Annotated in this window: 108 protein-coding genes, 1 other RNA gene and 5 riboswitches (1 of these 114 cut by a window edge); of the genes, 54 read left to right on the forward strand and 55 right to left on the reverse strand. The window is 61.4% G+C overall.

The window, feature by feature from the left end; all coding sequences use genetic code 11:
* The 9 genes from ACT3TP_RS08525 to ACT3TP_RS08565 form a co-directional block, all read left to right on the forward strand.
* On the forward strand, positions 1-900 hold a 900-nt coding region (locus tag ACT3TP_RS08525; protein WP_444620401.1), incomplete at its 5' end, for a DUF222 domain-containing protein.
* A gap of 88 nt (positions 901-988) precedes the next feature.
* An RNA gene (ffs, locus tag ACT3TP_RS08530) (signal recognition particle sRNA small type) lies at positions 989-1085 on the forward strand.
* 27 nt (positions 1086-1112) lie between these two features.
* Positions 1113-2033, forward strand: a complete 921-nt coding sequence (gluQRS, locus tag ACT3TP_RS08535; RefSeq protein WP_096285589.1) for a tRNA glutamyl-Q(34) synthetase GluQRS — start codon at positions 1113-1115, stop codon at positions 2031-2033.
* A 9-nt stretch (positions 2034-2042) separates the two neighbouring features.
* Positions 2043-5612 (forward strand): DNA polymerase III subunit gamma and tau, encoded by a 3570-nt coding sequence (locus tag ACT3TP_RS08540; protein WP_444620403.1) that lies wholly within the window; start codon positions 2043-2045, stop codon positions 5610-5612.
* Positions 5613-5727: 115 nt separating this feature from the next.
* Positions 5728-6345 (forward strand): recombination mediator RecR, encoded by a 618-nt coding sequence (gene recR, locus ACT3TP_RS08545; protein ID WP_096285593.1) that lies wholly within the window; start codon positions 5728-5730, stop codon positions 6343-6345.
* Positions 6346-6502: 157 nt separating this feature from the next.
* On the forward strand, positions 6503-8110 hold the full coding sequence (locus ACT3TP_RS08550) for a DHA2 family efflux MFS transporter permease subunit (RefSeq protein ID WP_255248410.1): 1608 nt from the start codon (positions 6503-6505) through the stop codon (positions 8108-8110).
* A gap of 5 nt (positions 8111-8115) precedes the next feature.
* Positions 8116-8586, forward strand: a complete 471-nt coding sequence (locus ACT3TP_RS08555) for a MarR family winged helix-turn-helix transcriptional regulator (RefSeq protein ID WP_096285595.1) — start codon at positions 8116-8118, stop codon at positions 8584-8586.
* A 149-nt stretch (positions 8587-8735) separates the two neighbouring features.
* On the forward strand, positions 8736-9287 hold the full coding sequence (locus ACT3TP_RS08560; protein ID WP_096285598.1) for a hypothetical protein: 552 nt from the start codon (positions 8736-8738) through the stop codon (positions 9285-9287).
* A 172-nt stretch (positions 9288-9459) separates the two neighbouring features.
* Positions 9460-10746: an aspartate kinase gene (locus ACT3TP_RS08565; RefSeq protein ID WP_096285600.1), complete on the forward strand. Its 1287-nt coding sequence runs from the start codon at positions 9460-9462 to the stop codon at positions 10744-10746.
* A 76-nt stretch (positions 10747-10822) separates the two neighbouring features.
* On the opposite strand, the gene ACT3TP_RS08570 is transcribed toward ACT3TP_RS08565, so the two are convergent.
* Complete coding sequence (locus ACT3TP_RS08570; RefSeq protein ID WP_096285602.1) at positions 10823-12430, reverse strand: alkaline phosphatase D family protein; 1608 nt, start codon at positions 12428-12430, stop codon at positions 10823-10825.
* Positions 12431-12475: 45 nt separating this feature from the next.
* Here ACT3TP_RS08570 and ACT3TP_RS08575 point away from each other — a divergent pair, with 45 nt between their 5' ends.
* The gene (locus ACT3TP_RS08575; RefSeq protein ID WP_141393517.1) at positions 12476-13315 is read left to right on the forward strand and encodes a ferritin-like domain-containing protein; all 840 of its coding nucleotides are present in this window, start codon (positions 12476-12478) and stop codon (positions 13313-13315) included.
* A 103-nt stretch (positions 13316-13418) separates the two neighbouring features.
* Here ACT3TP_RS08575 and ACT3TP_RS08580 read toward each other — a convergent pair whose 3' ends face one another.
* The gene (locus ACT3TP_RS08580) at positions 13419-13631 is read right to left on the reverse strand and encodes a hypothetical protein (protein ID WP_096285607.1); all 213 of its coding nucleotides are present in this window, start codon (positions 13629-13631) and stop codon (positions 13419-13421) included.
* A gap of 212 nt (positions 13632-13843) precedes the next feature.
* Between ACT3TP_RS08580 and ACT3TP_RS08585 the strand changes: the two genes are divergently transcribed.
* Complete coding sequence (locus tag ACT3TP_RS08585) at positions 13844-14089, forward strand: hypothetical protein (RefSeq protein ID WP_096285609.1); 246 nt, start codon at positions 13844-13846, stop codon at positions 14087-14089.
* Positions 14090-14104: 15 nt separating this feature from the next.
* Here the strand turns inward: ACT3TP_RS08585 and ACT3TP_RS08590 are convergent, their stop codons facing one another.
* Both ACT3TP_RS08590 and ACT3TP_RS08595 read right to left on the reverse strand, forming a co-directional pair.
* Complete coding sequence (locus ACT3TP_RS08590) at positions 14105-14776, reverse strand: response regulator (RefSeq protein ID WP_096286013.1); 672 nt, start codon at positions 14774-14776, stop codon at positions 14105-14107.
* A 14-nt stretch (positions 14777-14790) separates the two neighbouring features.
* Positions 14791-16455 carry a sensor histidine kinase gene (locus ACT3TP_RS08595; RefSeq protein ID WP_444617508.1) on the reverse strand — a complete coding sequence of 555 codons (1665 nt, stop codon included), beginning with the start codon at positions 16453-16455 and terminating at the stop codon, positions 14791-14793.
* 169 nt (positions 16456-16624) lie between these two features.
* Between ACT3TP_RS08595 and ACT3TP_RS08600 the strand changes: the two genes are divergently transcribed.
* The gene (locus tag ACT3TP_RS08600; protein WP_444620407.1) at positions 16625-18040 is read left to right on the forward strand and encodes a CitMHS family transporter; all 1416 of its coding nucleotides are present in this window, start codon (positions 16625-16627) and stop codon (positions 18038-18040) included.
* A 232-nt stretch (positions 18041-18272) separates the two neighbouring features.
* Here the strand turns inward: ACT3TP_RS08600 and ACT3TP_RS08605 are convergent, their stop codons facing one another.
* Positions 18273-18878 carry a TetR/AcrR family transcriptional regulator gene (locus ACT3TP_RS08605; RefSeq protein ID WP_444620409.1) on the reverse strand — a complete coding sequence of 202 codons (606 nt, stop codon included), beginning with the start codon at positions 18876-18878 and terminating at the stop codon, positions 18273-18275.
* Between the two features lie 148 nt (positions 18879-19026).
* On the opposite strand from ACT3TP_RS08605, the gene ACT3TP_RS08610 reads away from it, so the two are divergent.
* Positions 19027-20361, forward strand: coding sequence for an NtaA/DmoA family FMN-dependent monooxygenase (locus tag ACT3TP_RS08610; protein ID WP_444620411.1), 1335 nt, complete (start codon positions 19027-19029; stop codon positions 20359-20361).
* 48 nt (positions 20362-20409) lie between these two features.
* Positions 20410-21897: a DHA2 family efflux MFS transporter permease subunit gene (locus ACT3TP_RS08615; RefSeq protein ID WP_444620413.1), complete on the forward strand. Its 1488-nt coding sequence runs from the start codon at positions 20410-20412 to the stop codon at positions 21895-21897.
* Between the two features lie 185 nt (positions 21898-22082).
* Here the strand turns inward: ACT3TP_RS08615 and ACT3TP_RS08620 are convergent, their stop codons facing one another.
* The 3 genes from ACT3TP_RS08620 to ACT3TP_RS08630 form a co-directional block, all read right to left on the reverse strand.
* Complete coding sequence (locus ACT3TP_RS08620; protein ID WP_444617498.1) at positions 22083-22544, reverse strand: hypothetical protein; 462 nt, start codon at positions 22542-22544, stop codon at positions 22083-22085.
* A 59-nt stretch (positions 22545-22603) separates the two neighbouring features.
* A complete protein-coding gene (locus ACT3TP_RS08625) occupies positions 22604-22882 on the reverse strand; it encodes a hypothetical protein (RefSeq protein WP_444617496.1) in 279 nt (92 codons plus the stop codon).
* 117 nt (positions 22883-22999) lie between these two features.
* Positions 23000-23554, reverse strand: coding sequence for a mycothiol transferase (locus tag ACT3TP_RS08630; protein WP_444617494.1), 555 nt, complete (start codon positions 23552-23554; stop codon positions 23000-23002).
* Between the two features lie 77 nt (positions 23555-23631).
* Here ACT3TP_RS08630 and ACT3TP_RS08635 point away from each other — a divergent pair, with 77 nt between their 5' ends.
* The 3 genes from ACT3TP_RS08635 (at position 23632) to ACT3TP_RS08645 (ending at position 26665) form a co-directional block, all read left to right on the forward strand.
* The gene (locus ACT3TP_RS08635; protein WP_444617492.1) at positions 23632-24531 is read left to right on the forward strand and encodes a 3-methyladenine DNA glycosylase; all 900 of its coding nucleotides are present in this window, start codon (positions 23632-23634) and stop codon (positions 24529-24531) included.
* Positions 24532-24564: 33 nt separating this feature from the next.
* Complete coding sequence (locus tag ACT3TP_RS08640) at positions 24565-25020, forward strand: hypothetical protein (RefSeq protein WP_444620415.1); 456 nt, start codon at positions 24565-24567, stop codon at positions 25018-25020.
* 61 nt (positions 25021-25081) lie between these two features.
* Positions 25082-26665 (forward strand): cation:proton antiporter, encoded by a 1584-nt coding sequence (locus tag ACT3TP_RS08645; protein ID WP_096285632.1) that lies wholly within the window; start codon positions 25082-25084, stop codon positions 26663-26665.
* A gap of 64 nt (positions 26666-26729) precedes the next feature.
* Here the strand turns inward: ACT3TP_RS08645 and rlmC are convergent, their stop codons facing one another.
* On the reverse strand, positions 26730-27860 hold the full coding sequence (gene rlmC / locus ACT3TP_RS08650) for a 23S rRNA (uracil(747)-C(5))-methyltransferase RlmC (protein WP_096285634.1): 1131 nt from the start codon (positions 27858-27860) through the stop codon (positions 26730-26732).
* 200 nt (positions 27861-28060) lie between these two features.
* Positions 28061-28414: a hypothetical protein gene (locus tag ACT3TP_RS08655; protein ID WP_176484139.1), complete on the reverse strand. Its 354-nt coding sequence runs from the start codon at positions 28412-28414 to the stop codon at positions 28061-28063.
* On the opposite strand from ACT3TP_RS08655, the gene ACT3TP_RS08660 reads away from it, so the two are divergent.
* Positions 28377-28994 (forward strand): ankyrin repeat domain-containing protein, encoded by a 618-nt coding sequence (locus ACT3TP_RS08660; protein ID WP_176484150.1) that lies wholly within the window; start codon positions 28377-28379, stop codon positions 28992-28994. The two genes, ACT3TP_RS08655 and ACT3TP_RS08660, sit on opposite strands and share 38 nt — an antisense overlap.
* Positions 28995-29006: 12 nt before the next feature.
* On the opposite strand, the gene ACT3TP_RS08665 is transcribed toward ACT3TP_RS08660, so the two are convergent.
* Complete coding sequence (locus tag ACT3TP_RS08665) at positions 29007-29417, reverse strand: YchJ family protein (protein WP_096285638.1); 411 nt, start codon at positions 29415-29417, stop codon at positions 29007-29009.
* Positions 29418-29636: 219 nt separating this feature from the next.
* Between ACT3TP_RS08665 and purS the strand changes: the two genes are divergently transcribed.
* Genes purS through purL form a run of 3 tightly spaced genes read left to right on the forward strand, consistent with a single transcriptional unit; the run spans position 29637 to position 32952 of the window.
* Positions 29637-29888: a phosphoribosylformylglycinamidine synthase subunit PurS gene (purS, locus tag ACT3TP_RS08670; protein WP_096285640.1), complete on the forward strand. Its 252-nt coding sequence runs from the start codon at positions 29637-29639 to the stop codon at positions 29886-29888.
* On the forward strand, positions 29888-30640 hold the full coding sequence (gene purQ / locus ACT3TP_RS08675; RefSeq protein WP_096285643.1) for a phosphoribosylformylglycinamidine synthase subunit PurQ: 753 nt from the start codon (positions 29888-29890) through the stop codon (positions 30638-30640). The genes purS and purQ overlap by 1 nt, the downstream gene beginning before the upstream one ends.
* A complete protein-coding gene (purL, locus tag ACT3TP_RS08680) occupies positions 30637-32952 on the forward strand; it encodes a phosphoribosylformylglycinamidine synthase subunit PurL (protein WP_096285645.1) in 2316 nt (771 codons plus the stop codon). Before purQ ends, purL begins: the two co-directional genes overlap by 4 nt.
* Before the next feature lie 117 nt (positions 32953-33069).
* On the opposite strand, the gene ACT3TP_RS08685 is transcribed toward purL, so the two are convergent.
* On the reverse strand, positions 33070-33852 hold the full coding sequence (locus tag ACT3TP_RS08685) for a type 1 glutamine amidotransferase domain-containing protein (protein ID WP_096285647.1): 783 nt from the start codon (positions 33850-33852) through the stop codon (positions 33070-33072).
* A 292-nt stretch (positions 33853-34144) separates the two neighbouring features.
* Between ACT3TP_RS08685 and ACT3TP_RS08690 the strand changes: the two genes are divergently transcribed.
* The 4 genes from ACT3TP_RS08690 (at position 34145) to ACT3TP_RS08705 (ending at position 37725) form a co-directional block, all read left to right on the forward strand.
* Positions 34145-35245: a siderophore-interacting protein gene (locus ACT3TP_RS08690; protein ID WP_444617164.1), complete on the forward strand. Its 1101-nt coding sequence runs from the start codon at positions 34145-34147 to the stop codon at positions 35243-35245.
* A 72-nt stretch (positions 35246-35317) separates the two neighbouring features.
* The gene (locus ACT3TP_RS08695; RefSeq protein WP_096285651.1) at positions 35318-35518 is read left to right on the forward strand and encodes a hypothetical protein; all 201 of its coding nucleotides are present in this window, start codon (positions 35318-35320) and stop codon (positions 35516-35518) included.
* A gap of 1123 nt (positions 35519-36641) precedes the next feature.
* Entirely contained in the window at positions 36642-37349 is a 708-nt protein-coding gene (locus ACT3TP_RS08700; protein WP_444620417.1) for an HNH endonuclease family protein, read from the forward strand.
* A gap of 169 nt (positions 37350-37518) precedes the next feature.
* Complete coding sequence (locus tag ACT3TP_RS08705) at positions 37519-37725, forward strand: hypothetical protein (protein WP_096285657.1); 207 nt, start codon at positions 37519-37521, stop codon at positions 37723-37725.
* A gap of 4 nt (positions 37726-37729) precedes the next feature.
* Here the strand turns inward: ACT3TP_RS08705 and ACT3TP_RS08710 are convergent, their stop codons facing one another.
* Complete coding sequence (locus ACT3TP_RS08710; RefSeq protein WP_096285659.1) at positions 37730-38086, reverse strand: zinc ribbon domain-containing protein YjdM; 357 nt, start codon at positions 38084-38086, stop codon at positions 37730-37732.
* 192 nt (positions 38087-38278) lie between these two features.
* On the opposite strand from ACT3TP_RS08710, the gene ACT3TP_RS08715 reads away from it, so the two are divergent.
* Complete coding sequence (locus ACT3TP_RS08715; RefSeq protein WP_444620418.1) at positions 38279-40531, forward strand: 5'-nucleotidase C-terminal domain-containing protein; 2253 nt, start codon at positions 38279-38281, stop codon at positions 40529-40531.
* 70 nt (positions 40532-40601) lie between these two features.
* Here ACT3TP_RS08715 and ACT3TP_RS08720 read toward each other — a convergent pair whose 3' ends face one another.
* The 14 genes from ACT3TP_RS08720 to ACT3TP_RS08785 form a co-directional block, all read right to left on the reverse strand.
* Positions 40602-41963 carry an FAD-dependent oxidoreductase gene (locus ACT3TP_RS08720; RefSeq protein ID WP_096285663.1) on the reverse strand — a complete coding sequence of 454 codons (1362 nt, stop codon included), beginning with the start codon at positions 41961-41963 and terminating at the stop codon, positions 40602-40604.
* Between the two features lie 159 nt (positions 41964-42122).
* Positions 42123-42446 carry a putative quinol monooxygenase gene (locus ACT3TP_RS08725; RefSeq protein ID WP_176484151.1) on the reverse strand — a complete coding sequence of 108 codons (324 nt, stop codon included), beginning with the start codon at positions 42444-42446 and terminating at the stop codon, positions 42123-42125.
* 5 nt (positions 42447-42451) lie between these two features.
* On the reverse strand, positions 42452-42868 hold the full coding sequence (locus ACT3TP_RS08730) for an MmcQ/YjbR family DNA-binding protein (protein ID WP_096285667.1): 417 nt from the start codon (positions 42866-42868) through the stop codon (positions 42452-42454).
* A gap of 86 nt (positions 42869-42954) precedes the next feature.
* A complete protein-coding gene (locus tag ACT3TP_RS08735) occupies positions 42955-43371 on the reverse strand; it encodes a CoA-binding protein (protein ID WP_444617155.1) in 417 nt (138 codons plus the stop codon).
* Positions 43372-43449: 78 nt separating this feature from the next.
* Positions 43450-44862 (reverse strand): NtaA/DmoA family FMN-dependent monooxygenase, encoded by a 1413-nt coding sequence (locus ACT3TP_RS08740; RefSeq protein WP_096285671.1) that lies wholly within the window; start codon positions 44860-44862, stop codon positions 43450-43452.
* A gap of 1 nt (position 44863) precedes the next feature.
* The gene (locus tag ACT3TP_RS08745) at positions 44864-46087 is read right to left on the reverse strand and encodes an acyl-CoA dehydrogenase family protein (RefSeq protein ID WP_096285673.1); all 1224 of its coding nucleotides are present in this window, start codon (positions 46085-46087) and stop codon (positions 44864-44866) included.
* Between the two features lie 50 nt (positions 46088-46137).
* Positions 46138-47760, reverse strand: coding sequence for an ABC transporter ATP-binding protein (locus tag ACT3TP_RS08750; RefSeq protein ID WP_096285675.1), 1623 nt, complete (start codon positions 47758-47760; stop codon positions 46138-46140).
* Between the two features lie 38 nt (positions 47761-47798).
* Positions 47799-48689 carry an ABC transporter permease gene (locus ACT3TP_RS08755; RefSeq protein WP_105553529.1) on the reverse strand — a complete coding sequence of 297 codons (891 nt, stop codon included), beginning with the start codon at positions 48687-48689 and terminating at the stop codon, positions 47799-47801.
* A 15-nt stretch (positions 48690-48704) separates the two neighbouring features.
* A complete protein-coding gene (locus ACT3TP_RS08760) occupies positions 48705-49661 on the reverse strand; it encodes an ABC transporter permease (RefSeq protein ID WP_096285679.1) in 957 nt (318 codons plus the stop codon).
* Positions 49662-49672: 11 nt separating this feature from the next.
* On the reverse strand, positions 49673-51313 hold the full coding sequence (locus tag ACT3TP_RS08765) for an ABC transporter substrate-binding protein (protein WP_444620419.1): 1641 nt from the start codon (positions 51311-51313) through the stop codon (positions 49673-49675).
* Positions 51314-51435: 122 nt separating this feature from the next.
* Positions 51436-51526, reverse strand: a riboswitch (SAM riboswitch).
* A 316-nt stretch (positions 51527-51842) separates the two neighbouring features.
* Positions 51843-52754: a MetQ/NlpA family ABC transporter substrate-binding protein gene (locus ACT3TP_RS08770; RefSeq protein ID WP_096285684.1), complete on the reverse strand. Its 912-nt coding sequence runs from the start codon at positions 52752-52754 to the stop codon at positions 51843-51845.
* 25 nt (positions 52755-52779) lie between these two features.
* Positions 52780-53475 (reverse strand): methionine ABC transporter permease, encoded by a 696-nt coding sequence (locus ACT3TP_RS08775; protein WP_096285686.1) that lies wholly within the window; start codon positions 53473-53475, stop codon positions 52780-52782.
* Complete coding sequence (locus tag ACT3TP_RS08780; protein ID WP_096285688.1) at positions 53472-54506, reverse strand: methionine ABC transporter ATP-binding protein; 1035 nt, start codon at positions 54504-54506, stop codon at positions 53472-53474. The genes ACT3TP_RS08775 and ACT3TP_RS08780 overlap by 4 nt, the downstream gene beginning before the upstream one ends.
* A gap of 146 nt (positions 54507-54652) precedes the next feature.
* Positions 54653-54742, reverse strand: a riboswitch (SAM riboswitch).
* A 276-nt stretch (positions 54743-55018) separates the two neighbouring features.
* Positions 55019-55534: an ASCH domain-containing protein gene (locus ACT3TP_RS08785; protein WP_444620420.1), complete on the reverse strand. Its 516-nt coding sequence runs from the start codon at positions 55532-55534 to the stop codon at positions 55019-55021.
* Between the two features lie 249 nt (positions 55535-55783).
* Between ACT3TP_RS08785 and ggt the strand changes: the two genes are divergently transcribed.
* On the forward strand, positions 55784-57607 hold the full coding sequence (ggt, locus tag ACT3TP_RS08790) for a gamma-glutamyltransferase (protein ID WP_444620421.1): 1824 nt from the start codon (positions 55784-55786) through the stop codon (positions 57605-57607).
* A gap of 81 nt (positions 57608-57688) precedes the next feature.
* Here ggt and ACT3TP_RS08795 read toward each other — a convergent pair whose 3' ends face one another.
* A complete protein-coding gene (locus tag ACT3TP_RS08795; RefSeq protein WP_444620422.1) occupies positions 57689-59092 on the reverse strand; it encodes an LLM class flavin-dependent oxidoreductase in 1404 nt (467 codons plus the stop codon).
* Positions 59093-59158: 66 nt separating this feature from the next.
* Entirely contained in the window at positions 59159-60493 is a 1335-nt protein-coding gene (locus tag ACT3TP_RS08800) for an acyl-CoA dehydrogenase (protein ID WP_105553534.1), read from the reverse strand.
* A 16-nt stretch (positions 60494-60509) separates the two neighbouring features.
* Positions 60510-60610, reverse strand: a riboswitch (SAM riboswitch).
* Between the two features lie 265 nt (positions 60611-60875).
* Positions 60876-60983, forward strand: a riboswitch (SAM riboswitch).
* Positions 60984-61133: 150 nt separating this feature from the next.
* On the opposite strand from ACT3TP_RS08800, the gene acs reads away from it, so the two are divergent.
* The 3 genes from acs to katG all read left to right on the forward strand — a co-directional run bounded on the left by acs (position 61134) and on the right by katG (position 65974).
* A complete protein-coding gene (gene acs, locus ACT3TP_RS08805) occupies positions 61134-63098 on the forward strand; it encodes an acetate--CoA ligase (protein ID WP_105649857.1) in 1965 nt (654 codons plus the stop codon).
* Positions 63099-63245: 147 nt separating this feature from the next.
* Positions 63246-63698 (forward strand): Fur family transcriptional regulator, encoded by a 453-nt coding sequence (locus ACT3TP_RS08810; protein ID WP_105569773.1) that lies wholly within the window; start codon positions 63246-63248, stop codon positions 63696-63698.
* 95 nt (positions 63699-63793) lie between these two features.
* On the forward strand, positions 63794-65974 hold the full coding sequence (gene katG, locus ACT3TP_RS08815; protein ID WP_096285707.1) for a catalase/peroxidase HPI: 2181 nt from the start codon (positions 63794-63796) through the stop codon (positions 65972-65974).
* A 166-nt stretch (positions 65975-66140) separates the two neighbouring features.
* On the opposite strand, the gene glpX is transcribed toward katG, so the two are convergent.
* The 5 genes from glpX to ACT3TP_RS08840 all read right to left on the reverse strand — a co-directional run bounded on the left by glpX (position 66141) and on the right by ACT3TP_RS08840 (position 70863).
* On the reverse strand, positions 66141-67115 hold the full coding sequence (gene glpX / locus ACT3TP_RS08820) for a class II fructose-bisphosphatase (RefSeq protein ID WP_096285709.1): 975 nt from the start codon (positions 67113-67115) through the stop codon (positions 66141-66143).
* An 85-nt stretch (positions 67116-67200) separates the two neighbouring features.
* Positions 67201-68478, reverse strand: coding sequence for a Na+/H+ antiporter NhaA (nhaA, locus tag ACT3TP_RS08825; protein ID WP_181150528.1), 1278 nt, complete (start codon positions 68476-68478; stop codon positions 67201-67203).
* Positions 68479-68938: 460 nt separating this feature from the next.
* The gene (locus ACT3TP_RS08830) at positions 68939-69568 is read right to left on the reverse strand and encodes a methylated-DNA--[protein]-cysteine S-methyltransferase (RefSeq protein WP_096285711.1); all 630 of its coding nucleotides are present in this window, start codon (positions 69566-69568) and stop codon (positions 68939-68941) included.
* Positions 69565-70065, reverse strand: coding sequence for an RNA polymerase sigma factor (locus tag ACT3TP_RS08835; protein ID WP_096285713.1), 501 nt, complete (start codon positions 70063-70065; stop codon positions 69565-69567). Before ACT3TP_RS08835 ends, ACT3TP_RS08830 begins: the two co-directional genes overlap by 4 nt.
* A gap of 159 nt (positions 70066-70224) precedes the next feature.
* Complete coding sequence (locus ACT3TP_RS08840; RefSeq protein ID WP_181150529.1) at positions 70225-70863, reverse strand: histidine phosphatase family protein; 639 nt, start codon at positions 70861-70863, stop codon at positions 70225-70227.
* 38 nt (positions 70864-70901) lie between these two features.
* Positions 70902-70996: riboswitch (SAM riboswitch) on the forward strand.
* Between the two features lie 85 nt (positions 70997-71081).
* On the opposite strand from ACT3TP_RS08840, the gene ACT3TP_RS08845 reads away from it, so the two are divergent.
* From ACT3TP_RS08845 to ACT3TP_RS08880, 8 genes are all read left to right on the forward strand, one after another.
* Positions 71082-72449 carry an O-acetylhomoserine aminocarboxypropyltransferase/cysteine synthase family protein gene (locus ACT3TP_RS08845; protein WP_096285717.1) on the forward strand — a complete coding sequence of 456 codons (1368 nt, stop codon included), beginning with the start codon at positions 71082-71084 and terminating at the stop codon, positions 72447-72449.
* Positions 72449-72943: a CoA-binding protein gene (locus ACT3TP_RS08850; RefSeq protein WP_096285719.1), complete on the forward strand. Its 495-nt coding sequence runs from the start codon at positions 72449-72451 to the stop codon at positions 72941-72943. The genes ACT3TP_RS08845 and ACT3TP_RS08850 overlap by 1 nt, the downstream gene beginning before the upstream one ends.
* Before the next feature lie 202 nt (positions 72944-73145).
* On the forward strand, positions 73146-73922 hold the full coding sequence (locus tag ACT3TP_RS08855; protein ID WP_096286019.1) for a DeoR/GlpR family DNA-binding transcription regulator: 777 nt from the start codon (positions 73146-73148) through the stop codon (positions 73920-73922).
* Positions 73919-74896 carry a 1-phosphofructokinase family hexose kinase gene (locus ACT3TP_RS08860; RefSeq protein ID WP_105553537.1) on the forward strand — a complete coding sequence of 326 codons (978 nt, stop codon included), beginning with the start codon at positions 73919-73921 and terminating at the stop codon, positions 74894-74896. The genes ACT3TP_RS08855 and ACT3TP_RS08860 overlap by 4 nt, the downstream gene beginning before the upstream one ends.
* 2 nt (positions 74897-74898) lie before the next feature.
* Positions 74899-76914 carry a PTS fructose transporter subunit IIABC gene (locus tag ACT3TP_RS08865; protein ID WP_444620423.1) on the forward strand — a complete coding sequence of 672 codons (2016 nt, stop codon included), beginning with the start codon at positions 74899-74901 and terminating at the stop codon, positions 76912-76914.
* The gene (gene ptsP / locus ACT3TP_RS08870; protein ID WP_444620424.1) at positions 76911-78635 is read left to right on the forward strand and encodes a phosphoenolpyruvate--protein phosphotransferase; all 1725 of its coding nucleotides are present in this window, start codon (positions 76911-76913) and stop codon (positions 78633-78635) included. Before ACT3TP_RS08865 ends, ptsP begins: the two co-directional genes overlap by 4 nt.
* Positions 78636-78689: 54 nt before the next feature.
* Entirely contained in the window at positions 78690-78968 is a 279-nt protein-coding gene (locus tag ACT3TP_RS08875; RefSeq protein WP_444617131.1) for an HPr family phosphocarrier protein, read from the forward strand.
* 316 nt (positions 78969-79284) lie between these two features.
* On the forward strand, positions 79285-80025 hold the full coding sequence (locus ACT3TP_RS08880) for a polysaccharide deacetylase family protein (RefSeq protein WP_444620425.1): 741 nt from the start codon (positions 79285-79287) through the stop codon (positions 80023-80025).
* A gap of 9 nt (positions 80026-80034) precedes the next feature.
* Here the strand turns inward: ACT3TP_RS08880 and ACT3TP_RS08885 are convergent, their stop codons facing one another.
* The 3 genes from ACT3TP_RS08885 to ACT3TP_RS08895 all read right to left on the reverse strand — a co-directional run bounded on the left by ACT3TP_RS08885 (position 80035) and on the right by ACT3TP_RS08895 (position 82899).
* Positions 80035-80466 carry an SRPBCC family protein gene (locus ACT3TP_RS08885; protein WP_444620426.1) on the reverse strand — a complete coding sequence of 144 codons (432 nt, stop codon included), beginning with the start codon at positions 80464-80466 and terminating at the stop codon, positions 80035-80037.
* A gap of 142 nt (positions 80467-80608) precedes the next feature.
* On the reverse strand, positions 80609-80977 hold the full coding sequence (locus ACT3TP_RS08890) for a hypothetical protein (protein ID WP_444617127.1): 369 nt from the start codon (positions 80975-80977) through the stop codon (positions 80609-80611).
* A 266-nt stretch (positions 80978-81243) separates the two neighbouring features.
* Positions 81244-82899, reverse strand: coding sequence for a thiamine pyrophosphate-dependent enzyme (locus ACT3TP_RS08895; protein ID WP_444620427.1), 1656 nt, complete (start codon positions 82897-82899; stop codon positions 81244-81246).
* 438 nt (positions 82900-83337) lie between these two features.
* Between ACT3TP_RS08895 and ACT3TP_RS08900 the strand changes: the two genes are divergently transcribed.
* From ACT3TP_RS08900 to ACT3TP_RS08910, 3 genes are all read left to right on the forward strand, one after another.
* A complete protein-coding gene (locus ACT3TP_RS08900; protein ID WP_096285738.1) occupies positions 83338-84867 on the forward strand; it encodes a sodium:solute symporter in 1530 nt (509 codons plus the stop codon).
* A gap of 594 nt (positions 84868-85461) precedes the next feature.
* Positions 85462-85743: a helix-turn-helix domain-containing protein gene (locus ACT3TP_RS08905; protein ID WP_096285740.1), complete on the forward strand. Its 282-nt coding sequence runs from the start codon at positions 85462-85464 to the stop codon at positions 85741-85743.
* 1 nt (position 85744) lies between these two features.
* Positions 85745-87031, forward strand: a complete 1287-nt coding sequence (locus ACT3TP_RS08910) for a HipA domain-containing protein (protein ID WP_444617122.1) — start codon at positions 85745-85747, stop codon at positions 87029-87031.
* Here ACT3TP_RS08910 and ACT3TP_RS08915 read toward each other — a convergent pair.
* The 3 genes from ACT3TP_RS08915 to ACT3TP_RS08925 form a co-directional block, all read right to left on the reverse strand.
* A complete protein-coding gene (locus ACT3TP_RS08915; protein ID WP_444620428.1) occupies positions 87012-87371 on the reverse strand; it encodes an NUDIX domain-containing protein in 360 nt (119 codons plus the stop codon). The two genes, ACT3TP_RS08910 and ACT3TP_RS08915, sit on opposite strands and share 20 nt — an antisense overlap.
* A gap of 38 nt (positions 87372-87409) precedes the next feature.
* Entirely contained in the window at positions 87410-88699 is a 1290-nt protein-coding gene (locus ACT3TP_RS08920) for an adenylosuccinate synthase (RefSeq protein WP_096285746.1), read from the reverse strand.
* A gap of 155 nt (positions 88700-88854) precedes the next feature.
* Positions 88855-89508 (reverse strand): Pr6Pr family membrane protein, encoded by a 654-nt coding sequence (locus ACT3TP_RS08925; RefSeq protein ID WP_146113366.1) that lies wholly within the window; start codon positions 89506-89508, stop codon positions 88855-88857.
* 177 nt (positions 89509-89685) lie between these two features.
* Between ACT3TP_RS08925 and ACT3TP_RS08930 the strand changes: the two genes are divergently transcribed.
* Positions 89686-90489, forward strand: a complete 804-nt coding sequence (locus ACT3TP_RS08930; protein ID WP_444620429.1) for a MerR family transcriptional regulator — start codon at positions 89686-89688, stop codon at positions 90487-90489.
* A 41-nt stretch (positions 90490-90530) separates the two neighbouring features.
* On the opposite strand, the gene ACT3TP_RS08935 is transcribed toward ACT3TP_RS08930, so the two are convergent.
* The 3 genes from ACT3TP_RS08935 to ACT3TP_RS08945 are packed head-to-tail and all read right to left on the reverse strand — an operon-like array spanning position 90531 to position 92703.
* Positions 90531-90866 (reverse strand): hypothetical protein, encoded by a 336-nt coding sequence (locus ACT3TP_RS08935; RefSeq protein WP_096285753.1) that lies wholly within the window; start codon positions 90864-90866, stop codon positions 90531-90533.
* Positions 90867-90880: 14 nt separating this feature from the next.
* On the reverse strand, positions 90881-91486 hold the full coding sequence (locus ACT3TP_RS08940) for a response regulator (protein ID WP_444620449.1): 606 nt from the start codon (positions 91484-91486) through the stop codon (positions 90881-90883).
* Complete coding sequence (locus tag ACT3TP_RS08945) at positions 91486-92703, reverse strand: sensor histidine kinase (RefSeq protein ID WP_444620430.1); 1218 nt, start codon at positions 92701-92703, stop codon at positions 91486-91488. Before ACT3TP_RS08945 ends, ACT3TP_RS08940 begins: the two co-directional genes overlap by 1 nt.
* 146 nt (positions 92704-92849) lie before the next feature.
* Here ACT3TP_RS08945 and ACT3TP_RS08950 point away from each other — a divergent pair, with 146 nt between their 5' ends.
* Together ACT3TP_RS08950 and ACT3TP_RS08955 are read left to right on the forward strand one after the other, a co-directional pair.
* Positions 92850-93413 (forward strand): small multidrug efflux protein, encoded by a 564-nt coding sequence (locus tag ACT3TP_RS08950; RefSeq protein WP_444620431.1) that lies wholly within the window; start codon positions 92850-92852, stop codon positions 93411-93413.
* Between the two features lie 61 nt (positions 93414-93474).
* The gene (locus ACT3TP_RS08955) at positions 93475-94014 is read left to right on the forward strand and encodes a TetR family transcriptional regulator (RefSeq protein ID WP_096285759.1); all 540 of its coding nucleotides are present in this window, start codon (positions 93475-93477) and stop codon (positions 94012-94014) included.
* 15 nt (positions 94015-94029) lie between these two features.
* Here the strand turns inward: ACT3TP_RS08955 and ACT3TP_RS08960 are convergent, their stop codons facing one another.
* The 3 genes from ACT3TP_RS08960 to kynU form a co-directional block, all read right to left on the reverse strand.
* Complete coding sequence (locus tag ACT3TP_RS08960) at positions 94030-94653, reverse strand: thymidine kinase (RefSeq protein WP_096285761.1); 624 nt, start codon at positions 94651-94653, stop codon at positions 94030-94032.
* 65 nt (positions 94654-94718) lie between these two features.
* A complete protein-coding gene (locus ACT3TP_RS08965) occupies positions 94719-96098 on the reverse strand; it encodes an amino acid permease (protein WP_444620432.1) in 1380 nt (459 codons plus the stop codon).
* Positions 96099-96220: 122 nt separating this feature from the next.
* Complete coding sequence (kynU, locus tag ACT3TP_RS08970; RefSeq protein ID WP_444620433.1) at positions 96221-97501, reverse strand: kynureninase; 1281 nt, start codon at positions 97499-97501, stop codon at positions 96221-96223.
* 106 nt (positions 97502-97607) lie between these two features.
* Between kynU and ACT3TP_RS08975 the strand changes: the two genes are divergently transcribed.
* From ACT3TP_RS08975 to ACT3TP_RS08995, 5 genes are all read left to right on the forward strand, one after another.
* The gene (locus ACT3TP_RS08975) at positions 97608-98093 is read left to right on the forward strand and encodes an Lrp/AsnC family transcriptional regulator (protein ID WP_444617745.1); all 486 of its coding nucleotides are present in this window, start codon (positions 97608-97610) and stop codon (positions 98091-98093) included.
* Between the two features lie 295 nt (positions 98094-98388).
* Positions 98389-98835, forward strand: coding sequence for a hypothetical protein (locus ACT3TP_RS08980; RefSeq protein WP_444617743.1), 447 nt, complete (start codon positions 98389-98391; stop codon positions 98833-98835).
* The gene (locus ACT3TP_RS08985) at positions 98825-100267 is read left to right on the forward strand and encodes a sensor histidine kinase (RefSeq protein ID WP_444620434.1); all 1443 of its coding nucleotides are present in this window, start codon (positions 98825-98827) and stop codon (positions 100265-100267) included. Before ACT3TP_RS08980 ends, ACT3TP_RS08985 begins: the two co-directional genes overlap by 11 nt.
* Complete coding sequence (locus tag ACT3TP_RS08990; RefSeq protein ID WP_096285769.1) at positions 100264-100932, forward strand: response regulator transcription factor; 669 nt, start codon at positions 100264-100266, stop codon at positions 100930-100932. Before ACT3TP_RS08985 ends, ACT3TP_RS08990 begins: the two co-directional genes overlap by 4 nt.
* Positions 100933-101235: 303 nt before the next feature.
* Positions 101236-101745, forward strand: coding sequence for a hypothetical protein (locus tag ACT3TP_RS08995; protein ID WP_444617739.1), 510 nt, complete (start codon positions 101236-101238; stop codon positions 101743-101745).
* A 457-nt stretch (positions 101746-102202) separates the two neighbouring features.
* On the opposite strand, the gene ACT3TP_RS09000 is transcribed toward ACT3TP_RS08995, so the two are convergent.
* The 6 genes from ACT3TP_RS09000 to ACT3TP_RS09025 all read right to left on the reverse strand — a co-directional run bounded on the left by ACT3TP_RS09000 (position 102203) and on the right by ACT3TP_RS09025 (position 107853).
* Positions 102203-103042, reverse strand: a complete 840-nt coding sequence (locus ACT3TP_RS09000; protein WP_444620450.1) for a polyphosphate polymerase domain-containing protein — start codon at positions 103040-103042, stop codon at positions 102203-102205.
* Complete coding sequence (locus tag ACT3TP_RS09005; protein WP_096285773.1) at positions 103039-103692, reverse strand: DUF4956 domain-containing protein; 654 nt, start codon at positions 103690-103692, stop codon at positions 103039-103041. Before ACT3TP_RS09005 ends, ACT3TP_RS09000 begins: the two co-directional genes overlap by 4 nt.
* Before the next feature lie 364 nt (positions 103693-104056).
* The gene (locus ACT3TP_RS09010; RefSeq protein WP_444620435.1) at positions 104057-104470 is read right to left on the reverse strand and encodes a DUF3151 domain-containing protein; all 414 of its coding nucleotides are present in this window, start codon (positions 104468-104470) and stop codon (positions 104057-104059) included.
* 2 nt (positions 104471-104472) lie between these two features.
* On the reverse strand, positions 104473-105495 hold the full coding sequence (gene fbaA / locus ACT3TP_RS09015; RefSeq protein WP_096285777.1) for a class II fructose-bisphosphate aldolase: 1023 nt from the start codon (positions 105493-105495) through the stop codon (positions 104473-104475).
* Positions 105496-105686: 191 nt separating this feature from the next.
* Complete coding sequence (locus tag ACT3TP_RS09020) at positions 105687-107036, reverse strand: peptidoglycan DD-metalloendopeptidase family protein (protein WP_444620436.1); 1350 nt, start codon at positions 107034-107036, stop codon at positions 105687-105689.
* Positions 107037-107196: 160 nt separating this feature from the next.
* A complete protein-coding gene (locus ACT3TP_RS09025) occupies positions 107197-107853 on the reverse strand; it encodes a TrmH family RNA methyltransferase (protein WP_096285781.1) in 657 nt (218 codons plus the stop codon).
* A 136-nt stretch (positions 107854-107989) separates the two neighbouring features.
* Here ACT3TP_RS09025 and ACT3TP_RS09030 point away from each other — a divergent pair, with 136 nt between their 5' ends.
* Genes ACT3TP_RS09030 through ACT3TP_RS09050 form a run of 5 tightly spaced genes read left to right on the forward strand, consistent with a single transcriptional unit; the run spans position 107990 to position 111339 of the window.
* A complete protein-coding gene (locus tag ACT3TP_RS09030; RefSeq protein ID WP_255248413.1) occupies positions 107990-108838 on the forward strand; it encodes an HAD-IIA family hydrolase in 849 nt (282 codons plus the stop codon).
* A 57-nt stretch (positions 108839-108895) separates the two neighbouring features.
* On the forward strand, positions 108896-109135 hold the full coding sequence (locus ACT3TP_RS09035) for a hypothetical protein (RefSeq protein ID WP_096285783.1): 240 nt from the start codon (positions 108896-108898) through the stop codon (positions 109133-109135).
* A 25-nt stretch (positions 109136-109160) separates the two neighbouring features.
* Positions 109161-109790: a TetR/AcrR family transcriptional regulator gene (locus tag ACT3TP_RS09040; RefSeq protein WP_096285785.1), complete on the forward strand. Its 630-nt coding sequence runs from the start codon at positions 109161-109163 to the stop codon at positions 109788-109790.
* A 41-nt stretch (positions 109791-109831) separates the two neighbouring features.
* Positions 109832-110617, forward strand: coding sequence for an ABC transporter ATP-binding protein (locus ACT3TP_RS09045; protein WP_176484157.1), 786 nt, complete (start codon positions 109832-109834; stop codon positions 110615-110617).
* Positions 110614-111339: an ABC transporter permease gene (locus tag ACT3TP_RS09050; protein WP_444617667.1), complete on the forward strand. Its 726-nt coding sequence runs from the start codon at positions 110614-110616 to the stop codon at positions 111337-111339. The genes ACT3TP_RS09045 and ACT3TP_RS09050 overlap by 4 nt, the downstream gene beginning before the upstream one ends.
* 158 nt (positions 111340-111497) lie before the next feature.
* Here the strand turns inward: ACT3TP_RS09050 and ACT3TP_RS09055 are convergent, their stop codons facing one another.
* The 3 genes in view from ACT3TP_RS09055 to ACT3TP_RS09065 are tightly spaced (at most 54 nt apart) and all read right to left on the reverse strand, a layout consistent with a single transcriptional unit that may run on beyond the window.
* Complete coding sequence (locus ACT3TP_RS09055; protein WP_444620437.1) at positions 111498-112055, reverse strand: gluconokinase; 558 nt, start codon at positions 112053-112055, stop codon at positions 111498-111500.
* Positions 112052-113281, reverse strand: a complete 1230-nt coding sequence (gene manD / locus ACT3TP_RS09060) for a D-mannonate dehydratase ManD (RefSeq protein WP_444617671.1) — start codon at positions 113279-113281, stop codon at positions 112052-112054. Before manD ends, ACT3TP_RS09055 begins: the two co-directional genes overlap by 4 nt.
* 54 nt (positions 113282-113335) lie before the next feature.
* A protein-coding gene (locus ACT3TP_RS09065) for a mannitol dehydrogenase family protein (protein WP_444620438.1) crosses the window boundary here: on the reverse strand, positions 113336-114247 show its 3' portion. It continues 483 nt past the right edge of the window; 912 of the gene's 1395 nt are visible here — the last part of the coding sequence; its start codon lies beyond the right edge, outside the window — the gene reads right to left on this strand; the stop codon is at positions 113336-113338.

Below are 114247 nucleotides of genomic sequence, written 5' to 3' on the forward strand. Positions count from 1 at the left end.
GGTTCGGATCGCACGGTGAAGGATCGAGCTCGCAAAATGCGTGAACGTTTCTTGCCAGAACCAGCGGAAACGAGGCATGAAAAAGGGCGTGAATCGCGTTCGGTGATCTGGTGGCCGGAGGCTGACGGCATGGCCGTGCTTCAGATACGGCTTCCAGCCGAGGATGCCCTGGCAATCATCAACACCATCAACTGGCACGCCACGAAACATGATGACCCTGAGGATCTGCGCAACGAGCAACAACGTCGCGCCGATATTTTCCGGGACGCTTTGCTTGATGGCTGGCCGGCCGGGAACGGCACTCCGCTCAAAGCGCGGGTGGCCTTGACCATCCCCGCCTTGCAAATGCTTGCAGATCCTACTCGAACGCTGGCCGATCTGGAAGGCTACGGGCCAATCGCCCTCGGTGCAGCCTTGCGGCTAGCAAAGGATGCTCCTTCGCTGATGACGGTGCTCACCGACCCTTGGTCCGGTGCCGTCATCGACGTAGGACGAAAGAAGTACCGCCCAACGAAAGCGCTCAAGGACCTACTGAGATTACGGGATAACCACTGCAGGTTCCCTGGTTGCAACAGGCTTCCGGATTCCAGTGAAATCGACCATGTCGACGACTGGGCCAAGGGCGGACATACGAACCGAGACAACTCGCAGCTGTTGTGCAAGCGGCACCAAATGTATAAGCACGCCTTAGGTTGGCAGGCCACATACATGGCCGACGGTTCGGTCAATTGGCGTTCGCCGAACGGAATCTTGCAGGTTGAGCTACCGGGCAGCGTCACCAGCGTGCAGAACTTCGACTTTGAACGGAATCAAACCCCGATGCTCCCCGCCTCGGAATTGCCCGCCCGAGTTCGCCGGATCCTAGGTTGGTTTGACCCGCCGGATTCGAAAGCCGGGTGACATAGCCTCCTTCCTTGCATGGGTTGGATTGAGAGCAAGGGCACGGCTACCGATTTTCATCCACCCCCAACTCTCGGGTAGTATCTTCTGTGACCCCTCGTGTGGTGTCATCCTGTTGAACTCCCCCAGGACCGGAAGGTAGCAAGGGTAGATGGGCTCTGGCAGGTGCATGAGGGGTCTTTGATTTTTCTAGCAAGCCGAATGGAGTTCGCGTGGGCGTTGGTCGTTTCGCCCCAAGCCCGACCGGGCAACTCCACCTGGGCAACCTGCGCACCGCAATTCTTGCTTGGCTTTTTGCCCGGTCCACCGATCGGCAATGCCTTCTGCGCATCGAAGACCTTGACCGCGTGCGCTCCGGCGCCGAGGAGCAGCAGCTTTCGGAGTTGGCTTCCATCGGCCTGGTATTCGATGCTCCCGTGGTCCGTCAAAGCGATCGCCTCCCCATTTATCTCGAAGCAATCCAAGCTCTTCGCGAAAACGACCTGGTCTTCGAGTGTTTTTGCACGCGCAAAGATATTTCTGAGGCTGCCAGCGCGCCGCACGCGGCACCCGGTGCTTACCCCGGCACCTGCCGAAATCTCACCGCCGAAGAACGTGCCGAAAGGGCCCGAGAACGGCCGGCTGCTTTGCGCCTTCGTTCCACGGTTGACCAGTTCACCATTCACGATGAGCTTTTCGGGCAGTACACCGGCGTGGTAGATGATTTTGTGTTGCTGCGCAATGACGGCTCCCCCGCTTACAACCTTGCGGTGGTCGTTGATGACGGCGCCTACGGCATTGACCAGGTTGTTCGCGGTGACGATTTGCTGTCCTCCGCCCCGCGCCAGGCATACCTGGCGCAGTTGCTCGGATTGCCTATTCCTACGTACGCCCACGTTCCGTTGGCATTGAACGTTCAAGGCCAACGTCTTGCTAAACGCGATGGTGCGGTTACGCTCGAAGACCTTTCCGAAAAAGGACTAAATGGCACACAGCTCCGCGCCTACTTGTTAGAGTCATTAGGCTTGCCCGGCACGTCTTTGCAGGCCGCTTTGGACTCCTTCAACCCTTCAGCTTTGCCCCGCGAGCCTTGGGTTGTAGAACCAGAATTTATTGTTGACCAGTTGATGCCTCCGGCATCGCACAACCGATAGGGTACCGGTGTGAGTACAGCGCTTTATCGCAGATACCGTCCAGACACTTTCGCCGAGGTCATCGGGCAGGAACATGTCACCACCCCGTTGATGACTGCGTTGGAAAAGAACCGGGTCAACCACGCGTACCTGTTCTCCGGTCCGCGCGGTTGCGGCAAAACGACCAGCGCACGCATTCTGGCGCGTTGCCTGAACTGCGCGCAGGGTCCGACTCCTACCCCGTGCGGAACCTGCCCCAGTTGTGTCGAGCTGGCCAACGGCGGCCCCGGTTCCTTGGATGTCATCGAGATCGACGCCGCCAGCCACGGTGGTGTCGAAGACGCCCGTGATCTGCGTGAACGTGCGACCTTCGCACCTACCCGCGACCGCTACAAGATTTTCATCATCGACGAGGCCCACATGGTCACCTCGGCAGGCTTCAACGCCCTGCTGAAGATCGTCGAAGAGCCACCACCCCATATCAAATTCATTTTTGCGACGACCGAGCCGGACAAGGTCATCGGCACCATCCGTTCGCGCACCCACCACTATCCGTTCCGCCTGGTGCCGCCCGAGGCACTGCTGGCATACCTCAAGACGCTCTGCGAACGCGAAAACGTAGTGGTCGCCGACAGCGTGCTTCCGCTGGTGATTCGCGCCGGCGGCGGTTCGGTGCGCGACACCCTCTCGGTGCTAGACCAGCTGATGGCTGGCGCCCGTGAAGGCGGGGTGGACTATGAGACCGCGATTGCCTTGCTCGGCTATACCCATTCCACGCTGCTCGATGAAGTCATCCTCTCCCTGCACGAGGCCAACGGCGCTTCCCTCTTTGGCGCCATCGACCGCATCATTCAGACCGGCTTGGATCCGCGACGTTTTGTTGAAGATCTGTTGGAACGCATGCGCGACCTGATCATCGCCAAGGCGATGCCCGAAGGCCTGGAGAAAATTCTGCGTGGCACCCCAGCGGACCAGTTGGAGTCGCTGCATATGCAGGCCTCGCTGGTCGGCGCCGGTGAGCTGAGCCGTTGGGCCGACGTGACCAACCAAGCGCTGACCGAGATGACCGGCGCGACCTCTCCGCGTTTGCACTTGGAACTGTTGGCAGCGCGTTTGATGCTGCCTGGCGCCGAAAACTCGGCGAGCTCTTTCGCCGCACGCCTCGATCGCCTGGAACGTCATGCGATGACCGGCAGCGAGCTTCCAGAGCTCCCGGAGGGGGAAATGCCAACGCAGTCCTCGGGCGCTGCCCCTTCCCCCGCGGCGGCACGCCAAGGCGCGGCCGCGGTACGCGAGGCCCTTGCCGCCGCGAAGTTGCGCAATGGCGGCGTCGAGCCGGCAGCCCAAGAGCAGCCCAGCGCACCTCAGCAGGAGACGCAGCCGGCCCAGCCAGGTCAGTCGCAACAGGAACAGAACCTCCAGCCACGGGAGCAGGAACCCGTGCCACGCGAACAGCAGCACCCGGAAGCGCGAGCTCAACAGCCTGCGCAGGGACAGCAACAGCAACAGCAACAGCAACAGCCAAGTCAGCCTCGCGAGCAGCAGCCTCCGGTGGCGCAAGAAGATACAGATATTAACGCTCCGCTTGATCCGGACGCCGCCCGTTCACTCAACACCGGCGAAGCGGCCGATTGGGGAGCCACGTGGGGCCCTAAGGAAGACTTGAATCCGGTCACCACCCCGGTCCAACCAGGTCCGAGTGTTCCCGAAGCACGTCCGGAAGGTGTCGCGCCGTTCAGCCTGGTTCCAGATCCGGCCGCGGGGGAAGACCTGTCCTTCGGTACTGGTGTTTCCATCGATGACGTGAAGCAAAATGCCGCGATGGCCGAGTTCACTCGTCGTACGGCAGAAAATCGTCCTCCGCAAGCCCCGCCACAGGGTGCCCCTCGTCAGGCGCAGCAGCCGCAGAAAGATCAACAAGCTCAAGGTCAAACGCAGTCTCAGCAGCAGGCGCAGAACCAGGAGCAGGCAGCACAAGAAGCACGCCGTCGCGCCGAGGAACAGACAGCTCGAGAGCAGGCCGAACAACGTGCCTCTGCGGAACTGGCCGAGCAAGAAAAGCTCGCTCGAGAGCAGGCCGAACAACGAGCCGCTGCAGAACGGGAAGCCGCAGAACAGCGTGCTGCCCAGGAGAAGGCGGCACGCGAGCAAGCCGAAGCGCAGCAACGCGCACAAGCAGCTCAACCTGCCCAGCAGCAAGCGCCACGGCAACCGGTTCAGCAATCCACGCCGCCGATACAGCAGTCGAACACTGCCGGGGCACCGGTTCAGCAGTCGAACACTGCCGGGGCACCGGTTCAGCAGTTCCAGCAGGCCTGGCCGGCGGTCTTGGAGCAGCTGCAGTCAAGTTCCCGAGTGCTCCATTCCATGGTCGCCAACTATGGTTCGGTCGCCGGTTTCGATGGCCGCACGCTGACGATCGCGTTCAGCAATACCGGACCGATTGTGAATCTGCGCAATCGTCCGGACATGATGCAGATATTAGTAGGCATCCTCTGCCAGGTGGCAGGCCAACAGATCGAAGTCGTACTTGCCGAGGGCGGATCGGCACCCGCCGGTGGTGGTTCCCCAAAAGGTGAACGCCGGCCAACACCGGCGTCCTCCCCAGCAGCAGCCACCAACGCACAGGCTCCGAACGCTGGGGTAGCGCCCAACGCTCCGTCGCGCCCGCAACCAGCCAGCGCTCCGGCTCCGGCTCCGGCTCCGGCTCCGGCTCCGGCCAGCAAACCATCAGCATCGGGTGATTCGGGATATGTCAGCAGTTATGACGATGTTCCGCCTCCGCTGGACGAGCCATATATGGACGAGCCTCCGTACCCGGATGACGGATACGGCACGCCTAGCAGCCCAGCGCCGCAGGCTCCCGCAGTCCAGGCACCAGAGCCAGCGGCAAGTCCCCGACCAGCAAAGCCGCAGGAAGCTAGCGCATCACCGGAACTCGCTGCGGCCGTGGTGGAACCCGTGGCCCCGTCGCCGCGGAGCGCTGCTCCGCGCTCCTTTGACGGCCCCCCGGTGGCCCCGCGTCCCCGGTTGACCGCCGGGCTCAGCGCACGCCAGGCAGAGGTGGGAGCTCCGGTAATCTCGCGTCCGGTTTCTTCCACCCCGTTGCATCCGGGCAGCACCACCGACACCTTCGAGTCCAAGGCAGTCCGCGAGCCGGAGCCGGAGGCACCAACGCCGGCGCCGCTTGCCCCTGAGCCGGTTCGGGTGGCACCGCCGAAGCCTTCCGTGCAGCCGGCCACCGAGTCAGCTCCCGCGTGGGGCGCACCGGGCGAAGGGTCCGAGCAGCCAATTGCCGAGTCTCCGATGCCGACCGCCGGACAGCGGCTCAGCCGCTACCAGCAGCTGATGAGCCAGGCCAAGGACAGCGCTCCGGCAGTGCCGGTGGAAAGTTCCGCCAGCAACTGGGGCACGCCGGATCGCGCCCAACCCCGGCCCCCAGCACCGGAGCCGGAGGATTTCACGCCCAGCGAAGACGACATCGAGGTCGAGGATTCGGCACTCATCGGCGTCCCCGCGGTGGAGCGGCTGCTCGGCGGCATGGTCATCGAGCAGCGTGACGTCAACGGAAGTATCGTAGAAATTAAGCGCGGGCTCTAACCGCCAAACCGTCTAGGTGAGACACTAGGGTGTAGGACGGTGGCATACCACCGCAGGCCAGTTATGGCACCGCAAGATCAATGGACGTTTGAGTTATCAGGAAAGTGGGCATTAGGTGTACGAAGGTGCTGTTCAGGAACTGATCGACGAACTCGGTCGGCTACCTGGCATCGGTCCTAAATCGGCGCAGCGCATCGCTTTTCACATTCTCGATGCCGACGCCGAGGATATGACGCGCCTTGCCGCGTCCATCCAGCAGGCCAAGGAGAAGGTCCGCTTCTGTGAGATCTGCTTCAACATTTCCGAGCAGGACACCTGCGGGATCTGCCGCGACGAGCGCCGCGACACCAGCCAGATCTGCATCGTCGAGGAGTCCAAGGACGTGCTCGCCATCGAGCGCACCCGCGCCTTCAACGGCAAATACCACGTGCTGGGTGGCTCTATTAATCCGATCGCCGGGATCGGCCCGGAACAGCTGCACATTCGCGAGCTGGTCACCCGCCTGGGCGACAGCTCGATCACCGAGCTGATCCTCGCCACCGACCCGAACCTGGAGGGCGAGGCCACCGCAATCTATCTGGTGCGTCAGCTCAGCCCGCTGGGCATCAAGATCACCCGTCTGGCTTCTGGCCTGCCGGTAGGCGGCGACCTGGAATACGCCGACGAGGTCACCTTGGCCCGCGCCTTCGAAGGCCGGCGCAACACCATCGCACCGAGCACTTCACGAGCCTAGGCACCCTGCCACACGAGCATATTTCATGCTGCCCGGTCCATCGCCAGATGGCCCGGGCTTTCTTGTCTGTGGACTCAACCACATTGGTTGATAATGGTCAACTATCGGCATATAGTTGATATCAGTCAACTTTATCTTTGAGTCTTTTGGAGTCCGCATGACCGCAGTAGCACCGGTCGAAAAACCCAAGATGAGCCACCGGCAGATCATCCAATCGCTGACCGGTCTGCTTATGGGCATGTTCGTTTCAATCCTTGCAGGCACTGTGGTGTCCAGCTCCCTCCCGGTAATCGTCTCTGACCTGAACGGCAGCCAGACGGCATTCACCTGGGTGGTCACCGCTACCCTGCTTGCCACCACAATCTCGACCCCGATCTGGGGAAAGCTCGCCGACCTGGGCAACCGCAAACTGCTCTTGCAGATTGCTCTGGCCATGTTCGTGCTTGCCTCCGCGGCCGCCGGATTCGCGCAGAACACCGAATTCTTGATCGCCATGCGTGTGGTCCAGGGTCTGGCAGGCGGCGGCATGGGCGCGCTGAGCCAGATCGTGATGGCAGACATCCTCTCGCCGCGGGAGCGCGGCAAATACATGGGCCTGTTCGGAGCCGTTATGGCGCTGGGCACCGTCGGCGGACCGCTGATCGGCGGCTTCGTCACCGACACCATCAACTGGCGCTGGAACTTCTTCGTCGCGCTGCCTTTCGCCGTCGTGGCAATCATCTTGATCCAGCGCACGCTGAACCTTCCGGCCATCGCCAAGCGCAAGGTCCAGATCGACTACCTAGGCATCATGCTGCTCGCCTCGGGCGTGGCAATGCTGCTGATCTGGCTTTCCATGGGCGGCAGCCAGTTCGAATGGAACTCGGCCACCAGTTACCTCATGGTGATCGGCTCGGTCATCCTGCTGGCGGTCTTCGTGCTCGTCGAGTTCAAGGTTGCAGACCCGCTGATTTCCCTGCAGCTATTCAAGAACCGCACCTTCACCTTCGCGGTGATCGCCTCGCTCGCTGTGGGCATCTCGATGTTCGGCACCTCGGTGTTCCTCAGCCAGTACATGATCATGGCCCGTGGCGCCACCGCCACCCAGGCCGGTCTGATGACCTTCCCGATGATGGCCGGCCTCTTGGTCGTCTCCACCATCGCCGGCGCACTGATCTCGCGTTACGGCAAATGGAAGGCCTTCGTGGTCACCGGTGCCGTGCTGCAGGTTGTCGGCCTGTATCTGCTGGGAACCATCCACTATGACACCGCCTTCTGGCTGGTGGGACTGTACATGTTCATCCTCGGCGCGGGCGTCGGCCTGGTCATGCAGAATATGGTGCTGGTGGTGCAGAACTCGGTGGATCCGAAGATCCTCGGCGTCGCTTCCTCAGCGGTGACCTTCTTCCGCACCTTGGGCGGTACCGCAGGCACCGCCGGACTCGGCGCAATGCTCGCGGTCACCATTCCGAATATGATCGCCGACCGCCAGGGCGAACTGACCCGCGCCATCGCCTCGCTGGGCGATAAGGCCGCCGAGGTCGGCGCGGCACTGAGCTCCGGTTCCCTGCCGACGATCTCCACGCTGCCCGAACCGGTGCGGGTAATTCTCGAATCGGTCTACGGCGATGGGGTGGCAGGCTTGTTCGCCTTGGCCGCGCCGCTCGCACTGATCACCGTCGTCGCAGTGATCCTGCTGCCCAACCAGCACCTGAACACCAAGACCAATACCGAGCGGCTGGCCGAGGAATCCGATGCCCCTTCCACCGCGGAAACCGTCGCCTAGCCACCGTGGATACCTTGGATGAAGCGCAGCCGGAGACCCGGCGCGGGGTGCTATTCGACGCCGCCGAGCAAGAACTGTTCACCTTGATCTCGGTGACCGCCAAGTCGCGACGCACCCTTGCCGCCCGGCTCGATGAAAGGCTGCCGCCCGCGGCGGTGCCGGTGCTGGCAATGATCCTCAAATGCCAGAGCATCACGCAGTCCGAAATTTGCGAACACCTCATGACGGACAAGGCCACCCTTTCCCGCCTGGTCACCCGGCTCGAAGAGCTCGGCCTGGTCAGCAGGCAGGTCGATGAAGCCGACCGCCGCGTCTCCAACCTGCTGCCCACCGAACTGGCCAAGGAACGCTGGCACGGATGGCTGGAATCCTGGCGCGACAGCTTGCGCGAACGCATTACACTGTGGTCCGACGACGACTTGGACCATTTGGTTGGCTTGCTCGGCAGGCTCAACACGGATCTGCGCGAACTGTGAACCATTGGCGTGGAGCCGCGGCCTTCGGTGAAGGCCGCGGCTCCACGCCATTTGCGCGCCCGGATCGGCTGATGACCCGGTAGCGCCTTCGACCGCCAGGCTGCATGCGGGGCTGGTTAGTCCTTGGCTGCAGTGGCTACACTCGATTCATGGCAATCAAGGGCAGCAATATCGAGGCAATCGCCAAGGCCACCGGCACTGGGTGGGACCAATGGGTCAGCCGGCTCGAAGCGGACGGAGCCAGCGAGCTGGCACATAAACCGCTCGCCTCGCTGGCCTACGAGATGATGCCCGCCGAACTATCCAATCCCGGCTGGTGGGCGCAGTCGGTGGCCATCGCCTACGAGCAGCACATCGGCCGCCGGGTCCCGGGCCAGTCCAGCGACGGCACCTTCAAGGGCTCAGTCTCGGCCACCATGGCCGCCGATCTGGACGGCGCCCTGGCCCGCTGGGTGGAGGCCGTCGGCGCGCGAACCGACTTCAACGGCGCGCAGCTGGTGGGGGAAGCCTCCGTCAGCGGTTCGGATCGGTGGCGGTATTGGAAGGCCGAATTCAGCGACGGAAGCCGGGTGAGCGTGAACATCTCGCTCAAGGGCGGCAAGGCAAGCGTAAGCGCTGAGCATTCACGGCTCTCCAACCCTCAGGTATTGGATGGCTGGAAGTCATTTTGGCGACAAATCTTAGCCACAGCGCGTACATGACCTGCATTTCCAGGCATCGAAACAACAAATGCTAGGCAATATGACCAATGGTTACCTTCACAACTAGGTGATGCACCTGCGGTACTGACACAATTATCTACGGTAGATATGTCGCATCTGTGCTGGCAGCACGATGCGCATCAACAACTTTCATCAGTTGGAGTGTGCGCCCATGGGCCTGATAGTTCAAAAATTTGGCGGTTCGTCCGTATCCGATGCCGAAGGCATCAAACGCGTCGCGCGCCGAATTATTGATACCAAGGCGCAGGGCCATGAAGTCGTTGTGGTCGTTTCCGCAATGGGCGACTCCACCGACGAACTGCTCGACCTCGCGGCCCAGCTCACCGAGGACGCCCCCGCTCGCGAAATGGACATGCTCCTTTCGGCCGGCGAACGCATCTCCATGTCGCTGCTGGCCATGGCCATCGACCAGTTCGGCGAGAGCGCGGTATCTTTCACCGGATCGCAGGCAGGGCTGATCACCGACTCAACCCACGGCATGGCACGCATTATGGAGGTTTCTCCGCAGCGTATCCGCCGCGCCATCGACCGCGGCTTCATCGCGATCGTCGCCGGCTTCCAGGGCATGAGCAAGGAATCGAAGAACATCACGACCATGGGCCGCGGCGGCTCGGACACCACCGCGGTGGCCCTTGCGGCAGCCCTCGGCGCCGATGTCTGCGAGATCTACACCGACGTTGACGGCATCTACACCGCCGATCCTCGCGTGGTCGGTGCCGCGAAGAAGATCGACGAGATTTCCAGCGAGGAAATGCTGGAGATGGCGGCCAGCGGCTCCAAAATCCTGCACCTGCGCTGCGTGGAGTACGCCCGCCGTTTCGGCGTGCCGCTGCACGTGCGCTCCTCATTCAGCACCAACGAGGGCACCTGGGTGCTCCCGGACCCCAACGACAAGATCAAGATTCAAGAGGGAGAACCCTTGGAACAGCCAATCATCTCCGGTGTTGCCCACGACCACTCGGAAGCCAAGGTCACCATCATTGGCGTGCCTGACATCCCGGGCAAGGCAGCACAGATTTTCGGGGTTATCGCGGCCGCGCAGGCCAATATCGACATGATCGTGCAGAACATCTCGACTCGCGGTACCGGCTCCACCGATATCTCATTCACCCTGCCGATGACCGAGACCAAACGAGTTCTCGCAGCGCTGGAAACCTCCCGCGGCGAAATCGGCTTCGAGGATATCGAGCACAACGACGAGGTCGGCAAGCTCTCGCTCATCGGTGCAGGCATGCGCTCGAACCCAGGAGTTTCCTTCACCTTCTTCGAGGCGCTGCACCAGGCCGGGGTCAACGTGGACATGATCTCCACCTCGGAGATCCGCATCTCGGTGGTAACCGACGCGGACAAGCTCAATGACGCGGTCCGCGCCATCCACACGGCTTTCGATCTGGACACCGACGTGGAAGCCACCGTGTACGGCGGCACCGGACGCTAAATACCAGCCAAAGCGGCGGCGCAGATCTTGAAGATCTGCGCCGCCCCTTTTTTAATGCAGCAGTTACGGTGGCGGATTAGCGCGCCGGTTCCAAGGTCTTGGCGTAGACGGTCTCGCCGAGGCCATTGCGCAGCGACACGGTGAATCGCTGGGACTCATCGAGGTCGACATGGCCGAAGAACTGGCCCTTGCCATCGCGCGGCGACTGGTTGGTGGTTCCGGCGAGCGCGAATTCCACCTTGGGGCCGAAGGTCCCGTCCATCTTGTTCGGACCGAAGGATCCTGCATTGACCGGACCGGCCACAAATTCCCAGAACTCGTTGAAGTCGCCGAAGGCGGCGCGCTCCGGGGAATAGTGGTGGGCCGCGCAGTAGTGCACGTCCGCGGTCAAGAAGACCACGTTTTTCACGCCGCGGTCCTTGATCGATTTGAGCAGCCTGGCCAGCTCCAGCTCGCGGCCCAGCGGTGCGCCGTGCTCTGCGTTGGCGATCGATTCCTGGGCCTTGCCGTCCGGAACGATGACGCCCAGCGGCAGGTCGTTGAGGATCACCTTCCAGGTGGCCTTCGACTTCTGCAGGCCCTCAACGAGCCAGTTCAGCTGTTCCTCGCCGAGGGTCGTGGTCTCTTCGGCTTCCAGTCCGGCGGTATTCTCCGACTTGTGGCTGCGCATGTCCAAGGCGAAGAGGTCAAGGGCCGGTCCGCGGGAGATCTTGCGGTAGATCCGGGCGGGCTCGAACCCGGTGCCGCCGCGCATGGCACGCGGATCGGCGATGGGCTGGTATTCCTGCCAGGCACGGCGACCGCGGGCGGCGAGGGTGTTGACATCCCGCACGGTGTATCGCTCGTCCTCGATTGTCTCCCCGGCCCACCAGTTGTTGTGGGTCTCATGGTCATCCCACTGGGCGATAACCGGAACCTCGGAGTACATGGCGCGAACATTTGCATCCATGTGGTTATAGCGGTGCCGGCCACGGAATTCCGCCAGGGTTTCGGCGACCTTCGAGACCTCCTCGGTAACCAGGTTGCGCCAGATCTGGCCGTCTGGCTCCACAACTTCGGCCGCGATCGGGCCGTCGGCGTAGATGGTGTCGCCGCTGTGCACGAAAAAGTCAGGCTTGGTCGCGTGCATGGCCGCGTAGGCCCGCATGCCGCCGATTTCCTCGTTGATGCCCCAGCCTTGGCCTGCCGTATCGCCAGACCAGACGAAGCTTTGCGCCATCGATGCGCTGTGGTTCCGGCGGCCGGTGAGCGAAGGCGCGGTGAGGAAGGAACCGGTGTTGGTTTCTCCCAGGGTCCCGTTTTCGTCCTCGAAACCGATGGTCACCGCGAAGCGGGTGCCCGCCGGCAGGTTGGATGCGGAAATCTTGGCGGTGAAGTCGGTATCGGAGTTCGCCTGCGCACCGCGCAGGGTTCGTTCGAATGATCCGCGGCCGCGAATAATCTCTCCGGCCTCGTCGATGGCACGCAGTTGCGCCCGCAGCCGGCCTTCACCGGTGGCGCGAGCCCAAAGCACCGCGTTGTTGGTGGAGACATCTCCCATCGAGAAGCCATTGGTGAGGCCGAGCCGCGAACGGACCAGGCGCGGACTATTTGCGGCCAGCGCCGAGCCGGCCGGGGAAATGAGCGTCAGAGCACCGGCGCCCAAGGCGCCAGTGAGCAGATTGCGCCGTGAAATTTGTGTCATGATCACCAGTATTTCGCGGCGAGTTAGCCGCATGGTGTCAGCTGCGTGAACAGCTCACGAAACACGGTACTGGTGTCTAATGTTTCAACGGCTCGTGCTGACCCATCCCACGGCTACCGTGGAGCTATGCAATTCACATCATGGTTGGCATATTTTGAAGCAAACTCGAGACTGCATGACACGATGAACGCGCAATTGAACTGGAGCGGTGTTCCGGCGCTAACGGAAAATGCACGACGCGGATTCATCCGCTCTTTCCAGCGTCTTGAGCTTGGCGAAAGCGGCGAAGGCAGGCACTTGCTAGGTTTGGCGGAGCGGGCCGGCGACTCGACCTACGTACGAGCACTTGAGCTCCTGGTGCGCGAAGAACAGCAGCATTCTCGGTTGTTCGGACAAGCGCTGGATTACCTGGATGCCCCACGCTTGGAATCGCACTGGTCGGATAAGGCCTTCACCCTGCTGCGGCGAATGTTGGGGTTGCGTACCGAGCTCGGGCTGTTCCTCATTGCTGAAAGCGTCGCCATGGGATATTTCGAGGCCCTAGCAAGCCACGCACCGGATGCGACACTGCGCGGGCTGGGAAGAAGAATCGCCTCAGACGAACGAAACCACCTTCGTTTCCAGATCGACCGTCTGCGTCAAGGGTTTGAGTTTACGCCCAGGCCGCTGAAACATGTCGTACGTGGAATCTGGTCGGTGGTGGCGGCAGGCGCGGCAATTGTTGTTTGCTTCGACCACGCTCAGGCCTTACAGGCATGCAGCCTGAATCCCGTGCATTATTGGTTCCGAGCCATGAGCAGATTCGATGAGGTTGCTCGGCAGGTATTTTCCGGAACAGCTCCCACCGCCCGGGGTCCCCTGCCGGCGCAATCGAACATTGCATGACTTTTGCTGCATATCTCGTCCAGGCGGACGTATCACAAAGGCAAAGGTTACTAGCCCCGCTCCACTAGATTCGCCTCACCCCTGCCAGCAGCTTGCGCGCAGTTCAGTTCTCTCGTGATTCCACGCGAGATTTCTTGACCGCCAGGCATACGAGGGTGACGGTGAAGCCTCCTACGGAGAGGAGAATCAGGTACAAGCCCCACGGGTCAGGAATTCGCTGATTCCAAGCGAGGTACAACGATACGAATATGGCCATGAAGAATCCGGTCGAATATTTGCTCAGTAGCGTGTTCCCGCGCTTGTCTGGATGTTCCATAGAAATAGACGCTACCCCAACGTGACCGCTTGCAACAAGAAACTTGAGCCAGGTACGAGTCCAACGCTGGACTGTCCTACTCGAAGTTGAGGATTGAACTCGATAATCCATCCGATATGCTCTGTCTTGACCTAACAGAAATAGATATGCTGAGATTTGAACGCGCAGTTCTCTAAAGATTGCTGAACGAAACCTGGCTGGAGGTAGCTACGATGCATTCAAACGAACCGTTGGGGATGCCAATGGGTCTCAAGGTCTTCGTGGCAGCGTGCTTTAGCGTGGGATCTATATTCACCGGCGCTCACGGACTGCTCATGGTTTCTTTGCTCGCAACGGCCTTCGCATTGACGGCGCCGATCACAATTCCGTTTGGAATCGTGGCGCTCTTAGCCGCTATCCCGGCTGTCATCTGGTTTGCTTTTTGGGTGGGGAACCGAGAATTCATCCAGCGCTCGTAATAGTTTCGTCCGCGATTACCTCGCCAGGTAGCGGTGCTCGGGGCGCCCCCTGGTCCCATAGCCCAGCTGCAGGTCGAGCATCTCGCTGGCGACCAACGACGCGAGGTAGCGTTGGGCAGTCGCCCGTGCGACGCCCACGGCTTCGGCGACCTCGGCCACGCTCAGCGGTTCGCTGGAAGCTTTGACGCAGGCCATGACCGCCTGCTCGGTGGGCGCCGCATTAGCGGCAGCTGGCGCATCATCGATCCCCTGCAAGGTCCGGTACAGCCGATCCACGCTTTGCTGGTCGAGGTCGGTTGCCGCCGCCAACTGCCGGCGGTACCGAGCCCACCCCTTGAGCTTTGCCGCGAGCGTCTTGGCTCCGAAGGGCTTGATAATGAAAGCCAGGGCGCCAGCTTGAAGAGCCGCGGCAACATTGGCCGGTTCGGTGGCGGCAGAAATCATGATCGAGTCGACTTCTATTTCACGCAGCAATTCGATGCCGCTGACATGCGGCAGATAGAGGTCCAACAGCACCAGATCCGGTTGCAGTGACGCGACAAGTTTGGGTACGGTGCGTGGGTCTTGCACCGGTTCCAGGGCTTGGAATCCGGGGATCTCATTGACCATGTCCGCGTGCAATTGCCCGACGCGAAAGTCATCGTCAACGATCAATACCCGGTAGTCCCCCACGGCATTCTGTGTCATTTTCGCTCCCTTGTTCATGAGAAGTTCCTCGGTTCACTCAGTACCGCTGGCAGCCGGGCGGCGATCACGGCCCCGCCTTGCTCCCCGCCGGCGTCGGCAATCCACACGTCACCGCTGCGCGAACGGGCCAACCGGCGAATCAGCGGCAGCCCCACACCGGAGCCGTGCCCCTCCCCGAGCGAGGACCCGGTGCTCACTCCCGGGGCGAAGATATCTTCCTCGGTGCTGATCCCCGGCCCCGAATCGGCGACCGCAAGATGCAAGGTGCTCCCCTCGGAGAGCAGATCCACCTCAACCCACGGATCCTTGCTTCCGCACAGGCTCGCGGTGAAGGCGTTGTCCAACAGGTTGCCCAGCACCGCGGTGACGTCCTGGGCGTCGCTGGCCGAGGCGATCTGTTCGAAGAGCATGGATTGCGCAGAGACCCGCAGCTCGATGCCCAGCTCGTGGGCGCGCACCCCCTTGGCCGAAAGGAATGCGGAAAGGTAAGCGTCTTTGACCAATTCCAGGCCACCGACCGGTGCAATGACCGGGCCGGCATCCATCACTTCACGCAGATACTCCTCGGCCTGATCGGTTTTGCCCAAGGTAATCAGTCCGAGGACCGCGTGCATCCGGTTGGCGAACTCGTGGCGCTGGGCGCGCAGCGCGTCGGCCATATCCTGCACGGCATCCAGTTTGGTGCCGAGCGCTTCGACGGTGCTGACGTCGTGGAGCAAGACAACCTGGCCAAGATCCACCCCGTCGCGCACCACATCCGAGACGCGGGCAACGATCGCATTCGAGTTGGCTTCCAGCCTGATAGGAGCCGGTTCATGGTCTTTAATTGCCTTCACCAAACGCGGGTCGAGATCTGCCGACTCGTAGTGCCGGCCGATGATGTCCGCCAGCTCGGTGCGGTGCGGCAGTCCAAGCAATTGGCGTGCGGCCTTATTGCGCACGGTCACCGTGCCGTCCGTCCCCAGTCCGATCACGCCCTCGCTCACCCCGTACAGCACCGCTTGCTGATCACGCACTAGTTGAGCGATTTCCGCGGGCTCCAACCCCAGGGTCTGGCGCTTGAGGGTGCGCACGGTGAAGCGTCCGGCCAGGGTTGCCAGCAGCGCGGCAAGCACCGCGAACAGCACGATCCAGCCGAAGGAGGCAACCAGTGCACCGGTCAGCGACTCGGTGGCCACGCCCACCGACACCTCGCCGATAACCCGTCCGTCGACGGACCGGATGGGCACCTTGGCGCGCACCGATTCCCCGAGAGTGCCATGCTCGCGGGCAATGTCTTCCACGCCGCTTAACGCCACCGGATCGGTGGAGACCAGCTTTCCCAGCTCGTCCGGGTTCGGGTGGCTCAGTCGCAGGCCGCGGTCCTCGGTGATCACCACAAAGGTCGCCTGGCTTCCTTCACGCACGGCCTCAGCCAGTTCTTGCAGCCTTCCGTTGCGCAGCTCTTCGAGATCCAGCTCATCTTGCTGCGCATAGTCCGTCACCTCGCGCACCACCTCCGGCAAGGCGGCGACCGAACGCGCAATCCCCAGGGAGGTGTCTTCGCCCTGGTCGAAGACCCTGTTGTAGCTCACCAGCAGGGTCGCGGTTGTCACCAGCGCGAAAAGCACGCCGAGCACCACGAACTGCGGACGCATGATCCGCGAGGCAAAGTGCAAGGTGGCTGTGGAATGCGGCATCTGTCCAGCATAAACCGTCCGTGATTTTAATGAGCAAAAAGATTGCAAAAACCTAAAGGGATCAGAAAACGAACAACCCCGGATACGTGAGCGCCGCCACGTAACTTGGATAAGTGCCCGCACACCTGCTGGCATCATCACTTGCCACACACTTCAGGAGGTCGGCGCAATGCTAGTTGCTCTCGGATTCCTCATGATCATCACCTTCATGGCGCTGATTATGACCAAAAAAATGACGCCGCTCTTGGCGCTCATCCTCGTTCCCACCATCTTCGGCCTGTTCACCGGCGCCGGCTTTGGCCTCGGCGAGATGATCATGGACGCGATCAAGTCAATGTCGGGCACCGCCGCCCTGCTCATGTTCGCCATCATGTACTTCGGCATCATGATCGACGTGGGCCTGTTCGACCGGCTGGTTTCGGGAATCCAGAAGCTCGTGGGCAACGACCCGGCGAAGGTCGTCATCGGCACCGCGCTGCTGACCGCCATCATCTCGCTGGATGGCGACGGCTCCACCACCTTCATCGTGGTCACCGCCGCCCTGCTGCCCATCTACCAGCGCCTGGGCATGAGCCCGGTCGTGTTGACCTGTGTGGCCGGGCTGACCAACGGCACGCTGAACATCGTGCCGTGGGGCGGTCCAACCGCTCGCGCCGCGGCCGCCTTGGGCGTGGACGCGGCAGACATCTTCGTGCCGATGCTCCCATCGCTGGGCGTCGCGCTGATCGTGATTGCCATCTTCGCCTGGCAGCTGGGGCTCTCCGAGCGCCGCCGGCTGCAGAAGGATCGTCCCGAACTGTGGGGCACCGGCTTCGGAGGCGGAAACCTGGGCGGCGGCAAGCCCCAGGACGGCACCTCGCCTTCGGGCTCCTCGGTGGCAGTCCTTGAATCCGTGGCCCGCAAGGGGGACGGTTCGGAAGCCGCGACCATGGACGGCACCGTGCTCGATCCGCACCGCGAGACCCTGCGCCCGAAGATGTTCTACTTCAACCTGGCGCTCACCGTGGCCATCATGGTGCTGCTCATCGTCGACGTGCTGCCGCTGGCCTACCTGTTCATGGTCGGCACCGCCATCGCGCTGGTAGCCAACTTCCCGAAGGTCAACGACCAGGTGAAGATGATCGCCGCGCACTCCAGTGAAATCATCGCGGTGGTCTCCATGGTGCTCGGCGCGGCGGTACTCACCGGCGTGCTCTCCGGAACCGGCATGGTCGATGCGATGAGCCTCTGGCTGGTCAACATCATCCCGGATTCCCTGGGCCAGTACATGGCGGTCATCACCGGCTTGATTTCGATTCCGGCCACCTTCCTGATGAGCAACGACGCCTTCTACTTCGGCATTCTTCCGGTCCTCACCGAGGCCGGCGCGCACTTCGGCGTTCCTGCGGTGGATATGGCTCGCGCCTCCATCACCGGACAGCCGGTGCACATGCAATCTCCGCTCGTCCCGGCAATCCTCTTGCTGGTCTCGCTCTCTCGTGTGGATCTGGGCGATCACCACAAGAAGGTGCTGTGGCGTGCGGCCGTGGTCAGCCTGGTCATGCTCGCTTCGGGCGTGCTCTTCGGCGCAATCCACATGGGTTAAACCCCAAGGGCCTATTGGTCCGTCGTCAGCTAAGCTCCGCGGTACTCGGTATTTTTACCGAGTACCGCGGAGCTTGGTGTTTAAGCAGTCGAATTGATCCCGAGCTATGCGCTGACAGCCCTCACGGCAGGTTGCATGAAGCCAAACACCACGATATGCCGCCGTGCTCAGAAAGACATCGATACCGTCGCGCGCTGCTCATGCACTTCGTCAGCTCTTGCCGTTCCACGACTCAATGTCCGGAATCGGCGCCGCTGGAGGTAGCCCATCCCGCCTTAGTGAGGGTAGCCAGGGTTTGGGCTGAACTCTCGTCCGCCATGGCGGCGTCACGCACCCAGCTGATTGCCAACGCGGCGAGGAAGAGATCCCGTCCGCGCACTTCAGAACGCGCAGCTCCGTCTTTTTGGGCCGCAATCAGGAACTCGTCCGTCGTGGTGATGTACCCCTGGCAGGTGATTCCCAACGGGGAAGACTCTGTGCGGCTCGCAGCGCGGAGCGGTTCAGGCAAACCGTCGAAGGCGCCCGCCCAGTCGATCAAGGCGATAAGCCATTGCTCAAGACGATCGCCAGCGTCTCTAGTTTCCGACCGGATGGCATCGCGCCGCACCTCTAGCTCTTCGTCGCGCGCGGTGAGCAGGGCTGCGAGCAACGTCTCCCGATTGGGGAAGTGGCGGTACAAGGTACCCGCGCCCACTCCAGCCTTTTTGGCAATCGCATCGAGTGACCCTGAAACCCCATGCTCGGAAAAAAAGTGCGCCGCGGTATCGAGGATGTGGTCCCTGTTTCGCTGGGCGTCAGCCCGCGGGCTCCGACCTTTCCCTGCAGCAGATGTGGACATGAATTCACCCTTACCTTGACAAAGCGGAGACTGTCTCCATATAGTTATTTTCTAAGAGGAGACTATCTCCTTTTGCCTCGCTTGTCATCTGCGCGGTGCTCTCATTCGGCAACCCAACCACCATCAAATGCTGCTAAAGGATCCTTTCATGCCCGCTTCTTCCACTCATCAAATGCTCCTGGCACTGCAGGTAGCCAATGGTTATGGGGCGCAACCCGGCGCCTGGCGCCAGCCCGGCACCGAGCCCTCGGCATACACCGACATGGACGTCTTCGACCGTTATGCTCAGGCGGCCGAACGCGGAAAGATCCAGTTGATCTTCCTAGCCGATACACCCGCTCTCGATGTGGACCTCGAGCGAGAGGCTCCGCACCACGCCATCGATCCGCTCGTGGTTCTGAGCTCAATGGCGCGGGCGACCAAACGCATCGGACTCGTCGCGACGAGTTCAACCACACTCAACGAACCGTTTACCATCGCCCGGCAGTTCAAAGCCCTCGATGTTGCCAGCCACGGCCGGGCCGGCTGGAACGCTGTGCCTACCTCGCACCCGGCCGCCGCCGCCAACTACGGCATCACCTTGCCCTCACGCGAGCAGAAATATGAGCGCGCCCACGAGGTCATCCAGATCGTCCAGGCGCTCTGGGGAAGCTGGGGGATCGACGCATGGCTACGCGATGTTGAGCACAAGAGGTTCGCCGACATGTCCCAGATCCAGCCAGTGAACCTGCAAGGCCGCTACGTCGCCTCCGCCGGCCCCCTGGCGATTCCACCCTCCGAACAGGGACAGCCGGTAGTCTTTCAAGCCGGTGGTGGCGGAAATGGCCTCGAGATCGCCGGCCGCTACGCGAGTGGCGTATACGCGAATCCGTTCACCATCGAAGAAGGCCGCGCACACCGCAACGCCCTGCGTTCGGCAGCCGAACGGGCAGGCAGGAACCCGGACGAAGTGAAACTTTTCGCCGGATTCATGCCCAGCGTCGCCGCATCCCGACGGGCAGCCCTTGACCGCCGGCAAAGCCTGGACGAATCGGTTGACCTCAATCAACGAGTCCGGTATCTGGGCTCCATGCTCGGTCTGGCGCTTACCCCCGCTCAGCTCGATGAGCCCCTGACCGCACAACAAAAATCTTCGGCGCGCGCCAATCCGGGCGACCCGCGGGCACCGCATGCGCTCGAGCTGGCCCGGGAAGGGTGGACCCTGCGTGACGTGCTGGCGCACGGCGTCATCGACTACCACCCCGTCGTGCCCGGCACGGCCGCCGAGGTTGCCGACCATATGCAGCAATGGTTCGAAGCCGGCGCGTGCGACGGGTTCTCTCTGGCCATTGACGTATACGCGGACGGGATCGATGCGTTCGTCGACGAAGTCATCCCACTGCTGCAAGAACGGGGCCTGTTCCACAACGACTACGAAGGCACCACCCTGCGCGACCACCTCGGCGCCCCGGAACAGTACGGCCAGGATCCGCGCCTTTCCTGATTCCCGCTCCAGCACCTTCACGCACTCACCATTTAAGAAAGCACAAACATGCCCACTTTGAACTCTTCCACGACAGCCCATCCGCCCAATGACCACCAAGGAGATCGGCTCGCACCGGGAAGCGCCCTGGTGATCGGCCTGCTGATGGGGTCCACCTTCCTCGTGCTCCTGAACGAAATGCTGCTGGGAGTCGCGCTGCCCACCCTGATCGCCGACCTGGAAATCACCCCCTCGACAGGGCAGTGGCTGACGACGGGCTATCTGCTGACGCTGGCAGTGCTGATCCCCGCGACCGGGTTCGTCATGCGCCGCTTCCACATGCGCACGATCTTCCTCACCGCTATGGCACTGTTCATCATCGGAACCGCCGTCGCGGCCGCTGCACCGGGATTCGGCGTCCTGTTCACCGGTCGCATCATCCAAGCGGTGGGAACCGCCGTCTTCGTACCGCTGCTTATGACCACCGCCATGCGGCTGGTTCCTGAAGCACGCCGTGGCAGCGTCATGGCACTGGTCACCGCGGTGCCCGCGATTGCGCCTGCCCTCGGCCCAGGAATCTCCGGACTCGTACTTTCGGTCCTGCCGTGGCGGTGGCTGTTCATCCTCGTCTTGCCCATCGCCGTGATCGCGCTCATCCTGGGAGCGATCAAGCTCAAGAACATCACAACACCGGAACACGCGACTCTTGACGTGCTCTCCCTCGCCCTATCCGCTCTCGGCTTCGGCGCCTTGATCTTCGGCCTTTCCTCAATCGGAGAGTCCGCTTCCGGCCACGCGCCCATCTCGCCCGCCATCCCCATCACGGTCGGCGTCCTGGGCGTCGCCGCATTCGCCTTCCGCCAGGCAGCCCTCCGCCGGCGAAACCGCGACCCGTTCCTGGACATGCGCGTTTTCCAGTCGAAGTCGTTCGTCGTGCCGCTGCTGGTCATGGTGTTCATCGCGCTGAACGCCTTCGGCATTGGCCTGGTCCTCCCCCTCGTCCTCACCGGGGCGTTGGGATTGGGCACATTGGCCATCGGGCTCTTCCTCGTCCCGGGCGGCGCCGTGATCGCGCTCGTTTCCGCAGCGGGCGGGCGGATCTACGATCGTTTCGGACCACGGCCACTGGTCATCCCCGGCGGAGTTATCTGGGCAGCGAGCATCTGGTTCCTCAGCACACTCAATGAGCGCAACAGCGTCTGGTTGTACCTCGCCGCCTACCTTGTCCTCTCTGCATCCCAGGCGATGATGTGGGCTCCGATAACCACCTTGGCCCTATCGTCTTTGCGCCCCGAGCTCTACCCGTACGGGAGCGCAGCGTTCACCACCGCGCAGCAACTTGCCGGTGCCGCTGGTGGCGCGGTTCTCGTGGCCATGTACACGATCGGTGCAAACGCGGCACAGGCCGGAGCCTTGACCGTTTCGCAAACCGTCGCCGCAGGACAAACGGCGTTCACCACGGCCGGTGTCATTGCGATCTTGGCCGTCATCGGCACCTTGCTTCTCGGAAAGCGCCGCCACCCCGCCCCACTGACCGGCTCCACAACCGATAAATAACCGTAGCGTCAACTATCGCCGAGATCATCGGATCAATCCCTCGACCAAGCAGTAGCATCAGCTGGCCGCGCCGCGCACAACGGCAAAGCCAGCTGTTGTCGCACGCCAATTGCGCAACGAAATCCTACTGGTAAACCGCTGTCGGCTGAACGAGGAAAATGACAAAATTCTCTGTTTAAGGATGTTTATTCCAAAAGCTCTCCGACGCCGCGAAGGTTTACTTCACCGAGTCTGACTATGTGCAGGTATTGATCCGGTGCTTCTTGTTCAGCGGTATCCCGACTGCAATATAGGGCCGTGGGCTGTGGAGACTCCATGATCCCGAAGACTGGATTTCCATCGGCATCCTCATCGTACGGTAACAAAGTGGTATGCATGAGATACAGAACTCTGACTCCTGCCAGGTCACTGCTCTCAGCATCCTGCACCTTTCGTGCTTCCCAGCTGACTTCAGTGACTTGGTAATTTTCTTGAATCGCAAAGCATTCACGCTCACTGGCCACGACCGCGATTATTGGCTCTATGTATTCTAGATCCGCAAACGGGCTGGGTTGATTACCGTAGACAACGTAGACCATCGGTTTCTCTGAAGATTTGGATTCAAGTAGAATCTTGATTTTTGTCAGCATGTTGCTTACGGACGGCATGAAGCCCCCCTTCTGTACGGGAGCATAGGCACCAGCATAGTAAGTCTTGCCGTTGCAGACTATAGTCCAGAGAGTGCGGCCTGACCAGGCGGTTTTTTCACAGATTTACATGACAGTGCGTGATTTGTCTGTTCGAAGACGGCAGGGCAATAGGTGCCGTTATGGCTACCGGCTTTTATCTTTTTGGCTGGCTGGCTAATTTCAGGGCCACCCTTGTCCCACCAGGCCAACCGCTTAAATCGTGCCTGCGAAGAATGTTTGATCGCAGTGACTTTCTTGGTGCAATAGGTAGTGGATTTGAAGCCACCCGTCCCGTAATTCGGCTGTTGCTTAACCACTTGCTAGATGCGTCTTGGTAGCAATTCGAGGACGCAAATAAGCCTTCACGATTCGGCACTGCCCACTCTTCATTCAAGCTACCTCGCCATTCAAGCTTGCTTAGCCGAAACCTTAAATCACGCGTACCAAGGTGGACGGTAATCAAAAGGAGGGTCCTCGCCCACTCGGCCGTCGATCGCTTCTCGCAGCAAGTCCGCGTGCCCGGTATGCCGGCCGTATTCTTCGATCACATCGCAGATTATTCGTCGTACGCTTGCGTGTTTCCCCTCGTATTCCAAGGCAGAGGGCGCATCGAGTTCACCCGCGGCAACTACCTGAGCCTGAACCTCCCTGCTCTTTAGCACTGCCTTGTCATAGCGCGTATAAAGTGCTTCCGGATTCTCTTCGGCGTTCACCGCGAAATGGTCGCGCCCCTCGGCAGAGAATTCAAGCACGATCTCCGGGCGTCCGCGGCCGATCAAGTAGGCAAAATTTTCGTCTTCGACCACCGCCAGATGCTGCAGCAGTCCACCGAGGCTCAGCTCGCTGCTCGGCAGCCTCGCCGCCAACTGCCCGATGTCCAGGCCGTCGGCCTTATACCTGAAGGTGGTGCGCAACCGGTCGAGCATGCTGAGCAGGTGCGCTTCCTCGGTGCCGTCCATTGGCGGCTCCCAGGGAGGGAAGTTTTCCATGGTGTACTCCTGTGCAGGATATGTGAGTTGGCGTACCAAACTGGTTTCGCCGGCCCATGAATTGAATAATTAGAAGTATGCCCCTAACCGCCACAGCTTTGGAAGCCCCGCACTGGATGCAACGTGCCGCCGCGCATGAGGTCCGCGCGAGAGCTTTTGGCGAACCATTTGTCCAGCGCAGGATGACCGGGGCCAAACATCCCATCGAGGATTTCCTTTTCACCTACTACACGCAGAAACCCGGCCAGCTCTATCGTTGGCACCCGGGCGTCGGCGTGGTGCTGCTTGGCGAGCAGGCCCGAGAACGTGAAGATTGGAAGTTCTACCGCAGCACGGAAACCCCGGCAGGACCGGGGGTAGAACTCGATATTGAGAAATTCTCCGAGTCACGGGCCAGGGTGATCGAATTCGCCCGCATCCTGCTGCGCAATACGGCACAGAAGCCGGCCAATTTCTCCTGCTTCGGATTGCATGAATGGGCGATGGCCTACAAATCCGAGGTCAACGGGATACGCCACGAATACCTGCCGCTTCGCCTCGGCGCGACGGGCACGGACGAGGTCGTAGAAAACCACAAGATCCGTTGCACGCACTTTGATGCCTTCCGCTTCTACACTCCGGAGGCGGTGCCGCTCAACGAGTTGCAGCCAACCCGTGAGACGCAACGCGACCTGGAACAGCCCGGCTGCCTGCATGGAAATATGGACCTGTATAAATGGGCCTATAAGTTGAGCCCTGCGGTTCCCAGCGCTCTGGTCATGGACTGCTTCGAACTGGCCTGGGATATCCGCACCATGGACATGCAGGCTTCCCCCTACGACCTTGGGGATTGGGGCCAAGAGCCGATCCAAATCGAGACTCCCGAGGGCAAAGCGCAATATGTTCGGCTGCAAAAGGAGTTCGCCCTGCGGGCGGAGAAGCTGCGGATGGAACTATTGCAGGTGGTGCTCAGCCTGCCAATTGCCTCGGAACGCTAGCGTGTTGGGCTAAAAGGGAAGCACAATTGGTTCATGGGACGACTGAAGAATCGGAAGGCGCACACGGGTCTGGTTTTCGTAGCTCCGCTACTGGCCGGGCTGCTGCTCGCTGGTTGCGCCAGTTCGGCTCCCACCGCGGGCACCTCACCCGTTGGCGCTGACGCAGAGCTCAAGATCAGCATCAGCTTCGAGGGGAAGTCCGTCGACAGCGAATACCATCTATCCTGCCGCGGCGCCCAGGCCGCTGATTCTAGTACGCTGCCCGAGTCGAATGCCGCCTGTGCCTTATTGGCCAAGAATCCCGAAGTGCTCACCCCGCAACGCTCGCCGCAGCAAAGCTGCACCGAGATCTATGGCGGGCCCGCGACGGCAAGGATCAGCGGAATATTAGGTGGGAAGCAAGTCGATACGAGCTTCGACCGCCACAATGGCTGCGCGATTAGCGAATGGGATGCATTGGCCCCGCTGCTGGGCGAGGGCATGAAATAACCCGCTATATCCTCCTCTAGATGCCACCACGGATAGCTCCAGCGACTAGAATAGGAAGACTATGGAGTTCTTCCTGCTGATCATCGCGCTGCTGTTCGCCACTATTTTGATTGTCGGGCTGGGTGAGCGCATCAAGCTCCCCTATCCAATCCTGATGCTCATCCTTGCCACCTTGGCCGGTTTCCTCCCGTTCATGCCTGAACTGCATATCGATCCAGCGTTGATCCTGCCCATCTTCCTGCCGCCGCTGCTCTTTGCCACCGCGCAGCGCAGCTCCTGGTCGGTGTTCCGGCTGCGCTGGAAAGCGCTGATCCGCCTCGCGGTGGTGCTGATCGTGGTAACCGCCGGCGCGGTGGCGGCAACCTCGCTGGCTTTCGCCCCCTTCTTGTCGGTTCCCTTGGCGATCGCCCTCGGCGCCATCGTCGCCCCGCCGGACCCGGTAGCGGTGGATGCGATTGCGACGAAGGTGAAAATGCCGCGGCGGCTCACCTCCCTGCTGGAGACCGAGGGGCTGTTCAATGACGCGATGGCCATCGTGCTCTTCCAGCTTGCGGTCACCGCCACGCTTAACGGCACCGAGGTCGGCTTGGACCTCATTCCGAAATTCTTGATCGGCGCGGCGGTGGCCATCATCGTGGGCATCGCCATGGCCTGGGTTGTCGGTTGGCTGAACCGCTTCGTGCCTAATCTGGCGGCGCGCTGCGCGGCAACCTTGGTGGCACCCTACGCCGTCTACATGCTGGCCGAGGAAGTCCATGCCTCCGGAGTGGTCGCGGTCGTGGTGCTGGCCCTGGAGCTGGGACGCCGCGACCGTCCGCAGGACTCGCAAGAACGGTTGACCCGGCACGCCTTCTGGGAAGTGCTCGAAATGCTGGCCACCGGTCTGGCCTTTGGCCTCATGGGCCTGGAGATGAACTCGGTCATCCAGGAAGAGGGCAGCAACCTGCTCGGGTTCATTCCCGGCATCCTTGCCATCTGTGTCGTAGTGATCCTGGTTCGGACGCTCTGGATGTTCGGCACCTACTATCTGCCAAATGCCCGGCGCGGGATGGAGAAGGTCTCCGCGGCCAAGGATTCGCTGGTGCTCACCTGGTGCGGCATGCGCGGACTGGCCACCCTTGCTCTCGCCTTGGCCCTGCCGAAGTTCACCGCGGAAGGCACCCCCATCGAGGGAAGGAACTTCGTGGTGGTCGCCGCCTGCTCCGTACTGCTCGCCACCCTCGTAGTCCCGGGGCTGACGCTGCCGATGCTGATGCGGGCGCTCAAGCTGCGCGGCAATGACCAGGCCACCAAAAAGGCCCGCCGCGCGCTCGCTCGCCGGGCCGAAGAAGTTGCGGTGCAGACCCTGAAGAAGAATCTTGAGCTGCAGCAGCTGCCGGAGAACTACCGCCATGTGGTCACCCGACGCATGCACGACCTGCACAACATCTTGCTGACCGATCCGGATACGCATGACGCGATCACCGATGAAAAATACACCCAGCTGCGCGCGGTGATCACCAAGGCCGACGCGATTCAGTCCACGGCGCTGGCGGCGGCCCGCGACGAGTTGCTCCGCGCCCGGCGCGAACCCGGGGTTGATCCGCATATGGTTGACCAGATCATGCAGCGCCTTGATATGCGCACGGCCACCTTGGACCGCTAGCACGCAAAAGGGTGGCCGTAACCTGTTAATGGTTCCGGCCACCCTAGTGCGTCTCTATACGCGTTTAGACTGCGGCGCGTTCGAGACGAACAATCACCTCGTAGTGATTGGTCTGCGGGAACATGTCCATCACCCGGGCCTGCTTAGCGGTGAACTTGTCTAGCCGTGCAAGATCCCGGGCCAGCGAAACCGAATTGCAGCTGGAGTACACCACATGCTGCACGGTCGAATCGTTGAGCCACTGTGCCAGCTCGGCCGAGATGCCCCGACGCGGCGGATTGACGATGACCGCTTCCGGCGCCTGCCCGGCGGATAGCGCGAAGTCGGTGGCGTCCATTGCGGTGAACGTCGTGTTCTCCAAGCCCATCTCCTCCACCGCGACCTGCGCCGCAGCCACCGCCTCGGTGCTGGTTTCGATTCCCTGCACCCGACGCCCGCCTTCGGCGCAGTGCAGCGCGAAGCCGCCTACCCCGCTGTACAGGTCCCAGAGGCTGGCAGGATTTGCATCGGTGATCCACTGGCGAGCCTGGCGGTACAGCGCGGCGGCAATCTCGGTGTTCGTCTGGAAGAACCCCTGCGGACGCAGGTGCATCGGCACGCCGTTCAGTCCGAATTCCAAGGTGGTGCGGCGGGTGAGGATGATTTCTTCTTCACCCTCCAAGACGGCCTTGTGCTCGGGCAGGAAGTTCACCGAAACCACGCTGTGGCGCGGGAGCAGCTCGAGGAATTGAGGCAGTGAATCGCGAAGAGCCACGAAGTGCTTCTTAGTGCGCAGCACCCAGCGCACCATGACCGCTCCGGTGTCCGAAAGAGTGAGGATGACGTGCTTGAGCTGCCCCTTGCCCTTGGGCACGTCATAGGGGATGAGCTTCAGTTCCTTGATGAAGCGCTCGATCACCGGGAACAGCGCGCGCAGTTCGGGAGCGCAAACCCCACAGTTGCGCAGGTCTACGCCGTGGCCGTCGGCGTCGAGAATTCCGATGGTCGGATTCTCGGTGGTTCCGGAGATCACCATTTTCGCCTTATTGCGGAAGCCCGATTCTGAGCTGGCTTGCGGCGGCAAGAATTGCAGGTCTGGGAACTGCGCGAGCGCGGTGGCGCAGTGGTCGGCTTTGGCCTGGAGCTGGTCAACGTACGGCACCGTCATTTGGGTGCATGAACGGCAACGTCCGGCGGAGAAGTAAAGGCATTCCATGGTGTCTCCAATTTTAGCGAAGAAGCCTGCGCCTGGGGCGCAAAGAGATTTCGGCGGTTATTGACCGCAAATTTTCAGCTTTCCCCGATATGCTCACTAGCAGATCGACATTCGGCAGGAACTTCACCGCTACCGGAAAACCGCGGATCATTGAAAGGAAAGATGGCACTTCGACACGGGCATTCCACGCAACGACGTGGCTACGCATTGCTAGCGCTCCCCTTGGCCGCCGTACTTGGAGCTTGCAGCAGTTGCGCTTCTTCAGTCCCCCAAGCAGACCCCGTGCCCTCGGCCGCCTCTTCCACTAGCCCGCCAAATTTGCCGGTGCAAAGTCCGGCTGCTGCCCCCTCCAGCACGCAGAGCAAGCCATCTGCCGCCACCAGTTCCAGCACGAGCTTGGCAACCAAGCCCGCCACAAGCGCGAGCGCCAGGTCGACGTCGAATCCGGCAGCTTCCCAAGGAAGCCTTGCCCCATTGTCGAGTGCGGCCACCTCTGGATCTGCCAGCATCAAGCCGTTGACCCAAAGCGGACCGATCCATTCGACCTCAACCACCGCTCTTTTTGCGGCGGTTGCCGAAGGCGAAGTCGGCTCGGTGCGCAAAGCTTTGAAGGACGGCGCCGAGCTGGATGCCAAAGACGGACGGGGAAATACTCCGCTGATGCGCGCGGTGCTCAACCGCGATGACCAGATCGCCAAGCTGCTGCTTGCCGATGGGGCGAATCCGAACTCAAAGAACAAGTCCCAGGAATCACCGTTCCTGCGAGCCAGCGCCTTTGGCCTCGAAGACGTGCTGCGTTCGGCACTGGCCCACGGCGCCGATGTAAACAGCGTCGACCGGCTGGGCAGCACCGCCTTGTTCGTGGCTAGCGAAGCCGGACAGGTGGAATCGGTTCGTGTCCTGCTGCAGCACGATATCCCCCTGGACAAGGTCAATGATCTTGGTTGGAGCGCACTGCATGTGACCATCTCCCTGGGCCAGGGCTCGAATAATTCGCTGTCCATAGCCCGCCTGCTCTTGGCAGCCGGAGCTAATCCGCACCTGACCGATCCTTCCGGATCCGACGCCTTCGAACTTGCCGAGAAGCGCAATCAGCCGCAGATGCTCTCCGCCCTGCGCAACTCCAGCAAATAGCGGCGAGTTCTGCTACAGGGCGTCGACGTAGAACCAGGCTCCGTCTTCCCGCACGAACGAGCTGGCTTCTCGTTGGCTGTCCCGATCCTGCCCGAGGCTGTAGTGCGCCTCGAATTCCACGACTCCACGCGTCGCGGTGGCGCCGCCCGAGCGGGTTGCATGGATCTCCAGGCCCAGCCAGCGCATGTGGGCATCCAGCTCCAGTTCCTTGGGCCGGGTGGTCTCATGCCAGGTCTCAAGCAAATACCGGTGCAGCCCCAAGGCAAAGGCGCTATAGCGCGAGCGCATCAGCTCTTCTGCGGTGTCGGGCAGCGCTGACCGGTTGGTCCGTCCGTCATGAAAGGGCTGGCAGCATTGCGCGTAGCTGCGCTGCGCTGCGTCTAATTCACGGCAGGGACAGCGGGTTTCCTTGGAGTTTTGCACGTATCCAGCTTACTTGCCCGCTCCGGTGACCCAGCCCACGAGCCGAATATCACACGTCTTAATCGCCGCTAAAGCGGTAGTTGCACACACCCCTGCGTTTTGCGCGTCACATACCCGGTAGACTTGTAAAGCAAGCTCGCGGAGCGCCAAATCCCCCTGGTGTGAGACGGCAACTCCGTGTGGCATTTAACTTAACCTCGCCAACAGGAGATATGCCGGATGCCCCGCATCGTTGTAGATGTCATGCTCAAGCCAGAAATCCTTGACCCTCAGGGCAAGGCCATCGCGGGAGCACTTCCCCGCCTAGGCTTCACCTCCTTCGAAGCTGTCCGCCAGGGCAAGCGCTTTGAACTCACCGTCAACGGCGAGGTGACCGAAGAAATCCTCGCCCAGGCGCGCGAAGCGGCGGAGACCCTGCTGTCGAACCCGGTCATCGAGGACGTTGTCAACGTCGAGGTAGTCGAAGACTAATGAGCACAGATCTTCCCTTGATTGGCGACTACTCGACGCCAACTTCCGAACTTTCCGGAGCGCGCATCGGCGTGGTGACCTTCCCGGGCACCCTCGATGACCGCGACGCCGCTCGTGCGGTGCGCGCAGCCGGTGCCGAAGCGGTGTCCCTGTGGCACGCCGACACCGAGCTGCAGGACGTTGACGCCGTGGTGATTCCCGGTGGCTTCTCCTACGGCGACTACCTGCGCGCCGGCGCGATCTCCCGTTTCGCACCGATGATGTCCAAGATCGTCGATGCTGCGAACTCCGAAGCCAAGCTACCCGTGCTGGGCATTTGCAACGGTTTCCAGATCCTCACCGAGTCGCACCTGCTGCCCGGTTCGATGATCAAGAACGACCACCTGAAGTTCCTCTGCCGCGATCAGCTGCTGCGCGTGGAGAACAACCAGACCGCCTGGACCAACGGCTACGAGCCGGGCCAGGAAATCACCATCGTGCTGAAGAACCAGGACGGCCAGTACGTGGCCGACGAGAAGACCCTGGACATGCTCGAGGCCGAGAACCGCGTGGCGTTCAGCTACGTGGGCTGGAACCCGAACGGCTCGCGCCGTTCGATCGCCGGCATCTCCAATGCGGCGGGCAACGTGGTGGGCCTCATGCCTCACCCGGAGCACGCCATCGAGGCCGGTTTCGGTCCGGATCACCGCGGCACCGACGGTCTGACGTTCTTCACCAGTGTTTTGACCCACCTCGTTGGAGGCAAGAAGTGAGCCAGGAAGTGACCAAGGAATTCAATATCGACACCGTCGATAACGCGGCCGGTACCCCGAATGTGGAACTGCCGTGGGCCGAGCTGGGCCTGAAGGACAACGAGTTCGCGGAGATCGTCAAGATCCTGGGCCGCCGCCCGACCGCGGCCGAATTGGCCATGTACTCGGTGATGTGGTCCGAGCACTGCTCGTACAAGTCCACCAAGAACCACCTGCGCCAGTTCGGCGACAAGGTCACCGAAGAGATGAAGAAGGACCTGATGGTCGGCATCGGCGAAAACGCCGGCGTCACCGACCTGGGCGACGGCTGGGCCGTGACCTTCAAGATCGAATCGCACAACTCCCCCTCCTTCGTCGAACCGCACCAGGGTGCGGCCACCGGCATCGGCGGCATCGTGCGCGATATCATCTCCATGGGCGCCCGCCCGATCGCCGTGATGGACCCCTTGCGCTTCGGCGCGATCGACCACCCCGATAGCCAGCGCGTGGTGCACGGCGTGGTCTCCGGCATCGGCAGCTACGGCAACTCGCTGGGCCTGCCGAACATCGGCGGCGAAACCGTCTTCGACCCGATCTACCAGGGCAACCCGCTGGTCAACGCGCTGGCAGTCGGCGCATTGCGCCACGAAGACCTGCGCCTGGCCAACGCCTCGGGCGTGGGCAACAAGGTGGTGCTCTTCGGTGCGCGCACCGGCGGCGACGGCATCGGCGGCGCCTCGGTGCTGGCTTCCGAGTCCTTCGACGACACCAAGCCTTCCAAGCGCCCGGCCGTGCAGGTCGGTGACCCCTTCGCCGAGAAGGTGCTCATCGAATGCTGCCTGGACCTGTTCAAGGCCTCCCTGGTCGAGGGCATCCAGGACCTGGGTGCCGCCGGCATCTCCTGCGCCACTTCCGAACTCGCCTCCAACGGCGAGGGCGGCATGCGTGTCGAGCTGACCGATGTGCTGCTTCGCGACCCGACCCTGACCCCGGGCGAAATCCTGATGTCGGAGTCCCAGGAACGCATGATGGCCGTGGTCACCCCGGAGAACGTCGCGGCTTTCGAAGCCGTCATGGACAAGTACTCCGTGGAGTACTCCTGGCTCGGCGAGGTCACCGACACCAACCGCCTGATCATCACCTGGGATGGCGAAGTCATCGTGGACGTGGACCCGAAGACCGTCGCCCACGACGGCCCGGTGTACGACCGTCCGTATGCTCGCCCAAGCTGGCAGGACGCCCTGCAGGCAGATACCTTCAAGGCGTCGGAGGCCGGAGCGAACCTTCCGGCTACCGGTGACGAGCTGAAGGCTGCGCTGCTCGAGCTGATCGCCAGCCCGAATATGTGCGACAAGTCCTGGATCACCCGCCAGTACGACCGCTATGTCGGTGGCAACACCGCCCTGGCTTCCCCGGATGATGCAGGCGTGGTCCGCATCGATGAGGAAACCGGGCTTGGCGTAGCCATCGCTACCGATGCCAACGGCCGCTACACCTACCTGGACCCTTACCTGGGTGCCCAGCTGGCGCTGGCCGAGTCCTACCGCAACGTCGCCACCTCCGGCGCGATCCCTGCGGCGGTCTCGGACTGCCTGAACTACGGTTCCCCCGAGGATCCGGATGTCATGTGGCAGCTGGCCGAAGGCATCCGCGGCCTATCCGACGCCTGCAAGGTGCTCGGAGTACCGGTGACCGGCGGCAACGTCTCGCTGTACAACCAGACCGGCACCACCGCGATCCACCCAACCCCGGTCGTGGCAACCCTGGGCAAGCTGGACGACGTGGCACGCCGCACCCCATCGGGGTGGCGCGAAGAGGCAGACGGCCAGGCAATCTACCTGATCGGTGAGACCTTCGACGAGCTGGACGGCTCAGAGTTCGCCAACCTGCGCGGACACCTCGGCGGCTTGCCACCGAAGGTGGATCTGGAGGTTGAGAAGGAACTGGGCGCGATCCTGATCAACGCCAGCCGCGACGGCATGGTCGACGCGGCGCATGACCTCTCCGAGGGCGGCCTTGCGGCCGCGCTGTCGGAAATGGTCCTGCGCTACGGTGTCGGTGCCCGGGTGGCCCTGGACGACATCAAGAAGCGTGACGGTGTCGATTCATTCACCGCACTGTTCTCCGAATCGCAGTCTCGCGCACTGGTTGCGGTTCCGCGCAGCGAAGAGGTCCGCTTCAACGACATGACCGGCGCCCGCGGTGTAACCGTGGCTCGCCTGGGCATCGTCGATGCGGAATCGAATGCCCTGGAGGTGCAGGGTGAATTCACCGTGTCCGTCGAGGACCTGCGTGCCGCGCACGAAGGCACCATGGAGAAGTACTTCGGCTAAGCCTCCGCGCTAATAGCGCAATACGGCGAACAGCCCGTTTCCTCGGTGAGGAAACGGGCTGTTCGCCGTATTCATGCCGGTTCGAGGTGCTCCCCGCCAGCTCGGGACCTAGCTCTTCTAGTGATGCTTGTGCTCATCGTGCTCCTTGCGCGATGCCGACTTCTTGGCATCATGCTGGGCACGAAGGTCTTCGGCGTCATGCTGCTCGGCGGCTTTCTCCTGCTGAATCACTTGAGCGAAAAGCTTCTCCATCTCCTTGGCGACACCAGCTGCGGACGCCGGATTCTGGCCGGTGACCAGACGCTCGTCGACGACAACCTTTTCTTCGAAGTTTTCAGCCGCTTCGTGAATGGCACCTTGTTCAACCAGCCTGTCGACAAGGAGGAACGGGACGACCTTGTCCTTGCCGACTGCGACCTCTTCTTCGTTGGTGAATGCCGCGACGGTTCGCCCTTCGATGAGGCGCAATCCATTTTTCAATTCGACGTCGAGCAATCCAGCAGAACCGTGGCAAACCGCACCGACTAGTCCCCCTGCGTCGTAGACGCTGGCTACAAGTTTCTGCAGCCCTTCATGCTCAGGGAAGTCCCACATGGTCCCATGTCCACCGACCAGGTAAACGCCGTCATATTGTTCGGGGTCCACAACCTCGACTCGCGCGGTGTTGTAAAGGCCCGCCCGCGTAGCCTCATTCTGCGTGAATGCCACTTGGATCGGGTCGTCGGTATCTACCGTATCCTGCGGTGGTTGTCCGCCCTTGATCGAGGCAAAGTCTACGAAATGCCCGGAGTCCTTGAATACTTTCCATGGATGCGCGGCCTCGGCCACGTTGTATCCGGTTTTTTCTCCCGTGTCGCCGATCTCGGAAACACTGGTTAGTACCATGAGGATTTTCTTCATGACGTGCTCCTTTCACCCGATCCCCAGCCTAGGCAGGCGCTCTTCATCTGGCTACCTATTCCAGATAGCTTTCGGCTAAGTCTCAGGAAATGCCTTGAGCGGGGCTAAGAATTTTTGCCCCTTTGAAGTCCGTCATCCTTGAGCGAAATTGGCGCATTCGAAAGACAGGACCGCTGGGAGTCGTTGCGGAACCTTGCCTTGCCTTCCCTGTGGGGCTTGTTTGCTCCCTCCAGACAGCGCACACTCGGATCAAGAACATTTCCAGTGGACGCAAGAGTCGGGAGCACAGGTCGTGTCAAAGCATCACAGATACAGCAAGCACACTCCACAACTGGTCGTGTCCGCACCTGAGCATTTCATCCTGCAGGCGGTCAATCGTGCCGAAAGGGCAGGCGGCAAACTCGGCTACAAGATAGCCAAGAAGGAACTGAAGAACGCGCAGCATGAAGGGCTCGAGCTTTCCGAGCAACAGACCGACGAACTGCTCCAGGCCGCCGAACGCGCCGGAGCTGCGGCAGCATTGGCCGCGGCACGACGCGTGTTAGGCAAGAGCGTTCACGGGAGGCAGGACATATATCCCGGCGAGAACTCCGAGAATAAGACGCCCCGCCCCGAACTCACCGAGCCAACTCCTCTCAGCCACGGCATGGGCCAACACGTGTTGACGGTTAAACGCGTGAAGCATTTGAGTTCGGAAATGATCCGGGTGATCGCCGGAGCCGATCGACTTGCCGGATTCCGCCCGAACGGCAAGGCGGATCAGTACGTCAAGGTGTACTTTGCCGATCGCGAACTGGGGCTCACCGCCCCCTACGATTTGAAGGCATTGCGCCACCGGCTGCCCCGCGAGCAGGTTCCACGCTCACGTTCCTACACCATCCGCTGGGTCGACCGGTCGGCAGAAGAGCTGGCCATTGACTTCGTGGTGCATGGAGACCGTGGTTATGGCGGTTCGTGGGCCGCCAAGGTACTGCCGGGAGACCCACTGGTAATCTCGGACCCACGTGGCAAATTCACGCCGAGCTCGAAGGCCGGGAATTATCTGTTCGCAGCCGACGAGGCGGGAATTCCGGCCGTTTCCGTGGCTTTGAGTATGCTGCGTGCGGATGCGCAAGGAATTGCGCTGCTGGAAGTGGCCGGGGCCGCGAGCGAGTTTGAAATCGAGCATCCCGCCGGGATCGAACTGCGCTGGCTGCACCGAGACGGCCTACGCCCCGGAACCAGCGATCTGCTCCCTCCGGCGCTTCTTGCGCTGGGTCAACCCAACCCCGGGACAAGCGTGATGGCGCACGCCGAACGATCCACCGCGAAAGCCATCTCGAATATCACCGCCCAATGGGGCCTGAATAAGAAGTACGTCCACGTTTCTTCGTACTGGACGCTGCGGCGCTAGCGTTAGCGCCGCAGGTCACTGGACGTCACCGTAGGGAGCGGTATCTTTTCGAAGCGAAGCGAGGATCAATCGATGGCTCGGCTCCCCCGCGCCCGGCGACTGCTCAGCGCCATCGGCGGGTTGCTATTGGTCGTTATCGGGCTTGCGCTGATAACCGACTCGGCAACTTCCGTATCGCTCATCGTCCTCTTGCTGTGCTCGGGGTCGATTCTCACCGACCTAATGCGCCTACCGGCCGCGTGGCAGGTAAGCAGCCGGTGCGTGGCGCACTGACCGTGCTGGTTGGATTATTTGGTTCGGTTCTGGTCATCATCTGGCCCCGGCCATCGCTTTGGGTACTCGGCGCAGCTTTTGCGGGTGGCTAGTTCTCCTGGGACTGCACCGTCTTTGCGAAACTTTTGAACACCGGCTTCCCAAGACTCCACGGTGGCTTCCCTGCTGGGACAGACGGGGCTCACCTTTGCTCCCGCCGGCTGCCTCGTGCTTCTGCTTGCCACCGGCGCCGCCACCGCATGGCTCTATTCCAGCAATGCACAGGCGGTCATGCGGCCCTTTTCGGTGCGGCTCGTGCCGAGAGATATGCTCCTGAACTGGAGGTACTCGATACTGCCGGATGGCTCCGGCAACGGACCTGACTCGACTTGCGACAGGATACAAGGACGAGGCTTAGGGAAAGATCGTCACCAGCCATATTGCCTCCGCCTGGGAGAAGATCTACCCCGAGTTGGAGATCGCCGCGCAACAGAACTCATCGGCCCGCTCCGCTGTCGAGCACATCTCACAGTTGCGCTTCTTCGGCAAAGACGTACCCGCCGCGCTGTCCACCAGCTCTCGACTATTCGACGCGTGCGCAGCCGGAAGCGATCTGCTCTAACGCGAATATGACGGGCTGGATCATCTGGGGCTCGTCGGAGAAAATTCACCGTTGAACCATGATCTCGTGCAATGGACCAAGGAATTGCTGGCGGGGGAACAAGAACGTGGAAACTGCACCCGCCAACTAGCCATCGGGCGAAGTTCCGGACTGTGACCTGCAATTCGGGCCTCTCGCTGCGCTAATCAAGGGCGATCCGTTTCTCCAACTCGGAAGTCTGATGTGGAGCTCAACGGCAGAACCGAATTGCCGATCGAGGCAGAGACGTTTCGTTCGCCAACGCCCACCCGTCCAAATTCCAATGCCGTGAAGCATTCGAATGACCGTGGGTCTGAACGATTCAAGACAAGGTGTGTCAGATCAGGAGTTCTCTACTAATTACTCCCTCTGGATCGCGGCTCGAAACATCTCACAACTGAACACGCAGGTGAACCCCTCGACTTGTCGGTAGCAACGAATAGAGTTCTACCGGTGGAGGACAAATCCACCTAATCAATACCGAAGCAGGAGAACTCCCCGGGCATGCGCTTATCGCGACGAATTATATCCATCACGCTGGTAGCCGCCACCCTTGCCGTGGGTACTTGCGCGTCGCTGGGATCATTTGAGCTTTCAGACTTGGTCTCCGAGCCTGCTGCCCAGACGGCAACCACACTGGGCGACAAAGAAGAGTTCGCCAAATCCCTCACGCTGCTTGAACAGATCGATCGCAAGGGGCGAGCGCCGAAAACCGGATATGCACGGGAACTATTCGGCAAAGGCTGGAAGGACCCGGACCGCAACGGCTGCGATGCACGAAACGATATCTTGGCCCGCGATCTGGAAGATATTGCCTTCAAGCCGGCACGGGTCGATTGCGTGGTATTGAGCGGCACCTTCCATGATCCGTATACGGGAGAAACCATTGAGTTCCGGCGCGGGCAAGGAACCAGCTCCGAAGTCCAGATTGATCACGTAGTCGCGTTGTCTGATGCGTGGCAAAAGGGCGCACAGAAATGGGACGCACAGACTCGGCTCGAATTCGCCAATGACCCGTTGAACCTTCTTGCCTCGGATGGGTCGGCAAATGCCTCCAAAGGTGACAAGGATGCAGCTACCTGGCTTCCACCAAACAAGAGCTTCCGCTGTGCTTACGTTTCACGCCAAACTCAGGTGAAGGCAAAATATGGCGCGTGGATGACCCCGGCTGAGCACACTTCCATTGCCAAAATCCTCAGGTCATGCCTGTAAAACTCAGGCAATCGCCTCGCCATCATACAAAAGGATGAGGGCAATAGGCCGTAATTGCACCAAAAGTTTTATATTCAAATCGGTGAACCTGTGGCAGAATTGTATTAGTCCAGCGTTTTGGGAATAGCTCATGGCGCGACGAACACGAATCAACAGAAACTGGTGCACCATGAAGGCACGACTGCTCGGCTCGATACTTCTAGCCGCCAGCGTCTGCGTCTTCATGCTCGCCCTGGACGTCCAGCAACGCGAGATCGCGACCGCCTGCTGGGTGACCTCATCGCTGATGTTCATTGTCTCGGCAATGATTCTGGTGACCAGCACGCTGGATAGATCCGAAGTAACCGCCGGCGATCCGCGCCGCCGAAAGGTCTAGCGAACTAGGCTTTCTTTACGATGGAAGACTTCAGTTCCATGGGACCGAAGCCATCGACCTTGGCGAAGATATCATGGTCACCGCTGCCCGGAGTCAGCCTGATATTACGCACCTTGGTTCCAGACTTCAGCGCAGCCTGCGCTCCCTTAACTTTCATGGTCTTCACAATGGTCACCGAGTCGCCATCCTGCAAGACATTGCCCACGGCATCCTTTATTTCGGCGCCTGCGGCATTGTTGCCCCCCTCCCCAGCAATGTGCGCATTCCATTCGTGCGCGCATTCGGGGCAGACAAGTAGCGAGTCCATGGCATAGGTGTATTCGCTAGAGCATTCGGGGCACGGCGGCAAGGTTTCACTCATGAAAATAGCTTATCAATGCTGGTGATCGGCGCCCGCACCCTGGAGGGTCAAGCGGCGAACCGGCAGGCACCGCCCAAACCGGAAACGGCGTAATTTCCATATAGATGGACAAATTTCACGAGAAGTCATCGACAGGTTCACCTGCATGCGATAGACATGATGCATGTCACTCGCACACTACTAGGAGGATCTATGTCTGCATTCAAGCAGATAAGGAACACTGGACTAGCTTCGCTAGCCGCATTGTCCCTGCTCACCTCGGGCGCAATTGCCGCTCAGGCAACCGCGACGGAAGCACCCGCTGCTGGCGAAAATGTCAGTCTCGACCTTATCGGGATCAACGATTTCCATGGCCGTATCGCAGCCGACCGGGATTCGGCAGGCGCCGCGGTCTTGGCCGGCGCCGTCGATGCCCAACGCGCAGCGAACCCGAACACCTTGTTCGTCTCGGCCGGGGATAACATCGGAGCTTCAACCTTCGCCTCCGCTTCTCAAGAAGATGAACCGACCATCGATTCGCTTGTCGCCGGCGGGTTGGACGCCGCAGCGGTGGGCAATCATGAATTCGACGGCGGATACGAGGACCTCAGCGACCGCGTCATCGAACGCTACGGGCAGCAATCCGGTGCGGATGGCGCCGACTTCGCGCTTGGCGCCAACGTCTATGACAAGGGGACCAAGAATCCCGCCTTGCGTGAATACGCGATCCGCGAGGTGGACGGGCTGCGCGTTGGAATCATCGGCACCGTCACCGCCGATGTCCCTTCGCTGGTCAGCCCGAACGGTATCTCCTCCCTTGACTTCGGAAGTGAATTGGAAGCGGCCAATCGAGTCGCGGCCCAGCTTTCCGATGGCGACGAGGCCAACGGCGAAGCCGACACTCTGGTCCTACTGACTCACAACGGCTCGGAGAACGATACCTGCGAGGTTATCGCCGACGAGGACAGCGACTACGGCACGCTCATCCGCGATGCCAGCCCGGAGATCGATGCGATCTTCTCCGGCCACACGCATCAGGCCTATAACTGCGATATTGCGGGCCGATCGGTCATCCAGTCGCATCAGTACGGCACCACCTTGGGCAAGGTTTCCCTAGAGCTCGACGCCACCACCGGTGACGTCGTTGAGAGTGCAACCGAACTCGTCCCGCTGGCAACTGAAGACGCCAATGGCGATTGGTCGCCAAACTTCGAGGCAAATGCCGAGGTCCAGGCCATTGTCGATGAAGCAGTAGACAAGTCGGAAGAAGTCGGCAGCGTGAAGGTCGGCCAGATTTCCGAGGACATCCTGCGCGGCGGCGAAGAACCGGGATCCGACCGCGGTATCGAGTCGACACTGGGAAACACCGTGGCAGACATCCACCTGTGGGCCACCTCGAACGAGAACTTCGCCGGAGAGCCGGCGGAGATCGCCTTCATGAACCCAGGCGGCCTGCGCGCCGATCTGCTCTACGGCCAAGATGGCACGGTGACCTACAAGGCCGCCGCCGACGTCCAGCCCTTTGCCAATACGTTGATCACCTTCGAGATGACCGGAGAGCAGATCCGTGAGGCCTTGGAGCAGCAATGGCAGCCGGAAGGCTCGGAACGTACCAAACTGCATCTGGGCATCTCCGAGGGATTGGAATACACCTACGTTGAAGATGCAGCTGCAGCTGCCGCTGCCGGCGAGCATATCAAGGACATCACCTTCAACGGTGAGCCACTTGATGAGAGCGCATCCTTCACGGTCGCGGCCAACGCATTCCTCGCAACCGGTGGCGATAACTTCGCCGCCTTTGCCGAAGGCACCGGCCACACGGACAGCGGCCAAATTGATCTGGACGCAACCGTGAACTACTTCAAATCCCACGACGTAGTTTCCCCAGCACCACTGGGCCGCGCCACCTTGTCGGGTACCGACTGGGCCAGCGTGGAGATTTCGCCTTCCGAGATCGTTCCCGGTGAAGGCGCTCAGGTCTCCGTGATGGGCCTCGAAGAAGGGGGAGAAGTAACAGCCACCGCCTTCGACGGCGAATTGGTAGTAGATGATATCCCTGCCGCGGATGCGGAAGGCAAGACCTCCTTCGAGCTTGCCGTTCCAGCCGATGCCAAGCTAGGGGCAAACTCGCTGGTTCTCTCCCAGGTGCAGCGCGAGGACATCTCGGTGGACTTCACCGTAATCGAGTCGGCCGCGGAGCCGACTCCGAGCGCCGAACCGACCGAGGAACCTAGCCAGGAACCTTCGCAGAGCCCAAGCGAGGAGCCATCGCAAAGTCCGTCGCAGTCGCCAAGCGCAACGCCTTCCGAGGACACCAAGCAGTCGCCTAGCGAGCAGCCTCGCGACAAGGACTCTCTGGCGGACACCGGGTTCGCCACTAGCTGGATCGGCATCGCCGCAGGGGTGGTGCTGGTCGCCGGAATCATCTTGCTGGTGATTCGCAGCCGCAAGAAGAACACCCACTAAGCAGGAGCGCACAGGCCAACGGCACCCCGGAATCCATCCGGGGTGCCGTTGGCCTTTCAGGAACTACGCACTAGTCAAACTCTGCTAATACCTCGTTCAGGGCCTCGGTCGAAGACGGGTGGGTGAAAATCGAGTCCCGCAGCGTGCTGGCGGTGATCCCGGAGCGCATGGCTAGCGCCACCAGGTTGATGACTTCCTGTGCGTCTACGTGCATCAGCGCCGCACCAAGTATCTGGTCGCTGTTTCGATCCACCACAAATTTGATGATGCCTCGCGGATCCTGCACAATTTTCGGCCGTGGCATCGCCGCGATATCGGCAACTTTTTTCACTGCCACCTTAATGTCCAGTCCTTGGGCACGTCCCTGGTCTTCGCTGAGACCTACCCGGGCCAGGGGCGGGGTGCTGAACATGGTGGTTGGCACCGCCACCCGGTCTTCGAGGTTCCGTACACCCTCCCCCAAGAACTGGTCTTTGAGGATCCGCTGGTCATCTAAAGAGGTGTAGGTGAACTGCGGTCCTCCGATGACATCGCCCAATGCGTAGATCCCCTCCGAGCTGGTGGCCAAGTGCTTATCAACCATGATCTCGCCCCTTTCGCCCAGACGAACGTTGGTCGTTGCCAAGTTCAGCCCCTGGGTGGCGGGTGTTCGTCCAAGTGCCAGGAGCACCGCGTCGGCTTCGATGCTCCGCTGCCGTCCGTCACGTTGATAGGTCACCGTGACACTTGCGGCATCCTGACGCATCGAGGTGACACTGGCGGAATCGAGGATGTTCACTCCGGCATCAGATAGAGCCGAGGCTACCTCGGCGGCAACGTCTTCGTCTTCGCGCTTCAATGGCCGCGCTCCGCGATCCAGTACGGTCACCTCCACACCGAATTGCGCAAACATGGAAGCGAATTCCAGCCCCACGTAACCACCGCCCACCACAAGAAGCTTGGCCGGGAATTCCGCATGTTGCAGGGTCGTTGAATCGTGGATTCGCCCGCCAATTTCTGCGCCGCTGATAGGCGGAACGGAAGGAAGCGCCCCGGTGTTGATGACGATCCTCGGGGCGCTGAGCTCTAGTACCTCCTCGCCGCCTTCCACCTTGATGCTGTGCGGGCCGGTGAAACTGGCCCTGCCCGTGAGCACCAGAACGGAGTCCAGATCGTTCAGCATCGAGAAGTTCTTTTGGCGCATCTTCGCGGTGAGTTCGTCGCGGCGTTCGACCGACTTGTAGAAGTAGTGGGCATCTGCCCTATTGCCACGATGCTGTTCCGCGTCATGGATCAAGGTCTTCGTTGGGACGCATCCAATGTTGATGCAGGTGCCGCCATACATCGACGTCGACTGCTCAACGATAGCCACCCGTTGTCCTGCGCGGGCTAGCGTTCCGGCGAGAGTTTTGCCGCCCTTGCCCCAGCCAATGACAATGACATCAAGTTCCATAGCCACAACCACATCCTCACAATTGGTTTTCTGCTTCCACTCCGAGTCTTCTCCGTGCGTAGCTCCAAAGCAACCTATGGACTCGGGGAATAGGAAAGGCGCGGCCCGTAGTTGGATCTTCTTCCAACTACGCGCCGCGCCGCTTCGCTGCCTGCAAGGCTAGCCGATCTGGAGCTCGCCCATTTCGTCCCAGTCTTCGCCTTCGATCTTGCGCGAGATGATCTTTGGGGTCTCAACGAGCAATGGACGCATCGACTCAAGCCCGGCTGCGAAGTGCTCCGAGTTAACGTGAGCCGCTGCGGCTTCGTCATCGCGGAAGGCCTCGACGAGAACGTATTGGTTCGCGTCCTCGACACTTCGCGACCAGTCGAACCACATGTTGCCTTCCTCGGCACGGGTAGCCTGAGTGAACTGTGCAACGTGGGACATGAAGCTTTCGGAAAATTCCGGCTTTACCTGATATTTAACGACGATGAAGTACATGTAAGTCAGTCTAGCGATTCGTGCGCAATTTTTGTTTGCATGCGGATGAATTCTCGGTCACGCCTCGGCATGCCTTCGATCACCAGGTCGTAGGAGTCCTCAACAAGTTCCCGCAGGTGCTGCGGCTCCAACCCCGGACGCACCGAATTCCAGTGTTTTTTGCTCATGTGATATCCGGGAATGATCTCGTCATATTCGCTGCGCAGCTGGTCTGCGATCGCGGGTTCGCATTTGAGGTTCAGCAGCACCTCGCCTCGGTGCACCATGAGTAGCCCGAACATCTTGGCTTTTGCGCGGTCGCGGCCGGCAACCTTGAACACGGTGCTGTCTTCACCAAAAGGGTGGTCCTCAAATGCCCCGGGCAGCTCCAGGCAGAGGGCGCGCCACCGTTCGTGGATTTCTTCAATCGAAGCTTCGGCCATCGATCTGCCCCTTCATTTACGGCTCTGGGTTGCTGCCTGCCACGGTACCCAAGTTTTCCCGGCCGGACTTTGGCGAGGTCTACTTTTCAGAGCAGCGGATACTCAATTTTCGGGCAGGTATCCATGACAACTTCCAGGCCGGCATCCTTGGCCCGTTGAGCAGCCGCGTCGTCTCTGACGCCCAATTGCATCCAGATGGCTGACGCTCCAACGCTGATCGCCTGGTCGACAACGTCACCCACCTTATGCGAGTTCACAAAGCAGTTCACCACATCGATCTTTCCTGGGATATCGGCGAGCTTGGCATAGCCTTGTTCGCCGAGCGCATTCTCTGCGCGCAAGGACACCGGAACGATCTCCATGCCCAACTCGTCGCGCAGGTACCGGGCAATCGACGGCGCCACGCGATGCGGGTTGGCGCTCAAACCCACCACCGCCCAGCGTGCCGGAGTCGTCAATAACCGGCGGATGAGCTCGGGATCATTAACCTGGTTTTCGTCCATGCTCGTCACCCTACAGGGAATGGATACGTAAAGACCGCCGGTGCACAGCCTGCCCCGGCGGCCTAAACGGTTTGCGTTCTAATGCTGGAGCGCCGTTTCGGTGTTCGTCGCGGAGAACTCTCCGAAGGCGCCACGGTACTGCGCCGCGGGGTGGTTCTCCGGAAGCTTGTCTCCGCGTCCAAAAACCTTCGCACGCAGGCTGCCCGGAGCATATTCGGTCTGCGCTAATCCGCGACGCTGCAGCTCGGGAAGCAGCCCCTCGATGAAGTTGTCATAGGAGCCCGGCAAAATGTGGTTGATGACATTCAGCCCGTCGATCCCCGCATCCTGCCATTCGAGCAGCTTGTCGGTGATCTGTTCCGGGGTTCCCACAATCTGCTGGGCTTTGGCCCGGTAGTGCGCGAGGTCGCGCAGCGTCGGGTTGCGGCCCGGGGTGGAAGCCAGTGCGGCTTCCAGGACTCCTTGGGCGCCCTCGGTTTTCACCTCGCCAAGAGGGGTGTCCAAATCCAACCCGCCCAAATCCACGCCGATGCCGCCACCGATGTGAGCGATGATCGCATGCGGATCAAGGTACTGGTCGTATTCGGCTTCCAGCGCTTTGGCCTCCGCCTCGGTGGAACCGACCACGAAGGAAAGACCTGCAAAGACCTTGAGATCCTCGCGGCTTCGGCCCGCGGCGTTGAGGTTCTGCGTCAACGAGGCGACCTTTTTGGCCACATACGCCGGATGCGGGGCGAAGAGGAACGTCGCCTCCGCATGGGTGGCTGCGAACTGGCTTCCACGAGGCGAGGAACCCGCCTGGAAGAGGAATGGTGTGCGCTGGGCGCTGGGAATCGCCTGATGCGGGCCATCGATCGAATAGATCTCGCCGCGGTGATTGATCTTGTTAATGCGCGCCGGATCGGCGTAAATTCCGGATTCCTTGTCGGCCTTCAGCGCATCGTCTTCCCATGAGCCTTCCCAGAGCTTGTAGGCGGCATCGACGTATTCCTCGGCCCACCCATAACGGTCATCGTGGGCCATGAGGTTCTTCGCGCCGAAATTGCGGTGCGAGTTCTCCAGCACGCTGGTCACGATATTCCATGCCACGCGTCCTTGGGAGAGATGGTCCAGCGTGGAGATCTGGCGTGCGAATTGGAATGGGTGGGACTGGACGACCGAACTGGTCATCGCCAGCCCGATCTCCTTGGTGCTGGCGGCTAGCGCCGAAAGCAGCACCAGCGGGTCGTGGCTCGGGATTTGCATTCCCTTGCGTGCCAGGGAGGCCCAACCGCCCTCGTGATCTGCGTACAGTCCGGCCACGTCGGCGAAGAACAGGTTGTCGAATTTCGCATCTTCGAGCTTCTTGGCCAGATCCACCCAAAGCCCCAGCTCATGGAACCGGTCCTGCTGCGCTTCCGGATGACGCCACATTCCGCCGAGGATATGGCTAGAAGTATTCATCAGGAATGCCGAGAGGATGAAGCGTGGCCGTGTTTCGAAGGTACCCATTTTACTTTGCTCCCTTGGCTTCGCCGATTGAGTTCAGGCCGGTCGGAATCGTGCCATTGATGAAGTAGTCGCCTACCGAGCGGGCCTTGAATGCCACCGGATTGTGCGTGGCGACGGTGCGTGCGTTGCGCCAGTAGCGGTCCAGCGACTTGCTGGTGGACACCGCCGAGGCGCCGGTGACGTCGAACAGTTCGCTCGTCGCATCAAGCACCAGCTTGGGCGTGACGACGTGTGCCTGCTGCACCGCGATCTCCGCGCGCAGGAAGGCGGCTTCGTCATCCAGGTTCAGCGCCGGGTCGTGGGCGGCATCCAGTTCGCGGGCCGCGGTGACCACAATAGCTTCCGCGGCGTATACGTTCGCCGCAAGCCGGCCCACCAGTTCCTGAATCTGCGGATCGTTGCGGAACAATTCTCCGGAGCCGGTGTTGAAGGTCCGGGTGCGAGTTTCCACGATGCGGGCGGCCTCGTCGCGGGCTGCCTTGCCGATGCCGACGAGTACCGCGAGCAGGCAAAGCTGGAAGAACGCGGGCTCCAGCGTGGAGGCGACCTTGCGTTGCAGGATATTTGCCTCATCAACGGGAACATCGGTGAAAATGCCGGTTCCGGTACCGGTCAGCGGCTGGCCGAAGCCATCCCAATCGTCAAGGATCTCCACCCCTTCGCCGTGGCGGTCAACGATCGCGTACTGGCGCCCTTCGACTCCGTCGGTGGAGGCCATCACGACCACCCAATCGGCGAAGATCGAGCCGGTGGTGTAGTACTTTTCTCCGTTGAGCACCCAGCCTCCAGCTCTCTGGCTCAAACGGGTGTTGGTGGTTCCCAGCGCATTGCCGCCTCGTTCGGTGGCCGCATTGCCGAAGATCTGGCCGGCGAGCACGCGGGGGAACCAGCGGTCCTGGAATTCTTGGGGCTGCAGCGCGATGGTTTCGACAAAGGAAAAGTGGCTGCGCAGCAGGTGGGCGACGTTCGAATCCGCGGAGGCCAATTCGATCAGCAGCCGGAAAAGATGCTCGTGGCTGACCGGTTCCCCGCCGTGGCTGCGCGGCACACGCAACGTGGTGAAGCCGGCGTCCTTGAGCCACTGCACCTGCTCGAAGGGCAGGATCCGCTGCTGCTCGCGCTGCGTAGCGCCTTCGCCCACGCGGGCGAAGACCGGAGCGAAACGCTCAGCCAGGCGCTGGTAGGTGGCTTCGGGGCTCAGGGTTTGGCTGAGGTCAATGCTCATGTGCTTCTCATTCCTTTTCACTGGAAATCTGTCTGGGATGATTCTGCCGTTCAGGCGCTGCGCAGGTGCTCGAATTCGCGCAGCACCGCGCCGGGGTTCGCCGCGAGCAGGGTGCGCGTGTATTCATGGCGGGGGTTGGAGAACACCTGCTCGACGGTTCCGGTTTCCACCAGTTCGCCGCGGCGCATCACGCCCACCCGGTGGCTGATCCGTTCGACCACGTGCAGGTCATGGGAGATGAACAGGTAGGTCAATTGCTGTTCGGTCTGGAGCCGATCGAGCAAGTTGAGGATTTGTTCCTGGGTGAGCACATCGAGCGCGCTCAATGCTTCGTCGAGGACCAGGATCTTCGCGCCGCTGGCCAGGGCGCGGGCGATGGCCACGCGTTGGCGCTGGCCCCCGGAAAGTTCCGGCGAGCGCTTGCCGGCCAGTTCCGGGGCGAGATTCACCTGCGCCATCAGCTCGCTCGTGCGTGCTTCGCGCCAGGCGGCATCGCCAAGCTTGTAGTTGCGCATCGGCTCTTGGATGACCGAACGGACCGATTGGCGGGGGTCCAGAGCCGAGTCGGGGTTCTGGTAAACCAGTTGCGCCTCGCGCCACAACGCATAGCGCTGCTTGCCGCCGATTGAGCTGATGTCCTGGCCGTTCACCTCGACGCTGCCCTGGCTTGCGCCAAGCAGCCCCATGATGATTTTGGCAGTCGTCGACTTTCCTGATCCCGACTCTCCAACCAGCGAGAAGGTTGTGCCGCGAGCCACCTCGAAGCTGACCTGCTGGACCGCCTGATGTGCCTTGGAGCCCTGGCCGAACTCCTTGCCGAGGTCCGTCACGCGAATCGCCACGTCGCTGATTTCGGCCGTGTCTCGGCGCTGGTTGGTGGCGTACGCCTGATCGAGCAGGGCCTTGGTGTAGTCATTGGTGCTGCTGGCAATCAGCTCGCGGACCGAACGGTCTTCGAGCACCTCGCCACCGTTCATCACCAGCACCCGGTCGGCAATGTCGGTAGCTACGGCGAGGTCGTGGGTGACGAACAGGACGGTGGTCCCCTTCTGCCGGGCCAGGGACACGAAGACTTCAAGCACCGTGCGCTGCACGGTGACATCCAGTGCGCTGGTTGGCTCGTCGGCGATCAGCAGCTGCGGATTCAGCGCGAAGGCGATGGCGATCAGCACGCGTTGCTTCAGCCCGCCGGATAGCTCGTGCGGGTACTGGCTCAGGCGTTGCTCCGCCCGGTCGATCCCGACGCTGCCGAGCAGTTCGATGGCTTTTTCACGCCACCGGTTCTTGGGCACCGAACGGGTCGGGTGCAGGCGGAACACCTCGATGAGCTGCGAGCCGATGGTCTTCACCGGGTCAAGCGAGGCGCCCGGGTCCTGCGGGACCAGCCCGATACCGGCGCCCCGGATATCGCGCCATTGACGCAAGCTCAGCGCGGTGACTTCGGTGCCGCCAAAGCGGATGCTGCCGGTGGTGCTGGCGTCCTGGGGAAGCAGCCCGATCAGCGCCTTGGTCAGCGTCGATTTCCCCGAACCCGATTCGCCAACGATTGCCACGATCTGCCCGGCCGGGATTTCGAGGTTGATCCCCTGCGCGGCGAGGGTGCCTTGGGCGTACCGCACCGAAAGATCCTCGATGCGCACGACCGGGTTGGTGCCGGTGTTCTTGGTAGTCATAATCTGATCCCTTCACAAATTTGGGTACCCGGTGCCGGTTAGAAGCGGAATGCCTTGTTGATTGCGCGGCCGAGCACGGCGGTGAGCATCACTGCCGCGACGATCACCAGCCCCGGCAGGGTGGTCAGCCACCAGGCGACGGTGAGGTATTGGCGGCCTTCGGAGATCAGCAGCCCCCATTCGGGTGTTGGCGGCGGCGAGCCGAACCCCAGGAAACCAAGCCCGGAGATCGCCAGGATCGCCGCCCCCAGGTCGACCGCCAAGAGGGCGAGCACCGGGCCGATCACATGCGGGATGATATGGCGGCGCAGCACGGTGAGGTAGCCGCCACCGCTCATCAGCGCCGCCTGCACGAAGTCGCGCGAACGTACGCGCAGCACCTCGGTGCGGACAAGCCGTGCGAAGGCCGCGATCGAGGCGATGCCCACGCCGAGCCCCAGCGAGAATGGACCGGGTTCGGTCGCGGTGACCAGGATCAGCGCGATCAGGAAGGCCGGCACCGCCAGCACCACGTCGACGAACCGCATCGCGACCGAGTCGGCGAAACGGCCGGCGGTGGCGGCGAGCAGACCCAGCAGGCTGCCCACCACGCTGCCGATCAGGCAGGCCAGCCCGGCGGTCAGCAGCGTCTGGCTGGTGCCGTGGACCACCCGGGCATAGACGTCGCGCCCCAGGTGGTCGGTTCCGAAGGGATGAGCCAGCGACGGTTCCGCGAGCTTCTGCTGCGGCACCCCGGTGAGCGGGTCCTGTCCGGTGAACAGCCCCGGCAATACCGCCCAGGCGAGCAGGAGCGCCAGCGGGAGGAGCACCCACCAGTTCCGCAACCAGCCAAGCAGCGTGGTTCTGGGCGTGGCGCCATGCTCCGGTTGGAGCGCGCTGCCAGGGGCCAGCTCCACGGCCGGGTTGCCTCGTTCGGTCAAAAGACTCATGATCGGTTCCTTTCCCTAGGCCGCCAGCGCGCGAGGCGAACCGGCGTGGGAGGTGATGATGCGTGGATCAAGCTTCGGGTGGATCAGGTCGACGAGCAGATTTACCGCGGTGAAGGCGGCGGCGGTGAGCAGCACCAGTCCCTGCACCAGCGGGATGTCCTGTACCGTGACCGCCTGCAGCACCAGCTGGCCCAGGCCGGCGCGGGCAAAAACCGTCTCGGTGATGACGGAACCGGCGAGCAGCGTGCCGATGGTGATCCCGGCAATGGATAGCGCCGCCGGTGCGGCGTTTTTCAGCGTGTGCCGGTAGAAGATCCACGCCTCGCTGGCGCCCTTGGCCCGCAAGACGTCGACGAAGGGCTGAGTGTTGACCTCGTGCACGCTCTTGATCAGCACCTGGGCGATGGGTGCGCTGAGGTGGATGGCCAGAACGAGGATCGGCACCGCCAGCGAGAGGAACGAGCCGTCCGGGAACAGCGACATCACCCCGAGCTGCACCGCGAGCACCTGAAGCAGCACCAGTCCGAGCCAGAACACCGGGATGGAAATCATCAGCGGTGGCAGATTCAGCAGGGCGTTGCGGACCCGGGTGCGGCGCGACAGGCTGGCGGCGGCGGTCAGCGCGACCGCCAGCACCAGCGCCAGGGCGAAGGCGCTCCCGGCGAGCACCAGCGTGGAGCCGATGACCTCGCCGATACGGGTGGACACCGCCGAGCCGGAGGACAGGGAATAGCCCAGATCCCCGGTCAGCAGCGCACCGAGCTGGGTGAAGTACTGCACGATCAGCGGCTGGTCATAGCCGTAGTAGGCCTTCATCTGCGCGATCGTTGCCGGATCCGCGGACGAGTCGGCGGAGAGGAAGATCGTGACCGGGTCGTTCGGCAGGGCCTGCACCGCGAGGAAGACCGCGGTGTAGGCCAGCAGGATCACCAGCAGTGCCTGACCGATGCGTTGAGCGATGTATCCACCCATGATGAGTTCCTTTAGCCGTTGCTCTTCCAGGCGCCCTGGAAGATTGGTGCGGTGCCGGAGGTGAAGTCGATGTGCGCGTCCTTGTTGGCGCCGTACACCTGCACTTCGTCCCACAACACGAGGGTCAGTGCCTTGTCCAGTACCAGCGCGCGCTGCTCCTCGCCGACGAGCTTCAGATGCTCTTCTTCGGTGGTCGCCGCCTGCTCGCGGGTGAACAATTCGTTCAGTTCCTTGTCGGCGTTCAGCGTCTGGTTATTTGTCGCCGGCGCGTAGACCGGCCCCAGGCCGCCGTAGGCGAACTGGCGGGTTCCGAAGAATTCGATCTGGTCATCGACCATGGCGTTGGTCAAAAATGAATTGTCCGCAGCACGGTTGACCAGCTGCACTCCGATCTCCCGCCATTGCTGTTCGATCAGCTCGAAGGCTGGCTTGATGACCACGGAGTTATTCGAGCTGGCCACCGTGATTTCAAGCTTCTTGCCGTCCTTCTCACGGATCCCGTCCGCGCCAACGCTCCAGCCGGCTTCTTCAAGCAAGGCCTTGGACTTCTCCGGGTCATAGCCGAGCTCGGCAGACAGGTCCACGAAGCCCGGTGCCTGGTGGTTGAGGATCGAACCTGCGAGCACGTAGCTGTCCGAGAGGACCGTGTCCTTCAGCGCCTGGCGGTCGATTCCCGCCTGCAACGCCTGGCGCACCTTGGTCTCGGCCAGCTTGCCCGAACCGATTCGAATCGCGGCATGGTTGGTCGTCAGGTCCACGCCCTGGGCGGCGAAGATCTGCCCGCCTCCGGCGCTGAGCACCTCTTCGTCAACGGGCTGCAGTCCGCGGACCAAATCGACCTGGCCGGACTGCGCCGCGCCGGCCCGGTGGGCAACTTCTGGCAGGTACTTGACGACCAGCTTTTCAAGGTACGCGTCGCCCTGGTTTGCTGCGGTTTCCGGGGCCCAGGCGTAGTCATCGCGGCTGGTGAAGACGACCTCTTCATCTGGCTTTTCGGACTCGAAGACGAACGGTCCGGAACCGACGATCTGCGATATTGCGGTTTGCCCTGCATTGTCCAGTTCCAGGGTGCCCGGGGATACCAGCCCGGCGGTCACCGAGGAGGTGGAGCGCAGGAAATTCGCATCCGGGCGTTTCAAGGTCACCTTGACCTGGTCCTCGCCGACGACCGCGGAGCCCTTGTAGGCTGAAAAGTCGACGTTCGGTTGAATCTGCGCGGATTTCACGCCTAAGCCCAGCGCGTCCAGATTTTCCTTGACCGCTTCGGCATCCAGGGCCGTGCCGTCCGAGAAGGTGACGCCATCACGAATGGTGAAGGTGAATTCGGTCTGTGCCTCATTGGCGGTGAACTCGGAGGCGATCCAGCCTACGAGCTTGCCGGACTCGGTATCAAAATAGGTCAACCGGTCCAGCACCGAGTTCAGCACATTCGCCTTCTCGTAGAAGCGAGCGGCCTGGGTCTGCCAGTTGTTGATCGGGGTTACCTCGGCAAAGGTGAAGGTTCCGCCCGCTACCGGCGTGCCTGCTTCCGCGGAAGCTGCCGGCTCGGAGCTCCCCGCGGTGGATGCGCTGTTGCCGCCGCAGGCGGTCAGCGAAAGACCTAGAACTGCGAGTAGTGCCGCGGCCTTCAGGCTCAGTGGTGTGTTGCGCATTTTCTGGTGTTCCTCTCGGTAAGTTCCCGAGGATTACGCCGAAATCCCGATCCTGCCGCGGTATTGCGGGGCGGGAAGAAGGCAGACTTCTCCCCTGTGCGGACCGTTGCGAAATCTAGCAATCTCCATCGGTCCTGGCCTTAGCACCGCTCCCTGCCGGGATGGTTGCTGCAACGTCAACGAGCCAGGTCTCTCGGTCGCTCTGGATGGTTATCATTCGGTGTCTTTGCCGAACAATTTAAGTCTGCGCGCGCAGGTGCGGTGTGACCAACCATGACGTTATATGCGCGTCACGAAGTCATCCCAATACACACTTTGGGACTAATACAGGCCCTGAAGCCGGTCACTAATCGTCATAAGTCAGTTCGTGACGCTGCTGAAAAGATTTCCTTGACAGCAGTATCCCCGGCCCCGCGTGATCAAGGGTGGATTTGCTCGCTCGCCAACGAAACATTCGGGATAAAAGCGAACGGCCAGCCCGAACCTCTCTGGTTCAGGCTGGCCGTTCGCATAGTTCCAGTGAGCGGCCCTACTCGGCGGATACCGGAGTCAGCACTCCTTGGACCAACGGATCCTCGGTGTTCTTCAGGTATTCCTGCAGTCTTGGATCGGAGAACACCTCGATTAGCTTGGCTGCATCGGCAGTTTTGGAGAACTCGGTGCCGAAGATCAGCTTGGAGGCGAAGGTTCTAGGCGGTTCCGGGAACAGGATTCCCTTGTCGCGGCCGACCTTTCCGGCATCGAACTGCGACACGTATCCGATGGCTGCATCCACATCGTCTAGCATGCGCGGCATGGCGAGGAGGTCTGCTTCCTTCAGCTCGAAGCCGCGCGGGTTGTCAACCACGTCGGCCATCTTCGCGGTACGCGGTTCGATGTCGGGGTTCAGGCCGAGCAGTCCCTCGCGCTCCAGGAGCCAAAGCGCTTGCCCCTGGTTGGCGACGTCGTTAGGCAGGAGCAGCGTCGACCCCTCGGGGAGAACCTCGACCGATTCGTAGCGGGTGGAATACAGACCGAAGCCCCATTGGTACAGTTCAACGGTTGGCGTCAATTCCACGCCGGCGGCTTCTGCCGATTGCCGCATGTACCACTCATGTTCAAAGATGGTCGCGTCGAACTGCCCTTCGGCCACGGCGCGGTTCGCCTGGATTGGATCCTGAAGCCCAATGGGTTCTATCTCGATTCCATAATCCGGCGCGATGGTCTCGGCCACGAATTTCAGGATCTTCTCTTCCCCGGCCATTGCCGGTTCAAAATGGACCTTGAAATTCGTTTTGCCGGGCTCGGTGGACGCGAGCGCTGGAGCGGACTTTTGCTGAACCAGCAACGCGCCAAGGACGAGCGCCACAATGGTCGCGCATGCCGCGATGGTCCAAGGCAGTTTCGCGGTGTTTTTACGCAGAGTGAAGCCATGGTCATGGCCTTTGGGTGAAGTCGTCATGTTCTTCTCGTTTGTTCTAGGGCGCTTAGGGGCGGGCCAGCGCGCGGGCGATGCGATCGCCGAGGAATTGGACTGCTTGCACGGTCAGAATGAGCGCAAGGATCGTGGCAAGCATGACATTCATGTCGAACCGCTGATAGCCGTAGGTGACCGCCAGATAGCCGATGCCGCCGGCCCCGATGGTTCCCGCGATGGCCGAATACTCGACCATCGAGATGGTGTTCAGCGTGACGGCGGAGGCCAGGGCGGGCAGCGCCTCACGGATCTGGGTTGCCCCGATGATTTGCAGCGGCGATCCACCGGTCACCAGCCCGACGGCCAGGTTCTCCTTAGGCAGATCATTGAGCGCGTTCTGCACGAGCCGCGCGAAGAAGGGAATGCCCGCAATGGTCATCGGCACCACTGCTGCCCAAATGCCGATGGTGGTTCCGGTCACCCATTTGGTGAATGGAATAATCGCCGCCATCAAGACCAGGAACGGCAATGAGCGTCCCATGTTGACGAACCAGCTCAGTGCCGCATGGCTCTTGTCGTGCGGAAAGAGACCCTGCCGGTCGGTGTTGAACAGCGCCAAACCCATGATGCCGCCAAAAATGATCACCAAGACCATCACGATGCCGACCATTGCCCAGGTCTGTCCATAGGCAGGAAGCATCAGGGCGGGCAGTTCGTTCCATGGGGTGTCGGTACCGACCGCTGCGCTTTCGGTTGGGATTCTCATACCGCCACCTCGATGCGTTCCGCGCGGTCGGCCACACTCGCGAGGAGCTGCTGGGATCGTGGCGTGGCGCGCAATCCCCATCCAGCCAAGACGGCAATAGCTCGTTCTGCGGCAATGCCCGCGAGACCGATTTCAACGCGGCCCAGCGTTCCCTCGTGGTGTGCTTCCACGGAGCCACCGAGCAGCGCGACCCGCGCGCCATGTTCGGTTCCCAGCCGGGATATCCAGGCTGGGTCCACATTTGCCGCCTGGTAGGCCACGGTCAGCGTGAAGTCGTAGCCGGCGGGCACCAGATCGGGGCGCAATGGCAGAAGCTTTGAACCGGTCACCGATCCCGGATCCGCTACCAGGCCTCGAAGTTCGCCGTACTCGGCGATTCGACCGCCATCGAGTTGCGCGACGCGGTCGGCGATATGGCGCACCACATCCATCTCGTGGGTGATCAAGATAATCGCCAAGCCCAAGTCGGTGCGCAGGGAATCAAGCAGTTCCAGCACCTGCGTGGTGGATTCCGGGTCGAGCCCCGAGGTTGCTTCATCGGAGAGCAGCAGACGCGGACGCAGCGCCAGCGCTCGGGCAATGCCCACGCGTTGGCGTTGGCCACCGGAAAGTTCTCCGGGGTACGAATTTGCCCAATCCGCCAGACCTACGCGATTCAGGAGTTCAGCGACCCGGTTTTCCATCTCGTGGTGGACTACTCCCAGGTTTCGCAGCGGCAACGCAACGTTTTCGGCTACCGTCATGCGGCGCAAAAGGGCCGAGTTCTGGAAGATCGTGCCGATGGCACGACGTTCGGCGCATAGTTCTTTGCCAGAGAGCACCGACAAGTCCTTGCCTTCTACCAGGATCTGACCGCTGCTGGGCTTTTCCAACAGCGAGATGCAATGGGACAAGGTGGACTTCCCGGCGCCTGAGGGCCCAACCACCGCGGTGATTGTCCCCGATTGAACGTCCAGGTCGATCCCCTTGAGGACCTCCACACGGCCCTGGGCCGTTTCGTAGTGCTTATGCAGCTGGCGAATCTCAATCATGTGATCGTCCAGATAACGTCGTTTGCATTTGTTCTCCTTGGTGCTGGCACCGCGCAGAGTCTCAAACAGCGACGATCCACGGATTCAGGATGCCGCTGGCTTTCGCCAGGCTCTGAATCTCGGGAACAAAGCCGGTGTTTCAGACTGCTCCATCGGTCCTGGCTGTAGCACCGGCCCCGTGAGGGTGGTTGCTGCGACGTCGTTGAGCCAGGTCTCTCGGTCGCTCTGGATGGTTACCATTCGATAGGTGAATCGAACAGTTTCAGTCTGTGCCCGTGCCCGCTTCGTGAACAACCATGACGTTATATACGCGTCATGAAGTCGACCTCGGTGCGCAGATCGGCGGAAAACCGGCCATAAATGCGCGACTCACCCGTCATATGTCGCCACGTGACGACGCTGAATTCGCATCTTGACTCAGGAGAACTCGGCGGGTGCGAGGACGCCCCTGGGCCTGAACGCAAAGCAAGCTTCCAGAACCGAAAGGTGGAGATGAATTAGGTGCCTGGAAGCTAGCTGCGCGGCCAGACCACTTCGAAGCGTTCGCACACGATCCGCTCACCGGGCACGCCGGTCATTGCCGGTTCCCACTGCTTGGCGAAATCTGCCTGCTGCGTCCGTTTCCAGAACTTTTCGTGTTCCCGGCGCCAGCTGGCCAGACTACGGTCATCCTCGCCCTCGGCAAAGGCAAAATCTGCATCCACCTGGTCGAATGATTTCAGCGTCACCTCGCTGGTACGCAGGATAATTTTCGGTGTCCCGGAGCCGTCGCAGGCGATCCAGTGCGAACCGACCCGCGGAAGCGGTTCGTTCTCGGCAAGGTAATCGTTTTCAAGGCTTGAGGTGGCACGTTTCTGCCCGTGGGTTACCTGATGCAGCAGTGCCTCGGCGAGCTCAGCGCTGTCTCCGAAGTATTCCACCACGTAGTCGCCCGGATCGGTGGCACAGCTGTTTCGGTAGTCAGCCCACATTTGCGCGGCGGCGGCGAGATCTACCGGGGGCAGCTCGGAGGTAGGTTCATTGCTCATTCTCCTAGCCTAAACGCAGTCCGGCCACCGAAGCTGCTGTATTCGGTGGCCGGATCGCTGGCTGCCGCGGTGGCGGCATGCCCTCCGAAGCCCTTGAGGCGACGGCGGTGAATCCGACGCTAGTGAAGTCTTCACCTGAGCGTAATGAGCGACAAGCATGCGCGGTGACGCGTGTCACAGCCTAAGTCTCAGGTGCTTCTCCCGTAAATTGGCGCTTGCTTCATCCCCACCTTTTCAGGAGATCAAAGTATGTCACGAGCAAGTACGAGAGCTATCGCCAGCGCCGCGGCACTGGCGCTGGGACTGGGAACTTTCACCGCCCTTCCGGCCAGCGCCGATCCCAGGGCGACCGACAAAACGCCTACGGCCAAAGGCAGCGGCGGCGCAGTCTCCTCCGTAGACCCGGAAGCGACCGCCGCCGGAATCGAGATCCTGCGCAAAGGCGGCAACGCGGTTGATGCGGCGGTCGCAACGGCGGCCGCGCTAGGCGTGACCGAACCTTATAGTGCGGGCATCGGCGGCGGCGGCTACTTCATGTACTACGACGCGAAAACCGGAAAAATCAGCACCATCGACGGCCGGGAAACCGCACCGGCAGCAATGCCCCAAGATGCCTTCATCGATCCGGAAACCGGCGAGCCCTACAATTTCACTCCCGAACTGGTGACCAGCGGCGTGGCGGTCGGCGTACCCGGAACCCTGGCCACCTGGCAGCGCGCGCTGGACAATTGGGGTTCCCAAAGCCTGAAGAAAGTTCTGCACCCAGCGACCCAGGTAGCTTCACGCGGCTTCGTTGTCGATGAAACATTCCGCGAACAGACCCTGGATAACAAGGAGCGCTTCGCAGCCTTCGGCTCCACCAGCGAGCTATTCCTGCCTGATGGCGATGCGCCGCACGTTGGCAGCATCTTCAAGAACCCGGATCTTGCCCAGACCTACCGGTTGCTGGCGAAGCAGGGCCCCTCGGCGTTCTACCAGGGCGAAATGGCCGAAGAAATATCCCAGACGGTGCAGGCTCCGCCCACGTCCGCGGACACCGAACTCCCGGTTCCGGCTGGCTATGTGAGCACCGCCGATCTCGCGGACTACGAGGTCGTGGAGCAGCAGCCAACCCAGGTCAGCTACCGCGGCCTCGATGTTTACGGCATGGCTCCATCCTCCAGCGGAGGAACCACCATCGGTGAATCGCTGAATATTCTCGGCGAGTTCGACCTCGCCGGCATGGAGCGGCCCACCGCGCTTCACCACTACTTCGAGGCGACGGCCCTGGCCTACGCCGACCGTGGCAAATTTGTCGGCGACCCGGCCTTTGTGGATGTTCCCACCGATACGCTGACCGACAAGCTCTTCGGCGTCGACCGGGCGTGCGCGGTAAACCCCGAACAGGCCGCGGAGAAGCCGGTGGCGCCGGGCGACATCGAGGACTATGACGCAGTGTGCCCGGCGGCAACCAGCGAGCCGGTGGTTGAGCAGGATACCGAGAACATCTCCACCACCCACCTGTCGGTGGTGGACCGCTGGGGCAACGTCGTCTCCTACACCCTGACCATCGAGCAGACCGGCGGCTCGGGCATCGTGGTGCCCGAGCGCGGCTTCCTGCTGAACAACGAGCTGACCGATTTCTCCACGGTGTACGATCCCGCCGACCCGAACCGGATCGAGCCGGGCAAGCGTCCGCGCTCCTCGATGGCGCCCACGATCGTGCTGCGCGATGGCGAACCGATGCTCGCCATCGGCTCCCCCGGCGGCTCCACCATCATCACCACGGTGCTGCAGACCCTGGTGAACCGCATTGACCTGGGCATGGATCTGAGCGAAGCCATCGCGGCCCCGCGCGCCTCGCAGCGCAATACCGCGGCGGTGACGGCGGAGCCCGAATTCATCGAGGCCTATGGGCCGGCGCTTGAGGCTTTCGGGCACAAGCTCACCGCCGCCGGTGATTCCTTCACCCCGCAGGCTGAGATCGGTGCGGTTGAGGCGGTGGAAATCGCCGCAGACGGGACCTTGATCGCGGCGGCTGAACCAAACCGCCGCGGAGGCGGTTCGGCCATGGTGGTGAACCCGGCCAAATAGCCGTTAAAGCCAGCGAGTCCCCGCGGAATTCAACATTTCGCGGGGACTCGCTGGCTTTGCTAGCGCTTGATCTTCAAGGATTTAGGCCTTGGTGGCCAATCGGTTGGAGATCTTGTACTGGGCCGCGCGGTGGGTGTCCTTCACGCGGTCGCCGGCGCCGAACAACTTGTGGCGCAGCGAGCCCTCGGTGTATTCGGTCTTGTAGACCCCGCGTGCCTGAAGCTCGGGAACCACGTACTCGACGACGTCCTCGAAGGTACCTGGAGTGACAGCATAGGCGAGGTTGAAGCCATCCACGTCGGTGTAGTCCACCCAGTCGATGAGCTTCTCGGCGACCTCGGCACCCGAACCGACGGAGACCGGACCGAATCCGCCCACGCCGATCCATTCGGCCAGCTGCCGGATGGTCCATGGCTTTCCGGTATCACCGCTGGCCTTCTTGAAGGTTTCCACCGAGGACTGGATGGCGTTGGACTTCACGTCGTCGCCAATCACGTCATCTGGTCCGTAAGCGGACATGTCGATGCCGGTCCAACCCGAAAGCAATGCCAGCGCGCCGTCGATATCCACGTAGGAGCTGTAGTCCTCGAACTTTGCCTGGGCAAGTTCCGAAGTTTCGGCGGTGATGATGGTCTGCATGGCGAAGATCTTGATGTCGTGGCGGCCACGGCCTGCGGCCTCGGCAGCATCACGGATCTTGGCGACCGCTTCTTTGAGCAGGTCACGGGTAGGGCAATTCACGAAGATCGCTTCGGCGTTCGACGCGGCGAATTCGGTGCCGCGCTTGGACGCGCCGGCCTGGTAAATCACCGGGGTACGCTGGGTGGAAGGCTCGGTAATCGCGATGCCTGGAACCTTGAAGTACTTGCCCTCGTGATTGATCGGGTGCACTTTGGAATGGTCGGTGTAGACGCCGGATTCCTTGTTGTTCTGCACCGCGTCCTCTTCCCACGAACCTTCGAGCAGCTTGTAGACCACTTCGAGGTACTCATCGGCGTGGTTGTAGCGCTCGTCGTGCTCCATCTGGTCTTCCTGGCCCATATTTCGGGCCGCCGACGGCAGGTAGCCGGTGACCACATTCCAGCCGACACGGCCATTGGTCAGGTGGTCCAGGGTGGCCAGGCGGCGCGCGAAGGCATAAGGGTGCTCATAGGCGGTGCCGGCGGTGACGCCGAAGCCGAGGTTCTCGGTGACCGCGGCCATCGCGGAGACGAGCATCATCGGGTCATTAACCGGCGCCTGGGCTCCGCTGCGCAGCGGAGTCTCGTTGGCGCCCTTGTAGACGTCGTAGGTGCCCAGCACGTCGGCGAGGAACAGCCCGTCGAATTTGCCCTTTTCCAGCACCTTGGCCAGGTGGGTCCAGTAGCCCAGGGTGTTGTAGGTCGACGCCTTGTCATCCGGGTGGCGCCAGAGGCCCGGCGACTGGTGCACCACGCAGTTCATATCGAAGGCGTTAAAAAGGATTTCGCGCTTGTTCTCGCTCATTGGTGTGCCCCTATCCATAGAAGAAAAATCTTGTAAGTCTAAAAATCTGTGTTCGAGGAGTGTTGCCTAGCTGCCGGCGAACCGGTTTGCTCCGGTTACCGTGCCGGTGACGGACAGCCGTTGGGGCTGCACGCCGTTGATCTCGTAGTCCCCCACGATGCGCGCCTTGTAGATCGCCGGATTGTGCGTCGCGATGGTTCGGGCGTTGCGCCAGTGGCGGTCCATATTGCAGCTATTGCGAGTGGAAGATGCACCCAGCGCGTCGAAGAGCTTGCTGGTCGCTCCGATGACCAGCGGCTGCACGATCGTCTGAGCACGGTTTGCCGCCAGTTCGCACACGGCAAAGCGCTCCTCGGCGTTCAGGTTCGCGTCGGCCATGGCCGCTTCGACCTCCAGCACCGCGCCCATGACCACGGACTCCGCGGCGAAGATTTCGGCGGAAACCTCCCCGACGAGCTGCAAGACCTGCGGTTCGCGGTGCACCGGAACTCCGGTGCCGGTGCTGAAACTGCGGGTACGCGCCTGCACGGAGGAGCGCAGGTCGTTCAGTGCCGCCCGTCCGATTCCGGCCTGTACCGCCATGAGCACGAGTTGGAAGATCGCGGCTTCCGGATCCGTGGGATCCTCCGGCATGAAGGTGTCCACCGGAACTTCGTGGAATTCGGTGCTGCCGGTACCGGTGAGCTGTTGGCCGAAACCATCCCAGTCATCGAGGATTTTCACGCCGCTGTGCTGGGTGGAAACTACCGCGATCTGGCGCCCTGGGAGTTGCGGGTGCGCCACCGCTACGGTGGTCCAGTCGGCGAAGATGGTGCCGGTGCAATAGAACTTCCGCCCATTGACCAGCCAGCGCGACCCCTCCTCGGTGACCTTGGTGTTGAGCAACCCGAGGGCGTTGCCGCCTTCCTCGGTGTAGGCGTTGCCCACGATCTGCCCGGAGCTGATTCGGGCAACCCATTTGCTACGGAGCTGCGCATCTTCCAGCCGCACCGCATTTTCCACGAAGGCAATATGCGCGCGCCATAGCTGAGCCACATGCGAGTCGGCCTCGGCTAATTCGATGAGCAACCGGAAGACATCGCTCAAGCGCGCCCCATGGCCGCCGTCGGCAACCGGCAGGCGCAGCGCACCGAAGCGCTCACGGTTCAGCAAGCCAACCTGTTCGAAAGGCAGGATCCGCTGCCGGTCGCGTTCCCTTGCACCGGCGGCGATCTGTGCGAACACCGGACGGAAAATGCCGGCAAGCCGTTCATACTGCTCGTCAGCGCCGGGGCCCGGGGTGATTTTCAGCAGCTGCCGGGTAGGAAGTTCCTGTGGAAGGTCGTCAAGCTCCACCGCGCTACCCGCAATAGACGGGTCGCTGAGCGCATTAAAGTCGCCAGCGGGATCGCCAAATGACATCGAAAGTCCTCAATTCTTTCCATCGGTCCTGGCTGTAGCACCGTCCCGCGCCAATATTTAGGTGGGTGGTTGCTGCGACGTCGACGAGCCAGATCTCTCGGTCGCTCTGGATGGTTCGTAATCATTTGTAGCCTGAGGTCTACTTCGTCCTCAACCCGGTTAGTCACATTTCGTCGTGCACGGATGGAGATTGAAATGCATCAAGGACAGCACTTGCCTAACGCGGCCGAACACAATGCCTAGCGTTTAGCGATTTTTCGGCCAAATACGCGATTAGTGAAATAAAAATCGAAACATCACGATGATGTGACGCATCTATCGAATATTTATCATGTTACGAAAGATTTGCATTGAAATCGTTCGAAGGCCTGTAATAGTCGTGTAACCATCCCGAGCGGCTAAGAGATCTGGCTCTGTGACGCCGCAGCAACCACCACCCACGGTTAATAAACCAAACGGTGACCGGTGCTACCGCCAGGAACGATGGAGATGATCATGGCTTTCATTTCGCCTTGCCCGCAACGGCTCGCTATGCGACATTGCACTTTCTTGGCGTTCCCATAAAGTACCGCGCACCCACACGCTCAGTGCGCCTTCCGCTGACTCGAAATTAATCGCCCTAAACTTTTCAAGGACCGCAATGACCACCACCGAATTGGCCAGTACAAATCAGCCCTCCAGCGCCGAGGCACGCCAGGAGTTCTGGGACGAGGCGGCGAACCTGCTTGACTGGGACACCCCATGGCACACCACCAGCCAGATCATCCCGGCAGACGCACAAGCCAAGCGCGGCCCGCAGATCTCCTGGTACCTGGGGGGCAAGCTCAACGCCGCGGTGAATTGCGCCGACCGCCATGTGGCAGCCGGCAACGGTGAAAAGGTCGCCCTCTACTTCGAGGGCGAGCCAGGTGACCGCATCGCGGTGACCTATCGGAACCTCCAGGAGCGCGTCAGCCAGGCGGCGAACGCCCTGCAGGAGCTCGGCGTGGCCAAGGGCGACCGCGTGGTCATCTACCTGCCGGTGCTTATCGAAACCATCGTCATCACCCTGGCCTGTGCACGCATCGGGGCGATCCATTCGCTGGTCTTCGGCGGCTTCTCCGCGGAGGCGTTGAAGTTCCGGGTGGAAGACACCAAGGCCAAGCTGCTGGTCACCACCGACGGCCAGTTCCGCCGCGGCACCTCGGTTCCGGTCAAGGCCAACGCAGACCTTGCGGTATCCGGGGAAAACAGCATCGAAAAGGTTCTGGTAATCCGCCGGACCGGGGATGAGATCCCGTGGACCGCCGGACGCGACGTGTGGTGGCACGAGGCGGTGGAAACCCAGTCCACCGAGCACGCGGCGCAGGCTTTTGACGCCGAGACGCCGCTGTTCATCATGTACACCTCCGGAACCACCGGTCAGCCCAAGGGCCTGGTGCACACCACCGGCGGTTACCTGACCCAGGCCGCGTACAGCCACAATCTCCTGTTCGGCAACCCCGACGAATCCCAGCGCGCGGGCGACGTGCACTGGTGCACCGCAGATCTGGCTTGGGTCACCGCGCACACCTACGAGATCTACGGCCCGCTGGCCAACGGCGTCACCCAGGTGATCTACGAGGGCGTGCCCAACGCACCGCACCCGGGCCGCCACTTTGAGATCATCGAACGCTACAAGGTCACCAGCTACTACACCGCGCCGACCCTGGTCCGTTCGCTGATGGGCTGGTTCCCCGAAGGGGTTCCCGCCGACTATGACCTGTCCTCGGTTCGGGTGGGCGGCACCGTGGGCGAGGCGGTCAACCCCGAGGCGTGGCGCTGGCTGCGCGCTCAGCTGGGGCGCGGCACCCCCGGCGGCATCCCGATGGTCGATACCTGGTGGCAGTCCGAGTCCGGCGCGACAGTCCTCTCCCCGCTGCCTACCGACGAGCACTTCAAGCCCGGCTGCGCTTCGCGGGCGCTGCCCGGCGTTTCGGTGGACATCGTGGACGCCGCCGGCGGCCGCGTGGGGCCCAACGAGCAGGGAAATATCGTGATCACCCAGACCGGCCCGTCCATGGCCCGCACGGTCTGGGGAAACCCGGAACGCTACTACACCAGCTACTGGGAGCAGTACGCCGCGCAGGGCTGGTTCCTGGCCGGGGATGGCGCGCGTTTCGATGAGGATGGGGATATCTACATCCTGGGACGCACCGATGACGTGATCAATATTTCCGGGCACCGGCTGTCCACCATCGAGATCGAATCAGCACTGGTCACCCACCCAGGCGTGGTCGAGGCGGGAGTCTGCCCGACCCCGGATCAGCAGACCGGGCATGCGGCTACCGCGTTCGTGGTGCCGCTGGATGCCTCGCTGGTTGCGGCGCAACCCGATGCGCAGACGCTCGCCCGCCAGCAGCAGTTCATCGCCGAGCTGCGCGCAACCGTCACCACGCAGATCGGGCCGATCGCCAAACCACGCGATATCGTCCTGGTCCCCGATGTGCCCAAGACCCGCTCGGGCAAAATCATGCGCCGCCTGCTGACCCAGCTCTTTGAGGGCACCAAGCTCGGGGACACCACCAGCTTGCAAAATGAACCATGCATTGCCCGGCTCAACGAGATCTGCCGCGCTCGTCCCTAGCCGCCAATAAATCTGGCCGACCTTCATCCGCAATTGCGAAGGTCGGCCAGATTCGTTTAACCGCTTCTGACCACGAATTTTCAGCGGAGCGAAAAGACACGAGTAATTATCTTGACTCATTCAAAATAAATAGGGCAAGCTAGTACCATGACAACATCCGAGGGAATCGAGAAGGTGCTGCGCGAAGCATCGATGCGGGTCACCCGACCGCGCGTCGCGGTGCTCGCCGCGGTGACAGCTCATCCCCACGCGGATACCGAAACCATTATCGAGGCAGTGCGCCAAGAACACCCGCTGGTATCCCACCAGGCGGTCTACGATTCGCTGAAGCTTCTCACGAACCTTGGACTGCTCCGCCAAATTCAGCCCCACGGGCATATCGCCCGGTACGAAACCCGCGTAGGGGACAACCACCATCATGTGGTGTGCCGCAATTGCGGAACGCTGGCAGACGTGGACTGCGCCGTCGGAGCCGCACCTTGCTTGCATGCCTCGGATCACCACGGTTTCAGCATCGACGAGGCAGAGGTCATCTATTGGGGACTCTGCCCGGACTGCCAACAAGCCAAGACAGCGCAGCCGGCTACGGGAACTGTCTGAAAAGAAGTACCGCAAGGAACTAATTTTCGTCTCCGCGGGCCAACGGCGCACGGAGACGGAGTACCAAACCAATCCCTTATCGGAAGGAAGACTACATGTCAGAAACGACTGCAGGTCAGTGCCCAGTAGTAGGAGCCGGACGCGTTCACCCTACCCAGGGTCATGCGAATACCGAATGGTGGCCAAATAAGCTCAACCTGAAGATTCTTTCGAAGAACCAGGAAGCCACCAACCCGCTGGATCCCGACTTCGATTACATCGCTGCCTTCGAGGCGCTGGATCTTGCTGCCGTCAAGGCCGATATTGCCGAGCTGATGACCAAGTCCTACGACTGGTGGCCAGCTGACTTCGGTCACTACGGTCCGTTCTTCATCCGCATGGCGTGGCACGCGGCGGGCACCTACCGCTCGCATGACGGCCGCGGTGGCGCAGGCGCCGGCCAGCAGCGTTTCGCACCATTGAACTCCTGGCCGGATAACGTGAACCTGGACAAGGCACGTCGCCTGCTATGGCCGGTCAAGAAGAAGTATGGCCAGTCGCTGTCCTGGGCCGACCTGATCGTGCTGACCGGCAATGTGGCCCTTGAAGACATGGGCTTCGAAACCTTCGGTTTCGCCGGCGGCCGCAAGGACGTTTGGGAAGCCGACGACGACATTTACTGGGGTCCGGAGAAGGTCTGGCTGGAGAGCGAACGCTACACCGGCGCACGCAATCTGGAGGCGCCACTGGCAGCAGTCCAGATGGGCCTGATCTACGTGAACCCAGAGGGTCCGGATGGCGTGGCAGATCCATTGGCTTCGGCCATCGATATCCGCGAAACCTTCCGCCGCATGGGCATGGACGACGAGGAAACCGTCGCGTTGATCGCCGGCGGCCACACCTTCGGCAAGACCCACGGCGCCAGCGCCGAATCCCACAAGGGCGGCGATCCGGAATCGGCTCCGCTGGAAATGCAGGGACTGGGCTGGAAGTCGGACTTCGGCACCGGGCACGGCGATGACACCATCGGCTCGGGCTTGGAAGTCACTTGGACCTACCACCCAACCCGCTGGGACAACGAGTTCTTCCACATCCTCTTCGCCTACGAGTGGGAGCTGTTCTACTCCGAGGCCGGCGCGCAGCAGTGGCGCCCGAAGGACGGGGCAGGCGACGACATGGTGCCAATGGCCCACAACGCAGCCGCACGCCGCGAACCACGCATGCTGACCAGTGACCTGGCGCTGCGCTTCGACCCGATCTACGGTCCAATCTCGGAGGACTTCAAGAACAACCAGGAGAAGTTCGCCGATGCCTTCGGCCGTGCCTGGTTCAAGCTGACCCACCGCGACATGGGCCCGAAGTCCCGCTACTTCGGCCCAGAAGTTCCGGCTGAGGACCTCACCTGGCAGGATCCATTGCCGGCAGCTCCGGAGGTCACCCTGGGTGACACCGAGATCGCCGCATTGAAGTCCCTGATCGCCGAATCCGGGCTGTCGGTTCAGCAGCTGGTTTCCACCGCGTGGAAGGCCGCAGCAAGCTTCCGCTCCTCGGACAAGCGTGGCGGCGCCAACGGCGGCCGCATCCGCCTGGAACCACAGGTTTCCTGGACGGTGAACCAGCCTGAGCAGCTCAAGCCGGTCATCGCGGCGCTGGAAAGCATCGTTGCCGAATTCAACGCGACCTCGGCCGTGAAGGCTTCCTTCGCCGACGTTGTGGTTCTGGCCGGCAACGTGGGTGTCGAGCAGGCAGCGCTGGCCGCCGGCCAGCAGCTAAACGTTCCGTTCACTCCGGGGCGCGTTGACGCAACCCAGGAGCAGACCGACGTGGAGCAGTTCGCCTGGCTGGAGCCGGTAGCCGACGGCTTCCGCAACTACGATTCGGGCTTCCTGCAGCTGCCTTCTGAATACCTGCTGCTGGACCGCGCCAACCTGCTGGGCTTGACCGCCCCGGAGGCGACCGTGCTCCTCGGCGGCCTGCGCGTACTGGGCAACAACTGGGACGGCTCGAACACCGGCGTCTTCACCGAAACCCCGGGCGCGCTGACCAACGATTTCTTCGCGAACTTGTTGGAGCTGGGCCTCGAGTGGACCCCGGACGCCGAGGAGAAGACCTACTCGACCACCGACGGCCGCTGGGTTGGCAGCCGCGTTGATCTGGTCTTCGGTTCGAACTCCGAGCTGCGTGCACTGGCCGAGGTCTACGCCGCGGACGATGCCAAGGAGAAGTTCGCCAAGGACTTCGCCGCAGCATGGGCCAAGCTCATGGATGCCGACCGCTTCGAACTGCGCAATAAGTAGTTTCTAGCCTCATGACGATGGCCGCCACCCCTTGCGGGGTGGCGGCCATTGTTCTTAAATTGTTCTTAAATGAGCCACGAGGGTACGCATCCGATTCGTTGGTTTGCTGCGCCGCAGCCACGCCATTGCGCATGGCCGGGCCGCCCTCGCTATCGGGGTTTAGCCGCTACGCCCATTTGCTGGTTGAATGCTCCGCATCGATCACGCGGACCGTTCGGGATTTCGAGCGCATCACGATCGATTGCGTGCGGATGGTCCGCGGCCCGGTCCGCAGGCCCTGCAGCAAGTCACCGTCGGTGATGCCTGTGGCCGCGAAATAGCAGTTGTCGCTGCGGACCAAGTCACCGGTGGAATACACCTTGTCCATATCCAGGCCCGCAGCCAGACCGCGTTCGCGCTCTTCGCCGCTGGTTGGATGCATCCGCCCCTGGATCACTCCGCCGAGGGCCTTGACGGCGCACGCGGTGATCACGCCTTCCGGGGAGCCGCCAACGCCCATCAACGCGTCGATGCCGGTTCCTTCACGTACCGCCGCGATCGCCGCCGCCACATCACCGTCGACCAGTGCCTTGGTCCGAGCGCCGGCCGCGTGAATTTCCTGAACCAGATTCTGGTGCCGTTCACGATCGAGTACGCTCACCGTCAACTGGCGAATATCGACCGACTTTGCCTTCGCGATCAACCGCAGGTTTTCCTTCACCGGCAACCGCAAATCCACGTATTCCGCGGCTTCGGGGCCGGTCACTAATTTCTCCATATAGAACACCGAAGAGGCATCGAGCATTGACCCGGCCTCGGCGACGGCCAGCACGGACAGCGCATTTTCAAGGCCCATGGCGGTCAGCCGGGTGCCATCGATCGGGTCGACTGCCACATCGCATTTCGCCCCCTCGCCGGTGCCCACGCGTTCACCGTTGAACAGCATAGGTGCCTGATCTTTTTCACCCTCGCCGATCACCACGGTCCCGTCGAATCGCACCGAGGCAAGCAGCGAACGCATCGCGTCCACGGCCGCCCCATCTGCGCGCAGCTTATCCCCCGCACCCACCCACGGGCCAGAGGCGATAGCCGCCGCTTCGGTGGCCCGCACCAGCTCCAAGGCCAGGTTTCGGTCGGCATGCAGAGAAGAAATATCAGGCATCAGGTCAACTGCTTTCTACTACGCTGGCCCTTGCAGGACCTAATTTTTGAACCACAGGCAGGCTCCCGGGCAATAGCTTTCGAAGCTATGCCGAAGAAGATGAGTCTGCGCGGTACTTCCGGTTACGCACTGCGAGGATCAAGGCGCCGATCACGGCGGCAAGCAGCGAGCCGCACAGCACCCCGACCTTGACATACTGTGCCTCGGCACCATCTGCGCCAAAGGCGAGTTCACCAACCAGCAGCGAGACCGTGAAGCCGATTCCGGCGACGAAGGCCATCCCGAGTACATCCACCCACTTGATCGACCGGTCCAGCGTGATCCCCGGAATCCTCGTGACCAGGAAGGTGGAGGCGGTGATGCCAATGGATTTACCCAGCACCAGGCCGGCAATGATGCCTACGGCCACCGGGCTGAGCAGTGACTCGGCCAGCCCCGAAAGCCCGCCCACGGCCACGCCCGCGGCGAAGAAGGCGAACACGGGGATGGCGACTACCGATGAGGGCACGCTCCAGCGGTCCGCAAAATGCGCCGCTAGCCCGTCATATACCGGTTGGCCGTCATTGGTCGTGCCGATCTTCACCCGCGCCCGCGAGGTTGCGACCACCGGAACCATGAAACCTAGCAGCACCCCGGCCACGGTCGCGTGGATACCCGAGGCATGCACTAGCGCCCACACCGCAATGCCTAGTGGCATCAGGATCCACCACGCACGCACGCCGCGCTGCACGGCGAACGCAAACACCAACAGTGGAATCAGGGCCAGAGCCAGCGGCAGCCACGCTAGATCATCGGTGTAGAAGATCGCGATGATCGAAATCGCCAAGAGGTCGTCAACCACCGCAAGGGTCAGCAAGAACGTGCGCAGCGCCGGCGGGAGGAACTTTCCGACGACTGCGATGACCGCGATCGCGAAGGCGATATCGGTGGCAGCAGGAATCGCCCAGCCGTTGATCGCGTCGCTCCCGGCGCTGGTGATCACCCACGCGTAGAACAGCGCAGGCAGGGCTACGCCGCCGATTGCGGCAGCGATGGGGACCAACGCGGTGCGTGGGTTGCGAAGCTTGCCGACAACGAACTCTTCCTTCAATTCCAGGCCGACCACGAAGAAGAAGATTGCCAGCAGCCCGTCGGCTGCCCACGTGCCTACCGAAAGATTCAGGTGCAGCGCTTCGGGGCCGAAAGTGAAGTTCCGTAGATCCTCATACCAGGACGCGGCGGGGGAATTGGCGAGGATCAGCGCAGCGACCGTTGCGCACAGCAGCAACAAGCCGCCGACCGAGTCCTGCTTTAATGTCTGGTGGATTCCACGCCAGATGGAATGGGGTGCTTGACGAATTACGTCGGAAGAATGGTGCGACAAAGTAAGGTGTCTTTCTCAGAAGAGGTATGCGGGCGCGATGGCGCGCGGAATCCACCGATCAAGAAAGAGAGCAGAGAGCCGCGCAGATCAGGAGCGCGGTGGTGGACAGCCGGCGATCTCGCCATGGGCATTGGTTCCCCAGGAACTCATCCACCCGTTAGTGCCGCTAGCCCGTTTCGTCAGTAATTTTGAGTTCGGGAACACCGCAGCGATCAACCGCTGCACGTGGGACGAAACCAAAAAGGGCATGCTTCAACACTAACATGAACCGGGCAGGCAGCGATTGGAATACGCCACCAGTACGCGGGCAGAACGGCGGTAGAAAACATGTGGGGCGGGCCCCGAGGTGGAGGCACTTTGCCGCGGAGTTCGCGGATGAATAGTTCATTGCGTTACCGAGCTATCAAGCGCTCCCCGAGCACCATCCCCAGGTCTGTGCGGCTTAGCTCCGTGGCTCGGGCTAGAAAAGGACCGGGGCTTGTTCTGAACGATCCGGATTTTCCATCCGGAGCAGGTAGGTCTTGGTCTCCAGCCCACCCAGATAGCCGCCGAGCGAACCATCGGTGCGCAGGACCCGGTGGCAGGGCAGGACGATAGGCAGCGGATTGGTGGCGCAGGCCGATCCAACCGCGCGCACCGCCTTGGGCTTGCCGAGCCTTTCGGCCATCCGGGCATAGCTCCAGGTTTCGCCGTAGCCTATCTGGCTCAGTTCCAGCTGGACTTGCCTGCGGAATTCGGTCGAGAGGCGCAGGTCCAAGGGCACTTCGAATTCCTGCCGGTCCCCGGCAAAGTACTCTTCGAGCTGCCAGGCGACATTGTCCAGTTTTGCTGGCGCGCGCAAGATCCGCGCACCCACTTTGCCGGACAGGATATCGAGGATCGATTCATGCCCCTCGCTTTCGAAGGCGACCCGAACCAGCCCCACCTCCGTGCAGGCCATAAGCAGCCGCCCGATGGGCGAATCCACTACCCGATAGGCGATATCGATCAACTGCTGCTCCCCCGCGCTACGCTCCAGGCGCGTATGGAGCTCGCGCAGCAGCTGCGCCTCGGATGAGGTCGGGTTGGAGTCTGGAGTTTGCGTGTTCATCGGTCGCCTCCTGGTAGTTGATCCTGCGACAGGTGGGTTCGCAGGTTCTTGATTCCGTCGGCTGAAGCACGCCGGGCAGCATCCGCGCTGCCGGAGAGAATCTCGGCGATTTGGGCATAGCCGAGCCCACCCAGATAACGGTAGGCCACGACCAGCCGCTGCTTTTGTGGCAGCAGCTTCACTGCCTGCCACAGCTCCATGTTTGCCACGTGGTCCTCCGCGCTGGTCTCGGACGATGCCCGAGTGGCTGGCTGGACCTCTGCTTGGCTGAGTTCTGGTTTGTGCCGGCGGAGCTCATCGATGGCCTTGCGATGGGCGATGCGCACCAGCCACGCCTGGACATTCGCCTCCTCATCCAGCTCCGGGTACGCCTTCAGCGCGGAGAGAAACGTTTCGGACCAGGCATCCTGCGCGCGGTGCTCATCGAGCAGGGCGCGGCAAACCCGAAGGACGCTCAGCCCGTGGGCCTGGACGATGCGTTCGAATGGCTGTTTCATGCTGCTCCTGGTTCGGTGCTTTCACCATGTAAACGTACCGCCGCGATGTTTTGTGAGGTTTCGTGGGGATTTTTCTTCGAGAAAGATTCTCCGCGGCTGCCTAGCGGTGCTTAAGCAGTACCGGCCCGGTGCCGGATAATCACTGGGTGGGAAACGAGCCTAGCGGGCGTCCGCAAGATCGTGTTCCTGAACGAGTTCGGCGAGCCGGGCAAGGCTGACCGGAATGACTTCTCCATTTTCCACTCCCCGCTCGGCGCGGGTCCCGGCGAGCGCGTCGCGGGTGATGCGCATGGCGGCCCCATGGCTGACCACCAGCATGCGGCGGCCGGGGTTTGCCTGAATCAGTTCGGTCAAGGCGAGCAGCATCCGCTGCAGCACCAGTTCACGGCTCTCGGCTTGCCCCGCCAGCGCAGCCGCTTCCCGCTCGGTCACTTCGATCATGACCCGCCCTTCGAGCGGACCGAAGCCGCGTTCAACCGCGTGAGCAACCGGGGCACCGGTGTCGACGCCGAGTTCCGCGGCGATGAGCGCGGCGGTCTCCTGGGCGCGGGACAGCGGGGAGGCGAGCACCAGATCCCACCCCTCCCCCATGAGCGCTCGCCCGGCCGCGCGCGCCTGTTCGCGGCCGGTCTCGTTCAGCTCGATGTCCGTGCGGCCCTGGAGCCGACCCGCAAGATTCCAGTCGGTCTGCCCGTGTCGTACCAGTGCTAGCGCGGTGTCCATAATTCGAGCATAGGGTAACCGCGGCGCCGCACCCGAATCAGTCTGCGCTTCAACCTTCGCAACCTTAGGACTCATTGTTGGGTCATCCCAGGACATATTGACAGACTATTACTTAACCATCCCGAGCGGCCGAGAGATCTGGTTTGATGACGCCGCAGCAACCTGCCACAGCCGGTGGATCAGGTGCTACCGCCAGAACCGATGGAGCTGCTTTCCACTGGACTCCAGGGGTTATGCGACATTGACCCGGGATTCCTGCCGAAGACCCAGTCGACAAGGAGTCGTAAGCCACCATGGCCGACCACAAGTTTGGATTCCGCACCCGCGCGCTACACGCAGGCGGCACCCCCGATGCCGAGCATGGCGCACGCGCCGTGCCGATCTACCAGAGCACCTCATTCGTCTTCAAAGACACCGATGATGCGGCGAACCTGTTCGCCCTGCAGAAATACGGCAACATCTATTCGCGCATCGGCAATCCGACCGTGGCGGCTTTCGAGGAGCGCATGGCCTCCCTCGAAGGGGGCATCGGCGCGGTAGCCACCGGCTCCGGCATGGCAGCCGAGTTCGTCACCTTCGCGGCGCTGGCACAGGCCGGAGACCACATCGTGGCCTCTTCCAAGCTCTACGGCGGCACCATCACCCAGCTGGACGTCTCCCTGCGCCGCTTCGGCATCAACACCACCTTCGTCGATTCCAACGAGGCGGCCGACTTTGAGGCTGCCATCCAGGAAAACACCAAGGCCGTCTACACCGAGATCGTGGCGAACCCCTCCGGCGACATTGCAGACCTGAAGGGCCTGGCCGAGGTGGCGCACCGGCACAACCTGCCGCTGGTGGTCGACTCCACGCTGACCCCGCCGTACCTGCTGCGCCCTATCGAGCACGGTGCGGACATCGTGATCCACTCGGCGACCAAGTTCATCGGCGGCCACGGCACCACCTTGGGTGGTGTGGTCATCGAGGCCGGCACCTTCAACTGGGGCAACGGCAAGTTCCCCACTATGACCGAACCGGTGCCGAGCTACGGCAACGTGTCCTGGTGGGATAACTTCGGCGAGTACGGCTTCCTGACCAAGCTGCGCAGCGAGCAGCTGCGCGACTTCGGTCCCTCCCTGCCGGCCCAGTCGGCCTTCCAGCTGCTGCAGGGTTTGGAGACGCTGCCGCAGCGCATGGACAACCACTTGGCCAACGCGAAGCAGATCGCCGCGTGGCTCGAAGCCGATGACCGCGTCGGCTATGTGAACTACGCGGGCCTGGAATCCCACCCACAGCATGAGCGGGCCACCGAATTGCTTCCCCTGGGCGTCGGCTCGGTCTTCAGCTTCGGCGTGAAGGGTGGGCGTGCGGCCGGCACCAAGTTCATCGAGGCGTTGCAGCTGGCCAGCCACCTGGCGAATATCGGCGATGCGCGCACCTTGGTGCTGCACCCGGGCTCCACCACGCACCAGCAGCTGAGCGCCGCGCAGATGATTGCCGCCGGCGTTCCGGAGGACCTGATCCGCTTGTCGGTTGGCCTGGAGGACGTCGAAGACATCATCTGGGACCTTGATCAGGCGCTGAGCGCCTCGCAGGCAGCCACCGCGGACGAACAGCTCGACACTCCCACCTATGACGGCGCCGCCTGCGCCGTGCCAGCCGCTTCGAAGGGAGCGAACTAATGAGCATCGAAGAACGCACCTGGCAGGCGCCCGGCGCGGCCGAACGCCTGCAGATCCTGCGCGATACAAAGGTCATCGCCATTGTTGGCGCCTCGAATAAGCCCTCGCGTGCGAGCTATTTCGTCGCCACCTACCTGCTGTCCTCCTCGAAGTACAAGGTGTACTTCATCAACCCGGTGCTCGACGAGATTCTGGGCCAGCCGGTCTACAAGTCGCTGGCGGATCTGCCGGAGACCCCGGATCTGGTTGAGGTCTTCCGAAAGCACGATGACCTTCCCGGCGTACTGGATGAGGCCGTGGCGGTGGGCGCGAAAACGCTGTGGCTGCAGCTTGGATCCTGGCATGAGGAAGTCGCCGCACGCGGCGAGGCGGCGGGCCTGAACGTGGTCATGGATCGCTGCGTCAAGATTGAGCACGCACGCTTCCACGGCGGCTTGCGCCTGGCCGGCTTCAACACCGGAGTCATTTCTTCCAAACGCCAGATCCTGGCGTAGCGCTCGGCTCAATACCTCGATCGGTGGGTTCCCTCTGCGGAGAGGACCCACCGATTTTTGTCTTTTGAACGGATAACCCCACGCAAGCAAAGATTAATCCACAATATTTTTGGATTTCATCTTGACTACCCCACGCAAACGGGCATAAAGTCATGGAAACACAGATTCGTGTGTTGTAGATCATGACTTCATGGAGGCGCAGATGTTTGCCGAGGAAAGACACCGGCTAATCACTGATCAGTTGGCGAATGCCGGGAAAGTAACCGTCGCTCAGCTGGCCCAGCGCTTCGAGATCACCGCCGAAACGGTCCGCCGCGATCTGGCCCAGATGGAATCAGAGAACCTCTTGCGCCGGGTGCACGGCGGTGCGGTCGCGGCCAGCGAGGCGAGCACCCGCGAGGAAAGCTATGTAGCCCGCACTGCCATCCACGCCGAGGCCAAGGCCCGGATTGCCCAGCGCGCGCTGAGCCTGCTCCCGGTCTCCGATGCCTCGGTCATTCTCGATGCGGGAACCACCACCGAGATTCTCGCCGAACGCATGGTGAAAACCAATGCAGGGTCGGGGCTCGTGGTGATCACCCACGCGCTGCCGATCGCCACCGCGCTGATGCAAAGCCCGCAGATTGCCTTGGAAATGATTGGCGGACGAGTTCGCGGAATCACCGGCGCCAGCAGCGGGGCGCGCACCGCACAGGAATACGCGAACTACCGCGCAGACATTGCTTTTATCGGAACCAACGGCCTGCATGCCGGCTTCGGGCTGAGCACCCCGGACCCGTTGGAAGCCGCCGTCAAAACGGCGCTGGTCGCCAGCGCCCGCCGGGTGGTCCTCCTGGTGGATTCCTCGAAATTCGAGCAGGAAACCCTGGTCCGCTTCGCGCGGCTGGACCAGGTGGACACGATCGTCACCGATCACGCCCCGGAAGCCGAGCTGTCCCGCGCCCTGGAACTAGCCGAGGTAGAGGTAGTGGTCGCATGATTATCACCCTGACCTGCAACCCGGCCCTGGACAAGACCATCGAGCTGCTGGATCCGCTGGCCCACGGAGCGGTCCAGCGCGCGGCCAGAAGCCACACCCAAGCCGCCGGCAAGGGAGTCAATGTTTCCCGGGCGATCTCGATCGCCGGTGCCCAGAGCCTGGCATTGCTCCCCGGAGCGGCCAATGACCCCTTGATCGCGGCGCTGCGCGGCGACGGGCTTGAGTTCAAGGCGCTGCCCATCGATGGGCCCTTGCGCACCAACATCGCCATCACCGACCCGGACGGCACCACCACGAAGATCAACGAATCGGGTCCGGTGCTCACGGCCGAGGCGCTGAACGCACTGAGCGCGCTGGTGCTGGAATCCGCTGGCGCAGCCCAATGGGTGGTGATGGCCGGCTCGCTGCCACCGGGAGCACCCGCAGATTTCTACGCCCAGCTCACCGCGGCACTGCGCGATGCGCTCGGGGTGAATTGCCCGAACATCGCCGTGGACACCTCCGGTGAACCGCTGCGCCAGCTCTTTGCCCACGGCCCAAGCCACGTCCCGGATCTGATCAAGCCAAATGCCGAGGAACTGGCCGAACTGGTGGGCTCGCAGCTCACCGAGGAGCAGCTCGAGGCCGACGCCGAGCTGACCGCGAGCACCTGCCGCGACCTGCTCGAACGCGGGGCCGGCGCGGTGCTTGCCACCCTCGGAGCGCACGGCGCCGTGCTGGCAACGGGCCAGGGCGCCTGGCATGGCTGGCACCAGCCGATCACCGCCCGCAGCACCGTGGGCGCCGGAGACTCTTCGCTGGCAGGCTACCTGCTCGCGGCCATCTCCGGGGCAGCACCGGATCAGTGTCTTGGCTCCGCCATCGCCTACGGCGCGGCGGCGGCCTCACTTCCCGGCTCAACCATTCCCGCACCATCCGATCTCACCGTGGACGCCGTCACCGTTCTCGCACTAACCCCAAGGCAAGGATCATAGCTATGAGCGACCTGATCACCACCCAGCTCGTCACCCTCGACGCGCACTTGGGCACCTCGACCTCCGAGGTCATCAACCATCTGGCGCATTTGGTGGCCCAGGCCTCCCGCGCCACCGACGCCTCGGCTTTGGCCGAGCATGCGCTGGCCCGAGAAGACAAAACGGCAACCGGCGTCCCCGGGGGCATCGCGATCCCGCACTGCCGTTCGGCGGCCGTGACCATCCCGACCCTGGCCATGGCGCGCCTGGCCACCCCGGTGGACTTCGGAGCCAAGGACGGCCCGGCGGATCTGATCTTCTTCATCGCCGCCCCGGAAGGCGCCGACAAGGATCATTTGAAGCTGCTCTCCAAGCTGGCCCGCGCACTGGTCAAGAAGACCTTCACCGGCGCCCTGCGTGAAGCCAAGAGCGACGAGGAAATCGTCGCACTGGTCTCCGCGGTGATCTCCGATAGCCCCACGGCGCCTGCCGCGGCGGGCACCGCACCTGCCGCGCAGCCCGAAGCGCCGGCTGCTACCGCGAAGGTCTCCAGGATCGTTGCGGTCACCGCCTGCCCCACGGGCATCGCGCACACCTACATGGCGGCCGACTCGCTGGCGCAAAGCGCCGAGGAGCTCGGCATCGACTTCGCTGTGGAAACCCAGGGCTCCTCCGGCTCAACCGCCTTGGACCCGGCGGTAATCGAAGCCGCCGACGCGGTGATCTTCGCGGTAGACGTCGACGTGCGTGACCGCTCGCGTTTCGCCGGCAAACCGGTGATCCAGGTTCCCGTCAAACGCGGCATCGACGAGCCGGAAAAGCTCTTGCAGGATGCCATCGCCGCGGCCACCGATCCCAACGCGCGCAAGGTTCCCGCCGGCACGGCCGCCGCGGAATCCGAACAGGGCGGCGGCAAGCAAGGCTTCGGCGCCGACCTGAAGCGTGCACTGCTCACCGGCGTCTCCTACATGATCCCGTTTGTCGCCGGCGGCGGTTTGCTGATCGCCTTAGGCTTCCTGCTCGGCGGTTACGACATCACCGACGTGGCCGATCAGTACCTGGCGGAGACGACGCTGTTCAATCTGCCGGACGAGGGGCTCCTGGCCTTCCTCGGCGCGGTCGCCTTCAAGATCGGCGGGTTGTCCATGGGCTTCCTAGTGCCGGCGCTGGCCGGCTACATCGCCTACGCCTACGCCGACCGTCCGGGCATCGCCCCTGGCTTCACCGCCGGTGCGGTGGCCGGGTTCATGGGAGCCGGCTTCCTCGGCGGCATCGTCGGCGGCCTGATTGCCGGACTCGCGGCACGCTGGATCAGCTCATGGAACGTTCCGCGCTGGCTGCGCGGTCTGATGCCGGTGGTCATCGTGCCGCTGCTGGGCTCGATCATCGCCTCGGGGCTGATGATCCTCTTCCTCGGCGGCCCGATCGCAAAACTCACCGAAGCCTTGAACTCATGGCTATCGGGCATGTCGGGCACCGCCGCGGCAATTCTTGGACTGATTCTCGGCCTGATGATGGCGGTAGATCTGGGCGGACCGGTCAACAAGGTTGCTTACTCCTTCGCCGTGGCAGGACTGGGAGCCGGCTCGATTACCGATAACCCGGCACCGCTGATGATCATGGCGGCGGTTATGGCCGCGGGCATGGTTCCACCACTGGCCATGGCGCTGGCCACCGCGGTCTCCCCGAGGCTCTTCACCGGGGCCGAACGCGAGAACGGCAAGGCGGCCTGGCTGCTCGGTGCCGCGTTCATCTCCGAAGGGGCAATTCCCTTCGCCGCGGCGGATCCGCTGCGCGTCATCCCGGCCTCGATGGTCGGCGCCGGGGTCACCGGTTCGCTGATCATGACCTTTGATGTGGTCAGCCAGGCACCCCACGGCGGAGCCTTCGTCTTCTTCGCGATGAACAACACCTGGCCGATGTTCTTGCTGGCAACGCTCATCGGCACGCTGGTTTCCGCGGCGCTGGTGATTATCTTGAAGAAATTCGTCCGCAAGTCCGCGACGCCGGGCATAGAGAATGCGAAGGTCGGCGCATGAGCACCCCTAGCGTAGAAAAGTTCTCCGGCGTCGGGGTCAGCGCGGGCCGGGTCATCGGCACCGTGCGGCGCATGCCCGATCCGATCAGCGCTCCGGCCGACGGCGCCCCGTTCGCCCCGGGGGCCAGCGTGGAGAGCGAAACCGCCCGACTGGCCGAGGCCACCGCGACGGTCGCGGCACAGCTGAAGGAACGCGCGGCGCATGCCACCGGAGACGCTCAAGCGGTGCTCAAGGCCACCGCGCTGATGGCCAGCGACCGCAGCCTGCTGAAGTCCGCGACGAAGCTTGTCGCCTCGGGCACCTGCGCCGAGTCGGCGCTCTGGGAAGCCGCCGACGCGGTGGCCACCCAGCTTGCGGCGCTCGGCGGCTACATGGCCGAACGCGCCGGCGACGTGCTGGATGTGCGGGCGCGCATCGTGGCCCAGCTGCGCGGGGTCCCCGCCCCGGGAATCCCCGACTCGGACGAGCCCTTTGTGCTCGTTGCGGTGGACCTGGCGCCGGCGGATACCGCCACCCTGGATCCGGCCAAGGTCTTAGCCCTGGTCACCAGCGACGGCGGCCCGCAGTCCCACACCGCGATCATCGCCCGCTCCCTGGGCTTGCCTGCCATCGTCGCGGCGAGCGAGACCACCGCGCTGCGCGATGCGGACCGGGTGTACGTGGACGGCATCGACGGGCTGGTGGTGCGCAACCCCACCGAGGTCGAGGTCGCCATCGCGCGCACCTACGCCAACCGCGAGCAGCTGCCGGACTTCGACGGCAGCGGCGTGCTGGCCGACGGGCACCGCGTCCCGCTGCTGGCCAACGTCGGAAGCGGCGAGGACGCGCAGGCGGCCGCCGCGGCCGGAGCCGAAGGCGTGGGCCTGCTGCGTACCGAGTTCTGCTTCCTGGGACGCGAAAAGGAACCTTCCCACGAGGAGCAGGTCGCGGCCTACGGTGCGGTCTTCGCGGCGTTCGCGCAGCAGAAGGTCGTGGTGCGCACGCTGGATGCCGGCGCCGACAAGCCATTGCCATTCCTCACCGATACCAGCGAGCCGAACCCGGCCCTCGGGGTGCGCGGCTACCGCACCGATACCACCAGTCCCGGCGTGCTGGCCCGCCAGCTCACCGCGATCTCCGAGGCGGCCGCCGCCCACCAGGCCGAGGTCTGGACCATGGCCCCGATGATTTCCACGCCCGCCGAGGCACAGGATTTCGCGGCGCTGGTCGCCGAGGCGAAGCTGCCCACCGCCGGGGTGATGATCGAGGTGCCCTCGGCCGCGCTGCTGGCCGAGCGGATCCTGGAACGCTGCGATTTTGTCTCCATCGGAACCAACGACCTGACGCAGTACACCATGGCCGCCGACCGGCAGCTGGGTTCGCTGGCGGAACTCAACGACCCCTGGCAGCCTGCGGTGCTGCACATGGTCGCGGCCACCTGCGCCGGGGCGCAAGGCGCCGGGGCGCAAGGCGCCGGGGCGCAAGGCGCCGGGGCCAAACCGGTAGGCGTGTGCGGTGAAGCCGCGGCGGATCCCGCGCTCGCGGTGGTGCTCGTGGGTCTGGGAGTCAGCACGCTGTCGATGAATAAGCGTGCGCTCGCTCCGGTAGCGGCGGTGCTGCGCACCGTGGACCTGGCGGCCGCGCAGGATTTGGCACGCCTCGCCTTGCAGGCGGCCTCGGCGGATGAGGCTCGCGCTCTGGTGCGCGCGCAGCTGCCCGAACTGGACCGTTTCGGACTGTAACCGAAGACCTAAGTACTTTAAGCTTACGAATACCACCGATCAGAAGGAGCCATCATGGCAGAACGTACAGCAATCATTGGAAGCCGGGTTGGCCTGCATGCCCGTCCGGCTGCAATCTTCGCCGAAGCCGCCGGTGAGCTTCCGGTTGAGGTCACCATCGCGCTGGAAGGAGAACCTGCCGAGGACGCGCTGGATGCCTCGAGCATCCTCTCGCTGATGGGGCTGGGAGCCGAATACGGCACCAAGGTAGTGCTGCGCGCCGAAGGCGAAGGAGCCGAGGCCTCCCTGGATCAGCTGGTCACGCTCCTGGAAATTGACCACGACTCCGAGTAGCCAAGGCTTCTCTGCTTAGCCCCGTGCCGCACCCATCAAGGGTGCGGCACGGGGCTTTTGCGTGCACCGGAATTTACTGATTGATAAACTTCAAGCAGTGGCTGGATAATTGGATTTACACGCATCTATGCAGGAGCACCCGTGAGCCGCGTGCAAGACTCGGTGCGGCACCTAGTTAAACCATTCACCCACCGAGATTATGCGCTGCTCATCATGCGCGCTGCCGCGCAGCCGGCTGCGCAGAGTTAGCCGTGAAATTCGCGCCGTGGGGCGTGGCAACTTGGCGCCAGCGCCATGGGAGGTAGATGGTTGAAGGATGAGTTCGTTCTCCCGCCGCGGCTACCGCTTTTCCGTGCTGGCTATCGCCATCGCCTTGCTTGCCGGCTGCGCCGCGCAGCCTGCGGCGCAGCAGACACCTGCCGAGCCAAGCCCCGCAGCCGTGGACTGCGCGGCCACCAAGTGCGCCGCGCTGACCTTTGACGATGGGCCCGGGGAGTTCACCGACAGGCTTTTGGACGAATTGGGCGCGCAGCACACCCCGGCCACCTTCTTCGTGCTGGGCAAAAACGTCAAGAAGTACCCGAAAACCCTGGAGCGCATGGTCCAAGAGGGACACCAGATCGGCAGCCACACCTTTGACCACAAGGATCTGACCACGTTGACCGCCGAAGGCATCGAGCAGGAGGTGCAATGGACCGAGGTAGCGATCGAAGAGGCCGCCGGGGTGCGCCCCGCCATCCTCCGCCCGCCCTACGGTTCCCACGGCGCGGTTTATGACCGGCTGGTGCCCTACCCGCTGGTGCTATGGGATGTGGACACCCTGGACTGGCAGCATCACGACCCGAAGAAGACCGTGGAAATAGCCATGGAGGAAGTCGACCCCGGCTCCATCATCTTGATGCACGACATCCATGAAAGTTCGGTCCAGGCCGTGCCGCAGCTGGTGGAAGAACTTCGGCAGGCGGGCTACACCCTGGTGACCATCGAGCAGCTTTTCTCCGGAACCGAGTTCAAGGATTCCAAGGCCTATGACAAGCGCAGCATGCCGCACAGCTGATAGGTTCCGCTATGGAGCCTGCTCGGCGTAGAGCCTGAGCTGATCGAGCATATCTCCCTCGGCCTCGCGCACCGAGGCGGCAAGCTCTTCGCATTGCTCAACGGTGGGGTCCGGATTGATCACCGCCACCTGGAGCACCACTTCGGTGTATCCGGCATCGTCTTTCAGGTCAAAACGGTAGGAGAGGCCATCTGGATTTTCGGAAGTGTGCGCCACCAGCAGTCGGTTCTCGATCAGGTCGTGGATCCGGTAGTGGCGTTCGTGCTTGCCTACCCGATAGATCAACTGCGTGCCTACGCGTAGCTGCACGTCATCAGAGTGCATGGTGGCAATGCCCGGCATCCATAACGGGGTGGCTGCCCAGTCGGTCAGCAGTTCCCAGACGCGGTGCACCGGCAGGTGAATCACCACGGTGCTTTCAAAGACGCTGAACTGGCTCATAGCGGCATCGTCCCACCAATCATGCGATATGGAAATAGCAGGATCCATTTTTCCGCTCCGGCCTGCCGGTTTCGGCGAGCAAAAAACCGACCCGTCCACGGCGCACCATGGGCGGATCGGCTTCGTGCTGGGGGATCTGGGTTTACCAGTCGTCCTCGTCATCGGCTTCGGAGGTTCCCAATTCGGGTTCCTGCTCTTGGTCGAAGTTGTACCAGGCTTCGGTGAAGCCCACCATCTCGTCCAAGGCTTCCTGCTGATCCTCGTCCAGCGCCTCAAGCGCTTCGTCGTTGTTCAGGATCGCTGTCACCGCAAGGAACGGGTGGCGCTCAAAGTAATCCAGTGGAGTGGCTCCCCGATTGAAGGTCAGGTCTTCGCTCTGCGCAAACAGCTCAATGTATTGCCCCACGGCGCCCGGCAATCGGGTCAGCGAGATGCCGGATAGGGATTCGTTGTAGATTTCGGCAGTGGCATCGGCCCACTGCTCAATGAGCTCTTCGCTCATTTGTGCCATCTGATTCTCCGCCTTGGTGGGTTGGGATTGGATTGCTCTCGTATTCCGTAGGAATTCAGCTTAAACCGTCCCACGGGGCATGCCAAGGCGATAGGAGTGGGATTTATCATTGCCCGCGTGCGCACGCCACGCCATCGGCAGGAGGCCCGGTCCTCCGCGGCAGCTTTCGCATCGCTCGGGAGGCCGATTTCCGGGTGCCTGGCAGAGGTTAAAGCGCCCAGCGAGCGCCGTCGGGGCACTCGCTGGGCGCTGCGTCTTGGAGCCGCCTAGTAGGCCTTGACGCCCTGTTCCACGATCAAATGGATCAACGCAAAGGTTTTCTCTCCGTCGATTGCGGCGAGCGCCGCTTCGACTGCCGCGGGAACGTCCGCGTCCTTTTCGACGCGCACCCCGTACCCGCCGAAGGCCTGGGCCATCAGCGCGAAGTCCGGATTCTGCAGCTGCGTGCCGGAGACACGGCCCGGGTACTGGCGTTCCTGGTGGGTTCGGATGGTGCCGTACTGCTGGTTGTCCATGACGATAACCAGCGGGGTGGCGCCATACTGGGTGGCGGTGGCCAGTTCCTGGCCGTTCATCATGAATTCTCCGTCCCCGGCGATGCTGACCACTTGGCGTCCCGGGTAGGACAGCGAAGCGGCCACCGCCGAAGGGATGGAATAACCCATCGAACCGTTACGCGCCGAGAGCATCGAGGCGTAGCCGTTGGTGGGGAAGTAGCGATGCGCCCAGTTGGTGTGCTCGCCGGCCCCGAAGGTCACCATGGCATCTTCCGGGAGGGAATCGACCAGGTTGGCCATGAGAGTTGCCATCCGGGCTTGGCCTTCCGCCGGAACCGCCGAAGGCAGCTGGGCGAACTTCTCCTGCTCGCCGCGCATGCGGCCAGTCCATGCGCGCCAGGAATCCTTGACCTTCAGATCCATGAGCATCAGGTCGCGGACGAAAACGTCGGGCTTGGCCACGATCTGGTGCGAGACGGGCCCCGAACGGCCACGCAGCGAGGGGTCGATAGTGACCAGGAAATTCTTCTTATCCCAGTTTTGGCGGATGTTGAAGCCATCGGTAATCACGTCTCCGGGCACGGTGCCTACGAAGATGAGCAGGTCCGTTTCTTCAAGCAGGTCATAGGTGGGCTTGGGACGGCCGTACCCGATGGGCCCCACATATGACGGGGAGTTGAACGGCACGGTTCCTTCGCAACGCCATTCGGCGGCGGCCGGCAGGTCGTGCTCTTCGAGCCAGCTGGTGAAGTTTGCCGCCCCCTCATGGGACCAGTCGTTGCCGCCGAAAATGAACAGCGGCTTATCGGCTTCCTGCAGCGCCTCGTTCAACGCTTTCCAGTCGGTGACCGTCATGCCGCCGGTAGCGACAGGGATCGCAGGGTGCACCTCCGCAGGCACCTGCCGGGTGATGATATCTTCGGGCAGTCCGACCACCACCGGGCCAGGGCGTCCGGACATGGCGGCGAACATGGCTTCGGCGACGATTTCCGAGGCGCGATCGGGGTGGTCCAAGATCATCACGCGCTTGGCGCCGGTACCGAACCAGGCCTTTGGATCGAATTCTTGGAAGGCCTCCTTGCCCCGGTGCTCGAAGGGAATCAGCCCCACGAAGAGCACCAGCGGAGTGGAGTCCTGCCACGCGGTGTGCAAACCGACGTGGGCGTTCGCGGCACCCGGGCCACGGGTGACCATCGCGATTCCCGGGCGCTGGTGCATTTTGCCATCGGCTTCGGCCATATAAGTGGCTCCGCCTTCATGGCGGCAGACGATGGTGTCGATGGCCGAGTGGTGCAGGCCGTCAAGGACGTCGAGGTAGCTTTCGCCCGGTACGACGTAGGCGCGCTCCACGCCATGGGCTGCAAGGGTGTCGACAATGACGTGTCCGGCCGACTTCATTGTCGACGGCTGACCATTTTCACTCATCTTTTAGGCGTCTTTCTATCGAAAACTTGGGGGACGCGCATACGAAAAAAGGTGCCACAGAGGCACCGGATGCAACGTTGCGTCGTCCTGAAACAGTACTCGAGTCCACGCAGCATCGCACAAGATCCATGGATTGCTACGCAAATATGACAGACTGCCCAGCGATCATTCATATCGCTCGTCAAATTGTCCATAAAATTACGGCGGGTAGGTCAGTGTGTTCCATCACAGCAACCAAGGGTAAATCGGGCAGGTCGCACCGCACTTCACCCGCAGCCTGCCGGGCCGCGCCTCGGATGCCCCGCAACCGTCGAGGCAATCACCGGGCAAGCTTCATGTGTTTGACGACACACCGCTATCACCAATAGCCTGTAGAACAACAAAAGTTTACTTACGGTAATCTCGATTGCCCGCCCTCACAGAACACAGGCCACCTTCATGGAATACATCAACGGAATAATCGTTGCAGCTTATCTGGCGGCAATGCTGCTCTTCGGATGGTGGGGAAAATCGCGCACCAAGAACAGCAGCGACTACCTCGTCGCCGGACGCCGGCTAGGCCCCTTCCTCTACACCGGCACCATGGCGGCCGTCGTGCTCGGCGGCGCCTCCACCGTGGGCGGCGTCGGGCTGGGCTATAAATGGGGCATCTCGGGAATGTGGCTGGTGGTCGCCATCGGGGCCGGAGTCATCCTGCTCTCGCTCTGCTTCGCGCCGACATTGCAAAGACTGAAGGTCTTCACAGTGTCGCAAATGCTGACCCTGCGCTACGGCAGCAAGTCGGCCACCAACACCTCGGGCATGGTCATGCTCGCCTACACCCTGATGCTCTGCGCGACATCCACCAGTGCGTACGCGACGATCTTCGTGGTGCTCTTCGATTGGGAGAAGTGGCACGCCATCGCCATCGGCGGGGCGATCGTGGTGGTCTACTCGACTATCGGCGGCATGTGGTCAATCACCCTGGCAGACCAGGTGCAGTTCATCATCAAAACGATCGGCATCTTCTTCTTGATGCTGCCCTTCGCCTTGAACGCAGCCGGCGGAATGGCTGGCATCCGCGAACGAGTGGATGCCGAGTTCTTCAGCTTCACCGGCATCGGGTTGCAGTCAATCATCACCTACTTTGTTGTCTATACCCTTGGCTTGCTCATCGGCCAGGACATCTGGCAGCGCGTATTCACCGCTAAAACCCCAAAGGTGGCCCGCTGGGGCGGCACCACCGCAGGAATTTACTGCATCATCTATGGCGCTGCCGGAGCGATTATCGGCATGGCGGCCCGGGTAGCCCTGCCGGACATCGTCGGAGCTGACTCCAACCAGGACGTGGTCTACGCGGAGGTCGCAACCCAGTTGCTGCCGGTTGCCGTAGGCGGCTTGGTCATGGCCGCTGCGGTGGCTGCAATGATGTCAACCGCATCCGGCGCATTGATCGCCGCGGCCACCGTGGCACGCGCCGACGTCACCCCCTTTGTTGCCAGCTGGTTCGGCAAGACCGTCCAGGCCAACTCCGACGAAAATCCGGAGCATGACGTGCGCGCAAACCGCATCTGGGTCCTGCTCCTCGGCATAGTCACGGTCTCGCTGGCGATTCTGGTTGATGATGTGGTCGCTGCGCTCACCATCGCCTATGACATTCTGGTCGGCGGACTGCTGGTCGCCATCATTGGCGGGCTGATTTGGAAGCGCGGAAACGGCATCGGTGCCGCGGTCTCCATGGCGGCCGGTACAGTCGTCACCCTGGGCACTATGATCATCTTAGAGATCCAGGCCGAGGAAAAATTCGCCGGCGTATACGCAAATGAGCCGATCTACTACGGACTAATTGCCTCGGCGCTGACCTTCGTGATCGTCTCCCTGCTCACCCGACCCACCTCCGCGCAGGTCATCGAGCATTGGAATCAACGAGTGGCAGGCAAGATCCAGGACGCTCCGGCCAGCACTACGGCACAGGAGTCAGCACTCTAGACCAGTAGGCAACATCGGGGCGAACCCTCGTATTCGAGTCCCGCGCTCAGCCGTGAACGTCGCTGAGCACGGGGCTCGTTTTGTTATTCGGCATCCAGCGTCACGGAATAGGCTGCGCAGGAATCCGGGAGGGCCATGAAATTATGAGTTCACAATTCAGCAGGACGCGTCTTTGCCGTACGGGAACTTGGAAACAGCAGTTTTGCAGCGTTGGAATCTCGGCATCTTTATCGCTCCCGCCAAATTGAAACCCTTTATTTCCGATCTGTCGTTAATGCTCATATTTTCATCACCTGAAATAGTAGGTGCGGCAGCTACCCTAGGCCGAGCATGATGATTGCCACGGTGACCATGATGATCAGCTTGCTGGTGGTGCTGGCCTTTTGGCACCTTAGCGGTAATGCGCAGTTTTTTGGCCTTTAGCGGCGCACGGCAATTAAAGACCAAACTTCTGGGCGTTAATGCTCACCATGCACTAATGCACAGGATTCTGCTCATTAAAGTCACCGACCTACTAAAACGCAAAAATCAGTACATTATGATGTCATTGGGGTTAATTCACGATAAAATGGGCTTTAAGAGAAAGGCGGGCGCATGCGAAACGACCCCAAAGCCATAGGAAGCACCTTGCGCAAACAGCGCATCGACCTCGGACTGAGCCAAGAGGACGTCGCCGACCAGCTCGGCATCTCCCGCAACACCATCAGCGCGATCGAAAACGGCAAGCTCGGCAACGCCAACATCCTGCTCGAAATCATGTCCCTCCTCGGCCTGGATCTGCTCATCGCCCCACGCCACTCCGGCGAAACCAACGCCATCCGCAACAGCATGGCCCGCAACGCCCGCAGCATCCACCACCGAGTCAAGAGGAGCTGACGTGGCAGACCCGCAACTGGCGCTATGGTTCGACGGAGTGCACACGGCCACCATCACCGATCACGGCTTCGGCACCATATCCCTGCAGTACACCCCCGAAGCTCAAAACAGCAGCGCACTGCTGTCCACCAAGCTGCCCATCCGGGAAGAACCCTACCCCTGGGTCGAATGCGTCCACTTCCTGGACGGCCTGCTGCCAGAAGACGACGTCCGCAAAATGCTCGCCGACAAGGCGAGAATCCCGCACGAGGACACCTTCATGATGCTCGGCGCCTACGGCAAGGACTGCGCCGGCGCCGTCCAAGTGCTCCCCCTGGGCGAAGAGCCCAACAACGAACCGCACAAAATCCGCTGGACCACCGACGAGGAACTGGCCAAAGCCATCGCCAGCCTGCCCACAGCACCCCTGGGCATCGGCATCGACAGCTCCATCCGGGTGAGCCTGGGAGGACTCCAAGGCAAGCTGCTCGTAGTCCGCGACGGACCCCGCATCGGCATGCCCCTGGACGGCAGTCCCACCACCCACATCCTCAAACCCGCGCGGCTGAATGAAGACGGCACCGAACAATGGCCGTCCATCGCCGAGCTGGAACTGTTCGGCCTGAGACTGGTCGAAGCCTCCGTGCGCCTGAGCCGCTCCAAACGCCAAATCGCCGCCGCCGCCGAAGTCATCACCGTCCAAGGCCGCAAAGCAATCCTGGTTGAACGCTACGACCGCGACGCCCGATCCAAACCGGTGCGGCGCATCCACCAGGAGGACTTCTGCCAAGCGCTCGGCATGAAGCAGAAGTACCAGAAACCCGCAGAGAACTCCCCCACGCTGAAGCTAGTCGCCCAGGTCCTCACCGACAACGCTTCAAATCCTCCGCAAGAGCGAGAACTGCTGCTCAAATACCTGACCGTGAATCTGGCCTTGGGGAACTGCGACATGCACGCCCGGAACATCGGATTGACCATCGACCGCGGAACCGTGCGACTGGCGCCGGCCTACGATGTGGTCCCCACCGCCGCATGGGCGCATGCCGATCGCGAGCTGTCCCTGCACGTAGGCGCCGGTGCGCACATCGACGAGGTCGATGGAAGGCATCTGATGGATGAAGCGGCCTCCTGGGGTGTCCCTTCGAAAATTGCCGCCAGGCAGATCCGTACCGCCCTGGGAGAGATGCTTGATGCGCTCCCGGCGCTCATCGAGCAATCGCGCGCAGAAGGCTGGTTCACCCCCATGATCCTCGACGTTGCCGATGACACCAGAAAACGCATCGGCCGGCTCACCCCGCCAAGTGCCTAGCGAAAAGGGAGCTGGACCCTAGTTCCTCACTCACTTCGCGCACGCCCGCATCGAGAGGAGACTCGCCTGGTTCAGGCTTGCCACCCGGGACCATGAAAGTTGCCGTACCTCGTTTGCGGACTGCCAGAACCTGCCCGGCCTCGTGCCCGGTACTGCCCGCTGACAGTAATCTGTTCTGGAATTCGAGTTTCTTCTTGGTCCACCCACGGGCTGGGTGTGCATGTTCGGAGAAACCACCATGCCCGCCATCCAATCCTAGAACTTCATCTTGGGGTGCATGAATCCCACTACCAACACGTCTTAGGTTCGAGCGCACGAAAAAAGAGCCGTCGCAGTTCATCAATCAATGAACTGCGACGGCTCCCAAATGTCTAGAAATTAATCCTTAAGCAGATCGTGGCGCACGATGGTCTGATCGCGGTCCGGACCCACGCCGATGGCGGAGATCCGCGTGCCGCTGATCTTCTCCAGGGCCAGAATGTAGTTGCGCGCATTCTCTGGCAGATCTTCCATGCTCCGGGCTTCGGAGATGTCCTCGGTCCAACCCGGGAAGTACTCGAAGATCGGCTTCGCGTGGTGGAACTCGGTCTGCGTCATCGGCATTTCGTCGTGGCGCACGCCGTCAACGTCGTAGGCCACGCAGACCGGAATCTGCTCAATGTTGGTGAGCACATCCAGCTTGGTCACGAAGTAATCGGTGAAGCCGTTTACACGCGAGGCGTGGCGGGCGAGCACCGCGTCATACCAGCCGCAACGGCGCGGGCGACCGGTGTTCACACCGAATTCGCCGCCGGTGGTCTGCAGGTAGATCCCCATCTCGTCGAACAACTCGGTGGGGAAAGGGCCTGCGCCCACGCGAGTGGTGTAGGCCTTGATGATGCCGATCGAACGGCTGATGCGGGTCGGGCCGATGCCCGAACCGACCGAGGCGCCGCCAGCGGTGGGGTTCGAGGAAGTGACAAACGGGTAGGTGCCGTGGTCAACGTCCAGGAAGGTGGCCTGGCCGCCCTCCATGAGCACCACCTTGCCCTCGTCCAGCGCGTTGTTCAGCTCGAAGGTGGAATCGATCATCAACGGGCGCAGGCGATCGGCATAGGACAGGAAGTACGCCACGATGTCCTCGACGATCACGGTGCGCCGGTTGTAGATCTTCACCAGCAGTTCGTTCTTCTGGCGCAGCGCGCCTTCGACCTTCTGGCGCAGGATCGACTCGTCGAAGACGTCCTGCACGCGGATGCCGAGGCGTCCAACCTTGTCCATGTAAGCGGGGCCGATGCCGCGGCCGGTGGTGCCAATGGCACGCTTGCCCAGGAAACGCTCGGTGACCTTGTCCATGGTCTGGTGGTACGGGGCCACCAGATGGGCGTTGGCCGAAACGCGCAGCTTCGAGGTATCGGCGCCGCGGGCTTCGAGGCCATCGATTTCTTCGAAGAGCGCTTCGAGGTTCACCACGCAACCGTTGCCGATGATCGGAGTGGCATTTGGCGACAGGATGCCGGCTGGAAGGAGCTTGAGCTCGTACTTCTCACCGCCGACGACCACGGTGTGCCCGGCGTTGTTGCCGCCGTTTGGCTTGACTACATAGTCGACGTGTCCACCGAGCAAATCGGTAGCCTTGCCTTTGCCTTCATCGCCCCACTGGGCTCCGACGATCACGATTGCTGGCATGGGATCCTCCCCCTTGCATAAAGCAGCGGTTACGGCGCTCTTCACGCCGTCCCGGCACGGTGCCGGGCAAAAAATATGCCCCTGTACTTCTCACTTGGCCCAAGGGGCTCAATGTAAGAGTTAGGGGCTCTTACGACCAAAGTTTACCGAAACGATTAGGGAATCTCGAGCTCAGCGTCACGGTGTCGTCCCCGCCGGCCATATGCGACGACGAGAAAGGCTATTCCCGCGAAGGCCACGGCAATGGAAACAACGTACAAGCCGATGACTCCGTATCCCTGATCCGGGTCGAGGAAGGGATAGGGAACCCACCCATCGACGGCCCCGCGAACCAGCACCACCCCGGTCCAGAGCAGCGGGTAAAGCAGGAGCACCGGTACCGCCGTGTAGGGCAAGGCCTTCCGCTCCTTAGCCAAGAGCCAATCGGCCAGAACCAGGATTGGGCCGAGAATATGCATCACCCAATTCGCCCACGGCAGCGGCACCCCGCCGGCAGCTCCCAAGGGTGCCAGCAAGGTGATATAGATCAGCCCGACGGCCACCATGCACATACTGGCCAAGGCCCGCAGGCCCACAACCCAGCGTGGCACCGCGGCGCCCTTGGCTAGGCCCATCGCCCCGGCGACGAGCCCAACGCCTACCACAATCAGGTTCGACTGGATCGTGAAGTAGCCAAAGAAATTCATCGCTTGCACCGGGCCTCGCGATGCGGTGTCCGCGTAGGTGGCCAAAATAGCGCCCAGGGTGACCAGCGCCCAGAGGATTCGAGCGAGGTTGAGATAGCGCACGGTTTTTTGAGGCGTCTTCACCTTCGAAGATTATCGCCTAGCGCTGCAGTATCCAATGGCTCTAGTTAAGCGACCTGTACATTCCGGGAAATTACCGGACCCAGGAATCGCCAATGGCACCCGTTGCGGTGCAACAATAGCCCCAGAACTAACCGAGGGCTTGACTCTCACACGGTGTCAGGGCGGAGAACTTAAAGCATGTTATCCATTGGAGCGTTTGCGCAGATCGGTCAGGTGACTCACCGGATGCTTCGGCATTGGGACACCGCCGGGCTGCTTGTGCCCGCCCACGTGGACGAGTTCAGCGGCTATCGCTCGTATGATCCGGCGCAGCTAGAACGCCTGCACCGGATCGTTGCGCTGCGGCAGCTTGGTTTTGGCTTGGAAGATATCTCGCTGATTTTGGATCAGGGAGTAGATGTCGACCGCATTGCGGCCCTGCTGCGCGTGCGTCATGCTCAAGTCGAGGCCGAACACCGGTTGGCGACCTCGCGGCTGCGAGATGTCGCCCGGCGTCTTGGCCTCATCACCAAGGAGAAACTCATGTCTCACATCGAGATAATCCACAAACCCCTGCCTGCGGTGCGTCTAGCGGCCGGCCGGTTTTCCGTTAGCGAACAACCCGAAATTGCCGGATCCCTCGGCCCGTTATTTGACCAGGTCGCAGGCGCACTTCGAGGGGCTTCGCTGACCACCCCGATTGCGCAGTACACCGGGACCGAAAACGGCGTGGACGTGATAGCCGGGTACCTCAGCGATGCCCCGCCAAGCGATGAATTTGAGATCATTGAGCTTGAGGAAGTACCCGAGGCGATTTGCGGGATTCACCTCGGCCCCATGGATCGAATCCATGAGAGCTGGCAAGCGGTGCATGGCGAAGTGCTTGCCCGTGGGCTCGTTCCAGCCGGCCCATGCCGCGAACTTTATGTGCGCGCAGAGTCCGAAGACCAGACCGATTGGGTGACCGAGCTTCAACAGCCGGTCACCGATCCAAACCGCTAATGATTCACCGGGGGCTTCTGCCCTTGGCTTCTGCTGCGAGCTCAGATCCATTGCAGGGGCCGCGGGACATCATTGTCTTCCATTTCCGGATGGCCGTAACGCCAGGCACGCTGCGCGATCAACAGCGCACCGAGCATCAGAAGCAAAGCCACCGCAAATTTCAGTGGTTCAAAAACGCTCAGCACGCTGGCAACCACAAGAATCATGGTATTTCTGCGGTATATTCGCGCTACGTCCCGGGCCTGCGTCTGGATAAAGACACCCACGCTCAGCCGATAGGCCAACGTTATGACTAGCTGCAAGAACAGTGCCGAAACATCTGCGAACAGCGACTGTCCAAATAAGGCAACCGCCCCGGACAGCGCGAACAGCGTCACTTCGAGTATATGTCTCAGATCCAGCCACGCTCTTCGGCCAGCAACACCGCTTGCTGGCGGGTAGCAACATTCAACTTAGCCAGAATCGCAGAGATGTAATTGCGCACGGTTCCGGGGGCAAGGCCGAGTGCCCTAGCGATCTGGCTCGTGGATTCTCCACGCCGGCCCGCGCGCAACACGTCCAGTTCCCGCTCGGTCAACGGGCTGCGCTCCTCGCTCAGCGCATCGGCGGCAACCTCGGGGTCGACGTAGCGTGCGTCTGCCGCGACGCGGCGGATGACCTCGGCCACCTCGTTGGCGCTTCGCGACTTCGGGAGGAATCCGGCGACGCCGGATGCCAGGGCCCTGCGCAACACCCCGGGGCCGGCATGCCTGGTCACCACAACACAGCGGGTCGCGGCCAACGTACCGCTCAGCCGGTCGGCCACCTGGACGCCGTCAAGTTCTGGCATTTCCAAATCGAGCAGGCAGATATCTGGCTTTAGTTTCTCTGCCATAACAACAGCCTGCGCACCGTCGGCGCATTCGGCAACCACTTCGATGTCGTCCTCTAAAGACAACAGGGCCGCCACCGCCGAACGAATCATTGCCTCATCATCTGCGATTAATACTCGGATCATCATTGCTCGTCCTTAGGACTCATCGCCGGCACCAGCACTACGACCGTGAACTCATGTTTTCCACGTTGCACCTGAACCGAGCCAGCGGCTTCGGCCACCCGGCGGCTGATCCCCTGCAGCCCCGATCCATCCGCACCATCCTTGGCAGCTGCTGCAACATCATTAGTGATCTCGTAGCGCCATTGGTCTTCCTCGCGCCTCAACGACAGCTGTGCGCGCTTCCCGCCGCCGTGACGGAGCACGTTGGTTGTCGTTTCACGAATGATCGGCCCGAGAGTGGCGGCCGGTGCCGAGTTTGCCTCGACAGACACCACGGCATTAACCGAAGTTCCGGCAGCCCTGAGCAGGTCAACCGCATTATCGATCTCGTCGCGCAGCGGAACACCACGGAAGCGCATGGCCAGGTCTCGGGTGCCCTGCTGGGCTTCGGCGACGCTTGACCTGGCCAGCCGCAGCTGTTGCAGCGCCGCCTGCGGGTCACGCCCCAGCAGCCGTTCGGAGAGTTCGAGCTGCAACGCGATCACCTGCAGGTGATGGCCCTGCAGGTCATGTACGTCGGTCGCAACCCGCAGCCGCTCTTGGGTGGCCCCCAACCGTGATTCCGCCGCCCGGGCGCGGTCAAGTGTGGCAAGCACGTCCCACCACCACAGTGAGCTGACGGTCATCGCTGGCAACACAATGGTCGCGATTCCCAGTGTCCACCAGCTGTCCCCCTTGGCGGAGGACACCGCTGGCAGGTCGATAAACCACAGCCCTCCAAGTAATACCAGCGTGGTGATGACCAAGCGCATGCGCACGCCGCGAGGCCAGTTGAGCAACATCAGCGATTGCACGATGGGCAACGCGCCCACCACCCAAAGCCCGCTGCTCAGACCCGCCACCAGCGCAAATACCGCGCTGATGAGTAGTGGAAGCAGGATGCTGCGCCATTGCGCTGCGGCTCCGGCAGTTTCATCTCGGCGCCGGTATTGCATCAGCAAGGGAATCGTCGCGGCGCACCACACCAGTCCCCCAATCGACATGATGGCCATGGAAGCAGTGCCCTTGTCCAGGTTGGCCAGCGCGCCGACCCATAAGAGCAGGATCGTGAGCTGAAACATCAACAAGGCGGCCACCGTGTACCACCAAGTGGCGGTGATTCCCGTACTCAGCCTGCGCGAACCAATCGATCCGGGGCCAAAGTTCTCAGTCGGATCGGCAGGTAAAAGAGCACTCATTTCTTCAGTATACGGGGATGACATTTGTCATCGCCCATACATGCAAAGCTCCCTGTCACAAGTGACATTTAGACACTTACCGTGGCACCGAAAACGCGATGAAATTGTATTACACACACATCCAGTGACCCACGACAGGAACAATAATGAACCTCATCGAATCCTTCCAGAACCTCATCTCCCAAGTTCCAGAAATCGTACAGCCACTGATCGTCGCCCTCGCCGGCGCAATGCCCTTCATCGAAGGCGAAGGTGCGGCAACCATCGGCATACTTGGCGGAATTAACCCGGTGGCCGCCGCCATCGCCGCCATCATCGGCAACTTCATCTGTGTGGCGTTGCTAGTGCTACTGGGTTCCGGTGCCCGCACCGCACTGGTCAACCGCAACCGAGCCAAAGAACCTGTCGCAGTAAATGGTGCCAACCGCACCGAAGACGCACAGCTCCACGAAAGCATTGCGCCGGTAGCCGAGGACAGCGAACGCAAAGCCAACCGCCGCATGAAATTCCAGCGCGCATTCGAACGCTACGGCGTGCCAGGGGTGAGCTTGCTCGGCCCACTGCTGCTGCCAACGCACTTCACCGCCACCATGCTCGCTGCCGCCGGCATCAACAAGGCACGCATCCTCATCTGGCAGGCAGTCGCAATCGTCGGCTGGACCACCGTGCTGTCCATTTTCATTGCCAGCGTAGTCAACGTCGCAGCCTAGGAAAACCCGGCCAGGTCAGTGCACACGGGTAGCCGATGTCACTACGTCTAGACTAGAAGGCATGGCACTAACTCAGCTGACCGTCGTGGATACCGCGGTCGATATCCTGCAACAGTTCGGGTTAGCTGACCTTTCCATGCGGCGTTTAGCCAAAGAACTCGAAGTTCAGGTTGGCGCGCTGTACTGGCATGTGAAGAACAAACAAGAGCTACTAGCTGCCGTTGCCGCAAAATTATTGAACACCGAGCAGCTACGTGTCATCCCAGAAAATTTTGCAACACCCGCCGACGCTGTTTTGCAGCTATGCCGCAAGCTGTACTTGGCTCTGCTTCCCATCCAGGACAGCCCAGAGGTGATCGAAGTAGCCAGCGCATTGCAAGTTGAGCAGCTCAATCCGGTTCTGCAGCTACGCGACTTGCTTCACTCTGCTGGTTTGTCCACAGAGGATGCCCGCTTTGGTCAGCAGCTACTGCTCAACCACATTTTGGGTTCGGTGGCTTACCGTCAAAACCTTGTGCAATTGGACGTTGATGCGCCACAAAGTGACGGTTTTGATTGGGGACTTCAGCGCGCAGTTTCTGGTCTTTTCCCACGCGGCTAACCCCACTAGAAAGACCTAGCTCAGTCGCCCGCCGGAAACCTCTAGGTAGCACGAGGCACACAGTGACTCGTACCAGACATCTTCCCCGTCGATAGCCACTTGGTCGCCGTCAAAAACAACCTGGTTCCCCACTCTACGAGTGTTAAACATTGCCTTGCGTCCGCAACGGCAGATGGTCTTCAGCTCTTCCAACGAGTGCGCCAGCTCCATTAATCGCGCAGAGCCTGGGAAAGCGTGAGTTCTAAAGTCCGTGCGGATCCCATAGGCAAGGACCGGGACATTGTCCAACACGGCAATGCGCAGCAGGTCATCGATCTGCTCACGCGTCAAGAACTGCGCCTCGTCGACAAGCAGGCAAGCGACCGGAGGCGAATCAACATGGGTGAGCAAGGCTTCAGGGTCCTCGCCGGAAGCGATCGCAGCGAACTGCTGACGCACATCGCCTCGGGGGCTGATGACGAAGTCGACCTCGCGTTCAATACCCAAACGGGAAACGATCGAGGCCTCCCCCTTGGTGTCGACGCCCGGCTTCGCCAGCAAGATACGCTGACCGCGTTCCTCATAGTTGAAGGCGGCCTGCAATAAGCTCGTTGATTTGCCCGAGTTCATTGCCCCGTATCGGAAATACAGCTTGGCCACAGTTGCCCCTTCAAAGTTCTGGCCTGCACCGCGCAGACCTCCTACGAGTTTAGTTGGCTTTTGTTCTAGGCCCGGACTTTGGCACGGCGGGCAAAAACCAACTTATAGAGCAGCGACATCACGACCACAAACGGAATGCCGAAGACCAGCGTGTAGCTGAACTGTTCGGTGAAATACGAGGTGGCCAGCAAGCCCGCGAGGAGTATCGCGCCGAGCAACGAAGCGGTCGGGTAGCCCGGCAGCCTGAAGTCCAGACGGATTTGTTCTTTGCCGATGTGTCGACGGAAGGCCAGGTGAGTTAAGAGGATCATGAACCAGGTGGCGATGGCACCAAAAGTCGCTAGCGAGATCATGATGCCCAGGCCTCCATCCGGGACAAGCCCGTAGACCAGCGCCGCGACCGCAATCCCGCCAGCAGACATCCAGACCGCGTGGATGGGCGAACCCTTCACGTTGAGCTTTCGTGCGAGAGATGGAGCATGGCCGGAATCCGCCAAGGAGTTGAGCATGCGAGTCGCCGCGTACAGCTGCGCGTTCATGGCTGAAAGGGCGGCGACGATCAACACGAAGTTCAGCACCGAGTCGGCGAAGGGAACACCCATCAGGCTCATCACGGTCACGAAGGGAGAACCGCCGTTGACCAGCTCGCTGGTTGGTGCAATCGCGAGGATCAGCCCCATGGTGAACACATAGAACAGCAACAGGCGCAGGAACGTCGTCTTGAAGGCTTTGCGCACCGCGATCTGAGGATTGCGTGATTCCGCGGCTGCAATGGAGATTGCTTCGATGCCCATATAAGAGAAAATTGCGACGATCACCGCATTCCAAGTGCCCCAGATGCCGTTGGCGAAGAACCCTGATTCAGCGCTGTAGTTGGCGATGCCAAACTGGTCATTTGGGTCATGGAATACCAGCCATGCGGCGATGATTATGAAGGCGACGATCGCGAAGACCTTGATCGCGGAGAACCAATATTCGGTGGTTCCAAAGAACTTCACGCTGGACATGTTCACCGCGAGAAGTGCCAGAGAGAAGACGACCACCCAGAACAATCCGGGAATATCGGGGAACCAGTACTGCATGTACTCCCCCACCACGCTGACTTCGGTTCCCACCGCGAAGACCAACGCGGACCAGTAAAGATACTTGGTCAGGTACCCGGCGAAGTGTCCAACGTATTTCTCCGCGTACACACCGAACGACCCTGCCACAGGTTGATGCACAGTCATTTCCGAAAGCGCGCCCATCACCAGTAGGGCGATGATGCCACCAATAATGTAGCTGATGATCACCGATGGACCGGCCAGCAGGATGCCAAGCTTGCTGCCCATGAATAGGCCGGTGCCAATCGCCCCGCCGAGGGCGATCATGGTCATCTGGGCCGTGGTAAGCGACTTTTTCAGCCCCAAGCCACCCGGTACATTGTTCGCAGGTTCAGTTCCCACGTTGCGCAGCACCCCTCAAAGAAAACGCAGCGAGGCACCAGCTGCCTCGCTGCGTTCAAGCGTACTATCGCCTCGGCCGTGCGGTTTTGGGAGCCGCTGGGCGCCAGCGCCCAGTATTCCTGCTATGTCACGGCATTTCGCACGGCAAACTCTTCGCGTTGCCAGTGGCCTGTGTGCAGAACTTCACGCAAGATCTCCACCGCATCCCAGATATCCGTACGGCTCAGAAACAGCGGCGTGATGCCGAAGCGCAGCACCGCAGGCTCGCGGTAGTCGCCAATTACGCCGCGTTCGATCAACGCGGCAATGATCTCGTAGCCGTTCGGATGATGGAAGCTCACATGGCTTCCGCGTTGCGCATGCTCACGAGGGGTAATCAGTTCGAGTCCGTGTCCGGCACATCGGGTCTCGACTAGCTCGATGAATAGGTCGGTGAGTTCCAAGGACTTCGCCCGGACCAATTCCATCTCGGCTTCCACCGCGATATCCAGGCCTACCTCGATCATCGCCATGGACGTTACCGGCTGGGTGCCGCACATGAATCGGCGTACATCATTTGCCGGGGTGTATTGCTCTGCCATTTCAAAGGGTGCCTGGTGGGACCACCATCCGGAGAGCGGTTGCCAGAAGCGGTCCTGATGCCGGGCGTTGACCCAGATGAAAGCCGGAGAGCCCGGGCCGCCGTTGAGGTATTTGTAGGTGCACCCAACCGCGTAGTCGGCCTTTGCGGCGTTTAGATCTACGGGAACGGCGCCGGCAGCATGCGCCAGATCCCAAATTGCCAGTGCCCCAGCTTGGTGGACCGCTTCGGTTATGGACGCCATGTCCCACATGGAGCCGGTGCGGTAGTTAACGTGCGACAGCGAGATGACCGCGGTGTCTTCGTCTAGCGCGGCAAGCAGCTCGGTTTCGTTGTCGATCAATTTCACTTCGTAGCGAATGCCGGTTTCTGCACCGACCGAGTTCAGCAACTCGGCGAGACCTTCTGCAATGTAGATGTCGGTGGGGAAATTGTCGCGTTCGGTGATGATCACACGGCGGCCCGGGCCATCAACCTGTTGGATGCGAAGCGCCGAAGCCAAGGCCTTGAAGAGGTTCAGGCTGGTGGTATCGGTAACCACCGTCTCGCCCGGATTGGCACCTAACAAGGATCCGAGTTTGTCTCCCAATCGAGTGGGCATCTCAAACCAGCCGGCGCTGTTCCACGAACGGATCAATCCTTGTCCCCACTCGACATTCACCACCTCTGCAGCACGCTCGGCGGCACCGGCCGGCAGTGGTCCCAGCGAATTTCCGTCCAGGTACAACACCCCGTCGGGCAATAGGAACCGATCCTTGAAGGAGGCTAGCGCATCCTGGTGATCCAATAGCTCCAACTGTTCGCGACTGACCACTGTACTCATATCTTGTTTGCTTTCTCTGAGAACTAACCGTTGCATTCATCGTAGAATCAACAGTGGAAGATTTGTTCAACTTTCGAACTTTCGCGAAGAACTAGGAGACCATTCCGTGTCAGGTTCAGCTTGGGCCAGCTCTGGACCAGCCCAGTCGAATTCCGTTCAGGTGGACGAAACCGATCTGGCGATTCTCGTCGAGCTTCACAAGGATGCGCGGCTGGCCAACAATATTTTGGCTCAACGCGTGGGCCTTGCCCCCTCCACTTGCCTTGGCAGGGTCAAGGCGCTGCGGACCCGCGGCATCATTGAGGGATACGAGGCAAGAATCAATGAAAAACTCCTCGGTGTCACGGTCCATGCCATGATCTCCGTGGTCGTAGCCGCACGAGCCCGCGACCGGATGCTCCACGCGGCTAAGAACCTAGCCGACCTGCCACAGGTCCGTGACGTATTTGTCCTAGGTGGCACTCCGGATCTGCTGGTCCGCGTGGCCGCCCGTTCCATCGATGAGTTGCGCACGTTCGTTGCGAGCCATTTGGGCTCCAACAATGCGTTTTCTTCCACACAAACGAACATCATTTTCGAACACCTGCGTTGAATCCCGGGCTGCCTTGAACAGCAGAATCTAGAATTTGAGTCGAACCCGATGATGGTTCAACGTGCGGCTCCCACGCGTCGGAGCATGCTCTCTGCAGCAGCACCGGGCAAGGCCCGCCGAGCAGCAGCGGTGACTCCAGAACCATTGCTCGCGATCAAACATGTTTTGCCGAACGCTACTCTGCTGCCATTTCCAAAGTTCGTGCCGCAAGTGGACCAGTATCGCAATCAACTATTTGTGGCGGCTTAGGCCACTTCTCATCTTGGTCTAATCTGGCTCAGAGACAATGGTTGGCATGGGATTGGAAACGTTGCGCCGCCTCGCGCTGTCGATCATCGTGATCGTCGTAGTGCTCTTGGGATTTTTAGGTATTCGGCAGGTCATCGCAGACCCAATGGACAAGGATCTGGGCAATGGCTTCATCATTAACGAAGATCGCACCTCGCCCACCAGCGAGGTTCCCAATTCCCCGACTTTTACCTCCTCCGAGACTCCCTCGCCTTCTCCCTCGCCATCAATAAGCGAGGACCCGACGAAGAGCGCTGTTCCAAGCAAGAGCACCGTCACGGAAACGCCCAAGGCAAAACCGACAAAGCAGCCCACGGTGAAGCCAAAGCCGACGAAGAAGCCGGTGGTCCCGCTGCCACCCTCGGCGAACACCTATGACGATGATGACGACGACTATGATGACGATTATGACGACGATGACGATGACGATGAGCTAGACGACGATGACGACTAGGCGCTCATGGTCTATTCGCGCACGGGTGCTCACCGGAATGCTACTAGTCGTTGGCTTGGCATTGCTCGTCGCCGGCGCTGCGAGCTACGCGGTACAACGCCACGAGCTGAACGAACGGCTCGATGACTCGTTGTCGCGTACCGTGCAGGAGTTCGGCGTACTGGCCGAAACTGGCGTGGATCCGCGCACCTTGCAGCACTTCGAAAAGGCCGAGGACCTGCTCTACACGGCCATGCAGCGCACATTGCCTTCACGGCATCAGGGAATGCTCGGCCTGGCCGGAGGCGAGGTTCAGTGGACCGCACCGGATGTCGTCCAGCTGCGCCTGGAGGACGACCCAGAATTTCTGGCTTGGGCCGAACAGAGCAAAACCGACAGCCATATCCATTTGGGGACCGTCAAGACGGAGATGACCACGTATCGGGCGGTGATCGTCCCGGTGCAGCTTCCAGAAGATCCAAGTTTCAGCGCATTTGTGCTCGCCTATGACTACCTTGGAGAAGCACGCGCCGATGACCGGAATTTTGCTATTTTCTCTGCCGTTGGGGTCCTGGTGATGGCGCTTGCGGCCGGTGCCTCGTGGCTGGTGGTGAATCGGACCCTGGAGCCGATACGCAGGCTGCAGACCACCGCGCATCAAATCTCGGAAAGCGACCTCTCGCGGCGAATCGAAGTCACCGGGAATGATGAATTCGCCGAGCTGACGGTGACCATTAACGAAATGCTTGACCGCTTGGAAAGTGCGCTGAAGTCGCAGCGGCAGCTGCTCGACGATGTCGGGCATGAACTGCGCACCCCGGTCACGATCGTCAGCGGCCACCTGGAGCTCATGGACACGCGCGACCCGGAAGATGTGCAGCAGAGCAAAGAAATAGCGCTGGATGAGATGGGGCGTATGAGCCTGCTCATCAATGATCTGGTCATGTTGGCTAAATCCAATCGAGCAGACTTCATCCAGCCTCAGCCAACCGAGGTTGGCACGCTATTGGACGACATTCTGGACAAAGCCCGGGGCTTGGGCGATCGCCACTGGAGAGTGGATTATCGTTCCGAATCCACGGTTAACCTGGACCAAACGCGCATTACCCAAGCCATGCTGCAGCTCTGCGCCAATGCTGTGAAGTTTTCCCCGGAAGGAACGCGAATCGGGTTGGGCAACGAAGTGCTTCGAGACGGCCACGGGGATACCTTATTGCGCTGGTGGGTCTCGGATACCGGTGTCGGCATCCAGCCCGATGACATCGATCGCATTTTCGAGCGCTTCGGCCGAGGCAAGAATTCGGTCCGCGCAGATGGATCGGGGCTAGGCCTCAATATTGTCTCTGCAATTGCCACCGCCCATGGCGGCCGTGTCTGGGTGGATTCCGAACCGAATAAGGGCTCCACGTTCTATATCGATATCCCACTAACTACACGAGGTACCGAAGCATGAGTCGAATCCTGATCATTGAAGATGAACCTCGCATTAGTTCATTTGTCGCCAAAGGGTTACGTGCCGCAGGGCTGACTTCAGCAGTTGCCGGGACCGGGCGCGACGGCTTCGATCTGGCCCTGGACGGCGACTACGAACTGATCATCTTGGACCTCGGATTGCCCGATGAAGATGGCTTCTCGGTGCTGCGGCGGATGCGTGCAGCGCAGATCGAAACGCCAGTGATCATTCTTACCGCGCGAGGCAGCGTGGAAGACACCGTCACCGGTTTGCAGAACGGCGCCGATGACTACATGGCAAAACCGTTCCATTTTGACGAGCTGCTGGCCCGGGTTCGCTTGCGCCTGCGTACCGAAGATAGCGCCAGCGAATCTTCGGTACTGAACCACGGCGACTTGGAAATGGATTTATTGCGCCGCCGGGTCACCATCGCGGATAAGGAAATTGAACTGTCCGCCCGAGAATTCGCCCTAGCCGAGGCATTCTTGCGCAATCCAGGCCAGGTGCTCAGCCGCGAGCAGCTGCTATCTCGTGTTTGGGGCTATGACTTTGATCCGGGCTCGAATGTGGTGGACGTTTACGTGCGCTACCTGCGCAACAAACTCGGCGGGGAACGCTTTGAAACCGTGCGCGGGGTCGGATACCGGCTAGCCGCCACGCGCTAGTGCGCAAAACCCTTGGAGAACATTTTAGCCACCGGGACCGAACGACTCCAGAATCAGCCTCCGGTCACTCCAACAGCCAGCCACCAAGTCTCTTCGCGTTGGACTCGGACTGAACTTTTAGTGCCCTCGACGAGGATCAGCGTAGCCCGGAAAAATGGTCGGGCTACTTGACATTCGGCGGCGTTCATCATGTTATGTAAAGCAAACAGGTGAAAATGGCTCGTGAGAATTCTTTTGAGAACCAAGACGCATTCTTCTCAATGGTCGGCGATGAGCATGGAAACAACCAGGAGCTGATAGATCATGAATCAATCAACAAGGCCACTTGTGAACCAGGAATCGGTGCCAGCATCTCTGAGCGAGAGCCGCGACTGGAGCACCCAGAGGTTCCTGGACAATCAGAACCGGCAGGCGGAACGCGAAACGGAATGGGAGTCGAACCCATCTTCGTGGATGACGCCGAGCGAATGCCCGTGGAACGAGACTCTGTCCGAGCGGTTCGAGAGGGAATACGAGGACGTCCCGACTCTATTGGACGTAATGGCGACGGTCCTGTACCCGGAGATGACCGAGGAATTCATGGAGACGATGATCCAGAATTTGATGTTCAAAAAGGGAATATTGGATCCGAACTTCCCGGACCTGTTCGAGTTGAGCGAGTACCACCAGGCGACGAGGAGCCAGAATCAGGACAGCAACGAGAAGATGGATCTGATCGCGAAGGAAGTCATCAACTTTCTGAACGAGAAGAAAATCCGGTACTCAACCTCGGAGAATCCAGTGTTCCCGTCGTTGGTCGCGAAGATGAAGTAGCGTCCCAGAAGCCTCATTTGTCAGTACACACCAAAGCACGGTTCCCTCCCGATTTGTAGGCCAACCCGGCCTTGGAGCACCTAAAAACGAGCGTGAACGAGGTCAATCGAATCTCGTAGCGCTGGCCATCTTATTGACCAGCCGCAAAGCGGCTCAACACGCCCTTCTTCACTTCAAAGGAGTTTCGGGGTTCTTGGGTTTTTCCAAAAGACATAAACGGCCATCGTTGATAAACCCGACGTACAGTACAGGCCCCCTCACGGACTCCCCGCTCGGACGTTGCTGTCTAAAACCCGAAACCTTGCTCGAATAAGTCAGCGAGTCATTTTTCGGGTTTGCGTCAGTGCGCTTCGTGAACTCATTGAAAAACGTCCCAGATGCTGGCCACTGATTTCGCTATCCAACTTCTGGGGAGCAGTTCATATAGGAGAATCCCCAGGGCGGCACACCTTGGCGTTTAGCTGCGTACTGCCGTCCTGCGAGGTGCCGGATAAGACACCGGGCGGTGCCGTGCGCCGAAGCGTTGTTCCAAGAGGCGGCTCCAGCGGTTAGCAGGCAGTTCCGGATGCAATAACGCGATGCCGATGCAGTACTTCGACATGCTGACCTCGCGGATGCCCAAATCGGCAAGCGCTCGGTCTGAAGCTCCACGTCCGTCGGCAGATTTGGTTTCCACGACGATCAGATCTGGTCCGGCGATCTGCTGCTCACCATTCGCGTAGCTCAATTCCACATCGCAGGTTACTCGTTCACCGTCGATGGGGTTTACGAAAGTCGCACGAACATAGGAGCTATCGAGCACCGGCGCCAAGTCCGGCGCTTCCTCTCCGTACTCGGTTGCCAGTACCTGTTCGAGGAACTCGGCGTTCTCAGCGGTCAGCTCGCCAGCCAACTGCGGATCTTGTTCCACGCGGTGTTTCACGGTGGATCCGCGAAGTCCCTTGGTCTTGATCTCGAACATCGACAATCCGGTGTCCGCGTAGGTACGCGAGCGGACCTTATAACGTCTGCGACGGCCCTGGCGGTGAGCCCGGTACTGTTCGAAGTCCTCGGTGTCGAAGTACACGGATTCATAGCGGAAGGTGCGAAGCCCGTCGATCTCCATGATCTTGAAACCATCCCCTAGGCGCTCCGAGAGGGCGGTAAATTCACCTGGAGTGAGCAGAAACTTGCGGTCCACGCGTGTCTGCAGGGCAGCTTCCGAAATGACTTCCGCTAATCCTATCGGCGAGCGGTCAGTGACGGCCGCTTCAATGGCTTCACGCGCGCAGGAGTCGGTTCTCACCTCGGCGGTCATTTGGACCACGACTCCTGCTTGGCGGTGTTATCCGAGGCAGGCAACGTATTGGCCAGTTCATAGGTTCCCGAGAAGACATCGGTTTTGACCTTCGGCTTGCTGGCCTGATTCGTGCGAAAACGTACATCTACGATGGTCAGATCGCGAACCATGTCGAGCTCAATGACCACGGTGCGCAACACCTTCGCGTTAAGCAGTTTTTCCAGCGCGGCCACCAATTCATGCTTCTGCGGGTAGGCCTTCTCCAAGGTCACCGTCTGGCGATCCGTGCGAGGTGCAAAGCGCGGGTGGTCGGCGAGGAACATGACCAGCACCAACGCGCCGGTGGCGGCCGGTGCCAGCCAGGCCGGATCCGGATGAAGTCCGTTGACCAGGCCAATCGCCAGCGAGATGAAGTAATAAGCGACCTCTTCTTGGGTCAAGGTATCCGAACGCAGCCTAATGATCGAGAGGATGCCGAAGAGGCCAAGCCCCAAGCCCATTCCAGCTCCGCTGCCCGAAAGCAGCATTGTCACGGCGAAAATACCCATGCTCAAGGCGATGTAGGCCAAAACCAGATCTCGCCGGAAGTGACGGCGGAAATATACGAAATAGACGAGGACGGTAATGCCGATAACGTTAGAAGCTAGTGCCAACCAGAATGACAGCATGGCGGATTCCCTTCACTGCGATGATGTGGTGATTCGTTCACTAAATTGAACTTTAGGTTAACAAGATGAGCCCTAAAGTAGAACTTGATGAGAACGATCTCATTTTCATCCAGTGGGGATACTTTTCTGACCTTCCCCTCCAACTACTTCTGCAAAAACAAGTCAAACAGAGAATCCGGGGTCGAAATCGCCACCAAATCCCCGCTCGGTAGCATCCGGAATATGAAGCGTGGCTCGGTTTGCAGATGGCTTGCAAGCTCAATGCTCTTCTCTTCCGGTTAAAGGACACTTTGCGAACAGCATTCAGGAATTAAAAAGACGGACGAAAACCCGAATGGTTTTCGTCCGTCTTATTAATCCGTTACTACTCGGCTTCGATTGCGCCCTTTGCGCTGGAATCCGAATCGTTGAGGAATTTCTCGATTCGCTCGACTTCCTCGGCTTCGCCGATGGCTGCGGCCGCTCGACCCAACGCATAGAGCGAACGGAGGAAACCGCGGTTTGGTTCATGGCGCCAAGGGACCGGCCCCTGTCCACGCCAGCCTGATTTGCGCAACGAGTCCAAGCCACGGTGGTAGCCGACGCGGGCGAACGCGTAGGATTCCACAACACGGCCTTCGCTGTGTGCTTCGTTGGCGAGCAATGCCCAGACCAGCGAAGATGCAGGGAACTGAGCAGCAAGATCTACCGCTTCGTCACCGGCTTCGTAGCGTGCCAGTAAGTCGGTTTCCTCGGGCAGCAGTGTCTCTGGGATACCCAGTAGATTCTCTCCGGCCATTATTACTTCAGCGACTTTCCGGCCGAGCCGAGCTGACGTGCACCCTCAACGATGCGAGCCGCCATTGACTCTTCAGCCTTGGCGCCCCAGACGCGTGGGTCATAGGTCTTCTTGTTGCCGACTTCGCCGTCGATCTTCAGCACGCCGTCGTAGTTGGCAAGCATGTGGCCTGCCACCGGGCGAGTGAAGGCATACTGGGTGTCGGTATCGATGTTCATCTTGATGACACCGTAGGACACCGCGTCGGCAATTTCCTTATCGGAGGAGCCCGAACCGCCGTGGAAGACGAGATCGAAGGGGTTGGCCTTGCCGATCTTGGCGCCAACCTGAGCCTGGATGTCCTTCAGAATCTCTGGACGCAGCTTGACATTGCCTGGCTTGTACACGCCGTGCACGTTGCCGAAAGTCAGCGCGGTGATGTAGCGGCCCTTTTCACCGGCGCCCAGGGCGTCGATGGTAGCCAAGGCGTCCTCAACGGTGGAGTACAGCTTGTCGTTGATGGCGTTCTCCACGCCGTCTTCTTCGCCGCCAACTGCGCCGATCTCGACTTCGAGGATCTGCTTGGCGGCAGCGGTGCGCGGCAGCAGCTCGGCTGCGATGCGCAGGTTCTCTTCGAGGGTTTCGGCCGAGCCGTCCCACATGTGCGAGTTGAAGAATGGGTCGCGGCCGGCGGCGACCTCTGCCTCGGAGGCTGCAAGCAACGGCAGCACGAAGGAGTCCAGCTTGTCGGCCGGGCAGTGGTCGGTGTGCAACGCGATGTTCACGCCGTAGCTCTTGGCGACCTGGCGGGCGAAGGCGGCAAAACCGAGCGAGCCGGTCACCATGTCTTTGATGGAGGCACCGGACCAGTAGGCTGCGCCACCGGTGGATACCTGGATGATGCCATCCGATTCGGCTTCGGCGAAGCCGCGGATTGCGGCGTTCAGCGTCTGCGAGCTGGTGACGTTGACCGCCGGGAAGGCGTACCCGCCAGCCTTGGCGGCATCGATCATTGCATTGTACTTATCGGGGGTTGCGATAGGCATGCTTCACTCCTTGTGATTAGCGAGGGTGGACGCGTCGCCTTTGACGGCGTTTCTCACCCCATCCTATCGGCAGCGGGGCGTGACGTGGCGTAGATCTCCGAACGTGACACGTGATGAAGCGTATTGGAGCAGAAAACCGCGGGTGGAAGCCAGCCTTTGGCTGATTTCCACCCGCGGTTATCGGTGACCTGCTACTTGCTGGCCGACCCCGAGGACTGCGAAGCATCGGATGACCCGGTCGCCTCCGGGGTTACCGTGCTAGACGTTGCTGGCGGTGCCGAGGAACCCTTGGTTTCCGGGACTGCAGAAGTCGATTCCTTCTTATCCGGGGTAGAAGAATCACTGGCCTTCGGCGCTGTATCCGTAGCCTCAGGCTCCGTCGGGGTAGATGTATCCTGCGTTGGATCCTTGGATGGCGGGGTATCCCCCGACCCCTCAGTCGGTGTCGTCTCGTCGGTTGGCGTAGGCGACTCGGAGTCGGTCGGTGATGGAGACTTCGAATCCGTAGGCGACGGCGACTTCGAGTCCGTCGGTGACGGAGATTTCGATTCCGTAGGCGAAGGCGGCTTGGAGTCCGTCGGTGATGGCGAGTTCGAATCGCTCGGGCTTGGCTTCGGTTTTGGCTTAGGTTTCGGCACCACTGGAGTGTCGTCCCGTGGAACCACTACATCAGGATCCGAGCTCTCGTTGCGATCCGGTCCCTGCGTTTGTGGACCGTTGGAGCCGTTGCCCTTTGGAGCACTGTTCGAGTTCACCGTCAGGCGGGTCGAATCGATCATTGCCTTGGGCTGGCCGGGGATCCCTGGCAGATAGTTGCGTGGATCGTGCCAGCGACCGTTGACGATCACTTCGAAGTGCACGTGGCAACCCGTCGAATTACCGGTGGTTCCCGCGAGCGCGATCAGCTCGCCCTGCTTGACCTCTTGGCCAATCTTGGCCACCAGCTTCGAGTTGTGGCTATAGCCGGTCTGTACATTGCTACCGTGGTCGATGGTGACGCGCATGCCCGAGTGGCCGTGCCATCCGGAGACGATGACGCGACCAGCTTCACTGGCGTACACCGGAGAACCACAAGAGATTGGGTAGTCCTGACCGATGTGGATCTGGTTTCCTGGACCGGTGGGATTGCTGCGCCACCCGTAGGGACTGGAGATGCGTCGAGTAGGGACCGGGTGCATCAGTTGCAAGTCACCGGGAAGCTGCCCGATGGCGCCAACGGCTCCTGCGAGAAGTGCGGTTTCGGTTTCGGACTCGGACTCCTCGGAAGTTTCGGCGGCGCCTTCAACCATCCCCAAGGGGCGGCCATCGATGGCAAGCGCCCGCCCCGATCCGCCGAAGGCGTTCAACGGAGCGTCCTGATTGACATAGACCGGGTTGCTGAAGTTTGCGGGCGCGGCCTGCGCATCGATGGCTATGGGCATATTGCCCTGACGATCATCGGCTGTTTGCGCAACAATAGGAATTGCGAGCGCGCCGGTGAGACCAATGGCGGCCACCACTGAGGTGGCCCATACGATCAGACGTTTCCTTTTCCGGGGCAAGCCGATAAGTAATAAGTCGTGGTTTACCTGATGTCGCCGTTTCACTACTGCCGCTCCCAGATCACGAATGCATAACCAAGGCCTAGCCTATGGTGTATTTCACAACTAATCCAGATGCTCGAATAAACTTCTGCCTAAAAGACAGATGTTTATCCCTTTGTTAACTCACCCGTTGCCCGAAGACGTGCCTGCGGACCCAGGCATGCATCGCTATACCGGCAGCCGAAGCTGCGTTTATCGATCGAGTTGAACCAAACTGTTCAATTGAAAGAGTGTCTTTCGCTGCTGCATGTACCTCCGGGCTGAGGCCAGGGCCTTCTTGGCCGAACACCAGCACACAGTTTCGTGGAAGTTCGTATGTCTCCAGAGGGACCGAATCGGGGAAAATATCTATCCCCAAGATGGTCAGCCCCTCCCCTTCGGCCCAGATCACGAATTCATCCACGGTGGCATGGTGGCGTACATGTTGGTAACGATCGGTCACCATAGCACCTCGGCGATTCCAGCGTCGGCGGCCAATGATATGGACCTCCTTGGCCAGAAACGCGTTTGCCGAGCGCACCACTGTGCCGATATTCATGTCGTGCTGCCAGTTCTCAATAGCGATATGAAAATCGTGGCGGCGCTCGTCGAGATCCGCAATGATCGCGTCCATCAACCAGTAGCGGTACTTGTCGGCGACGTTGCGCCGATCTCCCTGGGCCAACAGCTCAGGGTCATAGTGCGCCTCCGTCGGCAGTTCACCCTGCCAAGGGCCAACGCCGATGATGTGTTGCGCTGCTGGATCTGCCGTGGGTTCCTGCGATTCTTCGTTCACCCTTTAAGGGTAGTTGTTCGGCGAGGTGTCCACGTTCACGGCACTCACGGCAATTGCTGTGTAGGCTTTTAGTACCAGGGAAGTTGATCAATGACGAAACGTCCCACCATCACTGCCCAAGGAGGAATAACACCTCGTGACGACCATAACTCGAGCTTCGCGCACCATCCACGACATCAAAACCTGGCTGACCGACATGGACGGCGTGCTTGTCCATGAAAATCAGGCAATCAAGGGTGCCTCCGAGCTGATTCAGTACTGGCGCGAGAACGATTTGCGATTCCTCGTGTTGACCAATAACTCGATCTACACCCCACGCGACCTGCGCGCCCGACTGCTCGCCTCGGGCTTGGACGTTCCGGAGCAGAACATCTGGACCTCCGCCCTGGCCACCGCCGAGTTCCTGGCACGTCAGCGCCCCGGCGGACGCGCATTCGTAATCGGTGAAGCAGGTTTGACCACCGCTTTGCACGATGCCGGGTTCATCATGACCGATCAGAATCCGGATTATGTGGTGCTCGGTGAGACGCGCACCTACTCCTTTGAAGCCATCACCAAGGCGATTCGTTTGATCGAGGGCGGCGCACGCTTTATCGCAACCAACCCGGATGCCACCGGCCCTTCGTCCGAGGGTCTGCTGCCGGCCACCGGCGCGGTGGCGGCGCTGATCACTCGGGCCACCAACCGCGAACCGTACGTGGTGGGCAAGCCCAATCCGATGATGTTCCGTTCGGCCCTGAACCGGATCGACGCGCACTCGGAAACCACCGCAATGATCGGTGACCGGATGGACACCGACATCATTGCCGGCATGGAAGCCGGGCTGTTGACCGCGCTGGTCCACACCGGCATCACCTCGGCCAGCGATGTTGATACCTTCCCGTTCCGCCCGGATCTGCAGTACCCCTCGGTGGCTACCCTGCACGGCGAGCTAGTAGCGGAAGGCACCGGCGAACCAGCTGCCGGCAAGGTTAAAAAGCCGTAGCCTGAGCCTTGAGATCCGCCCCTTGCCAACCGTGGAAAGGGGCGGATACTTGTTTGCATGATGAGCCGTCCCTCCCAGCGGAGGCTGTTGAAGTTCGTATTGCTTGCCGTTGGCATTTATTTGGGCCTGACCCTTTTCATCGCCTTGAATTATGCGATGCGTTCCTGTCTGGGCCAAGGCGCCGAATTGCACTGCTCCGTATCCAATACCGTGGTGTGGGGAGAGCACCGCCTGCTCGGATTTGCCGTGCTCGCCTACTTGCTCGTAATTCTCGGCCTGTGGGCCAAGCGCAGCTGAGGCACCCAAGACGTATGCTTGATCCGTGAATCAGGAATCCGAATACCCGAGCGCCGCACCACGTGGCCGCGGGCGGCCTAGGGGCAGCACCACAGGTTCAACCCGCCGGAAAATCTTGAAAGCCGCGACCGAGGAATTCAGCACCGTCGGTTTCGAGGCGGCAAGCATTCGTTCCGTGGCGCGCCGCGCTGGTGTCGATTCGGCTCTGGTTCACCACTACTTCAAAGACAAGACCGGCCTCTTCCTCGAAGCGCTCAATATGCCGGTTAATCCTGGGGAGCTGGTTGCTCAGGCAATGACCAGCCCGCTTGACGAACTGGGCGAAGCCCTGGTGCGCACCGTCGTGACGGCGTGGGCAAACCCCGCCATTCGTCCTGCGGCCACCAGCTTGATCCGTGGCATGCTTTCCAGTCAGTCGGCAACCAAGCTCATGCGGCCCTTCCTCCAAAAAGAACTGCTCGCGCGGCTTGGCAAATCCTTGCCGCCCGCCGACGCCGACCGACGAGCCGCGCTGGCAGCGACACAGGTCATCGGAATGATTATCGGGCGGTACATCATTCAGCTCGAGCCGCTGGCTTCGATGGAGGACGAGGAGGTAGTCGCCTGCATTGGGCCCGCCGTCCAGTGGCATCTGACAGGAAAAATGCCGTCCTGAAAGCGTTGACCCCGGCCTTAAAGGGGTCTTTAATTCATTGCATGATGAATAAATCGGCCTGCGTTGTCGTGGACGGTTTGAGCGCGAAGCGAAGCAAGATGCTTGTGCTCGACGAGCTGAGTTTTGCGCTGTCCCCCGGACGCGTCATTGGCCTACTGGGCCCTAGCGGCAGCGGCAAGAGCACCTTGCTGCGGAGCATCGTCGGGAGCCAAATTATCACCCATGGCAGCGTGAAGGTGCTCGGCTCCTCGGCCGGCAGCAAGGCCCTGCGCCACCGAGTTGGCTACATGACGCAGGCTGCCAGCGTCTACGACGATCTCACCGTGCGCCAGAATATCGCCTACTTCGCAAGGATTCTTGGCGTATCCACCGCAGATGTTGACCGCGTCATCGCGTTGACCGATCTCGATCTTCAGTCGAAAAAATTAGCCATAGATCTTTCCGGAGGACAACGCAACCGAGTGTCATTGGCCATTGCGTTGCTCGGAACGCCAGATCTCGTCATCCTCGATGAACCAACGGTCGGGCTTGACCCGGTGCTTCGCTCCGATCTCTGGCGGCTGTTTACCGAACTTGCCGCCACCGGAATGTGCCTACTGGTCTCCAGCCATGTCATGGATGAAGCGATGCGCTGCGACGAGTTGCTCCTGCTCCGCGAGGGCCAACTGCTAGCCCAGCTCACCCCGGCTGAACTGCTTGCACGCACTCGAACCGAGAATCCAGAAGAAGCCTTCCTGGCCCTTGTTGGCGGGGTTGGCGGCGCAACGCCGAACGTTGCACGGCCGACTCCAAAACACCGCGCCGCGGGCAAGGAGAGTTCACCATGATCCGCACGCTCGCCACCTCCGGACGCGTCTTGCAGCAGGTTCGGCACGATCCACGAACCATTGCCCTCATGCTGGTGGTTCCCAGCCTGCTCATTGGCTTGATGTCCTGGATCTTCACCGATACAGACGTTTTTGCCCTGATCGGCCCAGCCATGATCGCGCTGTTTCCGTTTATCGTCATGTTTCTGGTGACCAGCATTGCCACGCTTCGTGAGCGCCACATCGGAACCCTGGAGCGTTTGCTGAGTTTGCCGCTGGCCAAGGGGGAATTCATTCTTGGCTATGCGCTGGCCTTCACCCTGATCGCAATCCTCCAAACGGTGATCGCGGTGTCATTTGCCGTCTGGGTGTGCGGCTTGGAAATCCAGGGGAGCCTTTGGCTGCTGTTTTCGGTTGCGGCGCTCGATGCCTTGTTGGGCACCAGTCTGGGATTGATGGCAAGCGCCTTCGCCCGTACCGAATTCCAGGTGGTGCAGTTCATGCCCCTGTTCATCTTTCCGCAATTCCTGCTGGCCGGGATCATCCTTCCACGTGCGCAGCTTCCACGTCCCCTGGAGGTCTTCGGCGATTGGCTGCCGCTATCTCATGCGATCGATGCGTTGACGGCGATCGCGAATGGCACCGAAGATTCGGCCACGACCGCGAGCCTGCTGGTTATCATCGCGTGGATTATTGCGGCGCTTATTATCGGTTCGCTGACGCTGCGCCGCAGGACGCCGTAGCCCCCCCGGCCCCGAGGCCCGGCGCAGCAAAGGCACCAATCTGCCTGGGGTTTCTCAACGCTCTCTGCAGGGCAGGACTCGAAGCGCTGTAATCTTCTGGAAGCAATAGGCAGTGGGGACTGAGCAGAATCAGTCCCCACTGCCTGTTAATCTGAGTTCTAGTCTCGGAATTCCAGCCAAGCAACCGCATCCTGAACCAGCTCACTAGGTGGCTGCGCGATGTCCAGTACGAGACCGAATTCGTCAGCTTCCAGCGGTTCGAGGGTTGCCAACTGCGACTGCAACAGTCCCACCGGCATGAAGTGGCCGGGACGTGAGCCCATGCGCTCGGTCAACAGCTCCTCCGAGCCGTGCAGGTGGATGAACACCGTTCCCGGCGCTTGCGCCCGAATCAGGTCACGGTATTTCCGCTTCAGCGCAGAGCAGGCGATGACCATTGATTCGTTGCCGACCGCTCCCAAACGATTGCCGACCTCGCGAAGCCACGGTTCGCGGTCCGCGTCGTCCAGTGGCTGCCCGGCAGCCATCTTGTCGATATTCGCCTGCGGGTGCAGCGAATCCCCATCGAGGAATCCCGCATCCAGTTCCGCGCCGAGCAGCTCGCCGACGGTGGACTTGCCGCAGCCCGAGACACCCATGACGATGACCCGGTTCAATGCGACAGCTCCTTCGGAAGTCTCCGTTTGCCCAGCTTGCGCCACAATTTGCTGGCTCACCAGTCGTGCACGGTGCCGTCGATGAGACGGTTGTAGGGCAGGTAGGCCTGCTGGTACGGGTAGGACAACGCCGCTTCCTCGTTGAATTCGACACCCAGGCCCGGCTTGTTGCCCGGGTGCAGGTAGCCGTCCTCGAAGGTCATGGACTGCTCGAAGACCGTGTTGGTGGCGTCCGAGTGCTGCATGTACTCCTGGATGCCGTAGTTGTGGATGGCCAGGCCCACGTGCAGCTGGGCGGCGAAGCCCACCGGGGAGATGTCGGTCGGGCCGTGGAAGCCGGACTTGACCTGGTACTGGGCGGCGTAGTCCATGACCTTCTTCAGCGGCGAGATGCCGCCGAAGTGGGTGGAGGCGGCGCGCACGTAGTCGATGAGCTGTTCCTTGATCAGCGACTGGAAGTCGTAGATCGTGTTGAAGACCTCGCCGATGGCGATCGGGGTGGTGGTGTGCTGGCGGACCAGGCGCAGCGCTTCCTGGTTCTCACCCGGGGTGCAGTCCTCGAGCCAGTACAGGTCGTAGGGTTCCAGGGACTTGCCCAGCTTGGCGGCCTGGATCGGGGTCATGCGGTGGTGCCCGTCGTGCAGCAGCGGGATCTCCGGGCCGAATTCGTTGCGCACCGCCTCGAAGACGCTCGGCAGGTGGCGCAGGTAGGCGCGGGTGTCCCAGTCCTCTTCTTGCGGGAACGCGCCGCGGCCGGCGGGCTCGTAGTCGTAGCGTTCACCCGAGGCCTGGGTCTGGGCGGCAACGCCATAGACGGCCTTAATGCCCGGGACGGCGGTCTGCACGCGGATGGACTTGTAGCCCAGTTCCAGGTGCTCGCGGATCGAGTCGAAGAGCTGCTCGGTGTCGGTGCCCGAGGCGTGGCCGTAGGCGCGCAGGCCGTTGCGCGAGGCGCCGCCCAGCAGCTGGTAGACCGGCATGTTCGCGGCCTTGCCCTTGATGTCCCACAGGGCCATGTCCACCGCGGCAATCGCGGCCATGGTGATCGGCCCGCGGCGCCAGTAGCTGGAGCGGTAGAGGAACTGCCAGGTGTCCTCGATGCGGTGCGCATCCTTGCCGATGAGCAGCTGGGCGACGTGGTCCTTCAGGTAGGAAGCGACCGCGAGTTCGCGGCCGTTCACGGTTGCGTCGCCGATGCCGACCAGGCCGGATTCGGTGGTGACCTTGAGGGTCACGAAGTTGCGTGACGGGCTGGTCACAAATACTTCTGCCTTGATGATTTTCATGGCAATCCTTTCGGGAAACGTGAGCTTCGATGCTCACGTGAGAGGTGGAGAAAACTAGCTGGTAAATCCCTTGCGCAGCTGGTGCACGCCGTCCACTGCCGGGCCTTCGGCGGCGAGCTGCGCATCAAGCACGGTGAGAAACGCGATGGTCTGCTCCCGGGACCCCGAGGAATCGGCGAGCGCCGCTTCCAGGGTCGGAGCCTGCGCGTCTGCCACTTCCGCGCCCGCGGCACGTTGGGCGGTGAGCTGATCGCACCAGGCGGCGATGGGACGCAAGGCTGCGCGCCCGTCGCGTCCGGCGGCGAGCTCTGCCCGGTAGACCGGGATCGCGCGGGCTGCCAGCTTCAGCGACCCGTCGATACCGATCTGAGCTAGGTAGTGGGCGATGCGCGGATTAGCGAAGCGTTCGGCCAGCGCCTGACGGTAGCCGGGGATATCCAGTCCCGGCTCGCTCAGGTGCGCCGCCGCAGCATCCCAGAACTCTTGGACCCACTGGTTGACTTGCGGGTCGGCCAGCGCCTGGGCAACGGTTTCGTGTCCACGCAGTTGTCCGGCGTAGGCCATCAGCGTGTGGGCACCGTTCAGCAGCCAGAGCTTGCGCCGTTCGAAGGGCTCAAGATCATCAACGAACAAGGCGCCGGCCTTTTCCCAGGCCGGACGTCCGGCTGGGAAGTCTCCTTGCAGCACCCAGGAGGTGAACGGTTCGGTGACTACCGGGGACGCGTCTTGGAAACCCGTTTCGGCGGCGACCGTGGCACGGTCTTCTTCCGTGGTCCGCGGGGTAATTCGGTCGATGGAGGTGTCCACGAAGCTGACATTGGCGGTGATCCATTTAGCCAGCTCCGCATTGATTCCGGCGGCGAAGCCGAGCACCGCGGCGCGGGTGACCGCGCCATTGCCCGGCAGATTGTCACAGGAGACAATCGCCAGGGCGCCGGCACCTGCGGCCTTGCGGGCGGCGAGCCC

The sequence above is a fragment of the Glutamicibacter sp. AOP38-B1-38 genome (genome assembly GCF_052377485.1).
In the GTDB taxonomy this organism is placed as follows: domain Bacteria; phylum Actinomycetota; class Actinomycetes; order Actinomycetales; family Micrococcaceae; genus Glutamicibacter.

Coding starts and splice junctions, on each gene's coding strand:
- ACT3TP_RS08920 (WP_096285746.1), bottom strand. CDS start 88,699: ATGCCAGCAATCGTGATCGTCGGAGCCCAGTGGGGCGATGAAGGCAAA.
- ACT3TP_RS08765 (WP_444620419.1), bottom strand. CDS start 51,313: ATGCGCAACACACCACTGAGCCTGAAGGCCGCGGCACTACTCGCAGTT.
- ACT3TP_RS09035 (WP_096285783.1), top strand. CDS start 108,896: ATGATGAGCCGTCCCTCCCAGCGGAGGCTGTTGAAGTTCGTATTGCTT.
- ACT3TP_RS09050 (WP_444617667.1), top strand. CDS start 110,614: ATGATCCGCACGCTCGCCACCTCCGGACGCGTCTTGCAGCAGGTTCGG.
- ACT3TP_RS08735 (WP_444617155.1), bottom strand. CDS start 43,371: ATGGACGAAAACCAGGTTAATGATCCCGAGCTCATCCGCCGGTTATTG.
- ACT3TP_RS08700 (WP_444620417.1), top strand. CDS start 36,642: ATGCGCTTATCGCGACGAATTATATCCATCACGCTGGTAGCCGCCACC.
- ACT3TP_RS08610 (WP_444620411.1), top strand. CDS start 19,027: ATGCCCGCTTCTTCCACTCATCAAATGCTCCTGGCACTGCAGGTAGCC.
- ACT3TP_RS08810 (WP_105569773.1), top strand. CDS start 63,246: ATGACAACATCCGAGGGAATCGAGAAGGTGCTGCGCGAAGCATCGATG.
- ACT3TP_RS08880 (WP_444620425.1), top strand. CDS start 79,285: ATGAGTTCGTTCTCCCGCCGCGGCTACCGCTTTTCCGTGCTGGCTATC.
- ACT3TP_RS09045 (WP_176484157.1), top strand. CDS start 109,832: ATGATGAATAAATCGGCCTGCGTTGTCGTGGACGGTTTGAGCGCGAAG.
- ACT3TP_RS08695 (WP_096285651.1), top strand. CDS start 35,318: ATGGCTCGGCTCCCCCGCGCCCGGCGACTGCTCAGCGCCATCGGCGGG.
- ACT3TP_RS08570 (WP_096285602.1), bottom strand. CDS start 12,430: ATGACACAAATTTCACGGCGCAATCTGCTCACTGGCGCCTTGGGCGCC.
- ACT3TP_RS08705 (WP_096285657.1), top strand. CDS start 37,519: ATGAAGGCACGACTGCTCGGCTCGATACTTCTAGCCGCCAGCGTCTGC.
- ggt (WP_444620421.1), top strand. CDS start 55,784: ATGTCACGAGCAAGTACGAGAGCTATCGCCAGCGCCGCGGCACTGGCG.
- ACT3TP_RS08955 (WP_096285759.1), top strand. CDS start 93,475: ATGGCACTAACTCAGCTGACCGTCGTGGATACCGCGGTCGATATCCTG.
- ACT3TP_RS08835 (WP_096285713.1), bottom strand. CDS start 70,065: ATGAAACAGCCATTCGAACGCATCGTCCAGGCCCACGGGCTGAGCGTC.
- rlmC (WP_096285634.1), bottom strand. CDS start 27,860: ATGGAATGCCTTTACTTCTCCGCCGGACGTTGCCGTTCATGCACCCAA.
- ACT3TP_RS08795 (WP_444620422.1), bottom strand. CDS start 59,092: ATGAGCGAGAACAAGCGCGAAATCCTTTTTAACGCCTTCGATATGAAC.
- ACT3TP_RS08800 (WP_105553534.1), bottom strand. CDS start 60,493: ATGTCATTTGGCGATCCCGCTGGCGACTTTAATGCGCTCAGCGACCCG.
- glpX (WP_096285709.1), bottom strand. CDS start 67,115: ATGCCTGATATTTCTTCTCTGCATGCCGACCGAAACCTGGCCTTGGAG.
- acs (WP_105649857.1), top strand. CDS start 61,134: ATGACCACCACCGAATTGGCCAGTACAAATCAGCCCTCCAGCGCCGAG.
- ACT3TP_RS08950 (WP_444620431.1), top strand. CDS start 92,850: ATGAACCTCATCGAATCCTTCCAGAACCTCATCTCCCAAGTTCCAGAA.
- purQ (WP_096285643.1), top strand. CDS start 29,888: ATGAGCACAGATCTTCCCTTGATTGGCGACTACTCGACGCCAACTTCC.
- ACT3TP_RS08940 (WP_444620449.1), bottom strand. CDS start 91,486: ATGATCCGAGTATTAATCGCAGATGATGAGGCAATGATTCGTTCGGCG.
- ACT3TP_RS08755 (WP_105553529.1), bottom strand. CDS start 48,689: ATGAGTCTTTTGACCGAACGAGGCAACCCGGCCGTGGAGCTGGCCCCT.
- ACT3TP_RS08775 (WP_096285686.1), bottom strand. CDS start 53,475: ATGAGAATCCCAACCGAAAGCGCAGCGGTCGGTACCGACACCCCATGG.
- ACT3TP_RS08595 (WP_444617508.1), bottom strand. CDS start 16,455: ATGCCGCATTCCACAGCCACCTTGCACTTTGCCTCGCGGATCATGCGT.
- ACT3TP_RS08845 (WP_096285717.1), top strand. CDS start 71,082: ATGGCCGACCACAAGTTTGGATTCCGCACCCGCGCGCTACACGCAGGC.
- fbaA (WP_096285777.1), bottom strand. CDS start 105,495: ATGCCTATCGCAACCCCCGATAAGTACAATGCAATGATCGATGCCGCC.
- ACT3TP_RS08865 (WP_444620423.1), top strand. CDS start 74,899: ATGAGCGACCTGATCACCACCCAGCTCGTCACCCTCGACGCGCACTTG.
- ACT3TP_RS08785 (WP_444620420.1), bottom strand. CDS start 55,534: ATGAGCAATGAACCTACCTCCGAGCTGCCCCCGGTAGATCTCGCCGCC.
- ACT3TP_RS08770 (WP_096285684.1), bottom strand. CDS start 52,754: ATGACGACTTCACCCAAAGGCCATGACCATGGCTTCACTCTGCGTAAA.
- ACT3TP_RS08860 (WP_105553537.1), top strand. CDS start 73,919: ATGATTATCACCCTGACCTGCAACCCGGCCCTGGACAAGACCATCGAG.
- ACT3TP_RS08890 (WP_444617127.1), bottom strand. CDS start 80,977: ATGGCACAAATGAGCGAAGAGCTCATTGAGCAGTGGGCCGATGCCACT.
- ACT3TP_RS08830 (WP_096285711.1), bottom strand. CDS start 69,568: ATGAACACGCAAACTCCAGACTCCAACCCGACCTCATCCGAGGCGCAG.
- ACT3TP_RS08875 (WP_444617131.1), top strand. CDS start 78,690: ATGGCAGAACGTACAGCAATCATTGGAAGCCGGGTTGGCCTGCATGCC.
- ACT3TP_RS08730 (WP_096285667.1), bottom strand. CDS start 42,868: ATGGCCGAAGCTTCGATTGAAGAAATCCACGAACGGTGGCGCGCCCTC.
- ACT3TP_RS08620 (WP_444617498.1), bottom strand. CDS start 22,544: ATGCCGTCCGTAAGCAACATGCTGACAAAAATCAAGATTCTACTTGAA.
- ACT3TP_RS08760 (WP_096285679.1), bottom strand. CDS start 49,661: ATGGGTGGATACATCGCTCAACGCATCGGTCAGGCACTGCTGGTGATC.
- ACT3TP_RS08850 (WP_096285719.1), top strand. CDS start 72,449: ATGAGCATCGAAGAACGCACCTGGCAGGCGCCCGGCGCGGCCGAACGC.
- ACT3TP_RS08565 (WP_096285600.1), top strand. CDS start 9,460: ATGGGCCTGATAGTTCAAAAATTTGGCGGTTCGTCCGTATCCGATGCC.
- ACT3TP_RS08780 (WP_096285688.1), bottom strand. CDS start 54,506: ATGATTGAGATTCGCCAGCTGCATAAGCACTACGAAACGGCCCAGGGC.
- ACT3TP_RS08855 (WP_096286019.1), top strand. CDS start 73,146: ATGTTTGCCGAGGAAAGACACCGGCTAATCACTGATCAGTTGGCGAAT.
- ACT3TP_RS08560 (WP_096285598.1), top strand. CDS start 8,736: ATGGCAATCAAGGGCAGCAATATCGAGGCAATCGCCAAGGCCACCGGC.
- ACT3TP_RS08635 (WP_444617492.1), top strand. CDS start 23,632: ATGCCCCTAACCGCCACAGCTTTGGAAGCCCCGCACTGGATGCAACGT.
- ACT3TP_RS08915 (WP_444620428.1), bottom strand. CDS start 87,371: ATGAACTGCGACGGCTCTTTTTTCGTGCGCTCGAACCTAAGACGTGTT.
- ACT3TP_RS09005 (WP_096285773.1), bottom strand. CDS start 103,692: ATGCTGTCATTCTGGTTGGCACTAGCTTCTAACGTTATCGGCATTACC.
- ptsP (WP_444620424.1), top strand. CDS start 76,911: ATGAGCACCCCTAGCGTAGAAAAGTTCTCCGGCGTCGGGGTCAGCGCG.
- ACT3TP_RS08615 (WP_444620413.1), top strand. CDS start 20,410: ATGCCCACTTTGAACTCTTCCACGACAGCCCATCCGCCCAATGACCAC.
- ACT3TP_RS08580 (WP_096285607.1), bottom strand. CDS start 13,631: ATGGAACATCCAGACAAGCGCGGGAACACGCTACTGAGCAAATATTCG.
- ACT3TP_RS08715 (WP_444620418.1), top strand. CDS start 38,279: ATGTCTGCATTCAAGCAGATAAGGAACACTGGACTAGCTTCGCTAGCC.
- ACT3TP_RS08550 (WP_255248410.1), top strand. CDS start 6,503: ATGACCGCAGTAGCACCGGTCGAAAAACCCAAGATGAGCCACCGGCAG.
- ACT3TP_RS08590 (WP_096286013.1), bottom strand. CDS start 14,776: ATGACACAGAATGCCGTGGGGGACTACCGGGTATTGATCGTTGACGAT.
- ACT3TP_RS08605 (WP_444620409.1), bottom strand. CDS start 18,878: ATGTCCACATCTGCTGCAGGGAAAGGTCGGAGCCCGCGGGCTGACGCC.
- ACT3TP_RS08640 (WP_444620415.1), top strand. CDS start 24,565: ATGGGACGACTGAAGAATCGGAAGGCGCACACGGGTCTGGTTTTCGTA.
- ACT3TP_RS08720 (WP_096285663.1), bottom strand. CDS start 41,963: ATGGAACTTGATGTCATTGTCATTGGCTGGGGCAAGGGCGGCAAAACT.
- ACT3TP_RS08740 (WP_096285671.1), bottom strand. CDS start 44,862: ATGGGTACCTTCGAAACACGGCCACGCTTCATCCTCTCGGCATTCCTG.
- purS (WP_096285640.1), top strand. CDS start 29,637: ATGCCCCGCATCGTTGTAGATGTCATGCTCAAGCCAGAAATCCTTGAC.
- ACT3TP_RS08905 (WP_096285740.1), top strand. CDS start 85,462: ATGCGAAACGACCCCAAAGCCATAGGAAGCACCTTGCGCAAACAGCGC.
- ACT3TP_RS08645 (WP_096285632.1), top strand. CDS start 25,082: ATGGAGTTCTTCCTGCTGATCATCGCGCTGCTGTTCGCCACTATTTTG.
- ACT3TP_RS08990 (WP_096285769.1), top strand. CDS start 100,264: ATGAGTCGAATCCTGATCATTGAAGATGAACCTCGCATTAGTTCATTT.
- ACT3TP_RS08945 (WP_444620430.1), bottom strand. CDS start 92,703: ATGAGTGCTCTTTTACCTGCCGATCCGACTGAGAACTTTGGCCCCGGA.
- ACT3TP_RS08685 (WP_096285647.1), bottom strand. CDS start 33,852: ATGAAGAAAATCCTCATGGTACTAACCAGTGTTTCCGAGATCGGCGAC.
- ACT3TP_RS08885 (WP_444620426.1), bottom strand. CDS start 80,466: ATGAGCCAGTTCAGCGTCTTTGAAAGCACCGTGGTGATTCACCTGCCG.
- ACT3TP_RS08725 (WP_176484151.1), bottom strand. CDS start 42,446: ATGTACTTCATCGTCGTTAAATATCAGGTAAAGCCGGAATTTTCCGAA.
- ACT3TP_RS08710 (WP_096285659.1), bottom strand. CDS start 38,086: ATGAGTGAAACCTTGCCGCCGTGCCCCGAATGCTCTAGCGAATACACC.
- ACT3TP_RS08995 (WP_444617739.1), top strand. CDS start 101,236: ATGAATCAATCAACAAGGCCACTTGTGAACCAGGAATCGGTGCCAGCA.
- ACT3TP_RS09010 (WP_444620435.1), bottom strand. CDS start 104,470: ATGGCCGGAGAGAATCTACTGGGTATCCCAGAGACACTGCTGCCCGAG.
- ACT3TP_RS08750 (WP_096285675.1), bottom strand. CDS start 47,760: ATGACTACCAAGAACACCGGCACCAACCCGGTCGTGCGCATCGAGGAT.
- ACT3TP_RS08745 (WP_096285673.1), bottom strand. CDS start 46,087: ATGAGCATTGACCTCAGCCAAACCCTGAGCCCCGAAGCCACCTACCAG.
- kynU (WP_444620433.1), bottom strand. CDS start 97,501: ATGAGTACAGTGGTCAGTCGCGAACAGTTGGAGCTATTGGATCACCAG.
- ACT3TP_RS08900 (WP_096285738.1), top strand. CDS start 83,338: ATGGAATACATCAACGGAATAATCGTTGCAGCTTATCTGGCGGCAATG.
- manD (WP_444617671.1), bottom strand. CDS start 113,281: ATGAAAATCATCAAGGCAGAAGTATTTGTGACCAGCCCGTCACGCAAC.
- ACT3TP_RS08840 (WP_181150529.1), bottom strand. CDS start 70,863: ATGAGTCCTAAGGTTGCGAAGGTTGAAGCGCAGACTGATTCGGGTGCG.
- ACT3TP_RS08895 (WP_444620427.1), bottom strand. CDS start 82,899: ATGAGTGAAAATGGTCAGCCGTCGACAATGAAGTCGGCCGGACACGTC.
- ACT3TP_RS08980 (WP_444617743.1), top strand. CDS start 98,389: ATGGGATTGGAAACGTTGCGCCGCCTCGCGCTGTCGATCATCGTGATC.
- ACT3TP_RS08600 (WP_444620407.1), top strand. CDS start 16,625: ATGCTAGTTGCTCTCGGATTCCTCATGATCATCACCTTCATGGCGCTG.
- ACT3TP_RS08630 (WP_444617494.1), bottom strand. CDS start 23,554: ATGGAAAACTTCCCTCCCTGGGAGCCGCCAATGGACGGCACCGAGGAA.
- ACT3TP_RS08985 (WP_444620434.1), top strand. CDS start 98,825: ATGACGACTAGGCGCTCATGGTCTATTCGCGCACGGGTGCTCACCGGA.
- ACT3TP_RS09000 (WP_444620450.1), bottom strand. CDS start 103,042: ATGACCGCCGAGGTGAGAACCGACTCCTGCGCGCGTGAAGCCATTGAA.
- ACT3TP_RS08930 (WP_444620429.1), top strand. CDS start 89,686: ATGTTATCCATTGGAGCGTTTGCGCAGATCGGTCAGGTGACTCACCGG.
- ACT3TP_RS08585 (WP_096285609.1), top strand. CDS start 13,844: ATGCATTCAAACGAACCGTTGGGGATGCCAATGGGTCTCAAGGTCTTC.
- katG (WP_096285707.1), top strand. CDS start 63,794: ATGTCAGAAACGACTGCAGGTCAGTGCCCAGTAGTAGGAGCCGGACGC.